The sequence below is a fragment of the Solidesulfovibrio alcoholivorans DSM 5433 genome (assembly GCF_000702665.1).
Classification (GTDB): domain Bacteria; phylum Desulfobacterota; class Desulfovibrionia; order Desulfovibrionales; family Desulfovibrionaceae; genus Solidesulfovibrio; species Solidesulfovibrio alcoholivorans.
Genome location: NZ_JNJA01000003.1, coordinates 222,670 through 334,916, shown reverse-complemented (window position 1 = coordinate 334,916; position 112,247 = coordinate 222,670). Strand labels below are relative to the sequence as shown.

105 protein-coding genes, 2 tRNA genes and 1 other RNA gene (2 of these 108 only partly in view) are annotated in these 112,247 nt (G+C 66.8%); 61 read left to right on the top strand and 47 right to left on the bottom strand.

The features are described 5' to 3' along the window. A protein-coding gene (gene argH, locus Q368_RS0107585; RefSeq protein ID WP_029458592.1) for an argininosuccinate lyase crosses the window boundary here: on the bottom strand, positions 1–199 show its 5' portion. The gene continues 1,184 nt to the left of window position 1, outside the view; only the first 199 of its 1,383 coding nucleotides appear in the window; the start codon lies at positions 197–199; the stop codon falls past the left edge of the window. A gap of 114 nt (positions 200–313) precedes the next feature. On the opposite strand from argH (Q368_RS0107585), the gene argH (Q368_RS0107580) reads away from it, so the two are divergent. From argH (Q368_RS0107580) to Q368_RS0107535, 10 genes are all read left to right on the top strand, one after another. Beyond that, a complete protein-coding gene (gene argH / locus Q368_RS0107580; RefSeq protein WP_029458592.1) occupies positions 314–1,696 on the top strand; it encodes an argininosuccinate lyase in 1,383 nt (460 codons plus the stop codon). Then, positions 1,678–3,234: a sigma-54-dependent Fis family transcriptional regulator gene (locus Q368_RS0107575; protein ID WP_029458590.1), complete on the top strand. Its 1,557-nt coding sequence runs from the start codon at positions 1,678–1,680 to the stop codon at positions 3,232–3,234. Before argH (Q368_RS0107580) ends, Q368_RS0107575 begins: the two co-directional genes overlap by 19 nt. A gap of 141 nt (positions 3,235–3,375) precedes the next feature. Then, the gene (gene carB / locus Q368_RS0107570; protein WP_029458589.1) at positions 3,376–6,612 is read left to right on the top strand and encodes a carbamoyl-phosphate synthase large subunit; all 3,237 of its coding nucleotides are present in this window, start codon (positions 3,376–3,378) and stop codon (positions 6,610–6,612) included. A gap of 15 nt (positions 6,613–6,627) precedes the next feature. Continuing rightward, complete coding sequence (gene purF, locus Q368_RS0107565) at positions 6,628–8,043, top strand: amidophosphoribosyltransferase (RefSeq protein WP_029458587.1); 1,416 nt, start codon at positions 6,628–6,630, stop codon at positions 8,041–8,043. A gap of 10 nt (positions 8,044–8,053) precedes the next feature. Beyond that, a complete protein-coding gene (locus Q368_RS0107560; protein ID WP_029458585.1) occupies positions 8,054–8,413 on the top strand; it encodes a hypothetical protein in 360 nt (119 codons plus the stop codon). A 264-nt stretch (positions 8,414–8,677) separates the two neighbouring features. Beyond that, positions 8,678–9,019: an ArsR/SmtB family transcription factor gene (locus tag Q368_RS0107555; protein ID WP_029458583.1), complete on the top strand. Its 342-nt coding sequence runs from the start codon at positions 8,678–8,680 to the stop codon at positions 9,017–9,019. Positions 9,020–9,149: 130 nt separating this feature from the next. Beyond that, positions 9,150–10,331: a putative sulfate/molybdate transporter gene (locus Q368_RS0107550; RefSeq protein WP_029458582.1), complete on the top strand. Its 1,182-nt coding sequence runs from the start codon at positions 9,150–9,152 to the stop codon at positions 10,329–10,331. Positions 10,332–10,521: 190 nt separating this feature from the next. Then, positions 10,522–11,610, top strand: coding sequence for a permease (locus tag Q368_RS0107545; RefSeq protein ID WP_084158714.1), 1,089 nt, complete (start codon positions 10,522–10,524; stop codon positions 11,608–11,610). A gap of 11 nt (positions 11,611–11,621) precedes the next feature. Next, positions 11,622–11,945, top strand: a complete 324-nt coding sequence (locus tag Q368_RS0107540) for a carboxymuconolactone decarboxylase family protein (protein ID WP_029458579.1) — start codon at positions 11,622–11,624, stop codon at positions 11,943–11,945. 15 nt (positions 11,946–11,960) lie between these two features. Continuing rightward, complete coding sequence (locus tag Q368_RS0107535) at positions 11,961–12,191, top strand: thioredoxin family protein (RefSeq protein WP_029458578.1); 231 nt, start codon at positions 11,961–11,963, stop codon at positions 12,189–12,191. A 117-nt stretch (positions 12,192–12,308) separates the two neighbouring features. On the opposite strand, the gene ftsY is transcribed toward Q368_RS0107535, so the two are convergent. Then, positions 12,309–13,865: a signal recognition particle-docking protein FtsY gene (gene ftsY, locus Q368_RS0107530; RefSeq protein WP_029458577.1), complete on the bottom strand. Its 1,557-nt coding sequence runs from the start codon at positions 13,863–13,865 to the stop codon at positions 12,309–12,311. Between the two features lie 219 nt (positions 13,866–14,084). Here ftsY and Q368_RS0107525 point away from each other — a divergent pair, with 219 nt between their 5' ends. After that, positions 14,085–14,549 carry an L-2-amino-thiazoline-4-carboxylic acid hydrolase gene (locus tag Q368_RS0107525; RefSeq protein WP_029458576.1) on the top strand — a complete coding sequence of 155 codons (465 nt, stop codon included), beginning with the start codon at positions 14,085–14,087 and terminating at the stop codon, positions 14,547–14,549. A gap of 2 nt (positions 14,550–14,551) precedes the next feature. Further along, positions 14,552–15,934, top strand: a complete 1,383-nt coding sequence (asnS, locus tag Q368_RS0107520; RefSeq protein ID WP_425423677.1) for an asparagine--tRNA ligase — start codon at positions 14,552–14,554, stop codon at positions 15,932–15,934. 103 nt (positions 15,935–16,037) lie between these two features. Here asnS and Q368_RS0107515 read toward each other — a convergent pair whose 3' ends face one another. The 6 genes from Q368_RS0107515 to Q368_RS0107490 form a co-directional block, all read right to left on the bottom strand. After that, positions 16,038–18,353 (bottom strand): PocR ligand-binding domain-containing protein, encoded by a 2,316-nt coding sequence (locus tag Q368_RS0107515; RefSeq protein ID WP_052360074.1) that lies wholly within the window; start codon positions 18,351–18,353, stop codon positions 16,038–16,040. 269 nt (positions 18,354–18,622) lie between these two features. Beyond that, positions 18,623–21,400 carry a magnesium-translocating P-type ATPase gene (gene mgtA, locus Q368_RS0107510; protein WP_029458572.1) on the bottom strand — a complete coding sequence of 926 codons (2,778 nt, stop codon included), beginning with the start codon at positions 21,398–21,400 and terminating at the stop codon, positions 18,623–18,625. A 181-nt stretch (positions 21,401–21,581) separates the two neighbouring features. Then, positions 21,582–22,682 carry an HprK-related kinase B gene (locus tag Q368_RS0107505; protein ID WP_029458571.1) on the bottom strand — a complete coding sequence of 367 codons (1,101 nt, stop codon included), beginning with the start codon at positions 22,680–22,682 and terminating at the stop codon, positions 21,582–21,584. Then, complete coding sequence (locus tag Q368_RS0107500) at positions 22,682–23,563, bottom strand: GAK system ATP-grasp enzyme (RefSeq protein WP_029458570.1); 882 nt, start codon at positions 23,561–23,563, stop codon at positions 22,682–22,684. Before Q368_RS0107500 ends, Q368_RS0107505 begins: the two co-directional genes overlap by 1 nt. Before the next feature lie 172 nt (positions 23,564–23,735). Beyond that, positions 23,736–25,367, bottom strand: a complete 1,632-nt coding sequence (locus Q368_RS0107495) for a PhoU domain-containing protein (RefSeq protein ID WP_029458568.1) — start codon at positions 25,365–25,367, stop codon at positions 23,736–23,738. Next, positions 25,360–25,641 carry an amphi-Trp domain-containing protein gene (locus Q368_RS0107490; protein ID WP_029458566.1) on the bottom strand — a complete coding sequence of 94 codons (282 nt, stop codon included), beginning with the start codon at positions 25,639–25,641 and terminating at the stop codon, positions 25,360–25,362. The genes Q368_RS0107495 and Q368_RS0107490 overlap by 8 nt, the downstream gene beginning before the upstream one ends. 248 nt (positions 25,642–25,889) lie before the next feature. Between Q368_RS0107490 and Q368_RS0107485 the strand changes: the two genes are divergently transcribed. Beyond that, positions 25,890–26,072, top strand: a complete 183-nt coding sequence (locus Q368_RS0107485; protein ID WP_029458565.1) for a Nif11-like leader peptide family natural product precursor — start codon at positions 25,890–25,892, stop codon at positions 26,070–26,072. 142 nt (positions 26,073–26,214) lie between these two features. Then, positions 26,215–27,660, top strand: a complete 1,446-nt coding sequence (locus tag Q368_RS0107480; RefSeq protein ID WP_029458564.1) for an inorganic phosphate transporter — start codon at positions 26,215–26,217, stop codon at positions 27,658–27,660. Positions 27,661–27,692: 32 nt separating this feature from the next. Here the strand turns inward: Q368_RS0107480 and Q368_RS23815 are convergent, their stop codons facing one another. Then, complete coding sequence (locus tag Q368_RS23815) at positions 27,693–31,088, bottom strand: PAS domain S-box protein (RefSeq protein WP_084158713.1); 3,396 nt, start codon at positions 31,086–31,088, stop codon at positions 27,693–27,695. A 103-nt stretch (positions 31,089–31,191) separates the two neighbouring features. Then, positions 31,192–32,205, bottom strand: a complete 1,014-nt coding sequence (locus Q368_RS0107470) for a glycosyltransferase family 2 protein (protein ID WP_029458562.1) — start codon at positions 32,203–32,205, stop codon at positions 31,192–31,194. A 132-nt stretch (positions 32,206–32,337) separates the two neighbouring features. Between Q368_RS0107470 and Q368_RS0107465 the strand changes: the two genes are divergently transcribed. Next, positions 32,338–33,828 (top strand): hybrid sensor histidine kinase/response regulator, encoded by a 1,491-nt coding sequence (locus tag Q368_RS0107465; protein WP_029458561.1) that lies wholly within the window; start codon positions 32,338–32,340, stop codon positions 33,826–33,828. Here the strand turns inward: Q368_RS0107465 and rfbD are convergent. Together rfbD and rfbB are read right to left on the bottom strand one after the other, a co-directional pair. Beyond that, complete coding sequence (rfbD, locus tag Q368_RS0107460; protein ID WP_029458559.1) at positions 33,795–34,685, bottom strand: dTDP-4-dehydrorhamnose reductase; 891 nt, start codon at positions 34,683–34,685, stop codon at positions 33,795–33,797. The genes Q368_RS0107465 and rfbD overlap by 34 nt on opposite strands. Further along, a complete protein-coding gene (rfbB, locus tag Q368_RS0107455; RefSeq protein ID WP_029458557.1) occupies positions 34,682–35,701 on the bottom strand; it encodes a dTDP-glucose 4,6-dehydratase in 1,020 nt (339 codons plus the stop codon). Before rfbB ends, rfbD begins: the two co-directional genes overlap by 4 nt. Positions 35,702–35,822: 121 nt before the next feature. On the opposite strand from rfbB, the gene Q368_RS0107450 reads away from it, so the two are divergent. After that, positions 35,823–35,898 (top strand) — tRNA-Val (locus Q368_RS0107450). 62 nt (positions 35,899–35,960) lie between these two features. On the opposite strand, the gene Q368_RS0107445 is transcribed toward Q368_RS0107450, so the two are convergent. Then, positions 35,961–36,293, bottom strand: coding sequence for a hypothetical protein (locus Q368_RS0107445; protein ID WP_029458555.1), 333 nt, complete (start codon positions 36,291–36,293; stop codon positions 35,961–35,963). Positions 36,294–36,411: 118 nt separating this feature from the next. Between Q368_RS0107445 and Q368_RS0107440 the strand changes: the two genes are divergently transcribed. Both Q368_RS0107440 and Q368_RS0107435 read left to right on the top strand, forming a co-directional pair. Beyond that, the gene (locus Q368_RS0107440) at positions 36,412–36,816 is read left to right on the top strand and encodes a PaaI family thioesterase (protein ID WP_029458553.1); all 405 of its coding nucleotides are present in this window, start codon (positions 36,412–36,414) and stop codon (positions 36,814–36,816) included. After that, positions 36,813–37,283, top strand: a complete 471-nt coding sequence (locus Q368_RS0107435; protein ID WP_029458552.1) for a tRNA (cytidine(34)-2'-O)-methyltransferase — start codon at positions 36,813–36,815, stop codon at positions 37,281–37,283. The genes Q368_RS0107440 and Q368_RS0107435 overlap by 4 nt, the downstream gene beginning before the upstream one ends. Positions 37,284–37,312: 29 nt before the next feature. On the opposite strand, the gene Q368_RS23025 is transcribed toward Q368_RS0107435, so the two are convergent. From Q368_RS23025 to Q368_RS0107420, 3 genes are all read right to left on the bottom strand, one after another. Beyond that, positions 37,313–37,924, bottom strand: coding sequence for a tetratricopeptide repeat protein (locus tag Q368_RS23025; protein WP_052360072.1), 612 nt, complete (start codon positions 37,922–37,924; stop codon positions 37,313–37,315). A gap of 4 nt (positions 37,925–37,928) precedes the next feature. Beyond that, on the bottom strand, positions 37,929–39,047 hold the full coding sequence (locus Q368_RS0107425) for an AI-2E family transporter (RefSeq protein WP_052360071.1): 1,119 nt from the start codon (positions 39,045–39,047) through the stop codon (positions 37,929–37,931). A 65-nt stretch (positions 39,048–39,112) separates the two neighbouring features. Beyond that, on the bottom strand, positions 39,113–39,355 hold the full coding sequence (locus Q368_RS0107420; RefSeq protein ID WP_029458546.1) for a DUF2905 family protein: 243 nt from the start codon (positions 39,353–39,355) through the stop codon (positions 39,113–39,115). Between the two features lie 61 nt (positions 39,356–39,416). Here Q368_RS0107420 and Q368_RS0107415 point away from each other — a divergent pair, with 61 nt between their 5' ends. From Q368_RS0107415 to Q368_RS0107400, 4 genes are all read left to right on the top strand, one after another. Then, positions 39,417–40,544, top strand: a complete 1,128-nt coding sequence (locus Q368_RS0107415; protein WP_029458545.1) for a pyridoxal phosphate-dependent aminotransferase — start codon at positions 39,417–39,419, stop codon at positions 40,542–40,544. A gap of 139 nt (positions 40,545–40,683) precedes the next feature. Then, positions 40,684–41,424, top strand: coding sequence for a basic amino acid ABC transporter substrate-binding protein (locus Q368_RS0107410; protein ID WP_029458544.1), 741 nt, complete (start codon positions 40,684–40,686; stop codon positions 41,422–41,424). Positions 41,425–41,493: 69 nt separating this feature from the next. Beyond that, positions 41,494–42,303, top strand: coding sequence for an amino acid ABC transporter permease (locus Q368_RS0107405; protein ID WP_029458543.1), 810 nt, complete (start codon positions 41,494–41,496; stop codon positions 42,301–42,303). After that, the gene (locus tag Q368_RS0107400; RefSeq protein ID WP_029458541.1) at positions 42,290–43,030 is read left to right on the top strand and encodes an amino acid ABC transporter ATP-binding protein; all 741 of its coding nucleotides are present in this window, start codon (positions 42,290–42,292) and stop codon (positions 43,028–43,030) included. Before Q368_RS0107405 ends, Q368_RS0107400 begins: the two co-directional genes overlap by 14 nt. A 374-nt stretch (positions 43,031–43,404) precedes the next feature. Here the strand turns inward: Q368_RS0107400 and Q368_RS0107395 are convergent, their stop codons facing one another. Next, positions 43,405–45,129, bottom strand: coding sequence for a glycosyltransferase family 2 protein (locus Q368_RS0107395; protein WP_052360070.1), 1,725 nt, complete (start codon positions 45,127–45,129; stop codon positions 43,405–43,407). Between the two features lie 161 nt (positions 45,130–45,290). Between Q368_RS0107395 and Q368_RS0107390 the strand changes: the two genes are divergently transcribed. Further along, the gene (locus Q368_RS0107390) at positions 45,291–45,929 is read left to right on the top strand and encodes an L-threonylcarbamoyladenylate synthase (protein WP_029458539.1); all 639 of its coding nucleotides are present in this window, start codon (positions 45,291–45,293) and stop codon (positions 45,927–45,929) included. Here Q368_RS0107390 and Q368_RS0107385 read toward each other — a convergent pair. Next, positions 45,894–46,823, bottom strand: coding sequence for a glycosyltransferase family 9 protein (locus Q368_RS0107385; protein ID WP_029458538.1), 930 nt, complete (start codon positions 46,821–46,823; stop codon positions 45,894–45,896). The genes Q368_RS0107390 and Q368_RS0107385 overlap by 36 nt on opposite strands. Before the next feature lie 127 nt (positions 46,824–46,950). On the opposite strand from Q368_RS0107385, the gene Q368_RS0107380 reads away from it, so the two are divergent. The 5 genes from Q368_RS0107380 (at position 46,951) to pdxA (ending at position 52,362) form a co-directional block, all read left to right on the top strand. After that, positions 46,951–47,409: an NUDIX domain-containing protein gene (locus Q368_RS0107380; protein ID WP_029458537.1), complete on the top strand. Its 459-nt coding sequence runs from the start codon at positions 46,951–46,953 to the stop codon at positions 47,407–47,409. A 147-nt stretch (positions 47,410–47,556) separates the two neighbouring features. Further along, positions 47,557–49,014 carry a glycogen synthase GlgA gene (gene glgA / locus Q368_RS0107375; RefSeq protein WP_029458536.1) on the top strand — a complete coding sequence of 486 codons (1,458 nt, stop codon included), beginning with the start codon at positions 47,557–47,559 and terminating at the stop codon, positions 49,012–49,014. A gap of 100 nt (positions 49,015–49,114) precedes the next feature. Further along, positions 49,115–49,237: a hypothetical protein gene (locus tag Q368_RS27265; protein WP_281174618.1), complete on the top strand. Its 123-nt coding sequence runs from the start codon at positions 49,115–49,117 to the stop codon at positions 49,235–49,237. A gap of 26 nt (positions 49,238–49,263) precedes the next feature. Then, complete coding sequence (glgB, locus tag Q368_RS0107370) at positions 49,264–51,195, top strand: 1,4-alpha-glucan branching protein GlgB (protein WP_029458535.1); 1,932 nt, start codon at positions 49,264–49,266, stop codon at positions 51,193–51,195. Positions 51,196–51,333: 138 nt separating this feature from the next. Continuing rightward, the gene (gene pdxA / locus Q368_RS0107365; RefSeq protein WP_029458534.1) at positions 51,334–52,362 is read left to right on the top strand and encodes a 4-hydroxythreonine-4-phosphate dehydrogenase PdxA; all 1,029 of its coding nucleotides are present in this window, start codon (positions 51,334–51,336) and stop codon (positions 52,360–52,362) included. Positions 52,363–52,384: 22 nt separating this feature from the next. Here pdxA and Q368_RS0107360 read toward each other — a convergent pair whose 3' ends face one another. Continuing rightward, positions 52,385–52,873: a universal stress protein gene (locus Q368_RS0107360; protein WP_029458533.1), complete on the bottom strand. Its 489-nt coding sequence runs from the start codon at positions 52,871–52,873 to the stop codon at positions 52,385–52,387. 22 nt (positions 52,874–52,895) lie between these two features. Beyond that, positions 52,896–53,849 (bottom strand): serine/threonine protein kinase, encoded by a 954-nt coding sequence (locus Q368_RS0107355; RefSeq protein WP_029458532.1) that lies wholly within the window; start codon positions 53,847–53,849, stop codon positions 52,896–52,898. Between the two features lie 226 nt (positions 53,850–54,075). On the opposite strand from Q368_RS0107355, the gene Q368_RS0107350 reads away from it, so the two are divergent. Next, positions 54,076–55,578: a hypothetical protein gene (locus Q368_RS0107350; protein WP_029458531.1), complete on the top strand. Its 1,503-nt coding sequence runs from the start codon at positions 54,076–54,078 to the stop codon at positions 55,576–55,578. A 63-nt stretch (positions 55,579–55,641) separates the two neighbouring features. Here Q368_RS0107350 and Q368_RS0107345 read toward each other — a convergent pair. Continuing rightward, a tRNA-Ala gene (locus tag Q368_RS0107345) sits at positions 55,642–55,717 on the bottom strand. Positions 55,718–55,909: 192 nt separating this feature from the next. Here Q368_RS0107345 and Q368_RS0107340 point away from each other — a divergent pair. The 5 genes from Q368_RS0107340 (at position 55,910) to Q368_RS0107320 (ending at position 62,994) form a co-directional block, all read left to right on the top strand. Further along, on the top strand, positions 55,910–56,359 hold the full coding sequence (locus Q368_RS0107340) for a 4Fe-4S binding protein (protein ID WP_029458530.1): 450 nt from the start codon (positions 55,910–55,912) through the stop codon (positions 56,357–56,359). Next, positions 56,343–58,112: an aldehyde ferredoxin oxidoreductase N-terminal domain-containing protein gene (locus Q368_RS0107335; protein WP_029458529.1), complete on the top strand. Its 1,770-nt coding sequence runs from the start codon at positions 56,343–56,345 to the stop codon at positions 58,110–58,112. Before Q368_RS0107340 ends, Q368_RS0107335 begins: the two co-directional genes overlap by 17 nt. A gap of 122 nt (positions 58,113–58,234) precedes the next feature. Continuing rightward, complete coding sequence (locus tag Q368_RS0107330; RefSeq protein WP_029458528.1) at positions 58,235–60,742, top strand: plasma-membrane proton-efflux P-type ATPase; 2,508 nt, start codon at positions 58,235–58,237, stop codon at positions 60,740–60,742. Between the two features lie 30 nt (positions 60,743–60,772). Beyond that, entirely contained in the window at positions 60,773–62,416 is a 1,644-nt protein-coding gene (pgi, locus tag Q368_RS0107325; protein ID WP_029458527.1) for a glucose-6-phosphate isomerase, read from the top strand. Between the two features lie 194 nt (positions 62,417–62,610). After that, on the top strand, positions 62,611–62,994 hold the full coding sequence (locus Q368_RS0107320) for a nuclear transport factor 2 family protein (RefSeq protein ID WP_029458526.1): 384 nt from the start codon (positions 62,611–62,613) through the stop codon (positions 62,992–62,994). Here Q368_RS0107320 and Q368_RS0107315 read toward each other — a convergent pair. The 7 genes from Q368_RS0107315 to rnpB form a co-directional block, all read right to left on the bottom strand. Further along, on the bottom strand, positions 62,987–63,460 hold the full coding sequence (locus tag Q368_RS0107315) for a hypothetical protein (RefSeq protein WP_029458525.1): 474 nt from the start codon (positions 63,458–63,460) through the stop codon (positions 62,987–62,989). The genes Q368_RS0107320 and Q368_RS0107315 overlap by 8 nt on opposite strands. Positions 63,461–63,472: 12 nt before the next feature. After that, a complete protein-coding gene (locus Q368_RS0107310; protein ID WP_029458524.1) occupies positions 63,473–64,804 on the bottom strand; it encodes a vWA domain-containing protein in 1,332 nt (443 codons plus the stop codon). Then, complete coding sequence (locus tag Q368_RS0107305; RefSeq protein ID WP_029458523.1) at positions 64,801–65,784, bottom strand: AAA family ATPase; 984 nt, start codon at positions 65,782–65,784, stop codon at positions 64,801–64,803. The genes Q368_RS0107310 and Q368_RS0107305 overlap by 4 nt, the downstream gene beginning before the upstream one ends. 251 nt (positions 65,785–66,035) lie before the next feature. Then, positions 66,036–66,254 carry a hypothetical protein gene (locus Q368_RS0107300; RefSeq protein ID WP_029458522.1) on the bottom strand — a complete coding sequence of 73 codons (219 nt, stop codon included), beginning with the start codon at positions 66,252–66,254 and terminating at the stop codon, positions 66,036–66,038. A gap of 11 nt (positions 66,255–66,265) precedes the next feature. Continuing rightward, a complete protein-coding gene (locus Q368_RS0107295) occupies positions 66,266–66,574 on the bottom strand; it encodes a type II toxin-antitoxin system HicA family toxin (protein ID WP_029458521.1) in 309 nt (102 codons plus the stop codon). A 33-nt stretch (positions 66,575–66,607) separates the two neighbouring features. Continuing rightward, positions 66,608–67,840: a 2-C-methyl-D-erythritol 4-phosphate cytidylyltransferase gene (gene ispD, locus Q368_RS0107290; protein WP_029458520.1), complete on the bottom strand. Its 1,233-nt coding sequence runs from the start codon at positions 67,838–67,840 to the stop codon at positions 66,608–66,610. Positions 67,841–67,869: 29 nt separating this feature from the next. Continuing rightward, positions 67,870–68,237, bottom strand: an RNA gene (rnpB, locus tag Q368_RS23835) — RNase P RNA component class A. Positions 68,238–68,376: 139 nt separating this feature from the next. Between rnpB and Q368_RS0107285 the strand changes: the two genes are divergently transcribed. The 3 genes from Q368_RS0107285 (at position 68,377) to Q368_RS23810 (ending at position 71,631) form a co-directional block, all read left to right on the top strand. Next, positions 68,377–68,784 (top strand): surface-adhesin E family protein, encoded by a 408-nt coding sequence (locus Q368_RS0107285; protein WP_029458519.1) that lies wholly within the window; start codon positions 68,377–68,379, stop codon positions 68,782–68,784. Between the two features lie 29 nt (positions 68,785–68,813). Beyond that, positions 68,814–69,557, top strand: a complete 744-nt coding sequence (locus tag Q368_RS0107280) for a DUF547 domain-containing protein (RefSeq protein ID WP_029458516.1) — start codon at positions 68,814–68,816, stop codon at positions 69,555–69,557. A gap of 85 nt (positions 69,558–69,642) precedes the next feature. Beyond that, the gene (locus Q368_RS23810; protein WP_245611300.1) at positions 69,643–71,631 is read left to right on the top strand and encodes an MptA/MptB family glycosyltransferase; all 1,989 of its coding nucleotides are present in this window, start codon (positions 69,643–69,645) and stop codon (positions 71,629–71,631) included. Here Q368_RS23810 and Q368_RS0107270 read toward each other — a convergent pair. After that, entirely contained in the window at positions 71,615–72,139 is a 525-nt protein-coding gene (locus Q368_RS0107270) for a rhodanese-like domain-containing protein (RefSeq protein WP_029458513.1), read from the bottom strand. The two genes, Q368_RS23810 and Q368_RS0107270, sit on opposite strands and share 17 nt — an antisense overlap. 297 nt (positions 72,140–72,436) lie before the next feature. On the opposite strand from Q368_RS0107270, the gene Q368_RS0107260 reads away from it, so the two are divergent. The 7 genes from Q368_RS0107260 to Q368_RS0107230 all read left to right on the top strand — a co-directional run bounded on the left by Q368_RS0107260 (position 72,437) and on the right by Q368_RS0107230 (position 78,448). After that, on the top strand, positions 72,437–73,225 hold the full coding sequence (locus Q368_RS0107260; RefSeq protein ID WP_029458512.1) for a DsbA family protein: 789 nt from the start codon (positions 72,437–72,439) through the stop codon (positions 73,223–73,225). Between the two features lie 94 nt (positions 73,226–73,319). Beyond that, on the top strand, positions 73,320–74,675 hold the full coding sequence (locus tag Q368_RS0107255) for a sensor histidine kinase (RefSeq protein WP_029458510.1): 1,356 nt from the start codon (positions 73,320–73,322) through the stop codon (positions 74,673–74,675). Then, positions 74,672–75,364 carry a C40 family peptidase gene (locus tag Q368_RS0107250; protein WP_084158710.1) on the top strand — a complete coding sequence of 231 codons (693 nt, stop codon included), beginning with the start codon at positions 74,672–74,674 and terminating at the stop codon, positions 75,362–75,364. Before Q368_RS0107255 ends, Q368_RS0107250 begins: the two co-directional genes overlap by 4 nt. Positions 75,365–75,405: 41 nt before the next feature. Continuing rightward, complete coding sequence (locus Q368_RS0107245) at positions 75,406–76,311, top strand: nitroreductase family protein (protein WP_029458508.1); 906 nt, start codon at positions 75,406–75,408, stop codon at positions 76,309–76,311. An 81-nt stretch (positions 76,312–76,392) separates the two neighbouring features. Further along, the gene (locus tag Q368_RS0107240) at positions 76,393–77,106 is read left to right on the top strand and encodes a L,D-transpeptidase (RefSeq protein WP_029458506.1); all 714 of its coding nucleotides are present in this window, start codon (positions 76,393–76,395) and stop codon (positions 77,104–77,106) included. Between the two features lie 59 nt (positions 77,107–77,165). Next, the gene (locus tag Q368_RS0107235; protein ID WP_029458505.1) at positions 77,166–77,543 is read left to right on the top strand and encodes an Hpt domain-containing protein; all 378 of its coding nucleotides are present in this window, start codon (positions 77,166–77,168) and stop codon (positions 77,541–77,543) included. A gap of 32 nt (positions 77,544–77,575) precedes the next feature. Next, positions 77,576–78,448 carry an SPOR domain-containing protein gene (locus Q368_RS0107230; protein WP_029458503.1) on the top strand — a complete coding sequence of 291 codons (873 nt, stop codon included), beginning with the start codon at positions 77,576–77,578 and terminating at the stop codon, positions 78,446–78,448. On the opposite strand, the gene Q368_RS0107225 is transcribed toward Q368_RS0107230, so the two are convergent. From Q368_RS0107225 to Q368_RS0107200, 6 genes are all read right to left on the bottom strand, one after another. Further along, complete coding sequence (locus Q368_RS0107225; RefSeq protein ID WP_029458502.1) at positions 78,443–79,381, bottom strand: DMT family transporter; 939 nt, start codon at positions 79,379–79,381, stop codon at positions 78,443–78,445. The two genes, Q368_RS0107230 and Q368_RS0107225, sit on opposite strands and share 6 nt — an antisense overlap. Before the next feature lie 40 nt (positions 79,382–79,421). After that, positions 79,422–80,282: an AraC family transcriptional regulator gene (locus tag Q368_RS0107220; RefSeq protein ID WP_084158709.1), complete on the bottom strand. Its 861-nt coding sequence runs from the start codon at positions 80,280–80,282 to the stop codon at positions 79,422–79,424. A gap of 48 nt (positions 80,283–80,330) precedes the next feature. Then, positions 80,331–81,158, bottom strand: a complete 828-nt coding sequence (locus Q368_RS0107215; RefSeq protein ID WP_029458500.1) for an MlaA family lipoprotein — start codon at positions 81,156–81,158, stop codon at positions 80,331–80,333. A 91-nt stretch (positions 81,159–81,249) separates the two neighbouring features. After that, a complete protein-coding gene (locus Q368_RS0107210; RefSeq protein ID WP_029458499.1) occupies positions 81,250–81,840 on the bottom strand; it encodes a Tgt2/MlaC family protein in 591 nt (196 codons plus the stop codon). Positions 81,841–81,884: 44 nt separating this feature from the next. Beyond that, a complete protein-coding gene (gene mlaD / locus Q368_RS0107205) occupies positions 81,885–82,334 on the bottom strand; it encodes an outer membrane lipid asymmetry maintenance protein MlaD (RefSeq protein WP_029458498.1) in 450 nt (149 codons plus the stop codon). A 57-nt stretch (positions 82,335–82,391) separates the two neighbouring features. Further along, entirely contained in the window at positions 82,392–83,198 is an 807-nt protein-coding gene (locus Q368_RS0107200; protein ID WP_029458497.1) for an MlaE family ABC transporter permease, read from the bottom strand. 154 nt (positions 83,199–83,352) lie between these two features. On the opposite strand from Q368_RS0107200, the gene Q368_RS0107190 reads away from it, so the two are divergent. Genes Q368_RS0107190 through Q368_RS0107175 form a run of 4 tightly spaced genes read left to right on the top strand, consistent with a single transcriptional unit; the run spans position 83,353 to position 87,056 of the window. Then, positions 83,353–84,030 carry a TetR/AcrR family transcriptional regulator gene (locus Q368_RS0107190; RefSeq protein ID WP_029458496.1) on the top strand — a complete coding sequence of 226 codons (678 nt, stop codon included), beginning with the start codon at positions 83,353–83,355 and terminating at the stop codon, positions 84,028–84,030. Beyond that, on the top strand, positions 84,017–84,994 hold the full coding sequence (locus tag Q368_RS0107185; RefSeq protein WP_029458495.1) for an HlyD family secretion protein: 978 nt from the start codon (positions 84,017–84,019) through the stop codon (positions 84,992–84,994). The genes Q368_RS0107190 and Q368_RS0107185 overlap by 14 nt, the downstream gene beginning before the upstream one ends. Continuing rightward, positions 84,991–85,914, top strand: coding sequence for an ABC transporter ATP-binding protein (locus Q368_RS0107180; protein WP_029458494.1), 924 nt, complete (start codon positions 84,991–84,993; stop codon positions 85,912–85,914). The genes Q368_RS0107185 and Q368_RS0107180 overlap by 4 nt, the downstream gene beginning before the upstream one ends. Continuing rightward, complete coding sequence (locus tag Q368_RS0107175; protein WP_029458493.1) at positions 85,914–87,056, top strand: ABC transporter permease; 1,143 nt, start codon at positions 85,914–85,916, stop codon at positions 87,054–87,056. The genes Q368_RS0107180 and Q368_RS0107175 overlap by 1 nt, the downstream gene beginning before the upstream one ends. 105 nt (positions 87,057–87,161) lie before the next feature. Here Q368_RS0107175 and Q368_RS0107170 read toward each other — a convergent pair whose 3' ends face one another. After that, positions 87,162–88,604, bottom strand: a complete 1,443-nt coding sequence (locus Q368_RS0107170; protein WP_029458492.1) for a helicase HerA-like domain-containing protein — start codon at positions 88,602–88,604, stop codon at positions 87,162–87,164. Between the two features lie 124 nt (positions 88,605–88,728). On the opposite strand from Q368_RS0107170, the gene Q368_RS0107165 reads away from it, so the two are divergent. Further along, positions 88,729–89,187, top strand: coding sequence for a hypothetical protein (locus Q368_RS0107165; RefSeq protein WP_029458491.1), 459 nt, complete (start codon positions 88,729–88,731; stop codon positions 89,185–89,187). A 123-nt stretch (positions 89,188–89,310) separates the two neighbouring features. Here the strand turns inward: Q368_RS0107165 and Q368_RS0107160 are convergent, their stop codons facing one another. The 5 genes from Q368_RS0107160 to Q368_RS0107140 form a co-directional block, all read right to left on the bottom strand. Further along, complete coding sequence (locus tag Q368_RS0107160) at positions 89,311–90,405, bottom strand: polysaccharide deacetylase family protein (RefSeq protein WP_084158708.1); 1,095 nt, start codon at positions 90,403–90,405, stop codon at positions 89,311–89,313. Positions 90,406–90,568: 163 nt separating this feature from the next. Continuing rightward, positions 90,569–90,778 carry a TOBE domain-containing protein gene (locus Q368_RS0107155; RefSeq protein WP_029458488.1) on the bottom strand — a complete coding sequence of 70 codons (210 nt, stop codon included), beginning with the start codon at positions 90,776–90,778 and terminating at the stop codon, positions 90,569–90,571. A 375-nt stretch (positions 90,779–91,153) separates the two neighbouring features. Next, entirely contained in the window at positions 91,154–92,263 is a 1,110-nt protein-coding gene (locus Q368_RS0107150) for a D-alanyl-D-alanine carboxypeptidase family protein (RefSeq protein ID WP_029458487.1), read from the bottom strand. 362 nt (positions 92,264–92,625) lie between these two features. Further along, positions 92,626–94,134, bottom strand: a complete 1,509-nt coding sequence (locus Q368_RS0107145; RefSeq protein WP_029458485.1) for a carboxypeptidase M32 — start codon at positions 94,132–94,134, stop codon at positions 92,626–92,628. Next, positions 94,131–94,985, bottom strand: a complete 855-nt coding sequence (locus tag Q368_RS0107140; RefSeq protein ID WP_029458483.1) for a hypothetical protein — start codon at positions 94,983–94,985, stop codon at positions 94,131–94,133. The genes Q368_RS0107145 and Q368_RS0107140 overlap by 4 nt, the downstream gene beginning before the upstream one ends. A gap of 272 nt (positions 94,986–95,257) precedes the next feature. On the opposite strand from Q368_RS0107140, the gene Q368_RS0107135 reads away from it, so the two are divergent. Beyond that, the gene (locus tag Q368_RS0107135; protein ID WP_029458481.1) at positions 95,258–95,608 is read left to right on the top strand and encodes a cupin domain-containing protein; all 351 of its coding nucleotides are present in this window, start codon (positions 95,258–95,260) and stop codon (positions 95,606–95,608) included. Positions 95,609–95,613: 5 nt separating this feature from the next. Here the strand turns inward: Q368_RS0107135 and modA (Q368_RS0107130) are convergent, their stop codons facing one another. Further along, positions 95,614–96,360, bottom strand: a complete 747-nt coding sequence (gene modA, locus Q368_RS0107130; protein WP_029458480.1) for a molybdate ABC transporter substrate-binding protein — start codon at positions 96,358–96,360, stop codon at positions 95,614–95,616. Between the two features lie 206 nt (positions 96,361–96,566). Between modA (Q368_RS0107130) and Q368_RS0107125 the strand changes: the two genes are divergently transcribed. Beyond that, positions 96,567–97,910 carry a TrpB-like pyridoxal phosphate-dependent enzyme gene (locus Q368_RS0107125; RefSeq protein ID WP_029458479.1) on the top strand — a complete coding sequence of 448 codons (1,344 nt, stop codon included), beginning with the start codon at positions 96,567–96,569 and terminating at the stop codon, positions 97,908–97,910. Positions 97,911–98,145: 235 nt separating this feature from the next. On the opposite strand, the gene Q368_RS0107120 is transcribed toward Q368_RS0107125, so the two are convergent. Continuing rightward, the gene (locus tag Q368_RS0107120; RefSeq protein ID WP_029458478.1) at positions 98,146–99,327 is read right to left on the bottom strand and encodes a TOBE domain-containing protein; all 1,182 of its coding nucleotides are present in this window, start codon (positions 99,325–99,327) and stop codon (positions 98,146–98,148) included. 275 nt (positions 99,328–99,602) lie between these two features. On the opposite strand from Q368_RS0107120, the gene Q368_RS0107115 reads away from it, so the two are divergent. From Q368_RS0107115 to Q368_RS0107080, 8 genes are all read left to right on the top strand, one after another. After that, positions 99,603–100,319 (top strand): alpha/beta fold hydrolase, encoded by a 717-nt coding sequence (locus Q368_RS0107115; protein WP_029458471.1) that lies wholly within the window; start codon positions 99,603–99,605, stop codon positions 100,317–100,319. Continuing rightward, positions 100,316–101,116: an ATP-binding cassette domain-containing protein gene (locus Q368_RS0107110; protein WP_084158707.1), complete on the top strand. Its 801-nt coding sequence runs from the start codon at positions 100,316–100,318 to the stop codon at positions 101,114–101,116. Before Q368_RS0107115 ends, Q368_RS0107110 begins: the two co-directional genes overlap by 4 nt. After that, positions 101,098–101,817, top strand: coding sequence for a molybdate ABC transporter substrate-binding protein (gene modA, locus Q368_RS0107105; RefSeq protein ID WP_029458467.1), 720 nt, complete (start codon positions 101,098–101,100; stop codon positions 101,815–101,817). Before Q368_RS0107110 ends, modA (Q368_RS0107105) begins: the two co-directional genes overlap by 19 nt. 18 nt (positions 101,818–101,835) lie before the next feature. Further along, positions 101,836–102,510, top strand: a complete 675-nt coding sequence (locus Q368_RS0107100) for a molybdate ABC transporter permease subunit (RefSeq protein WP_029458465.1) — start codon at positions 101,836–101,838, stop codon at positions 102,508–102,510. A gap of 75 nt (positions 102,511–102,585) precedes the next feature. After that, positions 102,586–102,849 carry a FeoA family protein gene (locus Q368_RS0107095; RefSeq protein ID WP_029458463.1) on the top strand — a complete coding sequence of 88 codons (264 nt, stop codon included), beginning with the start codon at positions 102,586–102,588 and terminating at the stop codon, positions 102,847–102,849. 78 nt (positions 102,850–102,927) lie between these two features. Further along, positions 102,928–103,179, top strand: coding sequence for a FeoA family protein (locus Q368_RS0107090; RefSeq protein WP_029458461.1), 252 nt, complete (start codon positions 102,928–102,930; stop codon positions 103,177–103,179). A gap of 136 nt (positions 103,180–103,315) precedes the next feature. Next, positions 103,316–103,774, top strand: coding sequence for a C-GCAxxG-C-C family protein (locus tag Q368_RS0107085; RefSeq protein ID WP_029458459.1), 459 nt, complete (start codon positions 103,316–103,318; stop codon positions 103,772–103,774). 47 nt (positions 103,775–103,821) lie between these two features. After that, the gene (locus Q368_RS0107080) at positions 103,822–104,844 is read left to right on the top strand and encodes an Lcl C-terminal domain-containing protein (protein ID WP_052360069.1); all 1,023 of its coding nucleotides are present in this window, start codon (positions 103,822–103,824) and stop codon (positions 104,842–104,844) included. Positions 104,845–104,854: 10 nt separating this feature from the next. Here the strand turns inward: Q368_RS0107080 and Q368_RS0107075 are convergent, their stop codons facing one another. The 4 genes from Q368_RS0107075 to Q368_RS0107060 form a co-directional block, all read right to left on the bottom strand. Further along, on the bottom strand, positions 104,855–106,909 hold the full coding sequence (locus tag Q368_RS0107075) for a methyl-accepting chemotaxis protein (protein WP_029458456.1): 2,055 nt from the start codon (positions 106,907–106,909) through the stop codon (positions 104,855–104,857). 130 nt (positions 106,910–107,039) lie between these two features. After that, a complete protein-coding gene (locus Q368_RS0107070) occupies positions 107,040–107,711 on the bottom strand; it encodes an ABC transporter ATP-binding protein (RefSeq protein WP_029458455.1) in 672 nt (223 codons plus the stop codon). A 179-nt stretch (positions 107,712–107,890) separates the two neighbouring features. After that, positions 107,891–109,054 carry an ABC transporter permease gene (locus Q368_RS0107065; RefSeq protein ID WP_029458453.1) on the bottom strand — a complete coding sequence of 388 codons (1,164 nt, stop codon included), beginning with the start codon at positions 109,052–109,054 and terminating at the stop codon, positions 107,891–107,893. Between the two features lie 39 nt (positions 109,055–109,093). After that, positions 109,094–109,576, bottom strand: coding sequence for a DUF2318 domain-containing protein (locus Q368_RS0107060; protein ID WP_029458451.1), 483 nt, complete (start codon positions 109,574–109,576; stop codon positions 109,094–109,096). 341 nt (positions 109,577–109,917) lie between these two features. On the opposite strand from Q368_RS0107060, the gene Q368_RS0107055 reads away from it, so the two are divergent. After that, positions 109,918–111,735 (top strand): ATP-binding protein, encoded by a 1,818-nt coding sequence (locus tag Q368_RS0107055; protein WP_029458449.1) that lies wholly within the window; start codon positions 109,918–109,920, stop codon positions 111,733–111,735. Then, positions 111,710–112,247: the 5' end (the start) of a sigma-54-dependent transcriptional regulator gene (locus Q368_RS0107050; protein ID WP_029458447.1), read on the top strand. 830 nt of this gene lie beyond the right edge of the window; 538 of the gene's 1,368 nt are visible here — the first part of the coding sequence; the start codon lies at positions 111,710–111,712; the stop codon falls past the right edge of the window. Before Q368_RS0107055 ends, Q368_RS0107050 begins: the two co-directional genes overlap by 26 nt.

Sequence of the window (112,247 nt, the reverse complement as noted above, 5' to 3'; positions counted from 1 at the left end):
CCTGGTCGAGACCGGCCACGATGCGTTCGGCCTCGTCGCTTGCAAGCACGCCGCGCTTGGCCAGCATGCGCGCATGGGCCTTGGAACCGGCGACATCCTGGCGGTACATGCGGCGGTCGTAGGAAACGGATTCGCTGTAGGCCTCCATCAAGGCCCCCGTCCCTTCGCCGAACCGTCCGCCCCACATTTTACTGGACATGCGCATCCCTCCGGGGAGGAAGAGGAGGAAGACCGGGGGAGGGAACCCCCTTTTTTGCAAAAAAGGGGGTTCCCTCCCCCGGTCTTCCTCCTCTTCCTCCCCGGAGGGATGCGCATGTCCAGTAAAATGTGGGGCGGACGGTTCGGCGAAGGGACGGGGGCCTTGATGGAGGCCTACAGCGAATCCGTTTCCTACGACCGCCGCATGTACCGCCAGGATGTCGCCGGTTCCAAGGCCCATGCGCGCATGCTGGCCAAGCGCGGCGTGCTTGCAAGCGACGAGGCCGAACGCATCGTGGCCGGTCTCGACCAGGTGCTCGACGAGATCGAGGTCGGGGCGTTCCCCTGGCGCGTGGAGTTCGAGGACGTCCACATGAACGTGGAGCAGCGCCTGACCGAACTGATCGGGCCCTTGGGCGGCAAGCTCCACACCGGCCGCAGCCGCAACGACCAGGTGGCGCTCGATTTCCGGCTCTACGTCGCCGAAAGCCTGGAGACCTGGGCGCGGCTCGCCTGCGACCTCATCGGCGTATTCGTCAAGCGGGCCGAGGAGCACAAGGCGACGCTTTTGCCCGGCTGCACGCATTTGCAACCGGCTCAGCCCGTAAGCCTCGCCCAGCATCTGCTCGCCTACGCCTGGATGCTGAAGCGTGACTGCGAGCGCATGGACGACGCGCTCCGGCGCGTCAAGGTCTCGCCCCTTGGCGCGGCGGCCCTGGCCGGCACCACTTATCCGCTCGATCCGGGCATGGTGGCGCGCAGCGTCGGTTTTTCCCATGCCTTCGCCAACAGTATGGACGCCGTGTCCGACCGGGATTTCGTGCTGGAGGCGCTTTTTTGCGCGTCGGTCGTCATGGCGCACCTGAGCCGCTTTTGCGAGGAGATCATCCTCTGGGCCAACCCCCGCTTCGGGTATGTTGCCCTGCCCGACGCCTACGCCACGGGCTCGAGCATCATGCCGCAGAAGAAAAACCCCGACGCCGCCGAGCTCATGCGCGGCCGGGTGGGGCGGGTCTACGGCGACCTCGTCAGCCTGCTCACGGTGGTCAAGGGCTTGCCGCTGACCTACAACCGCGACCTCCAGGAAGACAAGGAGCCTTTTTTCGACGCCGACGACACCGTGCGCGCGAGCCTTCGCGTCATGGCCGGCATGCTCGGCGAGCTGGCGTTTCGCCCCGAGCGCATGCGCGAGGCCCTGGCCCAGGGCTTCCTCAACGCCACGGAGCTGGCCGACTATCTCGCGGCCAGGGGCGTGCCCTTCCGCGAGGCGCACCACATCACCGGCCGGGCGGTCGCCTACGCCGAAGCGGCGGGCAAACCCCTTGAGCAATTGACGCTGGAGGAATTGCGTGTATTTTTCCCGGCGATGGACCAGGATGTTTTCGAGGCCCTGCGGTATGAAACCGCGGTGGCCCGCCGCAATGGACCCGGCGGCACGGGTCCGGAATCCGTGACCACCCAGATGGCGGAACTCTTGAAATGGCTTCAAAAACGCTAAACCTCCAGCTTGCCTGCCTTTCGGCCATCAGCGGCGTCATCGACAAGGCGCTGGACCTGGAGCAGTCGCTCCAGAACATCCTGCGTATCCTGGCCGAAAAGCTCTCCATGAAGCGGGCCACCATCACCCTGGTGGACCGTTCCACGGGCAAGCTCGTCATCAGCGTTTCCCAGGGCCTTTCCGCCGAGGAGAAAAGCAGGGGCGTCTACGGACTGGACGAGGGCGTCACCGGGCTCATTTTTCAGACCGCCCAGCCCTACGTCGTGCCGGACATCCGCAAGGAGCCGCTTTTCCTGGACAAGACGCAGTCGCGCAAGATCGAGCGCGACCGCATCTCCTTCGTCGGCGTACCCATCATCCTGCACGGGCAGGCCATCGGCGTGCTCAACGTGGACCGGCTTTTCGGCGACGAGGTGGATTACGAGGAGGACGTGGCCTTTTTGACCGTCGTGGCCACGCTGATCGCGCAGTTCATGAGCCTCAACCAGAAGTTCGAGGCCAAGGTCGAGACGCTGCGGCGCGAAAACGTGTCGCTCAAGTACAAGCTCTCCCAGGAGACGCAGGGGCTTTACATCGTCGGCAAGAGTCTGGCCATGGCCGACGTGCAGCGCCAGATCGAGAAGGTCGCGCCCACGCGCGCCACGGTGCTGCTGCTTGGCGAATCCGGCACGGGCAAGACGCTGATCGGCCGCATCATCCACGACCTGTCCGAGCGCAAGGATTTTCCCTTCATCAAGGTCAACTGCGCCTCCATCCCGGAAAACCTCCTGGAATCGGAACTGTTCGGCTACGAAAAGGGCGCGTTCACCGGCGCGGACCAGACCAAGCCCGGCAGGTTCGAGGAAGCCAACAAGGGGACGCTGTTTCTCGACGAGATCGGCGAGCTGCCGCTGGGGTTGCAGGCCAAGCTCCTGCGCGTGCTCCAGGACAAGGAGTTCGAGCGCCTGGGCAGCAACAAGACGCGCCAGGCCGACGTGCGCATCATCGCCGCCACCAACAAGGACCTGGCAGCCCTGGCCGAGGAGGGTTCCTTCCGCCCCGACCTCTACTACCGGCTCAACGTCTTTCCGCTCAACGCCCCGCCGCTGCGCGAGCGCAAGGAAGACATCCCCTCGCTGATCATCCATTTCCTCAACAAGGTTTCCAAGGAATACGCGCGCAAGCTCACCTTCTCCACCGAGGCCCTGGCCGTGCTCAAGGAGTACGACTGGCCGGGTAACGTCCGCGAGATGGAGAACCTGGTCGAACGGCTGGTGATCCTTGCCGAAAACGAGCGTATCGACGCCGACCTCATCCGCCCCTATCTGACCATCCCGGCCCGGGATGACGCCGCCCACGGCGAGGACGGGGAGGGGGAAGGCGCGCCGTCGCTCAAAAGCCTGGAAAAGTCCGTCATCATCGACGCCCTGCGCCGCAGCGGCGGCATTCAGCACAAGGCCGCCAGGGAACTGGGCATCACCCCCCGCCAGATGGGCTACCGGGTCAAGAAGTTCAATCTCGAATCCCTGGTCGCCGTGCAGCGCGTCAAAAGCCGCTGACGGTTCTTGTCCCGCAATCTCGGGCGCGTGTAGCGCGCCGCGGCAGCCCGCGCGCAAAGCGCTTGCGGGCAGGGACGAAACGGCTTATTTCTTCCGGGTTCGAGACCTTTCCACGCCACCTCTTACCACCAGACGCACGCCATGCCCAAACGGACGGACATCAAGAAAATCATGATCATCGGCTCGGGGCCCATCGTTATCGGTCAGGCCTGCGAGTTCGACTATTCCGGCTCCCAGGCCGCCAAGGCCCTCAAGGAAGAAGGCTATGAGGTGGTCCTGGTCAACTCCAACCCGGCCACCATCATGACCGACCCGGAGCTGGCCGACCGCACCTACATCGAACCCATCGAGCCCGGCACCGTGGCCCGCGTCATCGCCCGGGAAAAGCCCGACGCCCTCCTGCCGACCCTCGGCGGCCAGACCGGCCTCAACACCGCCGTGGCCCTGGCCGAATCCGGCGTTCTGGCCGAGCACGGCGTGGAACTCATCGGCGCGTCGCTCAACGTCATCAAAAAGGCGGAATCCCGCGAACTTTTCCGCGAGGCCATGGAAAACATCGGCCTCATCATCCCCCAAAGCGGCATCTGCCACACCATGGACGACGTGCGGGAGTGGGGCAAGCGCATCCCGTTCCCCATCATCGTGCGCCCGGCCTACACGCTCGGCGGCACGGGCGGCGGCGTGGCCTACAACATGGAAGACCTGGAGAAGATTTCCGCCGTGGGCCTGGCCGCCAGCATGAAAAGCGAAATCATGCTCGAGCGCTCGGTGCTCGGCTGGAAGGAATTCGAGCTTGAGGTCATGCGCGACCGCGCCGACAACTGCGTCATCATCTGCTCCATCGAAAATATCGATCCCATGGGCGTGCACACCGGCGATTCGGCCACGGTCGCGCCGATCCAGACGCTCACCGACGATGAATACCAGAAGATGCGCAACGCCTCGCTCGCCATCATGCGCGAGATCGGCGTCGAGACCGGCGGCTCCAACGTCCAGTTCGCGGTCAATCCCGAAAACGGCGAAATGGTGGTCATCGAGATGAACCCGCGCGTGTCGCGGTCCTCCGCCCTGGCGAGCAAGGCCACGGGTTTCCCCATCGCCAAGATCGCGGCCAAGCTGGCCGTGGGCTACACCCTCGACGAGATCCCCAACGACATCACGCGCGAAACCATGGCCTCCTTCGAGCCCACCATCGACTACTGCGTGGTCAAGATCCCGCGTTTCACCTTCGAGAAGTTTCCCGGCTCCGAGGACTACCTGACCACGGCCATGAAGAGCGTGGGCGAGGCCATGAGCATCGGCCGCAACTTCAAGGAAGCGCTGCAAAAAGGCCTGCGCTCCCTGGAGATCGGGGCCACGGGCCTCGGGCCCGACAGCGACGCCTGCGATCCCGACCGTGAGCAGCTGCTGGCCGACATGCGCAAGCCCAATTCCAAGCGCCTGTTCCAGATCCGCCAGGCCATGCGCTGCGGCGTGAGCCTGGAGGAGATTTTCGACGCCACCTGGGTCGATCCCTGGTTCTTGCGCCAGATCAAGGAAATCGTGGACATGGAGTCGGCCCTGGCGGCGTTTCCCAAGGAAAAGGTCACGCCCGGCGACGCCCAGTGCAAGGAGTTGCTCCTTGCCGCCAAGAAGAACGGCTTTTCCGATCCGCAGATCGCCGCGCTCCTGCGCCTGCCCACGGCCCTCGACGCGCGCAAGCTGCGCCAGGCCATGGGCGCGAACCCGACCTATTACCTGGTCGACACCTGCGCCGCCGAATTCGAGGCCTACACGCCGTACTACTACTCGACCTACGAGACCGGCCGGGAAGTGGCCGTGCGCCCGGCGCGCAAGGTCGTGATTTTGGGTGGCGGCCCCAACCGCATCGGCCAGGGCATCGAGTTCGACTACTGCTGCTGCCACGCCTCCTACGCGCTGCGCGAAATGGGCGTCGAGTCCATCATGGTCAACTCCAACCCCGAGACCGTGTCCACGGACTACGACACCTCCGACCGCCTCTATTTCGAACCGCTGACCTTCGAGGACGTGCTCTCCATCATCGAGCACGAGAAGCCCGAGGGCGTCATCGTGCAGTTCGGCGGCCAGACGCCGCTCAACCTCGCCGTGCCGCTGCTCGACGCCGGGGTGCGCATCCTCGGCACCTCGCCCGACAGCATCGACCGCGCCGAGGACCGCGAACGCTTTCAGGCGATGCTGCACAAGCTCGGCCTGCGCCAGCCCGCCAACGGCACGGCCTTCGCCGTGGAAGAGGCGGCCGAAATCGCGGAACGTATCGGCTATCCCGTGGTGGTGCGGCCGTCCTACGTGCTCGGCGGCCGGGCCATGGAGATCGTCTACGACCGCAAAGACCTCGAGAACTACTTTAAGGTTGCCGTGGTTGCCTCGGGCAAGCACCCGATTCTTGTCGACAAATTCCTGGTCAACGCCACCGAGGTGGACGTGGACGCCGTGTCCGACGGCACGGACACCTACGTGGCCGGGGTCATGGAGCACATCGAGGAGGCGGGCATCCACTCGGGCGACTCGGCCTGCGTGCTGCCGCCGCACAGCCTTTCGCCGGAGCTCGTGGCCGAAATCGAGCGCCAGACCAAGGCCCTTGCCGCGGAACTCGGCGTCATTGGCCTCATGAACATCCAGTTCGCGGTGAAAGACGGCGACATCTACATCCTCGAGGTCAACCCCCGCGCCTCGCGTACCTCGCCCTTCGTGTCCAAGGCCACGGGCGTGCCTCTGGCCAAGCTCGCGACCAAGGTCATCATGGGTCAGAAGCTCGCGGACCTCAATCCCTGGTCCCTGCGCAAGTCCGGCTACTATTCGGTCAAGGAATCGGTCTTCCCCTTCAACCGCTTCCCGGGCGTGGACGTGCTGCTCGGACCGGAAATGCGCTCCACGGGCGAGGTCATGGGCATCGACGCCTCCGTGGGCCTGGCGTTCATGAAAAGCCAGCTCGGCGCGGGCCAGAACCTGCCGCTCAAAGGAACCGTCTTCATCTCCGTGGCCGACGGCGCCAAGGACGACGTGCTGCCGGCGGCGCAAATCCTGAGCGAAGTCGGGTTCCGTATCCTGGCCACCAAGGGCACGGCCACCTACCTCGAAGGCAAGGGCATTGCCGTGACGCAGGTCATGAAGGTCTTCGAGGGCCGGCCCCATGTGGTCGACCACATGAAGAACCGCGAGATCGACCTCGTCATCAACCTCGTTTCGGACAAGCGCACGGTGCGCGACTCCATGGTCATCCGCCAGACGGCGCTGCTCTACGGCATCCCCTACACGACCACGGCCGCGGGGGCCAAAGCCATGGCGCAGGCCATCCGCGAGATGACGGGGCAGGGGCTCACCGTCAAGAGCCTGCAAGAGTATTACGGGGCGAACTAGCCCGGGCGGCGCGTCATGAAAAAGGAATACTGCGGACTGTTCGGCATCTACGGCCATCCCGAGGCCGCGCGGATGGCCTACTTCGGCCTCTACGCCCTCCAGCACCGGGGGCAGGAGTCGGCCGGCATCGTCACCTGGGACGGCACGCGCATCCGCGAGCAGCGGGGCATGGGACTTGTGGCCGACGTCTTCTCCGAGCGCCACCTCGGTAAGGAGCTCAAGGGGTCCGTGGCCGTGGGCCACATCCGCTACTCCACGACCGGCGCGTCGCTTTTGCGCAACTGCCAGCCCTTCCTGGTCCGTTTCGGCGACTACCACCTGGCCATCGCCCACAACGGTAACCTGGTCAACACCATGGAACTGCGCGCGGAACTGGAAGCCTCGGGCTCCATCTTCCAGACCACCATCGATTCCGAGGTGTTCGTCCACCTCATCGCCAAGTTCCTAAACGGCCATTCCCTGGAAGAGGCCGTCATCAAGGCCTGCAACAAGATCAAGGGCGCGTACTCCATCCTGCTTCTGGCCAACGACAAGATCATCGCCGTGCGCGACCCGCACGGCGTGCGGCCGCTCATGCTCGGACGCATGGGCGACGCCTATGTGCTGGCCTCGGAGACCTGCGCCTTCGACCTCATGGAGGCCGAAGCCATCCGCTCCGTGGCCCCGGGCGAGATGCTCGTCATCCAGGACCGCCGCTTGCAGTCCTACCGCATCTGCGACCCGCAGCCCGTGCGCCAGTGTGTGTTCGAACTCATCTATTTCGCCCGGCCCGATTCCGAAGTCTTCGGCGAGGTGGTCTACGAGCGCCGCAAGCAGATGGGCGCCACGCTCGCCGCGGAGGCGCCAGTCGACGCCGATTACGTCATGCCGTTTCCCGATTCCGGCTTCTACGCGGCCATCGGCTATTCCCAGGCCTCGGGGCTGCCGTTCGAGATGAGCATGGTGCGCAACCACTACGTGGGCCGCACCTTCATCCAGCCTTCCCAGGACATGCGCGACTTCAGCGTCCGGGTGAAGCTCAATCCCGTGAAAAGCATGATCAAGGGCAAGCGCATCCTCATCGTCGAGGACTCCATCGTACGCGGCACCACCATCCGCACCCGGGTCAAGCGCCTGCGCGAACTCGGCGCGCGCGAGATCCACATGCGCGTATCTTGCCCGCCCATCCGCTTCCCCTGTTTTTACGGCATCGACTTCTCGTCCAAGGGCGAGCTCATCGCCGCGCACCAGAGCGTGGACGAAATCGCCAAGTTCATCGGCCTCGACAGCCTGCACTACCTGTCCATCGAGGGGCTGCTCGACTCCGTGCACTGCAACGGGGAGGAACCGCCGTACTGCCTGGCCTGCTTCGACGGCGAGTACATCATCCCGCCCTGCGGCGAGGGCCTGAAGAACTGCCTGGACGACGCGACGCTGGCCCTTTCCTGGTAGCGGGCATCCCATGGGACTCCATCTCAACATCGATTTTGCCGGGGCCAAGGACAAGTCGCTTTCCAAGCTGCTGTTGTCCACGGCCCGGCAGTATCTGCGCGAATACGGCGAGGTGCTCGACCTCGTCCTCGATTCCGCCGCGCGCAGCATCAGCGTCGAAGTGCTGCCCGTGGGCGAAAAAGAGCCCATCCGCGCCACGGTCTTCGGCTACGGTTTGGCCACCGACGGTTCCGGACGCGGCTATCTCACCTTCGAGGACGCGGCGTTTTCCCGCCAGTGGCTGACGCTGCTTGCCGTGCGCCTGCTTCCCGACAAACGCCTGCCCCTGCCCTCCGGGACGCCCATGGGGCTGCTCCAGACGATGCTGTAGCCATTCCATCCTTCCAGGCCGACGGCCTCGAATTCCATTGGTCAAGCCTTCTTCCCGCGTTGCAGCAGGGCCCTCTTGCAGCGTCCGGGGCAGGGCAGGCGTTCGCTTCGCGCAAACCCCGCTCTCGTGGCCTCGGGGCGAGCCGATGCGCGCGTCAACAGCCCGGCGTTTACAGGTGCCCGTTGTGATGGCATGATTTATCCTCTCGCGGAGAGGGGATTCGTTCTTCGCAAAACCGATGCGCGGACAGCGACAAGGAGTTTCATGCAACCCAACCCCATCGATCTTGCCCGCCGGGCCAAGGTGTTCAAGGCGCTCGGGCATCCCAGCCGGTTGCTCATGGTCGAGGCGCTCGGGAGCGGCGAGAAATGCGTGTGCGAACTGCGCGAGCTCGTCGGCTCGGATATCTCCACTATTTCAAAGCATTTGAGCGTGCTCAAGGAAGCCGGCATCGTCCAGGACGACCGGCGTGGCACGAACATCTACTATTCCCTGCGCATGCAGTGCGTCACGGGTTTCCTGTCCTGTGTGCGCCGGTTTTTCGACCAGCAGCTTGAAGAACAATTCCTGTTTCTTGAGGACTTACGCAAGCAGGTCAGGTCCTAGGCGATTTTTTACCCTTGCCTTGCTCACACGGATTTTTTAAATTCCGTGTGAACAAAACAGCCGAAACCCCGTGTCCCGGACGATCGTGTCCGCGCGGCGAGGGGTAACCGGAATACAAGGCAGGTGGCCCATGCAGAACGCAACGCAAGGGGCGACGACCCTGGCTTCCGAAACCCGATCCGATCCTCCCGTGAAGACGAAGAACCGTTACGACGCCATGGAGTGGGCCGGCGCGTTCGGCGACATCGGCACGCTCATTCCGTTTGTCGTGGCCTACATCACGATCCTGGGCGTCGATCCGCTGGGGCTGCTCTTCATGTTCGGCGTCTCCAAGATCGCGGCCGGCCTCTACTACAAGACACCTATCCCCATCCAGCCCATGAAGGCCATCGGCGCGGCGGCCGTGGCCGGCGGCATCTCGCCCGCCGCACTGTTCGCCTCGGGCCTGACCACCGGGCTTTTCTGGCTGCTCATCGGCATGACCGGCACGATCAAGGTGGTCGCGAAGCTCGCGACCAAGCCCGTGGTGCGCGGCATCATGCTCGGGCTTGGCATGTCCTTCGTGGTCGAGGGCATCCACCGCATGGTGGCCTCGCCGACGCTCGCCGCCATCTGCCTGGCCACGACCTTCGTGCTGCTCACCAATCCGAAGATCCCGGCCATGTTCGTGTTGCTGCTGATCGGCGTCGTGGCCGCGCTGATCGGCAATCCGGCCCTCTGGGGCGAACTGACCCAGGTCAGCATCGGTTTCCGCCTGCCCCAGTTCGGCCTGCACCAGATCAAGTGGGACGACATCGTCACGGGCACGCTCCTTTTCACCTTGCCGCAGATCCCTTTGACGCTCGGCAACGCCGTGGTGGCCATCACCGCGGAAAATAACGACCTTTTTCCTGATCGGCCCGTCACGGAAAAAACCATGTGCATCAGCCAAGGCATCATGAACCTCGTTTCGCCGATGTTCGGCGGCGTGCCCATGTGCCACGGCGCGGGCGGTATGGCCGGGCACGTGCGCTTCGGCGCGCGCACGGGCGGCTCGCTCGTCATCCTCGGCACCATCGTCGTCGTCATCGCGCTTTTTTTCAGCCAGTCCGTGGCCGTGATCTTTAAGATGTTTCCGCCTGCGGTGCTCGGTGTCATCCTCTTCCTGGCCGGCGCGGAACTCGCCGTGACCGTGCGCGACATCGGCACGAAGAAGTCCGAATTCTACGTCATGGTCGTCGTCGCCGGCTTCGCCATGTGGCACATGGGCGTGGCTTTCGTCGTCGGCGTCATTCTGGACACCGCCCTGCGCAAGGAGTGGATCAAGATTTAGGCCCCTCCCAACCAACTCCGTCCGCTGGCCGGGAGACGCAAGTGACTGCGTCTCCCGGCTTTTTGTTTGCCGGAAGGTGTGCATCCATCCCTTGTGGGAAATGCAAAAGTACTTGCGGGCCGGCAAGGGATGTCGTATTTGGCTTTTTGACCAAATAACAAATAGCCGTTTGCCATCGCCGGAGGATGCCATGGAACATATCACGGATGCCAAGGATGCGGGCTGCGCCTGCCGCAAGCCGGAAACTGCCGGTGCGGGACTGGGGCCCGGGCGTATCGTGCTCCTGGTCGCGGTCCTGGCCGCCTGGTTCGTTATTTACCGGCAGTTGCTGCCGTTTTCGCAATTCCTGACCTACGGCGTGTTCGGGCTGGAGCACGGCTCGCGGTTCGGCGACGCCGTGGAATTCTTCCTCTACGATGCGCCCAAGGTGCTCATGCTGCTCACGCTCGTGGTCTTCGGCGTGGGCATCCTCCGCTCGTTTTTCACGCCCGAGCGCACCCGGCGCATGCTGGCGGCCGGGCGGCGCGAAAGCGCCGGCAACGTCCTGGCCGCGCTTCTGGGGATCGTCACGCCTTTCTGCTCGTGTTCGGCCGTGCCGCTTTTCATAGGCTTCGTCGCGGCCGGGGTGCCGCTCGGCGTCACCTTCTCGTTTCTCATTTCCGCGCCCATGGTCAACGAAATCGCGGTGGTGCTTCTCTACGGCCTCGTCGGCTGGAAGGTGGCGGCGCTGTACATGGCCATGGGGCTGGCTGTGGCCGTGGTCGCCGGCTGGACGCTCGGGAAGATGCGTCTGGAGCGCTACGTCGAGGACTGGGTGCTGGCCGTGCGGGACGGGCAGGGGGCGCAGGGCGACGCCCCCATGACCGCGCGCGACCGCGTCGTTTACGGCATGAACGCCGTGCGCGAAATCCTCGGGCGCACCTGGAAATGGGTGCTGCTCGGCATTGCCGTGGGCGCGGGCATCCACGGCTACGTGCCCGAGGGCTTCATGGCCTCTATCATGGGCTCGGGCAGCTGGTGGTCCGTGCCCTTGGCCGTGGTCATCGGCATCCCCATGTATTCCAACGCCGCCGGCATCGTACCCGTGGTCGAGGCACTTCTGGCCAAGGGCGCGGCCCTCGGCACGGTGCTCGCCTTCATGATGTCGGTCATCGCCTTGTCGCTGCCGGAGATGGTGATCTTGCGCAAGGTGCTCAAGGTGCCTTTGTTGCTGGCGTTCGCCGGCATAGTCGGTTGCGGCATCCTGCTTGTGGGGTATGTGTTCAACATTTTGCTGTAACGGAGGCTGTCATGCGTTTTCTTGCCCAATTGTTCCCGGAGTTCGCCACCCAACTTGATGCGATGGATGCGCTCTATGCCGAGAAGCGGCTCATCGACGAAAAGACGTACCAGTTCATCTGCTTTGCAGTATCCATCAAGGCACGTTCCAAACCCTGCGTGCTCAAGCACTTCAAGGGCGCGCTCGATGCCGGGGCAAGCCTGCAGGAGCTGGCCTACATCCTGGCTCTGGTCATGCGCGAGGCGGCCGGGGCCGACGACTGCTGGACGCACGACGTGCTTGGCGACGTGGCTGACATCATCGCCGGCAAAGTCGATTGCGCCTGCAAGAAATAAACGGGAGGGAGAAGGATGCTGCTTCAAATCTGCGGCACGGGCTGTGCCAAGTGCAACGAACTGGAAAAACTGGTGAAGGAAGTGGTGGCCGAGAAGGGCATCGCGGCCACGGTGGAAAAGGTCACGGACCTGCAGGCCATCGTCAAGCTGGGCGTGTTCACCACGCCGGCCCTGCTCGTGGACGGCGTGATCAAAGCCGCCGGCAGCGTGCCGCCCAAAAAAGACATCGCCGCCTGGATCGCCTGATTTCCTCTGTCGCGTCCGGGGCCACTGCCTGCGCAATGGCCCCGTTCACCCCTTTCGGGAGGTCCGGGAGGGGCCGTCGCCCCTCCTGGACGCCGGAGGCGTCTTCCCTCTTCCCGACTATGCTACCCCAAGCAGCGCCTGGGCGAAGTCCTGGCCGACGAACGGGCGCAGGTCTTCCATTTTCTCGCCGAGCCCCACATAGGTGATCGGCACGCCGAACGAGAGCGCGATGCCGACCACCACGCCGCCCTTGGCCGTGCCGTCGAGCTTGGTCAGGATGATCTCATCCACGCCTGCCGCCTCGTCGAAAAGCTTGGTCTGGGACAGCGCGTTCTGGCCGGTGGTGGCGTCGAGCACGAGCACCGAGCGGTGCGGCGCGCCCGGGTGCTTCTTGCCCACGACACGGCGGATTTTCTTCAGCTCTTCCATCAGGTTGGTCTTGGTGTGCAGCCGGCCGGCGGTGTCCAGATAGAGCACGTCGTAGCCGCCGGCGAGCACCTTGTCCATGGCCTCGAAGGCCACGGCCGCCGGGTCGGCCCCTTCGCCCTTGCTGTAGAAGTCCGCGCCCACGCGCTTGGCCCAGATTTGCAGCTGCTCGATGGCCGCCGCGCGGAAGGTGTCGCCGGCGGCGATGAGCACCTTCTTGCCGCGCATGATGTCGCGGTGGGCGAGCTTGGCGATGGTCGTGGTTTTGCCCACGCCGTTGACGCCGATCATCATGACCACTTCCGGCGGGTTGATCGCCTTGATGGTCCTGCCGGTCTTGAAGATCTCGGCCAGTTCCTCGCGCAGGATCTCCTTGAAGATCGCCGGATCGGTCACGCCGCGCTTGCGCACGCGCGCGCGCAGCCCGTCCATGAGCTTGGCCGCGGGCTCGAAGCCCACGTCGGCCATGATGAGGATTTCCTCGAGCTCCTCCCAGAAGGCCTCGTCGATGACCTTGTGACTCCCGAGCAGCCCGTCGATGTGTTTGACGATCTGTTCCTTGGTCTTGGCCAGCCCCTCGGAGAGCTTGAGGAAAAGCCGGTTGCGCTCGTCCTCCTCGTCTTCCAGGTCCAGCGCCAGGGCGAGGCGGTATTGCAGTTCCGAGCGGAACAGCTCCACCTCGTCGTATTCCATGACCGCGATCCAGTCCGCGAACTTGGCGACAAAGGCGTCGGCCTCTCCTGCCGGGGCCTCGAGGCTGGTGAAGAGAAAGCGCAGCCGGTCCCAGAGGTCCGGGCCGGCGACGGTCACGTCCGCGAGCAGGATATCGAGCCAGGCCGAGAGCCTGGGTTCCGCCTGGCGCAGTTCGAGGATGAGCGCGTTGCGCCAGGGGGCCTGTCCTGCGGCATCCGCGTCTGGGACGGAAGCGACGGGGGCGGGTTCGGGTGCTGCGGCGACCGGTTCGGGCGCGGCCGGGGGCGTCGGTGCCGCTGCGGCGACAGGCGCTGCCGCAGGGGCGGCGGACTCTTGCGTCGTTTCGGGCGCGGGCTCGTGTTGCGGCGCGGCGGCGGCCTCTTCCCGCACGGGCTCGGGCGCGGCGGCCGGCGTTTCCTGCGCTGCGGGAGCAGGGGAGGGCTCCTGCGCTGCGGCCTGCACCTGGGTTTGCGGCTCCTCGGCGGGAGCGGCGGCGGTTTCGACGGGAGCGTCTTCGGCTTTCCAGAATTTCTTGAGCTTGGAAAAAAAACCCATGGGGCGTCGGTCCTCGTGTTCGGAAAGGAAGTTGAAGGCAGGCGCGCCGAGCGGCGCGACGAAACACAATAGCCGGCAAGGCGGCGCGGCGCAACCGCCGCGCCCGGCCGCCGGGGGCGGCGGTTGCCGCATCTGCCGTGTTGTGGTCGCCCGGCTCCTTGTGGCACAAGAGGGGGCCGCGCGGGACGCGGCATTTTCGCAAACAAGGGGAGTATATCCATGACGCTTCTGGAGAGGCGCGGTATCGAAGCGGCCATGCTGGCGCAGACGTATGCCGTGCTCGTGGCGCGCCTGGGCCGGGACGAAGCCCTGGCCGTCATCGAGGACATCGTGCGCGAGGCCGCTTTCGCAGCGGGCAAGGCTTTTGCCGCGAAGGCGCCGCAGGGGCCGAGTCTCGAGCATTTCGCGGCCGTGGCCGAATTGTGGCAGGCCGGCGGCGCGCTGGTCATCGAAAACGCCGCGCGCCGGGGCAACGTCTTTTCCTTCGAAGTGACGCGCTGCCGCTACGCCGAGACCTACCGGGAAATGGGTCTGCCCGAGGAACTGGCCATGCGTATTTCCTGCCTGCGCGACGGCGCGTTCGTCGCCGGCTACAGCGACAAGTTGCGGCTTGACCGCCCCGGAACCATAGCTTCCGGGGCCGTCTCCTGTCCTTTCACCTTTACCTGGAACGACGACGCATGAGCATACGGCGCACCACCGTCAAAGCGGCGCTCGCGGGCGGCGAAGGCCCGGGCGCGATCCGCGTCATGGGCTGGGTCCGCACCCGCCGCGATGCCAAGGGCTTTTCCTTTCTGGAGATCAACGACGGCTCCTGCCTGACGAACCTGCAAGTCGTGGTGGACGAGGGCGTAGAGGGGCACGATCTGCTGCCGGAACTCGGCACGGGCGCGTCCGTGGCCGTTTCCGGCGAACTCGTGTCCTCGCCGGGCAAAGGGCAGCGCTTCGAGGTCCACGCAAAGAAACTGGAACTGCTCGGCCCGGCCGATCCCGAGAGCTACCCGCTCCAGAAGAAACGCCATTCCGACGAATTCCTGCGCTCCATCGCCCACCTGCGGCCGCGCACCAACAAGTACGGGGCCATGCTGCGCATGCGCGCGGCCCTGGGCCAGGCGGTGCACGCCTACTTCGCCGCGCGTGGCTTCGCCTGGGTGCACACGCCCATCATCACGGGCTCGGACTGCGAAGGCGCGGGCGAGATGTTCCGCGTGACGGGCCTGACCGACGCCGAGGCCGCGCTGCCGCCCAAGGAGCGCGCGGAAAAGGACTTCTTCGGCAAGGACGCCTACCTCACCGTCTCCGGCCAGCTGACGGCCGAACCGCTGGCCCTGGCGCTCGGCAAGGTCTACACCTTCGGCCCCACCTTTCGGGCCGAGCACTCCGATACCTCGCGCCACGCCGCCGAATTCTGGATGGTCGAGCCGGAGATGGCCTTCGCCGACCTCGAGGACAACATGGATTTGGCCGAATCGCTGCTCAAATCCCTCGTGCGCACGGCTATGAACGACTGCGCCGAGGATTTCGGCCTGTTCGCCAAATACGTGGACCCGACCCTGCCCGAGACCCTGGCGGCGTTTGTCGCCGAGCCCTTCGTGCGCCTGCCCTACAAGGAGGCCGTGAACATCCTTTGCGCCGCGAAAAAGGATTTCGCCTACCCGGTCGGCCCGGGGCTCGACCTGCAAAGCGAACACGAACGCTACCTCGCCGAGGAGCATTTCCGCCGCCCGGTCATCGTCTACGACTACCCGCGCGCGATCAAGGCGTTCTACATGCGCCAAAACGACGACGGCGAAACGGTCGGAGCCATGGACGTGCTCGTGCCGGGCATCGGCGAAGTGGTGGGCGGCAGCGCACGCGAGGAACGCCTGGACCTGCTCGAAGCGCGCATCCGCGAACTGCGTCTGCCCCTTGCGGCATATTGGTGGTACCTGGAGACGCGGCGTTTCGGCACGGCGCCCCACGCCGGCTTCGGCCTGGGCTTCGAGCGCGTGCTCATGCTCGTCACGGGTATCGGCAACATCCGCGACGTCATGCCCTTCGCCCGTACGTGGCGGCATTTGGAGTTTTAGAGAGGGAACGGGAAGGAGAGGGAGATGCCTCCGGCGGCCAGGAGGGGGTGACCCCCTCCTGGACCTCCTCGAAAGGGAGAGGGGCTGGGGGGTGTAAAGCGGCTCAGGAGGGGGACTGAGTGTCCGTTTCCTTGGCCGCGGGCAGCTCCACGGTGAAAACGCTGCCGCCGCCGAGCAACGACTCGGCCCAGATGCGCCCGCCGTAATGGCGCACGATTTGGCGGCAGATGGCCAGCCCCAGGCCCGTGCCCTTGGCGACCTCCTGCACGGTGTCGCTGCGGCCCACCTGGTGGAACTTGTCGAAAATGGAATCGAGTTCCTCCAGGGGGATGCCGATGCCCGTGTCGGCCACGGCGATGCGCACGGTTTCGCCATGACCGCAGGCCTCCAGGCGCACCGTGCCGGCCCTGGTGAACTTCACCGCGTTTTGCAGCAGGTTGGAGACGACCTGTATGAGCTGGTCCGGGTCCATGTACAGGTCCGGGATGTCCGGGGCCACCCGGACGTCGAAGGCGACTTCGGGCCGCTGTTCCAGAATCCCTTCGATGCTGCGTGCCGCCTTGGACACAACGGCGGCCGGGGAAAACCGTTCGTTGCGCCAGGACATGTTGCCCGATTCTATGCGGCTTAAGTCCAGCACGTCGTTAATAAGGCGCGTGAGGCGTTCGGCTTCGCCGAAGACCACGGAAAGATTGTCGGCGATGCGCCGGCCCTTGGCGGCAAGCGCCGGGTTGTCCACGGTCAGCGGCAGGAACTGGTCGGTGAAATCCCGACCGATGAGCTTGGCGAAGCCCAGGATCGAAGTCAGGGGCGTGCGCAGTTCGTGGGACACCGTGGACAGGAACACGGACTTCATCCGGTCCAGTTCGCTCAAGCGGATGTTCGCCTCGGCCAGTTCCAGGGCTTGCAGGCGCAGGTCACTGGTGCGCTCCTCCACCTCGGCTTCCAGGCGCTGCCGGTGGTTGGCCAGCGCCTCTTCGGTCTTCTTGCGCTCGGTGATGTCCGTGACCATGGCGAGGGCCCCCTGGGCCTCGCCCGTGGCGTCGTACAAGGGGCTTGTGGAGACAAGCGTCCAGATTTCCTCCCGGTCCTTGCGGCGCAGCCTGATCTCCTGCACTTCGCTTGCGCCCCGGCGCAGCCCGTCCATCTGCCGGCGCGCCGCCTGCGTGGATTCCCGGGACACGAAGTCGTCAAAGGCGATGCCGAGCATCTCGCCCGGGGCGTAGCCGAGCATGTCCGCCAGACGCCGGTTGACGAAGGTCGTGCGCCATGACGCGTCCAGAACCCACACGCCCTCGCCCGCGGTTTCCACGATGCGCCGGAATTTCTCCTCGCTCTCCCGCAGCGCCATATCCGCCAGATGCCGGTCCGTGACGTCGCGGATGGCCTCGATGCCGCCGGCGATGCGCCCCGAGCCGTCGCGCAGGGCCACGGCCTTGGCCCAGACATGGCGCGGCCCGCCGGGCAGGGCGGCGACCGTGACCTCGGCGATGACCGCGTCCTCGGTCAGTTCGGCCACGGCGTAGCGGTCGTCGGGGCGCTTCACCGCACCCCGGGCGTAATCGATCAAAAGCGGCGTGGCGTAGCCGTAAAACGGCAGGCCATAGGCGAAATCCGCCTTGCCGAGCATGTCCTCGGCCGCGACGCCGGTGAGTTTTTCCATGGCCCGGTTCCAGAAGACCACCGCGCCGTCGCCGTCGACCACGAACGTGGGGTCGGGCAGGAAGTCGATGATGTCCGCGAGGTTCCTGTCCCGGACCTTGACCACTTCCTGGGCCTGGCGCAGGGCGACGATGAGCTCGGATTGCCGGTGGTTGGTCAGGGCCATATCCGAGAGGAGATTGGCGAACCGGTGAAGCGCCTGGCAGATTTTCCCGAATCGCTCCCGGCTCATGCGCGGCACGCGCGCCAGGGCCTCGCGGAAGGCCTCCTCGTCGGCCCCGATTTCCTTGGCGTAGGCCATGACCGCCTCGAGATCCACGGAGGCGTCGACCACTTGGCCGATGAGCCAGGTGGCGATGTGGCGGCCGTCGAAGAAGATGCAGGTCGCGCCGTCGATGAGGCCGGCGCTTTCGCAATTGGCGATGGTCGGCCCCGTTTCGGTGGCGCGGCCCAGGATGGCGTCCGAGCGCCGGCAATTGGCGCGTCCCCTGGGCGTGGCGCGGATGACGTCGCGGCACAGGGTGGTGAAGTTGCTTGGCCGTGTGATCGGCCGTCCCGACGGGTCGGTGATGAGCGAGGCCACGTTCGCAGCCTCGGCGAACGCGTCCTGGAAGCGCTGGATCTCCTCCACGGAAAAGACGTCCTCGAAACGCGGGGCGTTCGGAGCGGGAGAGGGGGACGGTCCGGCGGAAGGCCCGTCTTCCCCGTCGGTGCGAGGCTTCGGGTGGGGTTGTCCCTTGTCCTGTCGGCTGCGCATGTCCCTCCCCCGGATGAGCCGGTTGCTTTCCTTTCCGAGAGCATACTCCAATAGCCGCGCCAATTCCAACAACTATTTCCCTAACGAAGGGAGGATGCGATGTATTGGCGACTACGGCGGCAGACTTCTGGGGGAGTCGGGCGGTGGTGCGACAACGGCGGAGGCGTTGCACTATTCTGTATTTGTTTCGGTCTGAAATAACGCGTCGTCCGCGGCAAGGAAACGGCCGGCGTTTCCCGGGGGGAACGCCGGCCGTATTGCAGACGGGGCTATGCCGGGCAGGAGGCCTGAATGCGGCGCACCACCCAGGTTTTCACTACTTGGGCCAGGCACATGTAGCAGAAGATGACCAGCGCCATGAGCCCCCAGTAGCCGGTTGGCGGCACGACCAGGCCGAAGGTGTGGGCCAGGGGCGAGAAAGGCAGCCAGACGCCGAAGGCGCAGATGAGGATGGTGGTCGCGCCGAGCGGCAGGCTGGACCAGCTTTGCAGGAAGGGGATGTTGTCCGTGCGGATCACGTGCACGATGATGGTCTGGGAGAGCAGCGACTCGATGAACCAGCCGGTCTGGAAGAGCGCCGGGTTGGTCCAGGCTCCGAAAAAGTGGATCATGATGAAAAAGGTGACGTAGTCGAAGATGGAGCTGACCGGGCCGAGGTAGAGGATGTAGCGCCGGATGTCGTCGATGCGCCAGCGCCGGGGCCTGGCCAGGATGTCCGCGTCCACGTTGTCGGTGGGGATGGCGGTCTGGGAAAAGTCGTACATGAGGTTGTTGACCAGGATCTGGATCGGCAGCATGGGCAGGAAGGGCAGGAAGGCGCTGGCCCCGAGCACGCTGAACATGTTGCCGAAGTTGGAGCTGGCCCCCATGCGGATGTACTTGGTGATGTTGAAGAAGATCTTGCGGCCTTCGAGCACGCCGTGTTCGAGCACGTGCAGGCTCTTTTCGAGCAGGATGATGTCCGCCGATTCCTTGGCCACGTCCACGGCGCTGTCCACGGAGATGCCGACGTCCGCCGCGCGCAGGGCCGGGGCGTCGTTAATGCCGTCGCCCATGAAGCCGACCACGTGGCCCTGGTGGCGCAGCGCCGTGACGATCTGCTCCTTCTGCATCGGGTCGAGCTTGGCGAAGACGTGGCAGACGCCGACGGCCTCGTGGAGCTCCGCTTCGCTCATGGCCGCCACCTGGTCGCCGGTGATGATGTGGTCGCCGGCGTCGAAGCGCACTTCGCGGCAGATTTTCGCTGTGATGACGGCGTTGTCGCCGGTGACGATCTTGGGCTGGATGCCGTGGGCGATCATGATCGCCAGGGCGTCGGCCGCGGTGTCCTTGGGCGGGTCGAGGAAGGCCAGGTAGCCCATGAGCGTGAGGTCGCATTCGTCGGCCACGGCGAAGTCGCTGCGCGCGCCGTCCACTTCCTTGTAGGCCAGGGCCACCACGCGGAAGCCGTCGTCGTTGAGGTCGTGGACGAGCTGCTGCCGGGTGGCCAGATGATGCCCTTCGAGCGGCTTGACCACCCCGTTTTTGATGTAGGTGCGGCTTTGGGCGAACACTTCCTCGGCCGCGCCCTTGCAAATGAGGATCGCCTTGTCCGTGCGCTTGTCGCGCACGATGACGCTCAATCGTCGGCGCATGAAGTCGAAGGGGATCTCGTCGAGCAACTCGTAGTCGGCGGGGTTGATGGATTCACCCACGGCGTCGCCGGAAGCGATGACAGCCACGTCCAGGGCGTTTTTCAGGCCCGTTTGCAGCTTGCTGTTGAGGTAGGCGTATTCGAGGACCGCATGGTCTTCCTCGCCTTTGATGTCGAGGTATTTTTCCAGGATGATCTTGTCCTGGGTCAGCGTGCCGGTCTTGTCCGTGCACAGCACGTCGATGGCCCCGAAGTTCTGGATGGCGTCCAGGCGCTTGACGATGACCTTGTGCTTGGACATGGCCAGCGCCCCTTTGGAAAGGCACACCGTGACCACCATGGGCAGCATTTCCGGGGTGAGGCCCACGGCCACGGCCAGGGCGAACATGAACGCGCCCATCCAGTCGTGGGTCGTCGCGCCGTTGATGACGAAAACGAACGGCACCATGACGAGCATGAAGCGCAGCATGAGCCCGGTGAAGCTCTTGATGCCCTTGTCGAAATCGGTCTCGACGCGCTTGCCCGAGAGTTTCGCCGCGATGCCGCCGAAATAGGTCTTGGCCCCGGTAGCCGTGACCACGGCGGCGGCGGAGCCGGACACGACGTTGGTGCCCATGAAGCACATGGCCGGGTCGCCGAGGCCGGATTCGCCCTCGCGCGGGGGCTCGTCCGCCGGCCGGGCCGTCTTTTCCACGGGCAGGGCCTCGCCCGTGAGCATGGCCTGGTTGATGTGCAGGTCCTTGGCGCGCAGAAGCTGCACGTCGGCCGGCACCATGTCGCCGGCGGCGAGCAGCACGATGTCGCCCGGCACGACCTGGGCCAGGGGAATCTCGCGCTGCTGCCCGTCGCGCAGCACCGTGGCCGTGGTGTGGACCATTTTCTTGAGCTCCGCCGCAGCGGTGTCGGCCTTGGCTTCCTGGATGACCTTGAGCACCACGCCCATGACGGCCATGCCGATGATGACCACGGCCGAGCGGACGTCGTCCGTGGCGTAGGAGATGCCGCCGAGCACGAACAGGAGCAGCACGAGCGGGTTTTTCACGGAATCCCACAGCCGGTCCAGGAAGGTCACGGGCTTGGCCGTGACGGCCTGGTTGGGGCCGAACTGCCTGAGCCGGTCCTTGGCTTCCTGGGAGCTTAAGCCTGCAAACGCGGGTTTTTGCTCGGCCGCGGGTTCGCTGAGCCATTGCCCGGAGACGGCAACCTGCTCCCACAGGCCCTGCAGGTGCCGGTAGACGTCGTAGGCGGAAATCTTGCGCTGGTGGGCCAGGGCGTCGAAGGCGTTGGCTTTCTGGACGAAGTGTTCGAGGTTTTTGAGAAATTCGTCTTCAGGCGCAAGGCGCAATACCTCGCTTGCGGCATTGGCGTCCGCTTCCTGCGAGGTGGCCTGCATGGGGGACTTGGGGTCGGTCATGGGCGCTCCGGATCGTGCATGGGGATTGCGCTGGCGGGAGACGTTCCCGCCGCTTCTACCCGGCGCGTCGCGGCCGGGGGGCGATGCCGCCCCGGCCGCGTGGCGTCGGCATTCCTTGAAAACACGGTACCGTTTTCAAGTACATGGATATCCGGTGACGATGTCGTGTGTTGCAGCACTGTCAGGAAGGCTGCGTCTCCGTGCGCGCCTGGCGCAGGAACTCCAGGCAGGCCGCGGCCGCTTTGTGGAAATCCACGCCGCCGTCGATTTCCAGGACCGGCAGGTCGCCGAGCAGGTCGAGGTAGGCGTTCTGGCTGGCGATGGAGGGTTCGGAGGCGTCCTCGAATTCGTAGAACAGGCCCACGTCCTTCATGAAGGCGGCCATGAGGTCGCGGCGATCGCGCAGGCGCACGCGACTTGCCGTCATGGGCGAAGCGTCGCGCTTCCAGCGCAGGACGACCAGGCCCGCCATGGGGCAGGACAGCTTGAAGCGGCCCTTGCCGAAGCATTCGTCGATGAAGGCGTCGTACTTGTGTTCCAGGTCCCACAGTTCGGCCTGGGGCAGGGCGGCGAAGCGCTTGCGGTCCTCGGCGTCCATGACCGGGGCCAGATTCGGGTTGTTGAGCACGGTGCCGGGGTTGACGCGCGGCATCTTGGCCACGCCCGTCATGACGAGGCCCGCGCTCTCCCGGGAGACCATCACGCGGTCGTTGCTCACGAAATCCGTGCCGTGGCGCATGATCTCCAGGGCGAGGGTGGACTTGCCGGCCCCGGAAAAGCCGGAGATGACCAGCCCCGCGCCGCCTTCGGCCACGCCCGCGGCGTGGAAGAGCAGGGCGCCGCGTTTGAGGCAGTGCTCGATGAAGCGGTTGTTGATGAAGTTGACGACCTGGTTGTCGTTGTCGATGCACGGGCCCACGGCGTAGTTGTCGCCGTGGCCGAAGAGGAAGACCAGCCCCGTGAGCAGCTTTTTGACCACGCGGCCGTCGGGCAGGTCGCAGTAGGATTCCTTGAGCTTGGTCTTGCCGGGTTCGCGCTGCTTGACGGCGAAGGGCAATTCGAGATCCGGCGGGCCGGCCTCGATGGCCGTGACCGGGATGAGGGTCGCGCCGCCGCCGCCAATGAAGTCGCGGTAATAGTTGGCGAGCTTTTCGATGAGCCCCTTGGAGTTGGAGGAAACGACCACGGTCACGTCGCCGAAGGTGACGTCCAGGCGGTGGGTGATGGGCGCATCGGCGAGGATGGGGGCCATGAGCCCGGCGATGGTGGGGGCGTTTTGCATCAGATGTTCTCCAGCACGTAGTCGGCGTAGGCGCTCGCGGCGTCGATGCCGCAGGCGTCGAGCAGGCCGCGGAAGCCGCCGAAGGCCGAGACTTCGTAGATGGCCGCGCCTTCCGGGGTTTCCACCACGTCGACGCAGGTGAAGGCCATGTCCGGGAACAGCGCCTGCGCCCTGTGCGCCAGGGCGATGATTTCCTGCGAAGGCTCGTGGGGCACGTAGCGGCCGCCGGTGCGCGTGGTGGTGTCCCAGGACGCGCCGCTGCCCTGGCGGGCATAGGTGGCCAGGTATTTGCCGCCGAGAAACGACACGCCAAGGTCGAGGTGGCCGCCGGCGTGGGAAACCATCTTCTGGATGTACATGACCTGGTTGCCGGCCGCCTTGTAGTCGGCGATCTCCTCCCGGGCGTCGGGGGTGTCCTCGATGACGGTCATGCCCCGGGCCTTGGAGGAAAAAAGCGGCTTGAACACGGCCTTGCCGTAGAGCGCCACCGTGGCCGCGGCTTCCTCGATGTCCTCGGTCACGACCGTGGGCGGCATGGGGATGCCGCCCAGGCGCAGCACCGTGGTGCCGCTTAAGCGGTCGATCAGGCGCAGCATGCTGTCCGGGCTGGAGAAGACGGGCACGCCCTTCTGGTGGAGGAAGCGCAGGATCTCCATGCGGTCCAGGGCGTCGGGGGTATAGGACGGGGCGATCTTTTTCACGATGATCGCGTCGAGGCCGGTGAGGTCGGTCCCCTGGCAAAACACCTTGCCCGTGTCCAGGTCGAGGCGGACCTCGGCCATGTCGATGCACAGGCGAAAGCCCGTCTTCGCTTCCAGGGCGTCCAGGAGCCGCAGGGTGGACCATCCCTTTGGGATGCCCACCACGCCGATCTTCTTCATGATTCCTCCCATGGTCTTCTCGCCGTCATGGCTCTCGTCCGGGGCGGCGTCGCGCCCGGCCCGGACAGCCCTGTGCGCGGGCCGTCTCCGGCAAGAGGGTCGTTTGCGCTGCCTTCCGGCGACGCCTCCGTAATGGGCCGCGCGCCGGGGCGCGCGGCGGGGTCAAGCAACGTCAGTAACAGGCCGCGGCCAGGGGCAACCGGAAGGCGGCCGGGGGGCCGGCATGTCCGGCCACGCGGCCAAGCAGATACATGCCGCGTGAAAACATCAGCCTGGAAAACCGCTCGCTCAGTTCGAACCGCGTCGAGGTGATGTACGAGCGGGCCAGCCCCAGGGCCACGCGCAGCTCGAAGGTGTCGTCACCGTTTCGGGCGGCGAAGCCACGCGCGAATTCGAAGAACTCCGCGATGATGGCGTTCAGGATGCGCCGTCGGGACGCGTCGAAGACGGGCAGGCGGAAGTTGGACACCATAAAGACCGACGTGTCCTGGGCCAGGTCGCCCGGGGCGGAGCGGTGCAGGTCGATGTAGTGGATCCGGTCCTTGACGCCGTCGTAGAGGATGTTGTTGCTGTTGTAGTCGCCGTGCAACAGCACCGTGAAGGGGGCCGCAAGGCCCGCTTCCACGGCCTCGGCCCCGCGCAGGGCGTCGTTAAGGTTCGGCAGGGCGTAGTCCCCGATGGCGCGCGGCACGCTTTGAAAGCCCGGGTGGACCGTGAGTACCTCGTCGAGCCGGGAGCGCAACTGGGCCATGGTCCCGGCCGGGACGACAGCGCGCTCGAGGGTCTTTTCCCAGATCTCGCCGGCCACGCGGCACTGGGCGGAAAGGGCGCGGCGCAACAGCGTCAGGTCGCCGCCCAGGGCGATGTCCTGGATGGTCTGGCCGGGGAGCAGTTCGATCAGCATGGAACTCGATTTGCGGCCTTCCCGGAAGGCCTCGACGCGCGGGGCGAGCCCCGGCATGAGGCATTCCCAGTGCTCGATGTTGGCCGCTTCCTTGCGCAGCTTGGCCGTGTCCCCGTCCTTGAAGATGACCTCGCGGCCGGACTCGCCGTTTTCATCCCGGTCGGCCACCCGGCCGATGCGGCAGCCCGAGCGGGTGCCCCAGATGGACTCGAAGTCGATCTCGGTCAGGGGCAGTTCGTGGCCACTCTCGGTCAGGATGTCCTTGAGCGCCGTAAACTGGTGGATTTTGAACTTGTCGCCGGTGATGGCGAAGATGGCCGCCTCGCCGACGTTGAGCAGCGCATCGCCCATGCGTTCCAGGTAGCGGAAGATGAAAAGCGTGGTCAGCAGGTCGCCGGTCTGGAAGCCCGAGCGCAGCTCGTCGCGGATGCGGTCGAACTGCTCCTTGTAAAGCCGGTCCAGGTGCAGTTCGCAGCGGCAGATCTTGAGCGCCGCCGACATGTCGCGTTCGAGCACGGCCTTGGGCGTCCATTCGAGGGCCTTTTTGACCTCCGCGAAAAACGGCTTGTACGCGTAGCGCTGGATGCACTCGGGTTCGTCGTAGTGGCGGGTCTGGCGCACCACGTTGACCACATGGTCGCCCACGCGTTCGAGGTTGTTGCCGATGATGTTGAGCGCGCGCACCCGGGCCGTTTCCTGGGCGGTGAGCCGCTCGGCCCCGAGCAGTGTGGCGAAGCAGCCGTTTTCGATGACGCTCTTGAGGTTGTCGATATAGTCGTCGCGGGCCTCGATCTTGGCGATGGCCCGTTCGTCGTGCTTTTCGATGACGGCCATGGCCGCCTCGACCTGCCGTTCGATTTCGACGAGCAGGAACTGGAAGTTTGTTACGATCTCATGCATCGCCCGCATCCCCTGGCGCGATGAGCAGGGGCGCGTCGATCAACTCGCATTCCCGCTCCTTCCAGCGGAAGGTCAGCTTGAGCTTGCGGTCCTCGCCCTTCTGCTTGCCTTCGATGGTGACGGCGATGAGCCCTTTGGGCAGGAGCTCCAGCACCTGTTCGCCCTGGCGCAGGGTCACGGTGCCGTGCGCGAAACCGTCACGCACGGCCTCGAGGTAGGCGGCGATGGCGTCGCGTTCCTGCAGGCCGTCGTATTTGAACAGCTTGTTCGTCACATTGCCTCCTTGGGTTCCGGACGCGGAAGGGGCCGCTTCACGGACGCGAAGGGGTCACTAGCACCCGATTATGAAGATACGGTGAAGGCCGGGACGCAAATTGGACGCGGCGCATGTTTCGTCCGTGCGCACGGCCCGCCGCACAAGCGGCCGCAACACCGAATTGCCATCGTTTGTTGACGCTTCCTCCATACCCGGGGAGGATAACCCGGGAAAACGCCTGCATGTCGCCGACGGAGGATGGACGTATGGGTCAGGAAGAGATCGACCGTTTCCTCGAATACCTGCGGGAAAACAAGGACAGGCTGCTCATGGTCGGCGGCATGCCGCTGCCGGAGCTCATCGAGTACGCCGCAAGCCTCGGCTTCCACTTCACGGCTGAGGAGCTCAAGGCGAGGCAGGCCCTCGTCCACCTCGTCGAAGGCACGTAAGGCGCATCGGTCCGCGGCGCGAAGCGCCCCGGAGCCACGCCCTTCCGACACGGCGGCCGCCCGGGACCGGACGGCCCGGACCAGCCCCTGCGGCGTCGCTGCGCGCGCCGTCGCTCGGACGCCCTTTCCCACGGAGTACGGCATGGATTTCCTTTCCGGCCTCGACGGCCATACCCTTTTTCTCCTACTGGCCTCGCTCGGCATCGCTCTCTCTTTCGAATTCGTCAACGGCTTTCACGATACGGCCAACGCCGTGGCCACGGTCATCTACACCAAGTCCCTGCGCGCCCGCACAGCGGTCGTGCTGTCCGGGGTTTGCAACTTTCTCGGCGTGCATCTGGGCGGCATCGCCGTGGCCTATTCCATCGTGCACCTGCTGCCCGTGGACCTGCTCGTCTCGGTCAACACCAACCTGGGCCTGGCCATGGTCTTTTCGCTGCTCGTCTCGGCCATCCTCTGGAACTTCGGCACCTGGTACCTGGGCCTGCCCGCCTCGAGCTCCCATACGCTCATCGGCGCGATCCTCGGCGTGGGACTGGCCAACGCCGTGCGCGAGGGCCTGCCCGCCGGCTCCGGCATCAACTGGCACAAGGCCTTGGAAGTGGGGCTGTCGCTTCTCATTTCCCCGGTCATGGGCTTTGTCCTTGCCGGCGGGCTGTTGCTGCTGTTGCAGCGCCTGCTCAAAAATGCGGCCCTGCATTCCCCGCCCGTCGGCGACGCGCCGCCGCCCGCGGCCATGCGCGCGGCGCTGATCGTCTCCGGGCTCGGCGTGTCCCTGGCGCACGGCTCCAACGACGGCCAGAAGGGCGTGGGGCTCATCATGCTCATTTTGATCGGCATCCTGCCCGGGGTTTACGCCCTGGACGTGGATACGCCCAAGGCGGACGTGCTGGCCGTGCGGGAGGTGGCGGCCCGGTTCACGGACTATTTCGACGCGCACAGGCTGGAGATCGAAAAGGCCTACGCGAGCGGTGCGCTCATCGAGACCCCGAAGGCCGGCCCGGCTCCCCACTGCGACGTGCGCGGGGCGGTGCCGGCGGCGGAAGCGATCCAGGTGCGCCTGGCCCAGGCCGACACCATCGCCGCGTTGCCCGAACACGAGCGCTTTGCCATCCGCACGGACATCCTGTGCCTGGACGACGCTTCCCGGCAAATGCAGGACATCGCGCCCGAAGCGGACCGGGAAATGATCGGGCGCTGGCGGGAGGTGCTGCGCCGGCCCACGGAATACGCGCCGGACTGGGTGCTCCTGGCCGTCTCCATGGCCCTTGGCGTCGGCACCATGGTCGGCTGGAAGCGCATCGTCGTGACCATCGGCGAAAAGATCGGCAAGACCAAGCTGTCCTATTCCCAGGGGGCCGCGGCACAGGTGGTGGCCATGACCACCATCGGCCTGGCCGACGGCCTGGGGCTGCCGGTCTCCACCACGCACGTGCTTTCCTCGGGCGTGGCCGGCGCCATGGCCGCCGGGAAAAGCGGATTGCAGATGCGCACGCTGCGCTCCATCGCCATGGCCTGGGTCTTCACCCTGCCTGCGGCCATGTTCCTGGGAGCGGGGCTCTTTTTTCTCTTCGCGTTGCTGGCCTGACAGTGCACCGCCCGCGAGCGCGCAGGGGCGGCCTACGATCCCGTCGCGCCTGATGGTTGGGCCGTCCCCCTGTTGCCGAGGGCCTCTTCGACGTGGCGCAGGCTGTCCTTGATGGCGCCGAAGAGCCGGTCGGCGGCATCGCTGTCGCTGTGGCGCAGGCTTTCCTCCAGGTCGCCGGCAAGGCGTCGTGCGGCCTCGGCCCCGATCGCGCCGACGATGTTCTTGAGGGAATGCGCGGCGAGTGCCGCCTCGTCCCAATTCTCGCTGTTGCGGCAAAGTGTGATGTGGCGCAGCTTTCGCGGATACTGGCGCAGGAAATCCGACTCCAGTTCCCGCAGCAGTTCCGTGTCGCCGCCCAGGCGCTGCAACGCGGCCGCCGTATCCAGGTCCGGAGCCCTGGCGTCGTCCCGCGCCGCGGTCGCCGGTTTGGGCTCCTCCGCGTCGGTGATGCCGCCGAGCAGGACGCCCAGGGCCTGGAAGTCGAGCGGTTTGGCCAGGTAATCGGTCATGCCGGCCTCCAGGCAGCGCTGGCGCACGCCGCTTAAGGCATGGGCGGTCATGGCGATGACCGGGCGGGAACGGTTCAGCGGCCCGGCCTCGCCGGCGCGCAGCCGGCGGGTGGCTTCGAAGCCGTCGCATTCGGGCATTTCCAGGTCCATGAGGATAACGTCGAAGGGGTGGCAGGCGAGGAGGTCCAGGGCTTCCTGGCCGTTTTGGGCCACGACGAAGGTGTGCCCGCGACGGCCGAGGTAGGCGGCGGCCACCTTGATGTTGACCGGGTTGTCTTCGGCCAGGAGGATGCGCAGGGGCCTGTCTGCGGGGAGAATGAAGCCGGCTGCCACCGGATGGTCCGCGCCGCGCTCTTCTGGCGGCGTTTCGGGCAGGGGAATGGCGAAGCGGAAGGTGCTGCCGCGTCCCGGAGCGCTTTCCGCCGCGATGTTGCCGCCCATGAGGCGCGCCAGTTCCCGGCAGATGGCCAGTCCAAGGCCCGTGCCGCCGTAGCGCCTGGAAACCGTGGCGTCGGCCTGGGTGAACATGTCGAAAATGCGGCCGAGGCGTTCGGGAAGGATGCCGACGCCGGTGTCGGCCACGGCGCAGGAAAGCAGCGCGGAGTTGCCCATCGTTGCTGTGGCGACGCGCTTGAGCGAGACGGACACGCCGCCGGTTTCCGTGAATTTGACGGCGTTGCCGATGAGGTTGACGAGGATCTGGCGTAGCCGGATCTGGTCGCCGCGCACGAAGCGGGGGACGTCCGGGGCGACCGACAGGCGCAGGGCAAGCCCCTTGCGCGCGGCCTGCGGCCGCATGGCGCGCACGGTTGCGGCCAGGGTGCGGCGCAGGTCGAAGGGCTCGTTTGCCAGTTCCAGCTTGCGCGCCTCGATTTTCGAGATGTCGAGGACGTCGTTTATAAGGTCGAGGAGGATGCCGGCGGATTCCCGGGCGGTTTCCAGGGCGTCGCGCTGGGTCGGGGACAGTTCGCTGCCGAGCGTCAGGTCGGTCATGCCGATGACGGCATTGAGCGGCGTGCGGATGTCGTGGCTCATCTTGGCCAGGAAATCGCTTTTGGCCCGGTTGGCTCTTTCCGCCTCCTCCTTGGCCAGGCGCAGGTCGGCCTCGATGGCCTTGGTTGCGGTAACGTCGCGCGCCACGGCGAAATAGCGCCGTTCGTCCTCCGGCGTGCCCGGATAACGGTGTACGCGTATGGCCACGGACAGCAGCGTGCCGTCCTTGCGCCGGTATTCCTTTTCGAAAATCGGGGAGAACCCGTGGGCGTCGACGGCGTCGCGCAGGATCGCCTCCTCTTTCTCGTGCCACTCGGGCGGCGTGATGTCCCTGTAGGTCATGCCGGCGAGTTCCGTATCGGTGTAGCCGAGCATCTCGCGAAAGGCCGGGTTCGTTTCGACGATGCGGTCCTTGCGGTCGATCACGACAAAACCGTCTCGCATGGAGGTGAGGAGCGATTTGTAGCGCATTTCCGAGGCGGCCAGGGCTTTCTCGGATTGGTTGCGGGTGGTGATGTCCAGGCACACGCCGACGATGCCGGCTGGAGCGCCCGCGGCGCTGTAATACGCCGATTTGAAGATAAGGAACTCATGGGCAAGGCCGTCCTTGAGCCGGAGCGTGGTTTCGAACTGGACGGAGCGTGACGGGGTAGCGAGGATTTCCCTGTCGGTCGCCTCGCAGCGGGCGACCATCTCCGGCGCATCGATCTCGCTGGAGGTCTTTCCCTTGACGGCGGCCAAAGGGCGGATGTCCGTTTCGTAGGTCTTGTTGACGCCGACGAAGCGCCCGTCGAGGTCTTTGTAGAAAAGTGGCGTGGGAATGGCGTCGATGATCTCCTGGGTAAAGCGGATGCGCTCGCGCAGGGTGTCGGCCATGGCATCCAGGGCCGCGCCGAGTTCGGAGAGTTCCCCGTGCCCGCCGCCCATGTCGCAGCGGCGGTCGAGATCGCCCACGGCCATGGCCTTGGCCATGCGGGCGAGCTTGCCGGCAGGCAGCAACAGAAACGTCCGGCCGAACAGGTAGGCCGCGAAAAGGGCCAGGGCCAGGGTTATGGCGAAAATCACCATGTCCTGGAACAGGGAGGCGGCCATGGGGCCTTCCGCCAGGGCCTTGGGTTCCCCCACGCGCAGGTGCAGCGGCGAGGAGCCGCCGAATCGCACGGCGGCCACGGAGAAAAAATACGGCGAGCCGTCCGGTCCCGGGCCTGTCACGGTCGCGTGGGGCGCACTTTCCTGGTCGGCCAGGATTTGGATGGCGTCCGGAAAGGATTGCCCGACCTCTTGCGGATTTTCCGGCCAGTTGGCCAGGACGAGCCCCGTGTCGTCGAACAAATCGGCCTGGCTTTGCCGCGGCAGGCGCGCATTGGCCATGACGCTGACGAGTTCGGACAGCCGCACGGCGACGGTGCAGACGCCGATGACGTCCCCGGAATCCCCCCGTACCGGGCTGGCCAGGGCGACGCCCGGCAATCCGCTGCGTCGTCCCCGGGCGAAGGCCCCGATGCCGAGAGGGCTGCCGCCCGTCGCCGCGCGCACCCAGGGACGGTCGGCGTAGTTGGCTGCGCTGGTGTCGGGCAGCGTCGAGGCCACGACGTTTCCCCGCAGGTCGAGCAGCGTGATGCTCGAGAAATTGGGGAAGACGCTCGTGGCCTTGGCGAGGAGCGCCTGCGCCGCTTCCGGCTGCATCGACCGTATTTCCGGAAGCAGGACCAGGCCGGAGAGCGCTTCTCTGGAGGACTGTAAGAGTTTACCTATATTTGATGCGGCCAATTCCGTCACTATGCGCAGGTTGTTTGCCGCGGTCGTGAGAGTCATGGCGCGTTTTTCCATGGCGGAGACGACGTGGAGAATGATGGCCGGAGTCAATGCCAGAAGGACAAGCAGTGTAATGCGTACCTGCAAACTCTGCAGCCGTGGCCATTTCATGGTTTCTCCGATCTTCTGGACAGAATTGGGCTTTGTCTAAGATCAAATAAAATATAGTGTTGTGGTAGCTATGGCAAGCGCATCTTGCGTGAAAAGGACCTGTTCAAGCAGCGGACAAATAGGATCGGCCCAGTCTGAATCCGCGGCGCTCCAGGAAGCCGGAAAGGGATTCCACGGCGCCGCGGCTGGCCACGTAGGGCAGGACGAAGCAGTCGCTCGGCGGCGGCGTCTCGGCCAGGGGCAGCACCGGCCGGCCGCCGACGACGCAGTGCACCTTGCGCGGGTCGATGTCGAGCCAGGCGGAGATGGCGACGCCGTGGTCGAGCAGGTGCGCGGCGCGGCGGCGCGTGATGCGGCCGGCCCCGGCCACGAGGACGTTCGGGTGGTGGGGGTTGATGCGGGCGAGCAGCCGGGCCAGGTAGCCGGCCTTGACCCGGAAAAAGGCCTCCGTGTCGTAGCGCGCGTCGGTGCGCGAAAGTCGTCCCGGTGGATCGTTCCAGACGAGCAGGGGTTGGGGCACCTTGGTCATGGCCACGCCAGCGTCGAGCCAGCGCAGCCACAGCTCGTAGTCCTCGGGAAAAGGGCCCTGGCGGTAGCCGCCGTGGCGGGCCGGCAGATCGGCCCGGAACATCACCGAGGGATGGGGCAGGGGTGATTCCCGGAAGATGCCGAAGCGTATCGCCTCGGGATCGCGCAGGCTGTTGGCCCAGTCGAGGTGAGCGCGGTAGCCCCGGGCCTTGCCGGGATCGCCGCCAAAGGCGGCCAGGCAGGAAACCAGTCCGATTTCGGGATGGGCGTCGAGGGCGGCGGCCTGGCGCGCCAGACGCTCGGGGCGGCAGACGTCGTCGGCGTCCATCCGGGCGATGTAGCGCCCGCGCGCGGCGGCAAGGCCGGTGTTTAAGGCGGCCACGATGCCGCCGCGGTCCCTGGCGAGGACACGCAGCCGCGCATCCCGGGCGGCGTATGCTTCGAGAACGGCCCGGGTCGCGCCGCTGTCGTCGGAGCCGTCGTCGACAGCCACGATCTCGAAGTCGGACGCGGTCTGGGCGAAAAGGCTTTCCAGGGCGGCGGGGAGCGTGGCGGCGGCGTTTCGGACCGGCATGACCACGGAAATCATGACGGTATTCTAACGGGGGACGCGGGTTGCGGCAAGTCCGCGCCGTTGCGGCAGTGGAACGGTTTGAGCATTGCCACGGCTGGCCGGCTCTGTTACTTGATTGCCATCCCAGAGGGGAGACGCCGTATCACCATGTCTGACCCGCGCATCATCCTTGCTTCGGACAATGCCGCCCTGGCTGCCGCGCTCGTCCGGCAGTGCGGCGGCTCCCCCCTTCCCGGCGCCGTCCGCTCCGGCGACCCCGAAGCCGTGATGGCGCTTCTGACCGGAGCCTCCGGGACCGCCGGCGCGCTGTGCGTGGTGGACATGGACCTGCCGGGCGAGGTGGTGTCACGCCTTGCCGCCGCCGCCGCCGCCGCGAAGGTCCCCTGGCTGGCGGCCGGCAGTCTCTACTCCCCGCAACTGCGCGAACAAGCCGAAGCCCTCGACGCCATCGACTTCGTGGTGGCCGATCCGGAGGAGCCGGAACGCGTGGCGCAGTTCGCCTGCCGGCTGCTCAAGAACCGCCACTGCCGCATCCTGATCGTGGAGGATTCCGCCTTCATGCGCCGGCATCTGCGCGGCCTGCTGCGGCGCTACCAGTTCCGCGTCCACACCGCTGCCGGCGCGGACATGGCCCTGCGCATCCTCGGGCAGCGCCCGGATATCGCCGCCGTCATCATGGACTACGACATGCCGGGCACCAACGGCGTGGAGTTGACGCGGGCCATCCGGCGGGGCTTTCGCAACCGCGAAGTCTGCCTCATCGGCGTCTCGGGCAAGGCGCCCCGGTCCATTTCGGCGGAATTTCTCAAAAACGGCGGCGACGATTACCTGCACAAGCCCTTCGAGCGCGAGGAACTCTATTGCCGCGTGCTGCACGGCGTCGAGGCCGTGGAGCGCATGCTCGAGATCAAGCGCCTGGAAAGGCTGCGCCGCATGTTTCTGTCCATGCTCGCCCACGACCTCAAGAGCCCGGCCGGCGGCATCGTGGGCGCGGCCAACCTGATCCTCGACGGCATCTGCGGCCAGGTCGGCGGCGAGGTGCGCGAGATGGCGGCGGTCATCAGCCAGGCCGGCCGGCGGCTGTGCTCGCTGGCCTCCAACATGCAGGACCTCACGCGCCTGGAGACGGGCCGCCTGGAACCGGCGCTGACCATCGCCTGCCTGGACGGCATCGTCATGGAGCGTGTGCGCCTGGCCGAGGCCACGGCCTCGGGCAAGGGCATCACCATCGGGACCGAGGTGGAGCAGATTCCGCCCCTGCCCTTCGACCCCGACCTGCTCGCCAGACTGCTCGACAATCTGCTGTCCAACGCCGTGAAGTTTTCGCCGCCCCGCTCGCAGGTCCGGGTGGACCTGCGTCTGCTCGGCAACGAAGCCGTGGTGCGGGTGCGGGACCAGGGGCCGGGCATCCTGCCCGAAGAGCGCGTGCGCCTTTTCAAGCCCTTCGAGCGCCTCTCCGCCCGGCCCACCGCCGGGGAGAAAAGCCTGGGCCTGGGGCTTGCCATCGCCGAAGGCATCGCCGTGGCCCACGGCGGGCGCATCTGGGTGGAAAGCGAGCCCGGGCAGGGCGCCGCGTTCTGCTTCGCCCTGCCCGCCAGCCCCGATCAGTCGCTGGTGTGCGCCTGCGCCTGCGAATAGACGTATTCCCGTAGACTTTGCACCCAAGGTCTGGGCGTGCGGCCGATGGCTTCGGCCAGTTTGGCGTTCGACAGCACCGAATAGCGCGGCCGCCAGGCTTTCTGCGGATACGCCGCGGAGGGGATGGGCAGCACCCGGCAGTGGATGCCGGCCGCGATCACGGCTTCGGCGGCCAGCTCGCACCAGTTGGCGCGGCCCGAGCCCACGGCGTGGAAGACGCCGGTCTTTCCGGTCGCGGCGAGGTCCGCCGACCAGCCGGCCAGATCTAGGGTGCAGGTGGGCGAGCCGACCTGATCGGACACCACCTTGAGTTCCTCCCGCGTCCGGGCGAGGTTCAGGATGGTGTCCACGAAGTTCTTCTTTCCCGGTCCGAACAGCCAGGCCGTGCGCAGGATCTGGTACTTGAGCGCCCCGGCCTCCAGGATCGCCTTTTCCCCGGCCAGCTTGCTCGCGCCGTAGACCGAGCGCGGGTCGGTCGGGTCTTCTTCCGTATACGGCTTGTCCGCGTCGCCGCCAAAGACGAAATCCGTGCTGTAATGCACGAACATGACCTTGGCCGCGTCGCAGGCCCGGGCGAGCAGCCCCGGCAGGTCGCGGTTGAGGCGGTAGGCTTCGTCCGCGTCGTCCTCGGCCGCGTCCACGGCGGTGTAGGCCACGGTGTTGAACAGGTGCGTTGCGCCAAAAGCCTCGATGGCGCGCGCCACGGCGGCGGCGTCGAAGGGGTCGAGTTCGCCGCGCGTGGTGGGCGAGACCGCGAACCCCGAGGCGAGGAGGGCGGCGGTCAGTGGGCGGCCGAGCAGCCCGGTCTTGCCGCCAAGGACGATGGCGCGGCCTTTTTCGGCGCTGGCGGCGGTCATGCCCGCGCTCCGTACCAGCTGTCCATGAACTGGCGGTAGGCCCCGGACTTGACGCTCTCGAGCCATGCGCCGTTGTCGCGGTACCACTGCACGGTTTCGGCGATCCCGCGCGCGAAGTCGTAGGACGGGGCGAAGCCCAGTTCGCGGGCGGCCTTGGTGAAGTCCATGGCGTAGCGGCGGTCGTGGCCGGGGCGGTCGGTCACGAAGCGGATGAGGCTTTCGGGCTTGCCGAGGGCGGCCAGAAGCGTGCGCACGACCTCGATGTTGGGTTTTTCCGCGTCACCGCCGAAGTTGTAGACTTCGCCGGCCTTGCCCTTGAGCAGGGCCAGCTCCACGCCGCGGCAGTGGTCCGTGACGAAGATCCAGTCGCGCACGTTCAGGCCGTCGCCGTAGACGGGCAGGGGCTCGTCGGCCGCGGCCCGGGAGAACATGAGGGGGATGAGCTTTTCCGGGAACTGGTAGGGGCCGTAGTTGTTGGAGCAGCGGGTGATGACCGTGTCGTAGCCGTAGGTTTCGTAGGCGGCGCGCACGAGCATGTCGGCCCCGGCCTTGCTGGCCGAGTAGGGGCTGTTGGGGGCCAGCGGCGTGTCCTCGCGAAATTTCCCTTCCGGCCCGAGCGTGCCGTAGACCTCGTCGGTGGAGACGTGGACGAAGCGGCGCACGCCGCCTGAGCGGGCCGCGTCGAGCAGGGTCTGCGTGCCGGCCACGTTGGTGGCGATAAACGGCGCGGCGTCGCTGATGGAGCGGTCCACATGGGTTTCGGCCGCGAAGTTGACCACGGCCTCGATGCCGTGGGCGGCGAACAGGTAATGCGCCAGTTCGGCGTTGCCGATGTCGCCCCGGACAAAGACGTAGCGGCCGGTGTAGGCGGCCTCGACGTCGGCCAGGCTCTGGCGGTTGCCGGCGTAGGTCAGGGCGTCGAGGTTGACGATGGTCAGGTCGTCGTGGCGGGCCAGCATGTCGCGGATGAAGTTGGAGCCGATGAAGCCGCATCCGCCGGTCACGAGCAGTCGCATCAGTATATTTTCCTTTTAGTCTGGGTGGTTACGTTTGCCGTTCGGGCCAACGGACATCTTTTTACCCGTTTGCCTCAAAAAAGTCTTGCCAAAACAGGTCGGTCCACATACATTCTTCGACGGGCGATTAACTCAGCGGTTAGAGTGCCATCTTCACACGGTGGAAGTCCGGGGTTCAAATCCCCGATCGCCCACCACCGACCCCAAAAAAAACGCTCCGCTCAGGCGGGGCGTTTTCATTTGGCGGTTCCTGCTTCCCTCACTGGACACCACGCGCGCGGTACTCCTGGATCTGCCGGTAGTCGTTTACGATTTTCGCCTTGAGCGTCTCGATCTCGCGCACGTAGTGCTGTTTGAGGATGCGGATCTCCTCGCGGCGGCGCGCCGAGGCCGGGTCGTTGGCCACAGTGGCCCGCATCTCCACGTCGTAAGCACCGAGGATGCGTTCGTAGTCGGCAATGGTCTTGCGCGCGGTCTCGATGGAGCGGTTGAGGTCGGCTGGACCCTGCGGCGCAGCCAGGGCAGCGGTGCCGCCGGCAAGGGACAGCAGCACGCCGCAAAGCAGAAAAGCGAGGCAGAGGCGTTTTCGCATGGCGTTCCCCGTGAGCTGGGATGCTCTTGGCCATACCGACAATCCGCCGGCTTGACAAATCCTGCCGCCGGGAGTTTTCTCCCCGGGTTTCTCCCCCTGTGCAAAAAAAGGAATCGCCATGGACATGCAGTGGTTTCTCGACCGCGACGCCTTTGCCGGCCTGCTCGGCATCCGCCTCCTCGAAGCCGGGCCGGGCTACGCCAAGACGGCCATGGATCTGACGGACCAGCTCAAAAATGGCGCCGGCATCGCCCATGGCGGGGCCGTCTTCACCCTGGCCGACCTGGCCTTCGCCGTGGCCGCCAACTCCCACGGCAAGCTGAGCCTGGCCGTGGCCGCCTCCATTTCCTACGTCAAGGCCGGCAAGGGCAAGACGCTTTTCGCCGAGGCCCGCGAGGTGTCGCTCGGCGGCAAGATGGGGACCTACGCCATCACCATCACCAACGACGCCGGCGAAGCCGTGGCCGCGTTCCAGGGCACGGTCTACCGCAAGGATATGCCCTACACCCGGGAGACTGCGTGATCGAAGTCGTGCTCTACGAGCCCGAGATTCCCCAGAACACGGGCAGCGTTGCCCGGCTTTGCGCCGCGACCAAAACGCCCCTGCACCTCGTCAAACCCCTGGGTTTTTCCCTGGAGGACCGCTACCTCAAGCGCGCCGGGCTCGACTACTGGCCCCACGTGAACCTGACGGTGTGGGAGTCCTTCGCCGACTTCAGGGCGGCACGGCAAGGCTCCCGCGTCGTGGCCGCAACCGCCGGCAACCGGGGGCATGCGGCCGCGTCCTACCACCAATTGGAGTACGGCCGCGACGACGCGCTTGTCTTCGGCACGGAGAGCAGGGGACTGCCCGAACACCTGCTGGAGGCGGCCCACGCCCTCGTGCGCATCCCCATATGGGGGCAGGTGCGCAGCCTCAACCTCGCCAACGCCGCCTCCGTCGTGCTCTACGCGGCCCTGCGCCACGTGGGTGAACTGGACGGAAAATAAGAACTTCCGCCTCCCGGTGCCGCTCCGCGTCACTTGCGGCGCGGCGACCAGTTCCTGGCCATGGTCTGGATCGATTCGACCTGGCGCGGGGCGAGCATGGCTTCGATCTGGTCGCGCAGGGAGGTGGCGGCGGTTTTGTCTTCGGCGGGCAGGTCCGGCGCGGCGACGGCCAGGATGGACCAGAAGTAGGCTTTGACGGTGTTTTTGGAGACGCCCTTGCCGTAGAGGTAGAGCGTGGCGAGAAGGTATTGCGCGCCGCCCTTGCCGGCGAGGCCGGCGTCGGTGAGCAGTTTGGCGGCGTCGCCGAAGTTCTGGGGCACGCCCTGGCCGTAGTAGTAGAGCTTGCCCAGGCAGTACTGGCCGTCGGCGTTGCCGAGAGAAGCGGATTTCTTGAACCACTCCGCCGCCTTGGCGAATTCCTGGGGCGTTCCCTGGCCGGTATAGTACATGGCGGCCACCTGGTTTTGCACGGTGGCGTCCCCGGCGGCGGCCACGGGCAGGAATTCCTCCAGGGCCCTGGCGTAATCGCCTTCGCGGTAGGCTTTGACCCCTTCCTCCAGGCCGGCCTGCGCCGCGTGCGGCGCAACGAGAAGGCACGTGGCCGTCAGCACGGCCGCGACAAGATGCACTGCGCGTCCCAAAACCTCATTCCTTTGTTGCGTCTGTGGGTTGCGGATCGCGCCGCAGGCAGTCCGTCATCGATTCGCCGGGTCGGCACAGGTGGAAGTCGTTGCCGAGGATGACATGGCGGTAGAGGAACACGGAAACCGGCACGCCGAGGACCATGCCCCACAGGCCGAAGAGTTTGTGGCCGACGTAGAGGATCATGAGGGTGACCAGGGGGCTGATCTTGAACATGGCGGCCACGATGCGGGGATTGAGCACGTAGGTTTCGATGGTGTGCACGATGATGATCATGACGATGGCCCACAACGCATGCCCGGGGCCGGTGGTGTTGACCGCGACGAGCACGATGGGCGCCGAGGAGATGAAGGTGCCGAGCACGGGGATGAGCCCGCAGAAAAAGACCACCGTGGACAGCAGGATGACGGGTTCGATGCCGAGGAGGTACATGCCCACGGCCGTGAACACGGTATTGACGCCGGCGATCATCATCTGCGCCCGAAAGCCCATGCCCACGACCACGGCGAAGCGCACCACGCTGCGGGCGGTGACGTCGTAGATGTCGCGCAGGCGCGAGTCGCGAAGCGCGATGGTCTTGGCGCGCAGGTTGGGCAAGTCGAGCATGATGAGGAAGCTGAACAGCGTGCCCAGGAGAAACGTGGAGACGTAGATGGAGATCTGGTTGAGCGAGTTGACGGCCAGGGTGAAAAGCGTCTCGGTCTTGACGCCGACCAGGGCTTCCAGGGTGAGGTAATCCTTCACCTTGGAGATGGGCGCTGCCATGTCCGGCGCGAGCCAGGCCCATTGGTCGAGGTGCTTGCGCAGGGTTTCCAGGGTGTCGGGCAGTTTCTTGAGGAAGGAGGAGGATTCGGCCCCGAGCTTGGGCAACACCGAGGACACGAGCAGCAGCACCAGGGCCACGAAGACGAGGTAGATCACCACGGCCCACAGCGTGCGGGGGAGCTTCGTACGTCTCGCCAGGGCCTCGATGGGGCCGCTGAAGAGAAAGCAGAGGATGTAGGTGATGAAAACCAGTCCGAACAGGCCGTAATAATTGATGAGCCAGACCAGGCCGAAAAAGGCGGCCCAGATGGCGAGGGTCTTGTTGGTGCGAAGCGCCTGGGAGATGTCGAATGGCATAGGAGGGCAGGGCTAGCACAATTCGCGCGGGGCGACAATGTCGGCGCGGTGACGGATACGGGGCGTCATTTCCGGAACCAGGAGGCCCGCAAGGACAGGACGATGCTGATGACGAGGCATGTGACCCAGGGAATGCAAACCGAAAATCCTTCGCGTTCGATGCGCACGTCGCTGGGAAGACGTCCCGGCGGCAGGCGTTGCCACAGGTCGCGCCAGAGCCCCGGGCGGTCCGCCAGGAGCATGAGCGCGCCCGCGCAGGCCAATACGAGCCCCCGGAACAAAAGCAGCTTGCCGGGAGAAAAATTCATCGGTATGCCCGCTTTTTCCCGTGAGCAACACTATCCCCAAGGCACAAGGAAGGCAATCGCCGTGCAACTCCCCCCTTTTCGCCTGGAACGCTTTTTCGCCGAACATGAATTCACCGCGCCGCGGCTGCTTTGCGCCTCCGACGGCGAGACCTTGTCCGTGGCCGACCTGTTCGCGCTCGTGCCCGGGGCCGAGGCCGGGCTTTCCCGTCTGCGCCTGGGCTACACCGATTCCCGGGGCGCTCCCGAGCTGCGCGAGGCCATCGCCGGGCTCTACGAAACCATTTCCCCGGACGACGTCCTGGTTCATGTCGGGGCCGAGGAAGCCATCTACACCTTCATGGCGGCCACGCTCGCCCCGGGTGACGCCGTCGTCGTGCCCACGCCCTGCTACCAGTCCCTGACCGACGTGGCCGTGGGCCTTGGCGCGCATGCGTCCGCCTGGCTGTGCGACCCGGCCTGGGGATTCGCCCCGGACATGGCCGAACTCGGGGCGCTGCTCGGGGGGCGAAGCAGGGCTCTGGTGCTCAATTTCCCGCACAACCCCACGGGATACATGCCCGCGCCCGAGGTGTTCGCGTCCATGCTCGAAATGGCCCGGGAACACGGGGCCAGGGTGTTTTCCGACGAGGTTTACCGTTTTTCCGAGGCCGAAGGGGTCGCGCCGCTGCCTGCGGCCTGCGACCTGGACGAGCGCGCGGTCTCCCTTGGCGTCATGTCCAAATCCTTCGGCCTGCCCGGGCTCCGCGTCGGCTGGGTGGCCTGCCGCGACCGCGAGCAGCTCGCCCGTATGGCCGCGATCAAGGACTACCTCTCCATCTGCGGCTCGGCGGTCTCGGAGTACCTGGCCGTATGCGCGCTTCGCGCGCGCGAGGCGATCCTTGGCCGCATGCGGGAGCTGCTCGGGCGCAACCGCGCGCTGCTTGCGGACTTTTTCCACGCCCGCGCGGGCATGTTCCATTTCGTGCCGCCGCGCGGCGGCCTGACCGCCTTTCCGGGCCTCGTCTCCGGCGACGCGGACGCGTTTTGCCGGGCCGCCCTTCACGAGGCCGGGCTGCTGCTGTTGCCGGGCAGGCTCTACGGCGCGCAGTGGCCGGAGCGGTTCCGCATCGGTTTCGGACGGGCGGATTTTGCGGAAAACCTGAAAAAGCTTGGCGAATTTTGCCAATTTTGGGATGCCGCGCGGGCTTAGGAAATTCGCCGGAGCAAGCGCATTTGCGCCCCGATGCCCTTGAATTTTTGTGACGTTTCAGCCACAAAAGTGCGAACGCTTCCCGGGCTCGAAGGGGGCTGTCCCCACACTTTTTTGCACACCCACAAAGGAGTCTTCCGTGGTCAAAAAACTCGTCCTGTCCCTGGCCCTCGTCGCCTTGACGGCCTCCCCCACCCTGGCGAAAACCATCATCTTCGCCACGGACGCCACCTGGCCGCCCATGGAGTTCGTCAACGCCGACAAGCAGATCACCGGCTACGCCATCGACTACATGAAGGCCGCCGGCAAGGAAGCCGGCTTCACCCCCGAGTTCAAGGCCGTGGCCTGGGACGGCATCTTCGCGGGCCTGGCCGCCGGCAAGTACAACGCCATCTGCTCCTCGGTGTCCATCACGGACGAACGCAAAAAGACCATGGAGTTCTCCACTCCCTATTTCAAGGTGCGCCAGGCCCTGGTCATTCCGGTCAAGTCCGCGGCCAAGTGCATCGACGACATGAAGGGCAAGACCCTTGGCGCGCAGATCAGCACCACCGGCCACTTCGCCATCAAGAAGGCCGAGGGCGTCAAGGACAAGTCGTATGACGAAGTCGGCCTGGCCTTTGAAGACCTCTACAACGGCCGCATCGACGGCGTGGTCTGCGACGACCCGGTCGCGGCGCAGTACGCCCTGCAAAACGATAAGTACAAGGGCGCGCTCAAGATCGCGTGCATCATCGAAGCCGGCGACGAGTACTACGGCATCGCGCTGCAGAAGGGGAACAAGGAAGACCTGGAGCTCATCAACAAGGGCATCAAGGCCGTGCAGGAAAAGGGCATCGACAAGCAGTTGCTTGCCAAGTGGATCGGCGGCGGCAAATAGCGCCACTCCCTAAGACTTCATGACGTCCGCCGGCCCGGGCCGGCGGACGTCGTTTCGTGGAACAGGCTCATGACCAAGCAATGCAAGACTCCTGTCGATGACGGCAACATTGTCATAGACGTCGGCGACGGCGCGGCTATCCCCAAATCCTCCGACAAGGGCCTCGTTTCGGCTTGGCGCTTGTCATTCGCCGGGGCCGTGATCGTCCTGGCCTGCCTGCTGTATTTCAAGCCCGACCCCTACCTGCGTATTTTCAAGTTCGTGCCCGACGGCATCCTGGTCACCTTCCAGGTCACCGTCTGCTCCATCGCCCTGGCCCTGCTGTTCGGCCTCATCACCGGACTCGGCCGCATTTCCCGCAACAAGTACATCAACCTCGTCGCCTCCACCTACGTGGAGATCGTGCGCGGCGTGCCCCTGCTCGTCCAGCTCTTCTACATCTACTACGCCCTGGGCCGCGTCGTGCACGTGCCGGACCTGCTCGCCGCGGTCATCTCCATGAGCGTGTGCTACGGCGCGTACATGGGCGAGGTCTTCCGGGCCGGCATCACCGCCATCCCCGTGGGCCAGACCGAGGCGGCGCGCTCGCTCGGGTTCAACCGCGCCCAGACCATGTATTACGTCATCCTGCCGCAGGCTTGGCGCACCATCCTGCCTCCCGTGGGCAACGAATTCATCGCCCTGCTCAAGGACACCTCGCTGGTGTCCATCCTGGGCGTGGCCGACCTGCTGCGCCGCGGCCGGGAATACGCCTCGGAATCCTTCGAGTACTTCGAGACGTTCACCATGGTCGCCGTGATCTACCTCATCATTACCCTGATCCTGTCCAAACTCGTCAGCATCATGGAGGAGCGTCTGTCCCACCATGTCAAACGATAATCCCATCATCCGCATCACGGACGTCAGCAAGTTCTTCGACGAGGTGGCTGCGCTGACCAATGTCAGCCTCGACGTGGCCACCGGCGAAAAGGTCGTCATCATCGGGCCGAGCGGCTCGGGCAAATCCACGCTGCTGCGCACGATCAACCGGCTCGAGGACATCAGCCGGGGCAAGATCGTGGTGGACGGCTTCGATCTCGACGACCGCTCCATCGACATCAACAAAGTGCGCATGGAAGTGGGCATGGTCTTCCAGAGCTTCAACCTCTTCCCGCACAAGACCGTGCTGCAAAACGTGACCCTCGCGCCGATCAAGCTCAAGGGCATGTCCAAGGACGAGGCCGACGCCCTGGCCCGCAAGCTCCTGGACAAGGTCGGCATCCTGGAAAAGGCCGACGTCTTTCCTGCCAAGCTCTCGGGCGGCCAGCAGCAACGCGTGGCCATCGCCCGGGCCCTGGCCATGAACCCCAAAATCATGCTCTTCGACGAGCCGACCTCAGCGCTGGACCCGGAGATGATCGGCGAGGTCCTCGACGTCATGGTGCGCCTGGCGCGCGAGGGCATGACCATGGTCTGCGTCACCCACGAAATGGGCTTCGCCCGGGAAGTGGCGGACCGCATCGTGTTCATGGACGAAGGGCAGATTCTCGAGGTGGCCACGCCCGCGGAGTTTTTCACCAGCCCCAAGCACCCGCGCACGCAGAAGTTCCTGGAGCAGATTCTGTAACGGGTGCCGGTGCGGGAGGACTGTCGGATCGGAGGAAGATGCCTCCGGGCCTGGGGGGATCATCCCCCCAGGACCCCCTGGGCGGGGAGACGGTAAGCGGGTGGGAGGACGGCCGGTGGGCGGTGCGTCGGGGGCTGTGGTCGCGGAAAGAGGGGCAACCCGAAGGCCGCAACGCCGGTCAGCACGTTGCCCCTCTTTCCGCGACCACGGGCGCCAGCGGCGAAGCGCCGCATTTTAAAATTTTTCCTTAAGTTTTTTTCTAGGGCGTTCAGCCGACGCACTCCCGCCCACGACCGCGCTTCCACCCGCTTCCCCAATCCCCTATCGAGGAGGTCCAGGAGGGGGTCACCCCCTCCTGGCTGCCGGAGGCATCTTCATCCCTTCATCCCTCCATTCCTTCTCGCACTCTCTCCCTGCTCCATCCCCTCATTGATTCGCCGCACTTCCGAGTACTTCCCCCTCAAATCCTCCCGTAGCGACTCCAAATTGCCGCGCCAGAGGCGCTCGGCGTCGGCGTCGGAAACCTTGTGTTCGAGTTTGATCTTGTTGCCCATGATGTGGGCGACTTGCGCCATGTTCTGCGCCATGGCGAGGCTCGAGCCCTGTTTGTGGGCGACGCGGACGGTGCCGTCATAGACGGCGGGGCGGTCGGCGAGGAAGGCGCGGATGTCGCGGTCGAGGTCGTCGAACTGGGTGGGGTTGAAGCGGATGTCGAAGCCGCCGACGGCGTCGAGGGAGGCGCGCGGCAGCAGGTGGCAGCAGCCGGAAACGGACAGACAGGGGCGGGAGTAGGCGTAGAGGCCGAGGTCCGGCGCGCCCCGGCAGGGTTCGCAGACGAAGAGGCGTTCGTTGGTTTCGGGCAGGCTTTGTTCGCCTGTCCGCGGCGGGAAGAGGTTGAAGTCGGCGGACTGGTGGTCGTTTGGCGCGTCCTTGTCCACAATGGCGCAGCCGATGGCTCCGGCGTCGGGGTGGTCGCGGCCGGTTTGCAGGAGCCGGGCGAGCCAGTCGGGTTCGGGGAAGGCGTCGTCGTCGAGGAAGGCGACGTTGCGGCAAGCGGCGACTTCGGGCAGGGCGAGCAGCCAGTTGCGCGCGCCGGGCGCGCCGATGTTGACGGGAAGGGCGACGTGCAGGAAGCGGCCTGCGGGGAAAAGCGGGGCCACGTCGCGCAGGACGTCGGCCGTATGGTCGCTGGAGCCGTTGTCGAGCGCCGCGACGAGCGCGCCGCCGAGGTCGGTTGCGGCCAGGTGGGTGAGGCATTCCCGGAACAGCTCAGCCTTGTTCATGGAGTAGAGGCACACGGCCGCTTCGCCGGGATGCGGGACGGGCGGCGCGGTCCGGGGGCGCGACAGCGCGAAGGCGCGAAGCGTCAGGTTGCCGTGCTGGGGCAGGGCGCGCCACGCGCCGAGGCAGGCGGCGAGCGCTTCGCCCCTGCGCCCCAGGCGTTCCAGGCAGTGCGATGCGGCGATGGCGGCGTAAAGGCCCCAGGCATCCGGGTCGAGGGCGGCGAGTTTTTCGAGGGCGGTTTCCGGGGGCAGGCGCAGCACGGCCAGTTCGGCGGCGAGGCGGGCGAAAAGGGGGGGCGGGATGCTCCCGGCGAAGCCGTCGAGAAGGGCCGCGGCGAGGCCTGCGTCCGGCAGGCGGCACAGGCTGCCGAAAGCCGGGGCGAGCCGGCCCAGGGCGTGGCTTTTGTCCTTGGCGGCCACTTCCAGGTAGCGCGCGACGAGGTCGGCGTCGCCGCTGGCCCTGATCTGTTCGAAGGGGATGTCCGTCGGCGCGTGGTGCATGGCCGCCCGGACCAGACGTGTCGTGGCCGCGGCCCGGGACGGCAGGAAGGGGTGGTTGCGCTGTGTCTCCTCGAGCAGGGCGAGGTTTGCCGCGTCGAAGGGGGTTTCCGCAAACGCCAGGGCAAGCAGTCCCTGTGCGGCGGCCAGGCAGTCGGCGTTGCCCTGGCCGAGGAGGATGCGGCACAGGGACAGGCGCAGTTCCTTTTGCTCGCTCGTCAGGGCCCAGAGGGGCAGGGCGTCCAGGATGGCGGGCAAGAATTCCGGGGAGGGAACGGGCAGGGCGGGCAGGGGCATGAAACCGGTCGCGGACGGCATGGCGGTCCTTTTCCCTTGGTTGCGATGGTGGTAGGCTGCCTTCCGCACTACGGAAACACCGGCCAAAAGTCCATCGGCCGCTCTTTGTGGTTGAATTTCCCCCATGCGGGAGGTCCAGGAGGGACAGCGTCCCTCCTGGCCACCGGAGGCATTTTTCACCCATGCTCCACATCGACCTCTCCACGGCGGCCCGGGCACTTCGCGCCGGGGGCTGCGTGGTCTACCCGACCGAGACGTTTTTCGCCCTGGGCGCGCTGGCGACCGAGGCGGCGGCGCTTGCGCGCGTCGTGGCGATCAAGGCCCGGCCGGCGACCAAGCCCTTGCCGCTGCTCGTGGGGGAGATGGGGCAGCTTGCGGGCGTGTTGCGCGAAGGGTTCCTGGACGGCCCGCTGGGCGCGGATTTCGAGGCGCTGGCCGCGCGCTTCTGGCCCGGACCGCTTTCGCTCGTCGTGCCGTGCCGGGAGGATTTGCCCGTTCTGGTCAAGGACGCGCGGGGCTATGTTTCGCTGCGTTTTACGCCGCATCCGGCGGCGGCGGCCTTGTGCCGTCTGGCGGGCGGAGCGGTGGTCGCCACGAGCGCCAATGTGAGCGGGTTCCCGCCGGCGGCGACGCTGGAAACGCTCGACCCCGCGGTGGTTGCGGCGGCGGACGGCGTGGTCGCCGCGGGGCCGGCGCCCGGCGGCGGCCAGGCGTCCACCGTGGCGGGGCTTGCCGGCGGGCGGCGGCTTGCGATTTTTCGCGAGGGCGCAACGCCCCTTGCGGCGTTACGGGCGGCCGGGTACGAGCCCTGCGCGCCGTAGGCGGGCGAGCACGTCCTCGGGCGCGATGCGCACCATGCAGGGCAGGGGCCTGGCGCAGCCCGGGGCGAATTCTCCGGACGTCACCGCCGTGCAGGGCGCGCAGGGCAGGCTGGCGCGGAGGATCTCCAGGCCGGCCGGTCCCCACTGTCGCGGCGACGTCGGGCCGAAAAGCGACACCCCCGGCACGCCGTGCAGGCCGGCGAGGTGCATGGGGCCGCAGTCCGGCCCGACCACGAAGCGGCAACCGCGCAGGGCTTTTGACAACGCTTCGAGGTCCTCCGGTTCGAGGATTTCCCCTGCCTGCGGCACGAGGCCCCGGTCCCGTTCGACCGGGCCGATGACGAAAACGGGGCGCACGCCATATTCCCGTAACAACCGCGCCAGATGCTGCCAAAGGGCCAGCGGCCAGGCCTTGTCCATGTGCCCGGCCCCGGGAAAGAGGAGCGCCGCATCGCCCGTCGGGGCATGCCCGCCGAAATACCCCTGGAACGCCTCCCGGTAATCCTCCGCAAAGGGGATGCCCCAGCCGCCAAGGGCTTCGCGGTACAGGGCCAGGGGCGAAACGTCGCGCCCCGGCACGACGCCGGGGACGAAGCGGAACCCCTCCCAGGGAGGCAGCGCCGGCCGCGCGGCCAGCCCCGGCCGGAAAACCCATGCGTTTTCGAGTTCCTTGGGCCAGGCGTCGCCCGCGAAACGCGCGTCCAGGGCGCGGCGGAGTTCCGGCGGACAGGGCGCGGCCAGGGGGGCGAGCCAGCGGCCATGGGACGGCGGCGCGGCCCAGCAGGCGGGGACTGCCGGGAAATGGCGCGAAACGGAAAGAAAAAAAGGCCAGGCCAGAAGAAAATCTCCAAGGGCTCCGGCATGTTCCAAAACGATCTTGTCAGGGGGCTGCATTTCGCGTAGTCTCACGGATAAGAAAAGACGTATTTTTATAAACGCTTGAGGCCTCTTTCCCAGCGCGCCCGACCGGCGGGCCGCAAGATGGGACGACGCCTTGGGCCCGTCCGGGAGCCGACGACACATGGCCCTTACCAAACCCTGCCCCCATTGCGGCCAGCCCGTGGTCCACTACCGCAATCCCGTGCCCACGGTGGACGCGCTCATCCATATTCCGGGGCGCGGCGTGGTCTTCGTCAAACGCCTCAACGAACCCTTCGGCTGGGCCTTGCCCGGGGGCTTCGTGGATTACGGCGAACCCGCCGAGAAGGCCGCCATCCGGGAGGCCAAGGAGGAAACGGGCCTCACCGTGGAGTTGACCGGACTCTTGGGCGTGTATTCCGATCCCGCCCGCGATCCCCGGCAGCACACCATGAGCGTGGTCTACATCGCCCAGGCCCTCGACCCGGACGAACTGGCCGCCGGCGACGACGCCAAGGAAGTCGACGTCTTCCCCATAGGCCAATGGCCCAGCCCCCTCTGCTTCGATCACGAACGCATTGTCAACGATTATGCGATGTTAATTGGAAAGTATAAAATCTGATCCGTTTGCCGCCATGGTGTGCTTACTGTTTCGGGCGGCGGAGGGCAAGCGGCGCTTTGTCCGCGCATGCGCGGCAACGCCGCACGCCGTCACGGGAAACGGGCGGCTTCGGGCTCGAGAACGCAACCGGCCAGGCCGAGGAGCGCGATGAAGTTCCATCACAAGGTCCTCTTTGTCGCTTCGGAGATGTACCCTTTTTCCAAGACCGGCGGTCTTGGCGACGTCATGGGCGCGTTGCCCAAAGAACTCAAGCGGCAGGGCGTCAATGTCGCCTTGATCGCACCGTATTACGGCCGGCTCAACACGAGCGACCACCAGTTGCGGCTGATCTATTCCAAATGCCGCGTCGGCTATCCCTGGGCCCCCATCACGGCGGACATCTACACCGCCACCTGCGACGACGTGCCGGTGTATTTCGTGCAGCGCGGCGAATACTTCGACCGCCGTTTCTATTACAATACCCACGACGGCGATTATTTCGACAACTGCGAGCGCTTCATCTTCTTCTGCCGGGCGACCATGGCCTGGGCCAGCCGCCTGGACGGCGCGCCGGCCATCGTCCACGCCCATGACTGGCAGGCGGCGCTGGTGCCGGCCTATCTGCGCTTTTTGCGCCCGGAAGCGCCGTTTTGGCGCAACACCAAGACCGTCATGACCATCCACAACCTGGCGTTCCAGGGCCGGTTCGCTTCGCGGCTCTTCTGGGATTCCGGGCTGCCGCGCGAGGCCTGGAACATGGACGGGGCCGAATTCTGGGGCGATTTCAACCTGCTCAAGGCCGGCATCGCCTATTCCGACATCGTCACCACGGTGAGCCCCACCTACGCCTTGGAGATCCTCTATCCCCAGTTCGGCTGCGGCCTGGAGGGCATTCTGTCCAAGCGCTCGGCGCAGCTGCGCGGCATTTTAAACGGCGCGGACTACACCGTTTGGGACCCCATCAACGACCGCTACCTGCCGAGCGCCTACAGCGCCGACGACCTGTCCGGCAAGGACCTCTGCCGGCGCAACCTCGTGGCCGAACTCGGCCTCGACCGCCGTTTCTTCAAGCGGCCCATCCTCGGCTTCATCGGCCGCATCCGCGACCAGAAGGGCGTCGATCTGCTCATCGACATCATGCCGAGGCTCATGGAACAGGACGTGGCCGTGGTGGTCCTCGGCGAAGGCAGCCTGGACTACGAGGCCGTGCTCCTCGACATGATGGAAAACTACCCCGGCCGCCTCGTGGTGCGCATCGGCTACACCGAGGACCTTGCCCACCGCATCCAGGCCGGGTCGGACATCTTCCTCATGCCCTCGCGCTACGAGCCCTGCGGGCTCACGCAGATGTACGCCCTGCGTTTCGGCACGCCGCCCGTGGCCACGGCCGTTGGCGGGCTGCGCGACACCATCGTCTCCTGGCCCGACCCCGAGGCCACGGGATTCACCTTCCGCGAGCCCGATCCCGAGCTGTTCTTCCGGGCCATCCTTGACGCCCTGGAGATGTGGCGGCAACCGGAAGCCTGGCGCGGCATGGTCCGGCGCGCCATGCGCGCGGATTATTCCTGGGAAAAGGCGGCCAAGAACTACATCAGCCTCTACCGGGAGCTTGGCGCGGACATCTAGTGTTGTGTCCCTTAAAAAATAGGGTAGTCTTTCTTAGCGAAGAAGAAGTGTTCGAAACTTTTGTCCTCGAAAAAGCGGAAGCCTTCTTCGAGGACGCGACATGAGGCTCCCGGACCGCCGCACGCCGACCCGCATGGCCCGTGTTGGCGACCTGCGGCCGCTTGCGGCGCTCTTGTCGCACAACCGGCCCGGAATCGTCGCCGCCTTGCCTTACCGGCAGTGATCGAGGCGACCACAAAGGAGTCCGTCATGTCAGCGACCGCCCTCAAAAAGCCCCAAACGCCATGCCTGCCCGTGGACATCGGCGAACTTGACATCTACCTCTTCGGCCAGGGCCAGCACTGGGACCTCTACCGCGTGCTCGGCGCGCATCCCCATGACGGCCCCGAAGGCCCGGGCTACCGCTTCGCGGTCTGGGCCCCCAACGCCAAAGGCGTTTCCGTGGTCGGCGACTTCAACGGCTGGACGCCGGAGCTGCACAAGCTCTATCCCGTGGCCGCGTCGGGCATCTGGGCCGGATACGTTCCGGGCATCGCCCAGGGCGCGCTCTACAAGTTCTCCGTGGTGCAAAAAGACGGCAATACGGTGGAAAAGACCGACCCGTTCGCCTTTTTCGCCGAGATGCGGCCGGGCGTGGCTGCCTGCGCCTGGAGCCTCGACGCCTACCAGTGGAACGACGCAGCCTGGATGGACGCGCGCCGGGCGCACGATCTTCCGCTTGACGACGCCGTTTCCGTCTACGAGGTCCATGCCGGTTCCTGGCGCTGGAAGACCAAGGATTACGGCTCGTTTTATACCTACCGCGACATGGCCGAGCAGCTCGTGCCCTACGTCAGGGACCTGGGTTTCACCCACATCGAATTCATGCCCCTGGCCGAGCATCCCCTGGACGAGTCCTGGGGCTACCAGACCGGGCATTATTTCGCCCCGACCTCGCGCTTCGGCACGCCCGAGGACCTGCGCTTCCTGATCGACGCCTGCCACCAGGCCGGCATCGGCGTCATCCTCGATTGGGTGCCCGGGCATTTCCCCAAGGACTCCTGGTGCCTGGGCCGCTTCGACGGCACCGGGCTCTTCGAGCACGAAGACCCGCGCCAGGGCGAACACCCCGACTGGGGCACCTACGTTTTCAACTACGGCCGCCACGAGGTGCGCAACTTCCTCCTCGCCAACGCCCTCTACTGGTTCAAGGAATTCCACATCGACGGCATCCGCATCGACGCCGTGGCCAGCATGCTCTACCTCGACTACTCGCGCAATGAAGGGGAGTGGATTCCCAACAAGTACGGCGGCAAGGAAAACATCGACGCCATCGACTTCCTGCGCGACCTCAACGTCGTGGTGCACGAGCATTTCCCCGGCGCGGCCATGATCGCCGAGGAATCCACCTCCTGGGCCGGCGTCTCCCGCCCGGTCTACACCGGGGGCCTCGGGTTCACCTTCAAGTGGAACATGGGCTGGATGAACGACACCCTGGACTATTTCACCAAGGATCCGGTGTTTCGTTCCTACCACCAGAATCAGCTCACCTTTTCCATGCTCTACGCCTTCCATGAGAACTTCGTCCTGCCGCTTTCACACGACGAGGTCACCCACGGCAAGGGCGCGCTCATCTCCAAGATGCCGGGCGACCAGTGGCAGCAGATGGCCAACCTGCGCCTTTTCCTCTCCTACATGTGGGCGCACCCCGGCAAAAAACTCGTCTTCATGGGCTGCGAGTTCGGCCAGTGGAAGGAGTGGAATTCCCATGAGCCCCTCGACTGGGTGCTGACGGAATTTCCGCCCCACCAGGGCGCCATGTCCCTCGTGCGCTCGCTCAACGCCCTGCACAAGGCCTTCCCGGCCATGCACGTCCGCGACAACGACTGGACCGGCTTCGAGTGGGTCGATCTCTCGGATTACGCTTCCTCCGTCATCACCTTCCTGCGCAAGGCCCCGGATGGCTCGCAAATTCTCTGGGCCTTCAACTTCACGCCCATCATCCGCGAAGACTATACCGTGGGCTGCCGCGTCCCCGGATTCTGGAAGGAAATCTTCAATTCCGATTCGGCGTTCTTCGGCGGCACGGACAGCGGCAACGGCGGAGGCGTCATGGCCAAACCCGCCACCGTCGGCGGCTGGCCCCATTACCTGTCCCTGACCCTGCCCCCGCTCGCCGCCGTCGCGTTTACGCCGGAATAGGGAAGCGCTGGGAGGCGCATATTTGAAGAATACGCCTCCCGCCGCGCCCAAAGCCCGCCCGGGCCGACTGACCACCGCTCAAAGGACAGGCTTTCTTTTTCGTATTAACCAGCATTAGCGCAACAAAAGCAGTATTCCATGACTCCAATCGCCGCTCCTCCCGCTCCCCCTTTGCTCCTGACCCTCGGCGACGCCAACGGCATCGGCCCGGAACTGGTCTGCCGCCTTCTTTCGGAGGAACCCCAATGCCGCGCGTCGTTGCGCCTTGGGCTCATCGGCCCCGAAGCGGCCCTTGTCGCCCACTGCGAGCGCCTTTCCCTGCCCAGGTTCTGGACGCCGCTTCCCGCCGACAACCCCGACGCCCTGGCGGCCTCGCCGCCCGGCGTCTATCTGCTGACGCCGCCGCGCCTGGACGGGCTGCCGGTCACGCCCGGCAAGGAAACCCCGGCCGGAGGGCTCGCCGCCGGCGAATCCCTGGAATACGCCACGGCGATCCTCGCCCGTCATCCCGACTGGGGCCTCGTCACGGGGCCGCTCTCCAAGGCGGCGCTCAACGCAGCCGGTTTCGCCTTTCCGGGGCATACGGAGTTTTTGGCCGAACGCTCGGGCGTGGGGCCGTCCGGGGTGTGCATGCACCTGTGCGGACCGGTGCTGCGGGTCAGCCTCGTCACCACGCATCCGCCCCTGGCCCGGGTGCCGTCGCTCGTCACCTACGACCGCGTGGCGCTGTGCCTGGCGCTCACCTGGGACTACGTGAAGCGCCTGGGCCTGACGGACAAGCCCATCGCCGTGTGCGGGCTCAATCCCCATGCCGGGGAGGGCGGGTTGCTCGGGAGCGAGGACGAGGCCGTGGTGCGCCCGGCCGTGGCGGCCGCCGTGGCCAAGGGGATACGCGCCATGGGGCCGCTGCCGGCGGATACGGTCTTTCACCGGGCGGTGGGGGGCGAATTTTCCGCCATCCTGGCCATGTACCACGACCAGGGACTGCCGCCGCTCAAGATGCTGCACTTTCGCGAAACGGTGAACGTCACCCTGGGCCTGCCCTTCGTGCGCACCTCCGTCGGCCACGGCACGGCCTTCGCGCTCGTCGGCACGGGACAGGCGGATACCGGCAGCCTGCGGGCGGCGTTGCGCCTGGCGCGACAGATGACGGGTGGCGCGGCCTAGGCCGCGCCACCTCAAAAATACGTCAGGCCACGACCCATACGGCCAAGCCCTTGGCCGCCTGGATGATCTTGGTCGAGACGCTGCCGAAGAGGAATTCCTCCTGCTTGGACACGCCGCGGCGGCCGACGACCACCGTGCCGTAGTCGCCTTCGTCGGCCAGGCGCAGGATTTCCAGGGCGATGCTCGTGCCGATGCTGCACTCGCGCGATTCGCGTAGCGGCGAACGGCAGCTTTCCACGAACCGCGTCTCCACCCAGGCGGGCGGGAGGCCCGCGGCGAGCAGCATGTCGCGGGCGTCGGCCAGGGCCTTGTGGGTGAGCGTCACGCGGTGCGCGCATTCCTCCTTCCAGGACGCGTCGTCGGGAAACAGGTCGCGGTCCGGCGGCCGCTCGATGGCCGCCACGGTCACATGGCGTTGCGGCCCCACGCCGGTCATGGCCGCGGTGTAGGCCACGGCGCGCCGGGAGTTTTCCGAGCCGTCGAAGGCGATCAGGATTTTTTCGGTGTTCATGGCCGCTCCGTTTGGCGAGGGGTCAGCGCTGGCCGCGCACGGCGTCGAGCGCCCGTTCCAGGTCGCGGATGAGGTCGGGCGTGGCGTCGTAAAAGACGTTGGCCGCCATGGAAAAGCGCAGCAGCACGTTGTTGAGCGCTTCCGGCACGTAGGGGAAGAGCTTGCGCAGGTTGACGATGCGGTTGGGAAACATGATGGAGCAGTCTTCCGTCGTGATGCGCGCGCGGACTTCCGGCGAGACGGACTGCGTGGTGTGCTGCCCCATGCCGACGAGGAATTGGATGATGTTGCCCAGGCCAAAGAGGTCCAGGCCGAACGGGCTGTCCTGGAAATCGAAGGTGTAGTCGAAATCGATCCAGGTATAGGTCCCGGAGTCGTAGCGCACGTAGAGATGGTCGCGGCGGACGTCGCCGTGCTTTTCGTTGTGCGCGTGCAGCCAGGCGATGGCCTGGCAGGCCTCGATGAAGTGCGTGAGCACCTCCGGGAAGAGTTCGAAGAAATAGTCCCGGTGGGGCATTTCCAGGGCCTCGATTTTTTCGTCCAGCCGCTTGCCCGGCACCACGTCGAGGATGCGCACGGGGTTGCCCGCCGTATCGGGGATGGTTTCGCCCTGCATGAAACGGTCGTCGCCGCGCACGAGGTCGAGGATGCGCGATTCCTTGCGCGGGCTGCGCGTGCAGGTGACGACCATGGATCCGATGGTCATGGGAAAGGATTCGTGGAACACGAGCTTGACGAGGCGGCGTTCCCCTGTTTCCAGGTCGCGGCAGCGTTTGACCCAGAATTTCGGGTCTTCCATGCCGAAACGGCGCTCGGCTTCGTCGCGCAGCACCAGGAAATGGCGCTCGCCCAGGGCGATGACGTCGCCGTGGCCGATGCGCATGAATTCCGTGGTGTCGGTATGGATTTCCCCCACGTGCCGGGCGGGAAAATCCGGGGCCAGACGGGCGAGCAGTGCGCGGGCGGATGGGGGCAAGGCGACCTCGTTGCGTACGTTTTTTCGTATCTATGCACCAAAGCGGCATAAGGGGCAATGGCTGGCCGGGAATTCCCGCTCCGACGGCCGGTTGGGGGCAGGGGCGCTTGTCCCGCGCCGCGGAAAAAGGCAAGGCGTTTGAACGGCCCCGGTGTGGCGGATTGCCGGGAAGCGGACGGGATTGAACGCAGGCGCGTCCGGGAGCGGGTCGCGAAAGGGGATGGCGATGGCGGCGACGACTGCGCGGGGCGGCGGCGGATGGACGGGCAAGGCGTTCTGGTGTGTCCTGTGGGCGGCGCTTGGCGTGTACCTCCTTTCCCGCACGGCCAGGATGAACGCCGACCCGGACCTCTGGGGCTATCTCGCCTTTGGCCGGCTTTTCTGGGAGGGCGGCTTTCCCTACAAGGACGTCTTTGCCTTCACGCCCGTCAAGGACGCCTGGGTCTACCACGAGTGGCTGCTCGGGGTGCTTTATTACAAGGCCGTGGCGTATTTCGGTCTCGAATTCCTGCAATGGCTCAAGTACGCCGCGCTCCTGGCGACGCTTGCGCCCCTTGTGCGCGTGGCCGTGCGCCGGGGCGGGCGGCAGGCCACGGCGTACTGCGCCATCCTCTACGTCATGCCCGTCTTCACCATGAATGCGAGTCCCGTGCGGGCCAAGGTCTTTTCCCACCTGTTCTTCGCCGTCACGGTACTGGTGCTGGAGTTGTGCCGACGCAAACGGTTCACGTACGGGTTGTGGCTGCTTCCTTTGTTCGCCTTCTGGGCCAATCTGCACGGCGAGGTGGCGGTGGGGTTTCTCGCGCTTGGCGCGTACGGCGTGGGTTCGTTTTTAAACGGCGAACGGGGCCTTGCCGCGCGCTATGCCGCCGTGACGCTCGGCTGTTTCGCCGCCTCGTGCGTCACGCCCTACGGGCCGGCGGTGTGGAAATTCTTCCTCTACGCCTGGGGCCATTCCCGGCCGGACATCCTGGAGTGGCAAAGCATTTTTCATTTCGTCCGGGGCAATCCGGGCTTCGGCGTCTTTTTCGCGACGCTGACGCTTATCGTCGTGGCCGCCGCGATGCTGGGCAAGGGCAGGCGCGAGGCGGTTTCGCTGCTCATGCTGTTCGGGTTCCTTTTCGCCGCGGCCAAGTCCGTGCGCATGCTGACCTATCTGTGCCTGGCCATCGTCTTGTATGTGCCGGCCTATCTGGATGCGTATGCGGCGCGGCTGGCCGTGCGGCTTGCGCCGTTTCGCCGTGCGGTTTTGTCGTGTCTGGCCCTGGCGGCCCTGGGCTATGGCGTGTGGCAGGGGGCTGCGCTTTGGCGGCGGGGCATTGCGCGCATCGTGGTTACGGACATTGCCGCCCACGACCCGGGAGCCGGATTCATGTATTATCCTGTGGACGGCCTGCGCCACATCCTGGCTACGAAGTGCGCGGGCCGGATCATGCCGCAGTTCGCCTGGGGCGAGTATTTGCTGTGGGAGCTGCCGCCGTCGTTTAAAATCGGCATGGATGGCCGCTACGAGACGGTCTACGACGACGCCTATACCGACGCCTATTTCGCTTTCGTAAACGGCAAAAGCGATACCGGCGCATTCCTCGACAAATACGGCGCGGACATCGTGGTGCTCAAAAAATCGGAGAAGGCCTGGGAGAACATGCGCTGCCTGCCGGATTGGGAGGAGGCGTTCGGTAACGAGGGCTACAGCGTGTTTTATAGAAAAACGCCAGCCGCATCTTGAGCGATTAGAGCGGCAAAAAGAAAATGGGCCTTGCGGCAAATAGCCGCAAGGCCCTGATTTTCTTGGTGGAGGCGATGGGACTTGAACCCACTACCTATGCGTTGCGAACGCATCGCTCTCCCAGATGAGCTACGCCCCCGTTAGGAAGAAGGGGTATAGGCGGATTCCGGGGACGGGTCAAGGAATCCCTGGCCCGCCCGCGCAAAAAACCTTTGCACGGCAAGTGGTCCGGTCACGGTTGACCCGATGCTCCGTGTCTGCCACAGTGAGGATCGGAATTCCCCGGAACCATTATGTCTTTTTTGGCCGCAAGGCCGAAGGAGCCCTGTTCATGAAAGTCCATCGCGCCCTGCGGATGGAGCGCTGCATCGGCTGCCACTCCTGTTCCCTGGCCTGCGCCAGGCTTGTGTATAAAAATTTTTCCTGGAACACCGCAGGCATCCGCATCCGCTCCACGGGCGGCGTCTCCAGCGGGTTCCAGGCCGTGCTCTGCCTGGCCTGCGACCCAGCCCCATGCGCCGCCGCCTGCCCCACGGGCGCCATGAGCCCGCGCAAATCCGGCGGCGGGGTGCTGCTCAAAAAATCCCTGTGCGTGCAGTGCGGCAAATGCGCGGCCGCCTGCCCGGTGGAGGCGATCAACCTCGACGCCGCCGGAAACCCCAGCGTGTGCATCCACTGCGGCCAGTGCATCCCCTTTTGCCCCCACGACTGCCTGGAGCTGGTGGAAGCCGCCGCCCCGGCCGCGCCCTGCCTGGAGAGCTGCAATGTCGCCGAAAAATAACGACCCCGACCTGTTCCGCGTCCTCGTCTATGATCTTTCCGCCAGGCGCGGCGACATCGTCCTTGTGCCCGGGCGCGGGCAATACATCGGCGGTTCGGGGCTGGCGGCGCTGCTTTTCGAGAAATACGGCCTGCCCACGGCCCCGCCGTTCGATCCCGGCCAGCCGCTCATCTTCGCCATCGGCCCGGCCACGGGCTACTTTCCGCTCATGAGCAAGACCGTGTGCGGCTTCAAGTCGCCCTACAACGGCAACTACGCCGAATCCCACGCCGGCGGCCGCTCGGCCCTGGCCCTGCGCTTCGCCGGCTTCGACGCGCTGGTCGTCACGGGCAAGGCCGCGCGCCTGTCCACGCTCGTCGTGGGGGCGCGGCGCATCGAGCTCCTCGACGTCCACTACCTGCGCGGCGCGGACGTCTTCACCACGGGCAAGCTCCTGCGCAAGATCGCCGCCGGCGCCTCGGGCCACCGCAGCATCATGCGCATCGGCCCGGCAGGGGAAAACGGCAGTGCCTACGCCTGCATCAACGTGGACACCTACCGCCACTTCGGCCGCCTCGGCGCGGGCGCCGTCATGGGCGCGAAAAACTGCAAGGCGCTCGTCGTCATGGGCGACGGCGACCTGGCGCTCCCCGAGGACAAGGCCTATCCGAAGTTGTTTAAGGAAATCCACGACAAGGTTACCGCGTCGGGGATGATGGAGAAATACCACAACCTCGGCACGCCGGCCAACGTGCTGCCCCTAAACGCCCTCAAATCCCTGCCCTGGCGCAATCTGGCCGCGACCACCGACCCGGAGGCGGACAAGATCTCCGGCGAGGCGTTCGCGGAAAAGCTGCTCATGCACAACGCCGCCTGCGCCGGCTGTCCCGTGGGCTGCATCCACGTCGGCATGGTGCGCGAGATGTTCTCCGCTTCCCACCGCTTCGCCATCCACCAGGTGGCCTACGACCACGAGCCCAACTTCGCCGCCGGCCCCATGCTCGGCGTCACCGACCCGAGCGAGGTGCTGGCGATAAACGACGTGGCCGACCGCCAGGGCCTGGACATCATCTCCGCCGGCGTGGCCCTGGCCTGGGCCGTGGAAGCCACGCAAAAGGGACTCGTTTCCGAAAAAGAGACCGAGGTGAAGCTTGCCTTCGGCGACGCGGCCGCTTTCAAGCGGGCGATGTGGCTGCTTGGCCACAAGGTCAACGACTTCTACGCCGCCCTGGGACAGGGGGCGCTTGTCGCGGCCAGACAGTACGGCGGCGAGGACTTCGCCTGCGTGCTCGGCCAGGAGATGGCCGGCTACGCCACGGGCGAGACCTATTTCGCCTCCCAGACCGTGTCCTTCCGCCATTCCCACCTGGACACCGGGGCCTATTCCTACGACCAGAAACACAAGGAGAAGGACGTGGACGCGGTGGTCAAATTCCTCGTGGACGACGAGCGCGAGCGCGTGCTTTTGACCTGCCTCGTGGCCTGCCTGTTCGCCCGCGAGGTCTACAAGCCCGAGGTCGTCGCCGCGGCCCTGTCCTGCCTCGGGCATGGGGAGCTCGCGGCCGGCATCGATACGGCAGCGGAAAACGCCCGCCGGGCGCGTTGGAGACTGAAGATCGCCACGGGATACGATCCGCTTGCCACGCGCATTCCCAAACGCTTCGCGGAAATCGAGACCTGGAAGGGCCCCGTGGACGCGGCCTACATGGAGGCGCTGCGCGCGGGATACGCCGCGGCCGTGCTGTCGCTTGGCGCGCCGTTGCCTTCCGCGTGACGGTACGGTTTCATCGGGTGGCATTACGGCGGTGGGCCGTGCATATCGCCGTGCGCTGTGGTAATGGACGGGCATGATCCTTTATTCTCCCGCCTCGCCCATTCCCGCCAAAGGAGACGCCCATGGCCGATCAAGCGCATGACGCGGCGAAAAAGCCCCTCGCCGCGGTCCTCAAGGACGCCGGGGCCACCCCGGAAGGACTGACCGGGGCCGAGGCGGCCAAACGTCTTGCCGCAAATGGCCCCAACGCCCTGCCCGAGAAGAAGGTCAACCCGCTCCTCAAGCTGTGCGGCTACTTCTGGGGCCCCATTCCCTGGATGATCGAGGCGGCGGCGATCCTCTCGGCCGTGGTCGGGCACTGGGCCGACCTCACCATCATTTTGGTGCTGCTCGTCTTCAACGCGGCCATCGGCTTTTTCGAGGAGCACAAGGCGGAAAACGCCCTGGCCGCGCTCAAAAACCAGCTGGCGCTTCGGGCCAGGGCGCTGCGCGACGGGGCCTGGGGCGGGGTGGACGCCGCGACCCTGGTCGTCGGCGACGTCATCCGTCTGCGCCTGGGCGACGTCATCCCGGCCGACGCGGTCTGCCTCGAGGGCGACTACCTGAGCGTCGATCAGGCGGCGCTCACCGGCGAATCCCTGCCCGTGGCGAAAAAAGTCGGCGACACGGTCTATTCCGGGGCCGTGGCCAAACAGGGCGAGATGGTGGCCGTGGTCACGGCCACCGGCTCCGGCACGTTTTTCGGCAAGACCGCGCGCCTGGTTTCCACGGCGGGCGCGACGTCCCATTTCCAGAAAGCCGTGATGACCATCGGCAACTACCTCATCTACCTCACCCTCGCCATGGTCGCCGTGCTCATCCTCGTCGGCCTCGACCGGGGCGAAAAGATCCTCGAACTGGCCCAGTTCGCGCTCATCCTCACCGTGGCCGCCATCCCTGTGGCCATGCCCGCGGTGCTGTCCGTGACCATGGCCGTGGGAGCGCTTGCGCTGTCCAAACTCAAGGCCATCGTTTCGCGACTGGAAGCCATCGAGGAAATGGCCGGCATGGACATCCTCTGTTCCGACAAGACCGGCACGCTCACGCAAAACAGGCTCACCCTGGGCGAACCCATCGTTTTCGCGGCCAGGGACGCGGCCGAACTCCTGCTCCTCGGCGGCCTGGCCTCCAAGGCCGAGGACCGCGACGCCATCGATCTGGCGATCCTGGAGAGCCTGCCGGACCAAAAGGCGCTGGCGGGCTACAAACAGACGGCGTTTACGCCCTTCGACCCCGTGGGCAAGCGCACCGAGGCGGCCGTGACCGACGCCGCGGGCGCGGCGTTTCGCGTGACCAAGGGCGCGCCGCAGGTGATCATGGGGCTGTGTTCCCTTTCCGCCGCCGATGCACAAAGGGCCGACGCCGCCGTGGAGGAACTCGCGTCCAAGGGCTCGCGTACGCTCGGCGTCGCGCGCAAGGACGGGGAGGGGGCCTGGGTGTTTTGCGGTATCCTGCCGCTGTCCGATCCGCCGCGTGAGGATTCCGCCGCGACCATCGCCAAGGCCGGCGAGCACGGTATCGCCGTCAAGATGGTCACCGGCGACAACACGGCCATTGCCCGGGAAATCTCCAGGGAGCTCGGTCTTGGCCAGAGCATCGTTCCGGCCGGGGGCTTTTTCGCCGAGGGCGCGGATGTTTCGCGCCTGGGCGTGGACGTGGAGGAGCGCATCGAAGCCGCGGACGGCTTCGCCCAGGTCTTTCCCGAGCACAAGTACGGCATCGTCAAGGCGCTCCAGAACAGGGGGCACTTGGTCGGCATGACCGGCGACGGCGTCAACGACGCCCCGGCGCTCAAACAGGCCGATGTCGGCATCGCCGTGTCCGGGGCCACGGACGCGGCCCGCGCCGCTGCCGACCTCGTGCTCACCGCGCCGGGCCTGTCCGTCATCGTCGAGGCCGTGGAATACGCCCGGCGCATCTTCGAGCGCATGAACTCCTACGCCATCTACCGCATCACCGAGACCATCCGCATCATGCTCTTCGTGGTGCTCGCCATCCTCGTCTACAACTTCTATCCGATCACCGCGGTCATGATCATCCTGCTCGCGCTTTTAAACGACGTGCCCATCATGACCATCGCCTACGACAACACCTACCTCGACCCCAACCCCGTGCGCTGGGACATGCGCCGCGTGCTCACGCTCTCCACGGTTCTTGGCGTCATCGGCGTCATCGAGACCTTCGGCCTGCTCATCCTGGCCAAGACCTATTTGAAGCTCGACCTGGCGCAGATCCAGTCCTTCATCTTCCTCAAGCTGGCCGTCGCCGGGCATCTGACGCTTTTCGTCGCCCGCTCGCGCAAGCCCTTCTGGGCGCCGCCCCATCCCGCGCCGGCCATGATCTGGTCGGCCCTGGCCACCAAGGCCCTGGCCACGGCCTGCGTGGGCCTGGGCTGGTTCGTGGCCGCCGTGCCCTGGGAATACGTCGGGCTCATCTGGGGCTACTGCATCATCTGGCTTTTTATTGAAGACTGGGCCAAGCTCGTGGTATACGGACACTTGGCCATGGAACCTCCGGCGCAGCACCGGCATATCCTCGGCCGTGTCAACCGTCCGCTGCATCCCGCCGCAGTGCGTGCGGCAAAGCCCTAACCCCATCCGTTCCCTCTCAAGGAGCACCCCATGCCGCTTTTCACGGAACTGCCCGCTTACGCCGCCCTGGCCGAGCATTTCGAGATCGCCAGGGACCTGCGCATGCGCGACCTGTTCGCCGCCGACGCCGGCCGGTTCGACAAGTTCTCCCTGCGCCTGGGCGACATCCTCTTCGATTATTCGAAAAACCGGGTGACGGAAGAGACCATGTCCCTGCTGTTTGAACTGGCCCGGCAGGCGGGCGTCGAGGCCCGGCGCGACGCGATGTTCTCCGGCGAAAAAATCAACCGCACCGAGGACCGGGCCGTGCTGCACGTGGCGCTTCGCAATCGCGCCAACCGCCCCATTCTGGTCGACGGCGCGGACGTCATGCCCGATGTCAACCGGGTGCTCGCGCAGATGCGTGATTTCTGCGCGCGCATCCACTCCGGGGCCTGGAAGGGATACACTGGCAAGAAGATCACCGACGTGGTCAATATCGGCATCGGAGGCTCGGACCTGGGGCCGCAGATGGCCTCGCTCGCCCTGGCCCATTACGCCGTGCCCGGCATGACCGCGCACTTCGTCTCCAACGTGGACGGCACGCATCTGGCCGAGACGTTTAAGCGCGTCGATCCCGAGACGACGCTTTGGATCATCGCGTCGAAAACCTTCACCACGCTCGAAACCATGGCCAACGCGCACACGGCGCGCGACTGGTTCCTCGCCCATGCCAGGGACGAGGCCGCCGTGGCCCGGCATTTCGTGGCCCTTTCCACCAACGCCGCCGCCGTGGCCGCCTTCGGCATCGACACGGAGAACATGTTCGCCTTCTGGGACTGGGTCGGTGGGCGCTATTCGCTGTGGTCGGCCATCGGGCTTTCCATCGCCCTGGCCGTGGGCTTCGACAAGTACGCGGCCATGCTCGAAGGGGCGTTTGCCGCCGACGAACACTTCCGCACCGCACCGCTGGATAAAAATATCCCCATCGTCATGGGGCTGCTCGGCATCTGGTACAACAATTTTTTCGGCGCGCAGACGCAGGCCATCCTGCCCTACGACCAGTACCTCACGCGCTTCGCCGCCTATTTTCAGCAGGGCGACATGGAGAGCAACGGCAAGTCCGTCTCGAACGACGGCCGGTTCGTGGACTACACCACCGGCCCCATCATCTGGGGCGAGCCCGGCACCAACGGCCAGCACGCCTTCTACCAGCTGATCCACCAGGGCAGAAAGCTCATCCCCTGCGATTTTCTGGCCGCGGCCAAGAGCCTCAATCCCCTGGGCCGGCACCAGGACATGCTGCTGTCGAACTTCTTCGCCCAGACCGAGGCCCTCATGCGGGGCAAGACCGTGGAGCAGGCGCGCGAGGAGCTTGCCGGCAAGGGCTATGCGCCCGAGCGCCTGGAACTGCTGGCCCGGGCCAAGTCCTTCGAGGGCAACCGGCCGACCAATTCGTTCCTTTACGACTCCCTGGACCCGAAGACGCTCGGCACGCTCATCGCGCTCTACGAGCACAAGATTTTCACCCAGGGCACGATCTGGGACATCAATTCCTACGACCAGATGGGCGTGGAGCTCGGCAAGGTGCTGGCGGGCGCGATCCTAAAGGAACTGGAAGACGCAAAGCCCGTGGCCTCGCACGATTGCTCGACCAACGGGCTGATCAATTACTACAAGATGTTGCGCGGATAATGATATCGCTTCTCCCGTCAGGGGAGGAGGGCCGGGCATACGGATTACGCCGCAACTGTCGTCGGCACGCCGCGGTCTGGAAGCGTTTTCCGCACGTTGCCAGCGAAAATGCGCCATTGCGGGATGCTGCCGTTCCTCTGCTGTGGAGCGTGCAAGCACTATGAAGCGCAGCGGCTTTTGGGACAGAGGCATCCATGCGCGACGAGGCAAAACGAGCCCTGATCGAGCGATATCTTGCCGCCTATAATGCGCTTGATGTCGAGGGCATGATGGAAACGGTGCATCCTGATGTTGAATTCAGCAACATCGCCAATGGCGAAGTCAACGCGAGGACCTCGGGCGCTGAGGCGTTTCGTGCGTTGGCGGAGCAATCAAAAAAATTATTCGCGTCCCGGAAGCTGGCCGTGACAGGATTTGAAGCAGCCGGCGACATGGCGAACATCTCATTGGATTTTCACGGTGTTTTGGCGGTCGATCTTCCCAATGGATTGCATGAGGGCGATTGCATAACGCTCTCCGGTCGATCCGAATTTGTCTTTTGCGACGGCAAACTCTCGAAGATTACGGACATCAGCTGAGCGCAGGCTGTTTCGCCAGCCGCAGCAGCCTGTCCGCCACGATGGCGGCGGCCATGTCCCGCTTGAGTTCCCCGGAAACCACGAGTTTGCCCGTCACGTCCATGGGCTCGCTGGCATGGGCCGCGGCCAGCTCCTGCTCGAAGGCCGCGCGCAACAGCCGAAACGATTCCTCCACTTCGGGATAGGCGTTGTCCTCCCGCCACGGCAGGCGCAAGGTCTGCCCGGTGCCGCGCATGGCGTGGCTCGGCGTGGACAGGCTGTAATGGCCCGCCGGCGGCGCGCCGGCGCGCTCGTGCTCGTGCGGGTGGCAATGGGCCTGCCACGAAGCCGGCGGCTCGGGAATGGTCGATTCCACGCGCACGTAGGGCAGGGCGAGGCCTTTTTCGTGGCCTTCCAGGATGACGGAATAGGTCAGTTCCGGCCGCAGGTTGCCACGTTGTTTCTCGATGCGCCAAGTGATGAGCATGCAAAAGCCTCCTTACGCCGCCGGCAGTTCGAGGACATCGCCGAAGGGCGGCCGGTTGCGGGCCGATTCGGGAGCGACCCACAGCACCGGATAGGTCGGTTCGTCCGGGTAGCGGTCGCATTCCAGGTCCGTGCAGTAGATCAGGCACGCCGGGCGCAGGCCGATGGCCTCCACCACGGCGAAAACGGGCCGATAGTCTGTGCCGCCGCCGCCGGCGGGAAAGAGCGCGAGCGGCGGGTCGTTGCGGGTGAGGACCACGGGGTCGCTTGCTGCGGCGTCGCAGAAAGAGACGAGCAGGCGCGTGTCGCAGGTGTCGAGAATGGCCGTCAGCTCGGCGCAAAAGGCCCGCAGCAGCGCGTCGCCCACCGACCCGGACGTGTCGATGGCGAGCACCACGTCGCCGAGCTGTTGGCTGCGCGGCGATGGCAGGTACAGCCCCTGGTGCACGTGGCGGCGATTGGGCGGCGACCAGGAATAGTCGTTTACCGCGCGCGAAAGGATGAACCGGCGCAGCAGCACGCCCCAGGGCAGGCGCGGCTGCGCCAGTTCCCCGAGCTGGCGGGCGAGCCCAGCGGGCAGGTTGCCCATGTCCGAGGCGCTGCGCAGCGACTGGCTGACGTCCTGGCGCAGCCGCGTCGTCAGTTCGCGGCGCGTGGCCTCGCCCGGGTCGCCGGCGAGGTCCGGGTGGTCGCGCACCTCGCCCCGGGCCGGGGCGGATGCGCCATCGCGGGGTTTGTCCGGCGCGTCGCGATCTCCGGATGCGGACTGGCGCGTTTTCTTCGCGCCCTTGGCGTCGAACTTCCCGGCCGCCGCCTCGGCCTGGCGCGCCTTGCCGGCAAAAGGCGCCTTGCCTTCGCCGCCGCCCATTGCGTCCGGGGCGCTGGCGTCCTTGCGCCGGGAAGGCTTGCCGCCGCCCGCGCCCGGGCGTTCTTCGAGTTCCCCGGAAAGCGCGGCGTAAATGGCCTCGGCCGGGCGGCCGGCGTGGGCGGCGTCGAAGGGGTAGCCCTTGGGCAGGGTGAACCCGGCTTCGGCGAGCAGGCCGTTTACGGCCAGGTCGCAGGCCTTGTTCCACAGGGCCGGGTCGCGGTCGCGGCGGCGCAGGTGGTGTTCGAAGCTCACGTGCAGGATGACGTGGGCGAGCATGGCCGCAATGTCCTCCTCGTCGCGACAGACGAGGACGTTCGGGTTGTAGCCGAGCGTCACGCCGTCGGTCCAGAGGTCCGCGCAGGCCGCGTCCTCGCGCAGGAAAAGGCGCAGGGCCATGGCTCCGAAAAACGGGTGGCCGAGCACCAGCTCCATGCGCGCCCTGGCCAGTTTGCGCGCCACGGGATCGGGGCCGTTCACGCGAACACCTCGGCGTTGTCGCGCGCCCAGGCGGCGAAGGCGTCGGTCGCGGCGGTGGTTTGATCGTTGCGCACGGCTTCGCGCATGAGCAGCACGCCGAATTCCGCCGGCAGCCGCGCGGCGTAGCGGGCGAGTGCCGGCATGGTTTCGGGTCGGGCATGCCTGCCCAGGGCTTCGCAGATGGCCGTGGCCACGGCCGGGTCGCGCGGGGCCGGGGCGGCGTCGGGATCGGCCAGCACGGCGTCGGTGTCGGGCAGCTCCCGCCACAGGCGCAAAAACGCGTCGAATTCCACGGCCGCGCCCTCGCCCACGGCCCCGGCGACGAGCGATGCTTCGATGGCGGCATCGGGCCGGGCGGCGAGCAGGGCGGACACGAACGCCCAGGAGCGCGGCGAGGGAAAGGCGCGGTCGGCGCGGGTGGGATCGAAATCGTGCAGCAGCGCCGGGCGGAAGCGCAGGAACGCGGTCACTTCCGGCCGGATACCCGCGCGTTCCGCCCAGGCCAGCCAGTCCGGCAGGTGCGGTTCAAAATCGAGGTGCACGAAGCGGTTGGCCAGGGCCGTGGGCATGCGGTGGGTGACGGCGCGGTCCTGGTCGCGGTTGCCGGCGGCGAGGACGGCCCAGCCGTCTGGCAACTGGTACTCGCCGAGCGCCCTGTCGAGGATGAGCTGGTAGCAGGCGGCCTGGACCAGGGGCGGCGCGGCGTTGAGTTCGTCGAGAAAGAGCACGCCCGCGCCGTCGGTCGGCAAAAAGGCCGGGGCGCGCCAGTGGGTGCGGCGATCCTCACCGATGTGCGGCAGGCCGCGCAGGTCCACGGGATCGAGCAGCACGGCGCGGATGTCGAGCAGGGGAAGGTGCAGGACAGCGGCCGTTTGCGCCGCCACCTGGCTTTTGCCGACACCCGGCGGTCCCCAGAGGAACACGGGCTGGCGCGCGGCGATGCAGGTTTGCAGGGCGCGGCCGACATGGGAAGGAATCACGGGAAAGTCGCCTCCGAAACGGTATTGTCCCGAACCGTCGCGGCAGCCGGTGCAGGAGCGCGCCTTGGGGCCCGGCGCGGACTTCCGGGCCTTGCGGCGCGTCGGGCATGACCTCCGGCGCGGACGATCCGGGACGCCTTCTGGTATTGGAAATGAAAATCATTGTCAACTGGAAGGGCGTGGCGTCACGCGCAGCGGGAAAGGGGCATGGGGCGCAATGGCAGGGCCGCGCGGGGGCGCGCGAAAGGGCTTCAGGCCGACGGTGCGTCGGGCGAAAGGCAGGCATCGCCGCACACGGACAGGTAGTCGTCCACGGCTTCCTCGAAGGCGTGTTGCAGGTCTTGCGGCGTTTCGCCGTGAAAGGTCACCACGTCGCGGATGCCGGCGATGCGGCCGTGCAGGCCGCCGTCCTCGACCTGACATTCCAGGCAGTAGCCCTTGTAGGTCGCGTAGCAGGCGTCGTTTGCCATGTGTTTCGACCTCAGGCCGTCGCGCCGGCCCGGACGAGGAAATCCCGGACATCGGCGGCGCAGCCTTTTCCCAGCACGTTTTCCGGATGCGGGCGGTGGAAGAAGCCCTTGACCCCGCCGAGCAGGAACCGCACCCGCGAGCCGGTTGTTTTCTGGTGATGGTGGATTTCCCGGCCGCCCAGGGCGCGAATGAGCGCCGTGACGTCGTCCCAGGCGATGTCCGCCCGGGGAGGGGTGACGAAAAGGGCCTGCCAGGTGCGCTGGCGGGCGCTGTTGAGCTTGACCGGCGGAAGCGGCGCGACGGCGTCGTTTAAGGCCATGACCGGAGTATAACCCGACCCGGGCGCGCGGCGTCAAGACCCCGGGGCCGCGGAGGCGTCCTGCCCGGCCTGCCGCCAGCCCGTGACCAGGGCCACGGCCTTGATGCCTTTTTTCTCGCCGGTAAACCCCAGCCCCTCTTCGGTGGTGGCCTTGACGTTGACCTGGGATCTGTCGAGCCCGAGCAGCGCCGCGACGTTTAAGCGGATGGCCTGGGCATGGGGGCCGATGCGCGGAATCTGGCAGATGACCGTCAGGTCCACGTGGCTGATGGCAAGTCCCCGGCTTTTCGCCAAAAGCAGCGCTTCGCTCACGAACACGCCCGAGGCCATGTTGTCGAAGTCCGGGTTGCTGTCCGGGAAAAGCGCGCCGATGTCCCCACCGGCAACGCAGCCGAGGATGGCGTCGACCAGGGCGTGCAGCAGCACGTCGCCGTCGGAGTGGGCCAGCACCTCGGGCGCGCCGAGGATGGGGTAGCCACCGAGCTTCATGGGCCGGGCCGGCTGTTTGCCGGGGCGGGCGGGATCGGCGTAGCGGTGGACGTCGTAGCCGTAGCCGACCACGGGCACGGCGACGGCGGGGCTTGCGGCGAGCAAGGCGAGGTCCTCCGGGTTGGTGATTTTGCGGTTTTCGGACGCGCCGGCCACGGTCGTCACGTCCTGGCCGAAGTGTTCGACGAGGCTCGCGTCGTCGGTGACGTCGAAATCCTCGCCGGCATGGGCGAAGGCCTGGCGCAACAGGGACAGTTCGAATCCTTGGGGGGTCTGTACCGCGGCCAGGGCGTTGCGGTCGAACGTGCGCGCGACCACGCCGCCCGACATTTCCTTGATCGTGTCCGTGACGGGCAGGACCGGGATGACGGCCTTTTTTCCCGCAAGCAGGGCGTCGATGACCCGGCCGATCAGCGGCGGATCGGCGAAGGGGCGCGCGGCGTCGTGCACGAGCACGAAGCGGCACGCGCGCGGCAGGGCGGCCAGCCCGCTCGCCACGGAGTCCTGCCGCCGCACGCCGCCCGGGGCGGTCACGACGGCAACGCCCGGGTCCTCCCTGGCGCGAAGCGCGTCGAGCTCCGCCTGCGCGGCCGCAAGGTCGGCCGGGGGAAAGACCACGACCACGCCCGCGACCTCGGGGCAGCGCGCGAAGGCGCGTAGCGAGCGCCAGTAGAGCGGGCGGCCGTCCAGGCGCAGAAACTGTTTTTTGACGCCGCCTGCGGCAGAGGCCAGCCGGGTGCCGGACCCGGCGGCCAGGAGCACGGTCCACACGGACACGGGAATTCCTTTGGGTTGGCGGTGAAAAAAGGGGGAGCCGGCCGATAAGCCGGGTTTTGTTCCCCGGAAGATCCGGGGCGGTCGTCATTCCTCTAGGACCGCGATTACTCGCGGCCTCAAGCAACCTACCCGAGGGCACGGCCGGGCCAGCCTTGACGCCCTCCTATTTGGTTTTGCTCCGAACGGGGCTTGCCGAGCTTGCCGCGTCGCCGCGACAACTGGTGGGCTCTTACCCCACCGTTTCACCCTTACCCGCGCGGGGTTCGCGCGGGCGGTTTGCTTTCTGTGGCGCTCTCCCGGGATCGCTCCCGCTGGGGGTTACCCAGCGTCCCGCCCTATGGAGCCCGGACTTTCCTCCCCGGGCCTTGCGGCCCGCGGCGACGACCTGTCCGACTCCCCGCAATCCCCATAAGGCCCTTCGCCCGCTTCGTCAAAGGGCGGCAAGGGGATGGCCGCCTGCGCTTGTGTCCGGGCGTAGCCGATGCTAGTGTCCATCCTGGGGAAATTGGGGCGCGCATGGGAGAGGAGGACCGGGCATGCGGGTAGTGGTGTTATGCCTGTCGGCGTTGTTGGCCATGGCGGCTTCGGCCCTGGCCACGGACTGGAAGTTTCTGGCCGCCCATGCGGACAAGTCGGTGAGCCTGTATTACGACCCCCATTCCGTGCGGGTGCGGGGGGATTTCGTCCAGGTCCGGATCAAGCGCGTTTTTTCCGAACAGGAAGGCCGGGAACTGGCCGAGGACCACAATGCGCCGGAACCCGTGGCCTATGCCGTGGAGCAGGTGACCCTCGATTGCGAGAACAAGCGGATCGCGCGGCGCGCCGGGGTCTGGATCGGCGTCAGCGGCAAGGCCCTGGACCGCGATGCGCCGGCCTCGGGACTACCCTGGCGGCCCATGCGCCGCGGGGGCCTCGGCCGGGCGCTGTGCGAGGAGCTCAATTGACGCCGCCCGGGGCGGAAGGGAAACGGCCCATGGCCGGGAGGATCGTCGCCGCGCTGTGCGCGCTGGCGTTTTTTTTCACGGCGGCCGCAAGCCGCGCCGCCGACCGCGACGCCCCCTACGCCGCGCTGCTCGCCGCCCATGTCGCGGACGGCGTGGTGGATTACGCGGGACTTAAAAAAGACGAAGCTACACTCGACAACTACCTTGCCGCCCTGGCCGCCGTGGACCCGGCCGCCCTGTCCGGCCCGGAGCGCTTCGCCTACTATATCAACGTCTACAACGCCTGGACGCTCAAGCTCATCCTCGAACATTACCCCGGCATCCGCTCCATCAAGGACGCGGGGAACCTTTTCCGCTCGCCCTGGCAGCGCGCGTTCGTGCGCCTGCGTGCGGGCACGGTCAGCCTCGACGACGTGGAGCATGGCATCCTGCGGCCGCAGTTCCACGACCCCCGCGTGCATTTCGCGGTCAACTGCGCCTCCAAGAGCTGCCCGCCGCTGGCCGGCGCGCCCTATGCGGGCGCGACCCTGGACGCCGCCCTGGACGCGGCCGCACGCGCTTGCATCAACAACCCGGCCAACACCTTTTTTAAGGACGGCACGCTCCACGTCAGCCGCATTTTCGACTGGTACGGCGAGGACTTCGGCGGCCCCGAGGGCGTGTGGCGCTTCATCCGGCGCTACGCCGCTCCGCCCCTGGCCGCGGCCATGGACGCGGCCGGACGGCACGAGCTGGCCTATACGCCCTACGACTGGTCGCTCAACGGGCGGTGACGCCATGCCGTCGTCCCGTTGCGAAGCCGCGCGCGCCGCGTCCGACGCTGGCGGGGGAAGCCGCCGCGCGCCATGGCGCGCCGTTTTGAAATTCCCGCATCCGCTGCTCGCGCTTGCCGCCTGTCTGCTCGCCCTGGCCCTGTGCGGGGCGTTTGCGGCCGGGCGCGGCGTGTACGCGGCCTGCTTCGCCGCGTCCTTCGCCGCCCTGGCGTTTGCCGTGCGGCGGTTCCCGGACGGCGGGCGGGGCAGGACGACCGTCATGCTCCTCGGCCTGGGGCTTGCGCTACGCCTGCTGTTTCTGTGCGCGTGGCCGGCCGATTCCGACGTCAACCGCTACATCGTCGAAGGGGCGCTGCAACGGCGCGGCGGCAACCCCTACCTGCTCGCCCCGGGTGATGCGCGCACGGCGGCGCTTTTGTCCGAACCGGCGCGGCAGGCCCTGCCCGGGGTCAACCACAAGGAGCTTGCGGCCGCGTATCCGCCCCTGGCCGAGCTCTATTGCCGCCTCGTGGCGTCTGTTTCGCCCACGCCCCTGGGATTTAGGGCGGCGGCGGCCCTGGCCGACCTGCTCGGCTGCGCGGCCCTTGCCATGGTCCTTTCCCGGCGCGCCGCGCCGGCGGCGCTGCTGCTTCTTGCCGTGGCCAACCCGTTGTCCCTGGTCATGGGCGCGGGGGAAGGCCACCTCGATGCGCTCATGATCCCGCTCGTTTCCCTGGCGCTTTGGGCCTTCGGCTCCCGGCGCGACGGTTTCGGATTCGCCTTGCTCGGCGCGGCGGGCATGGTCAAATACCCGGCACTTGCGCTCGCGCCCTTTTTCATGCGCGGCGGCAATGCGAAAAAAGCCCTCTGGGCCGCCGCGCCGCTTGGCGCATTTGTCTTTTTCGCCGGCGCGGGGACAGGGCTTTTCGCCTCCCTGGCCGCCTTTGCCCGCTTCAATGCCCATGGCGGGCCGCTTGCGGCCCTGCTCTGGCCGCTTTTCGGCCCGGCCGCGCCGGTTGCCGCCATGAGCATCGGCGCGGCCGCGCTGGCGCTCTTGTGGCTCGCCGTCCAGGACGTCCGGCGCGGCCCGGCCGCGGCCTGCTGCGTCGCCCTGGCCTGCCTGCCCACGGTCTATCCCTGGTATTTGCTACCCCTGGTCCCGCTTTGGGCGCTGCGCCCGACGTGGGCGCTGTGGTGGCTCTTTGCCGCCCAGGGACTGGTGACCACGCCCGGCTGGCTGCGCCCGGCAGGGCTCGGCGGCGAGGGCGCGGCGCTCGCCGCCGTCTGGCTGCCCTGGCTCGGCCTGGTCCTGGCCGGAGCCGTGCGCCCGCTGATGCTCGTGCGGGGCAGGGCGTTCGCTCCAGCGCCGCGCCTGGCCGTGGTGGTGCCGGCCCGGGACGAGGCCGCGCGCCTGGGCGCATGCCTTGGCTCCCTGGCCGCGCCCCTGGCCGCCGGGGAGATTGCGGAAGTGGTCGTGGCCGACGGCGGCTCGCGCGATGCGACCGTGGACGTTGCCCGCGCGCACGGGGCGCGGGTGATGGTCGCGGCCGGCGGCCGGGGCGGGCAGATCGCGGCGGGGGTCGCCGCTTGCGCGAGCGAGGCGGTGCTGGTGCTCCATGCCGATTGCCGCATGGACGCCCACGTGCCGCGCCGGGTGCTCGGGGCGCTTTCGCGCACGCCGCAAGTGGCCGGAGGCGCGGTCGGCATGCGCTTTGCCGGCGGCGGGACCAGGCTTTCGCTCGTTTCCGGCCTCAACACCTTTCGCGCGCGGTTTTTCGGAATCAGCTTCGGCGATCAGGGACAATTCTTCCGCCGCGAGGCCCTGGCGGCTGGCGGCGGTTTCCCGGACATGGCACTCATGGAGGACGTGGAGCTGTCGCTAAGGCTGCGCGAAGCCGGCGAGACCGTGCTCCTTGGCGGCGGCATCGTCGTTTCGCCGCGGCGCTGGAGCGGCGAGGGCTTTTTTGCGCGCATGCTTGCCGTGCTGCGGCTTTTCACGGCCTATCTGGCCGCGCGGCGGCTGGGGCTGGCCGACGCCACGGGGCGGCGCTATTTCCTGCGCTATTACGGCCGGGAGCCTACCATACGGCGGTGAAGGCCTTGGGCGCGAGGTCCCAGGTCCGGCCGTAGACGTGGACGGTCTTCGTGGGTTCGCCCTTGGCGTCGACGAGCGTGCCGCCGGCATGGAGCCAGCCGAGGAGCCCCCCGGCCAGATTGGCCACAGGCAGGCCCTCTTTCGCCTCCTGCGCGGCCCAGACGCCGCTGCGGTAGCCGATGGTGCAATAGGCCACGGCCTTTTTGCCGGCGAAACGCCCGGGATCGGCCAGGTATTGTTTGGCGGTCACGGCCCCGGGCAGGGTGGAGACGGCGCGTTCGACCGGTTCGCGCACGTCGATGGGCAGCAGTTCGCCTTGTTGCGCCAGGGCCACGGCTTGCGCGGCAGAGATTTCCGGGGCCTGGGGGAAGTCCTTCTTGTAGCCGGCGTAGAGTTCATAAACCCGGGCCTTGCGCGCGGCGTCGTCCGCCGGCGGGCGCGAACACGCGCAAAGGCCAAGGAGCAGCAGGGCCACAAGCGGCAGCCAGGAAAGGCGTTGGTGCGGCATGGCGTCACTCCCCGGCCTTGCGGCCCGTTGCGGCGTTATTCCCGGAATCGGTATCCTCGCTGTGCCGTCCCCGGCGGCAGGACTCGGGCAGTCAGGTGCCCCCGGGACCGGCTTTGGGTCCCGTCAGGCAAAAGACCAGGAAAACGGCGGCAAGCCCCGCCAGGAGCAGCAGGAGTTCCATCCTTTCCGCCTACCCTATTCGGGGCCGGGAGTCGATGGGCGGCGGATGACAGGCGCAGGCAAAGGTCCTATAAGCGGCGCGAGGCTCATGCCGCAATGACATCTCCTGGAGGACCCATGCGCGAGTGGAAATGGGCGATCGCCCCTGTGCTGGTCGCGGCTTTGGCCGGTCCGGCCCATGCCGACGACGATCTGGAACGGGTGCGCACCGTGTTGCGCGAACATCCCGAAATCGTTATAGAAGCCCTGCGTCAGCAAGGTCCGGCGGTGCTCGAGGTCGTCGAGGTCGCGGCCAGGAACCGCCAGAAGGAAATGGAACGGGCCCGTTTCGCCGCGGAACTGGCCAAGCCCCTCAAACCCGCCCTGGATGCCGGCCGCGCTTCGATCGGTCCCCAGGACGCGCCGGTGACCATCGTCGAATATTCGGATTTCCTGTGCCATTTCTGCGCTCAGGCCGCAGGCACCGTCAAGAAGCTCACCCAGGACCATCCCAAGGACGTGCGCCTGGTGTTCAAGCATTTCGCTTCGGGCAAAAACGACGTCCGGGCGGCGCTCTACTTCGAAGCCATCAACCTCCAGGACCCCAAAAAGGCCTGGGCGTTCATGGACAAGGCCTTCGCGAACCAGAAGGACGTCGCGGAAAAGGGCGACGAGGCGCTTTCCGCCATGGCCAAGGAGCTCGGCGTGGACATGAACCGCCTGGCCAAGGACCTGCAGCGCAAGGACCTCGCCGATCGCATCGCGGCCGACGTCAAGGAGGCCCGGGATTTCGGCTTCAACGGCACGCCGATCTTCCTGGTCAACGGCGCGGCGGTGCGCGGCGCCGTGCCCCTCGAGGTGCTGGAGGAGTTCGTGGCCGTGGCCAAGGACCCCCAGGCCGCCGCGGCCAAAGCCAAGAAACCCTGACGCGCCGACCTGCGGTTCGGCGCTTGCCATCGGGCCGCCGCAGGCCTATTTGTAGCGCAGGCCGGGGGGTCTCCCCCCCGGCCAGAGGCGCACCATGCCGAGCGTCAGACAGATACTTGTCCAAAACGTCATCAAAACCCTGCCGGTGGGCCTTGTCGTCATCGATCCCAAGGGGAACGTGTTGGTGGCCAGCCCCTCGGCGGGGACGTTGCTGGGACTGCCGTCGGATTCCCTGGAAGGGAAGGGGTGGCGCGCCTTGTTGCGGCCGGAACCGTTCAACGAGCAGTTCAACCGCAACCTCGTCGAGGCCGTGGAAAGGGGCCGATCCTTCCGGCATTGCCTGACCGAATACCTGCGCCCCGACGGGGAACAACGCCGCTTCTCCATGACCGCCTCCTGCCCGGAGCTCGACGGCAGGCGGGCCGGCGTGACGCTGCTCATCGACGACGTCACCGCGCTCTATCGCAGCCGGGAACGCGAAACCATCGTGTTGCGCGAAAAAAACCGCCTGCAATACGACATGATCGAGAGCCTCAATAACCTGGCCCTTTCCGTGGCCCATCAGATCCGCAATCCGGCGGCGGCCATCGGCGGTTTCGCGCTCAAGCTCCTGCGCGAGCACAAGGAGCGGCATCTGGAAACCGAGTCCCCGGACATCATTTTCCAGGAGGCGCGCCGGCTGGAGGAGCTCGTGGCGGCGGTGGTGCGGCTTGCGTCGTTGCCGCACCCGCGCCTGACGGCGGTCAATCTCGCCGATCTGGTCCGGGAAGCGGCGGACAGGGCCGAACGGGAGGCCGAGAGCCTGCACAAGCGCCTGGAATGTTCGCTTTCCCTGGAAGAGGTCGAGATCGTGGCCGATGCGGGCCTGCTCGGCCAGGCGCTCCAGGAAGTGTTGCAAAACGCCGTGGAATTTTCCGGAAAAGACGTCGCCCATGTTGCCGTGGCCCTGAGTCGCCGCGACGACGGCGTGGCGATCACCGTTGCCGACGACGGGCCCGGCGTGCGCCAGGATCTTGTCCCGTTTCTTTTCGATCCCTTTTTCACCACCAAGGCGCGTGGGGCGGGCGTGGGCCTGACGTTGGCGCGCAAGGCCGTACTCGAGCACAACGGCGAGATCACGCTGCAAACAACCGAAAGCGGCGGGGCGACGGTACTCCTGCGCCTGTTCGACACTCCGGAGTCGGGCCTTGGCCGCGAGGCGTTCTACGGCCCCATGGGCCTCGATGTGCGCGAACTCAAGAACAAGGCCCGCGAGCTCGGCCTCGACGTCTCGGGGCTCACCACCATCGACGCCGTGCGCGCCATCCAGAAGGGCGAGGGCTTTGCCCCCTGTTTCGCCTGGGGCGTCCATGACCGTTGCGGCCAGGAGCTGTGCTCCTTCCGCCGCGAATGCGTCAAGACCACGCGCATCGGCGACGTCCGGCGCATCACCTACGGAGGCGCGGTATGAGGCCGGGCGCGCGCATGCTGGCCGCCTTCGGGCTTTGCTGCGGCGCGGTGCTCATTGCGCCCGCGCCCGGGGCCTGCCGGACCATCTATGGCTACGAGGACAGCCTCGGCATGCTGCATACGAGTCCGGTCAAGGTCAACGCGAACTACAAGCCGCTTTTTGAAGGCAAGGCCGACCATGAGGCCCTGATGCACGCCCTGCGCGCCCAGGCCGCCCTGGGCGGCCCGCCGCCACCCAGGCCCCAGGCCGCCGTGCTCCCCGTGGACATGGGGCCGCTTTCCGAACGCGGCGAGCGCATCCTGGGCCTGGCCGCGCCGTACATGGGCGCGCCCTACCGCCTGGGTGGCGACGGCGCGGCCGGTATCGATTGTTCGGGCCTGACCAGGGCCGTATTCGCCCGCCTGGGTTGCGACCTGCCGCGCCAAAGCCGGCTCCAGGCGGGCCTGGGCCAGCCGGTCGCGCCGACGGAACTCGAGGCCGGGGATCTGCTCTTTTTCGCCACGGACCGCGCCGCAGGCATCAGCCATGTGGGCATCTACCTCGGCGGCGGGCGCATGCTCCATTCGAGCCCGAGGCGGGGCGGCGTGGGAGTGGACCGGCTGGCCGGAACCGATTACGAACGGTGGCTCGTCGGGGCCCGGCGGCTGGCCAAGGTCGAGCCGGCTCTGGCCGACAGGGGCCGGCCCTGACGCCGCGTTTTGCCTCGCACGCGCATGGAGAGATATCCGGCATGGCAAGTCCGCTTCCGATAATCGACCCCGAAGCCTGCGTCGGCTGCGGCGCGTGCGCCCGGCTGTGCCCGTCGGGGACCATCGCCTTCGACGGGCAGCGCGCCGCGGTCAAGGGGACGGACTGCATCGGCTGCGGCCATTGCCGGGCGGTGTGCCCGGCCGCAGCGGTGACTTTGGGCGACGAGGAAAATTACGCCGACACCTTCGCCACCTTCACCCCGTCCGGCAAGGTTGTCGCGCCGGGGGAATTTTCGCCCGAACTTCTCGTCGATTTGCTGCGCTCCCGGCGTTCCTGCCGCGCGTTTACGGAAAAGGCCGTGCCCGGCCCCATGCTCGAGGACCTCATCCGCGCGGCCGTGACCGCGCCGTCGGGCACCAATTCCCAGGCCTGGACCTTCACCGTGCTCACGTCTCGGGCGGCGGTGGCGGGGTTCGGCGAGGTCGTGGCCGGATTTTTCCGGCGGCTCAACCGCATCGCGGCCATGGGCCTTGCGCGCAAGGCCTACGCCCTGATCGGCCGCCCGGAGCTTGAGAACTATTACCGGGAGTATTACGCTTCGGTCGCGGACGCCTTGGCCGCCTGGGACCGCGACCGCACGGACCGGCTTTTTCACGGTGCCGTCGCCGCCGTGATCATCGGCTCGCGGCCCGGGGCGAGCTGCCCGGCCGAGGATGCGCTGCTGGCCGCGCAGAACATGCTGCTGACGGCGCATGCCATGGGGCTCGGGACGTGCCTGATCGGCTACGCCGTGGAGGCCATGCGCCATGACAGGCGCGTCAAGGCCGCGGCGGGCCTGCCGCCCGAGGAGGCCGCCCATGCCGTGGTCGCCCTGGGTTGGCCGGATGCGAATTTTTTACGCCAGACGGCGCGTCGCCGTCCGGTCGTACGATACAAGACCGCTTGAGGGGACACCGGCGGTCGGATGCTGCGCGCGGCGCATGGCCCTCGTGGGGACGAGAGGCGGTGCGCCCGGGAGGATGCTGCGATGCGGGGGCGGGGACTTTTCGTTTTGGCGGCGTGCCTGGTGTTGGCCGCGCCGGGGGTGGGGCTGGCCCAAAAGACCGAGACGGCTTCGTTGCAGGGCCTGACGCTCGTGCGCGAGCCGGCGGGCGGCGCGCGGGAAGCCGTGCCGCGCCATGCGGTCGCTTCGTATGCGCCCGTGGCCGACGGCGGCGGCCTGGATGCGTATCTGGCGTCCCTGACGCGTTCCGGCGGCCAGGGGAGTCTCGACGAACGGGTCGCGGAATTTAATGCGAGCAAGAACCGGTATTCCATCGAGGTGCGCCTGTCCCAGCGCAGGCTTTACCTCTACGAGAACCTGCCCGACGGCTCGCGACACCTGGCCCGCGCCTATACCGTGGCCGTGCCGGGGCGGGACATGGAAGCGCCCCAGGGCTGGGGCGTGGTTACGGGCATCAGTTTCGAGCCCTGGTGGCGGCCGACCCCGGCCATGAAGGAGCGCGCCCGCAAGAAAGGCAAGACGCTCCCGGAGGTGGTGAAGCCCGGCGTCAAGGAAAACCCGATGGGACCGTTCAAGATCATCCTGTCCCACGGGTACGGCTTTCGCATCCACGGCAACAACAACCCCGGCTCTATCGGCCGGCCGGTCACCAGCGGCTGCATCCGCATGCGCAACGATGAGGGCAAGGATCTGGCCAGGTTGATCGATGTGGGCACGGAAGTGGTCTTTCTGCAATAACCCCGGTTCGAGCGGTTCGGGGTACGGCGCTCGGGAGGCGCCGCAGCTGCGGAGGGTGCATGAAGGGAGTGTATCCATGCGGGGCAGCCATGGCGCCCGAGGACAGACAGGCCTTCGACCCTGATGCGGCCCGCGAACGCATGGGCGTGGGCAGGAAGGAATTCGCACGATTTTTCGACTACATCTGGAATGAGGTCCGGGAGCGGCGTTCACGGCTCGACGAGGCATGGCGGGCCGGGGATTGGAAGGCGGTGGCCTTGCATGCCCATACCGTGAAATCCTCCGCCGCCGCCATCGGGGCAGAAGGGCTGCGCCGCACCGCCGAGGCCGTGGAACGCGCGGCCACCGCCGGGGACGCCGCCGCCCTGGAGGAAGCCCTGCGCACCTTTCATGCGGCCCGGGACCTGCTCGCCCGCCTCGTGGGCATGGCGTTCTGACCCGGGACGAAACCCCGACCAAAGGAGTCGCCATGCGGCTTGCGACGACCCTGTGCGTCCTGGCGGCGCTTTGCCTTTCCGGCTGCGCTGCGGACAAGAGTTTTGAAAAGGAGATCCTGGGCCATCCCGCTCCGGAATCGTCCACGGACACCGGTTGGTCGCGGACGCCGCCACCGCCGCCACCGCCGCCGCGCCAGACGCCGCCGGCCGCTCCGGCATATGCCCCCGCGCCTGCGCCGTCCGCCGCCGCGCCAGCTCCTGTGCCGGCAACCGTGCCGGCTCCCGCATCGGGCTCCGTGCCGTCGACGTCTCCGGCGTCGCGGCCGCCAGCGGGAGCGGACTATACGCCAAAGCCGTTCACGCCCGCCCCGGCCGCGCAGCCGGCGGTGGAAAAACCGGGGGCCGCGCTGTTCGAACAACAGGCGCAGCAGCCGGCTCCCGAGCCTGCGCCGCAGGCCGTCTCCACTGCCGCTCCCGCGCCGCAGCACGCGGCTGTGCCCGGCGACCAGTCCTACCTCACATTCCAGGTCGGGGAATTCGCCCATGCCGCATCGGGCAAGCAGCTCATGGCGATCCTGGAGGCGAAGGGCTTTTCCACCCGCATGGACCAGGGCAAGCGCAACAACAAGCCCTTCTACACGGTTTCTGCCGGCAAGGCGGGCTCGCGCGCGATGCTTGAGGCCGAACTGCTCGGCGCGGGCGTGACCGAGCCGCGCCTGGTCTCGGAGCGGCCTGCCGGCACCAAGGCTCCGGCCGCGGCGAGCGCGCCTGCTGCCGCGCCCGCGCCGAAAGCCCAGCCGGCGGCCGCGCCCAAGGTCTCGGCCCCCATCGCACCGCCCATTGTCGAGCCTGCGCCGCCCCTGCCGGACGGCTACGTGCCGCCGCCGAAGAAAACCGGCTCATGAGTCGTGACGTTCGACCCGGACCGCCCCTGCGACGGCGGTCCGGGCCGGGCGTGCCGTTCCTGCCGTGGCCAGACAGACGATGCCGGCCAGCACGGCCGCGCAGCCGGCCATCTCCCGCCAGCCGATCCGTTCCCCGCACACCAGCGCCGCAAAGGCCAGGGCCGCCACGGGCATGATTCCCGTGGCCACGCCGGCCGTGGCCGCATCCACCCGCACCACGCCGTAGAACCAGCACACATAGGCTGCGACCGTGACGCCGAGGGCGTAGTGGAGCACGGCCGCCACGGCCGTCGGCGTCAGGTCCGCGGCGGTGATGTCGCCGGCCTGCCAGAGCCCTGGCCCAAGGAAGAGGGCCGTGCCGCAAAGCGAGACCCATAGCGCCGCGCCAAGCGGGGAGAGCGGCTCGGGCACGGCGCGGCGCAGCAGCAGGAAGGCCGCCTCGAAGACTACGGCGCAAAGGACCAGGGCATTGCCCTGCAAGGGGGCGGGGCCCTGTGCCGCGCCCGCGCCGGCGGTAAGGACGGCGATGCCGGCCATGGTCGCGAGGATGCCGCCGACGGCCCGGCCGGAGGGCCGTTCCCGGAACAGCAGCCAGCCCATGAGCGCCACGGCGGCGGGCGTCGCGGCTGCGGTCACGCCGGCTTCGGCCGCGCCGGTCAGGCGCAGCCCGGACAGCAGGCAGACCGTAAAGAGGAAGGAACCGCACAGGGCCTGGGCGAACACGATGGCGAGGCTTCGTCGGGACAGGTGCGGCAGCCGGCCTTCGCGCACGAGGACAAGGGGCGCGAGCACGAGGCTCGCCAGGGCAAAGCGCAGCAACGAAGCGAAATGGATGGGCAGGGTCGCGACCAGGACACGGCCCGTGGCCAGCGAGGAGCCTACCAGGATCATGGCCGCGATGAGCGCGGCCACGGCTTTGACGCGTGTCGCCATGTCTCCTCCGAAAAAAGACGTTGGCGCAGGCGTACGTGTTTTACGCGTCGACGTTTTGAACGATCTTGCGGTAGGCCCCGGGCGTGAGGCCGAAACGGCGCACGAAGGCGCGGGTCAGGTGGCTCTGATCGGCGAACCCCGTGTCGGAGGCGATGTCGGCCAGGCGTTCGGGGCCGGACAGGGCAGCGCGGGCGGCGCGCAGGCGGTTGGCCAGCAGGTGGGCGTGGGGCGGCAGGCCGGTGTGGCGGGTGACGGCACGGGCGAAGTGCCAGGGGGAAAGGCTCGCGGCGGCGGCGAGCTCGCCGAGCGTGACGTTCTCGCGAAAGCGCGCGGCCAGGATGTCCAGGGCCATGCGCACGGCCCGGGGCTCGGGGCCGGGGTCGCGCGCGGGCGCGGGCTGCGCGGCATAGCGCGCGATCCAGGTCGCCAGGAGTGCAAGCACGCAGGTTTCGCGGGCCAGATCGCTCGCCAAAGGCGAAAGGATGCGGCGGTGGGCGGCGGCGACCATGGCCGCAAGCCCCGGGTCCTCGATGACGCCCTGGCGGAAAGAGGGCAGGGCCGCGCCTTCGGGCAGGACCCGGGCCAGGGCCTCGGGCGGCAGATAGAGCATGCGGTAGCGCCAGCCCTCGGGCAGGGCCGGTTCGCCGTCGTGGGGCACGCCCGGCTGGACGAGGTTGACGCTGCCGGCCGGGGCCACGAGGTTGCTCCCCCGGTAGCGGAAGGCCAGGGCGCCGGATTCGATGACGCCCAGGGCGTAGCCGTCGTGGGCGTGGCGGGAAAAGCGTTGGCGGCGATAGCTGGCCCGCACGGCCAGCGCGCCCGGTCCCAGGAAGGGCAGGGCCTTGGCGATAAGGTTGTCGCTTGTCGGAGATGCGGAGAATGCGGAGGGCGGGTTTTGCATACGCGACCGCCGCCGCGCCCGGGGCGCGGCGGCGGCAGGCGCAACGTGCTATTGGGAAACGGCGTTGCGGCGGAACTGGATGTAGGCGTCCTTTATGGCGCTGTAGGGATCGACCGCCGGCTTGGTCACGCTGTCGTAGGTCTCGAGGGTCTCGGGCAGGTTGTTGAACACGTCGCCGGCCTTGACGACGTAGGACAGATACCAGGGGTTGTCCTCGCCCTGGATGGACCAGGGGCCGAAGATCCAGAACAGCGGGTTGGCCACGGCGTCGCCGGCCAAGCCCACGGAGTCGCGCGCGGAGGAGGGGCCGAGGAACGGCCAGACGATGTAGAAGCCGTCGCCGATGCCCCAGAACCCCAGCGTCTGGCCGAAGTCCTCGTTGCCGGGCTGGAGGTTCGGATCGGACTTGGCCACGTCCATGAGCCCGCCGACACCGAGGGTGGTGTTGATCATGAACCGCCCGAACTCCTTGGAAGCCTTGGTGAAATTGAGCTGGAGCAGGGCGTTTACGAAGCGGATGGGGAAGATGAAATTCTGGTAGGCGTTGCTGAGCCCCTTGCGGACCATGGACGGGACGATGAAGGCGTACCCCTTGGCGAAGGGGCGCATGAGCCCGCTGTAGAACAGGTGGTTGAAGCCGAACCAGAATTTGTTCCAATGGTAGAACGGATCGGCGATGGGCGCGGGCGCGGTTTCGGCGTAGTCTTCGTCGGCCTGTGCCGGAGTGGTCGCTGCCGTGGACGCGGCAGGGGCGGCGACGGCCGGTTTGGGGCTTTCCTGGTTGATCGGCGTTCCGGCCGCCTGGCAGATGGGAGCGGCCAGGAGCAGGGCGGCGAGCAGGACAAGGAGGGTGTTGCGCGGCAAGGAGGTTGGCATAAGGTATTCCCCGGCAAGGCGGTCCGTAGCGTTTCCGGTTCTTCGGGCCAAGGCGTCGCGGTGTCGTTGGGAGCCGCGCGGCCCTGGCCGGTCAGGACCTTTTTGCGGTGATCTTCGCGATCAGCGCATCCGGCGTTTCGTTTACCAGGATCTGGCCGAACTGGGTGCGGTAATTCTGCACGAGGCTTACGCCTTCGATGACCACGTCGTAGACCTTCCAGCCGTTGTGATCGGACAAGCGGTAGGAGATGGGGATCTCCTTGCCTTTGCCGACGACCTTGGTGTCCACTTCGGCCTTGCCGGGTCCCAGGTCCTGTTCCTTGAGATACTGCACCTTTTCATCGGTGTAGCTTTCGATTTTGTCAAGGTACGTATTCTGGAGAAGCTGCCCGAACGCGGTCACGAAACGCTGCTGCTGCTCGGGGGTGAACTTGTTCCACTGCGCGCCAAGCGCCCGGCGGGAAAGCTCCTTCATGTCGAAGACGGCGTCGATGGCCGTGATGAGCTTGGTCCGCATGGTCGGGCGGGTGTCGGGATTCTTGTAGGCTGGATCGGCGAGCAGGGCGATGACTTTGTCGATGGAGGCGCTCAAGGCTTCGGTGGGCGCTCCGGCCAGCGCAGGCGCGGCCAGGACGGCGACGATCGCGAGGGCTAAAAACATGCGGCTTGCGAAACGATGCATAAGGATTTCCACGCGTTCAAGTGACGGGGTTGCTGGGGCGTGTGTTATTTCACGCCGCCGAAAACATACTTGCCGATGAGGTCGCCAAGGTCCACGGAAGGCTCCGTCTCGACGATCAGCCCGCCCGGGCCGAGAACGTCGTCCGAGCCGCCGGGGGAAATCTTGACGAACTTGTCGCCGATCAGGCCGCTGGTCTTGATGGAGGCGATGGAATCGTCGGTGAGGCGCACGCCCTTGTCGATGTCGAGGGTGACGAGCGCCATGTTGTCCTTGGTGTCGAGGTTGATCCCCGCCACCCGGCCGATGCGCACGCCGGCCATTTCCACGTACGCGCCGTTTTTGAGCCCCGTCACGTCCTTGAACCGGGCCGTCACCGGATACCGGTCGCCGCCGAGCACCTCGAGCTTGCCGAGCTTGACGGTCAGGTAGGCCACGCACATAAGCCCCGCCAGGACAAAGATCCCGACCGTGGTTTCCATGGAGTATTTTTTCATGCCACTGGCCTTTTACGGATATCCCGCCGAAGTTGCAACACGGCCCGCCTTGCGCCCTCACAGGAGAAACGAGGTCAGGACGTAGTCCGCCACCAGGATGGCGACGCAGGAGAAGACCACCGCCGCCGTGGTGGCGAGGCTGACGCCCTTGGCCCCGAACCCGTCCCGTCGGGCATGGGTGAAATAGCCCTCGTAGCAGCTGATGGCCGCCACGAGCACGGCGAAGAGCAGCGACTTGACGAAGCCGCCGGTCACGTCGCCCATCTCCACGGCCGCGTCGATGCGGTCGAAATAGACGCCGGGGTTGATGCCCAAAAGCACCACGCCCGTGAGGTAGCCGCCGCAGATGCCCACCACGTCGAAAATGGCGGTCAAAAGCGGAAAGCAAAGCAGCGAGGCGGCAAGCCTTGGCGCAATGAGAAAGCGCATGGGGTTGATGCCCATGGTCCACAGGGCGTCGATCTGCTCCGAGATGCGCATGATGCCGATTTCCGCGGCCATGGACGAGCCCGCGCGGCCCGTGATCATGATGGCCGTCAGTACCGGCCCGAGCTCCCGGATGATGGACAGGGCCACGGCCGCGCCAAGAAGCCCCTCCGAACCGAACTTGACCAGGGTGTAATAGCCTTGCAGCCCGAGCACCATGCCCGTGAAAAGCCCTATGAGCACGATGACGAAGATGGACTTGACCCCGATGAAGTAGACCTGCTGCACGATCTTGCGCAAAGGTGGCGCGGGCACGACGATGCGCCAGAGCCCCTGGACCAGGAAGATGCAGAAGCCTCCGAGCTCGGCGATGACGGTCAGTGCCGTCCTGCCGACATAAGCTGCCGGGGAAAGAAGAAGTGTGATGGCGTCGGTCATGGTATGTCGGCTTCATGCGCCCCTTGCGTGGGCCGGCCGCACTTCGGATTACACCGCTTTCACGCAAATGAAAAGCGTTCCCGGCGCGTTCGGCATCCTTGACGGGGACAACCGGATGTTTTAACCGTTTGGTTAAACGAAAAGGTTGAAACATATGGTCATAGCCAATGCCCCGGATTCGGTCCGGGAACGCATCCTCGAAGCGGCGGCCGAGGAATTCGGCCGGGCAGGTTTTTCCGGGGCCAAGGTGGACGCCATCGCCAGGCGCGCCGGGGTCAACAAAGCCGGCCTCTACTACCACGTGGGCAACAAGGAAAAGCTCTACGAAACCGTCATGCTCCACCTGTTCGGCCAGGTGGCCGGCGCGCTGGAGCAGGCGGCCGGCGCGCCGGGTTCGTGCGGCACGCCGGGCGAGGCCTTCACCGCCCTGGCCACGGCCCTGGCCGGGCTTTTCACCAAGCTGCCCATGCTGCCGCGCATCATGGCCCTGGAGATGGCCTCGGGCGGGGCCAACATGCCGGCGGCGGCCATGGCGGAATTTCGCCGCATCTTCGGCGTCACGCGCGGCATCCTGGAAAAGGGTGCGGCGCAAGGGGCGCTCGTCCCGGCCGAGCCCGTTCTCGTGCACCTGACGCTCGTCGGGACCATGGTCGTCTACAGCCTGTCCGAGCCGCTGCGGGCGCGGTTCGCTGCCGCGTCGCAGGGACTTGGGCTGCGGCTCGATTCGCCCCTGGCCGATGCCGCGGCCTTCGTCGGAGGGCTGCTCGGCAAGGGGCTGGCCGCCCCGGCCCAACCGGACGCGTCCCAGGAGACAGGCCATGAAAACGACTGACCGTTTCGTTTTTCCCGCGCTTCTCCTTGTGCTGCTTCTGCTTGCCGGGTGCGAGTCCAAGGGCTCGTCGGCCTACCAGGGGTATATCGAGGGCGAATTCGTGTACGTGGCCGGCAAGATCGCCGGGCGGCTGGACGCGCTCGACGTGGCTCGGGGCGACGTGGCGGAGGCCGGGCAAACGCTTTATGTGTTGGAGCACGCCTACGAGACCGCGGGCGTCGCCCTGGCCGAGGCCGATCTGCGCCAGGCCGAGGACACGCTGCACGACAGGCAAAAGGGGCTGCGGCCGGAGGAGATCGCGCAGATCGAAGCCGACCTGCGCCGGGCCGAGGCCTCGCACACGCTTTCCTCCCTGGAATACGACCGCCGTATCAAACTGTACGGCGATGCCGTCATCGCCAAGGAGGAACTCGACACCTCGCGCACGACCCATGCCCGGGACAAGCAGCAGGTGCGGGAACTGGAAGCCAAGCTGGCCACGGGCAAGCTGCCGAGCCGCGTGGACCAGATCCTCGCCGCCAAGGCCGCCGTGGAGGCCGCCAGGGCCGCCCTGGACCAGGCGCGCTGGAACCTCGGCCAGATGACGCAGGCCGCCGGCGTCTCCGGTCTGGTCTACGACGTGCTGCACTACGCGGGCGAATGGGTGGCGGCGGGAAGCCCTGTGGTGACGCTCTTGCCGCCGGCGAACGTCAAGGTGCGCTTTTTCGTGCCCGAGGCCGTGGCCGGCTCCCTCGCCCTGGGGCAGCGCCTGCGCGTGGCTTTCGACGGCGGCGCGCCCGTCGCGGCCACCGTCTCCTACATCGCGCCCTCGGTGGAATACACGCCGCCGGTCATCTACAGCCAGGGCTTTCGCGAAAAGCTCGTCATCATGGTCGAGGGGCGGTTTGCCCCGGACGTGGCGGCGCGGATGCATCCCGGGCAACCCGTGGACGTGACGCCGGAAGCGGGCGGTGGCGCGTCATGAGCGCGGACGCGGCGGCCCCGGTCATCGACGTCGCGGGGCTCACCAAGATCTTCGGCAAAAAGACCGTGGTGGACCACATCGACATGCGTGTCGGACGCGGGGAAATCTACGGCTTTCTCGGGCCCAACGGCTCGGGCAAGACCACGTTCATCCGCATGCTCTGCGGGCTGTTGCGCCCCGACGACGGCACGGGCACGTGCCTGGGCTTCGACGTGCGCGAGCAGGCGGAACTGATCAAGCCCCATGTGGGCTACATGTCCCAGAAGTTCTCGCTCTATGAAGATATGACCGTGCGGGAAAACCTTGATTTCATCGCGCGCATGTACGGCGTCGCGGACCGCGCAACGGCCATCGCCCGCACCATCAAGCGCATGAACCTGGGGCGCTTCCGCGACCAGCTGGCCGGCACGCTTTCCGGCGGCTGGAAGCAGCGCCTGGCGCTTTCCGCCTGCATGATCCACGAACCGAAGCTGCTGCTGCTCGACGAGCCCACGGCCGGCGTCGATCCCATGGCGCGGCGCGATTTCTGGGACGAAGTGCACAAGCTCGCCGGCGAGGGCATCACGGCGCTCATTTCCACGCACTACATGGACGAGGCCGAGCGCTGCCACCGCCTGGCCTACATCGCCTACGGCCACTTGCTGGCCACGGGCACGGTGGCGGAGATCGTGGCCGCCGAGGGGCTGGCCACGTTCGAGATCGCCGGGCCGAAACTCTACGACCTCATCGACAGGCTGCGCGGCCTGCCGGGTGTCGAGCAGGTGGTGGCCTTCGGCGTGACCCTGCACGTGAGCGGCCGCGACGAAGCGGCCCTGACGCAAAGCCTCGCGCCGTATGCGGCCGAGCCCCTTGCCGTGCGCCGGATTCCCTCCAACCTCGAAGAGGTCTTCATCAGCCTCATGCGCAAGGCGACGACATGATGCGACAGCTTTTCACTTTTTCGCCCAAGCGGTTCGCGGCCATGGTGTCCAAGGAATTCACCCAGATGCGTCGCGACCGCGTGACTTTCGGCATGATGGTCGGCATTCCGCTGCTCCAACTTATTCTCTTCGGCTACGCCATCAATTCCGATCCCAAACATCTGCCCACGGCGATACTGGACAACGACCGCTCGGTCTTTTCCCGCGACATGGCCACGGCCATGAAAAACAGCCTCTATTTCCAGTTCACCCAGGACCTGCGAACGGAGGCCGAGGCCGACGAACTGCTGCGCCTGGGCCGCATCCAGTTCGTGCTGACCATACCGCAGAATTTCGGCCGCGACCTCATCCGCGGCAAGCGCCCGGTGGTTTTGCTGGAAGCCGACGCCACCGACCCTTCGGCCACGTCCAACGCCGTGGCCGCCATCCGCCAGGCCGCAACCGACGCCTTCAACCGCGACCTGACCGGGCCGCTGTTGTCGTTGCGCGCCGGGGAAGGCCCCGTGGACCTGCGCCTGCACGCCCGCTACAACCCAGAGGCCATCACGCAATACAACATCGTGCCCGGGCTCATGGGGGTGGTGCTGACCATGACGCTCGTCATCATCACATCGCTCGCCATCACGCGCGAACGCGAGCGCGGCACCATGGAAAACCTGCTCATCACGCCGGTGCGGCCGACGGAAGTGCTGCTCGGCAAGATTCTGCCCTATATCATTGTGGGGTATTTGCAGATGGGCCTGATCGTGCTGGCGGCGCGCCTGCTGTTCCATGTGCCGGTAATCGGCAGCCTGCCGCTGTTGTTTCTGGTCTCGTTTCCGTTTATCGCCGCCAACCTCGGCGTCGGCATCACCTTTTCCACCATCGCCCAGAACCAGTTGCAGGCCGTGCAGATGTCGTTTTTTTTCTTTCTGCCGAGCATCCTGCTTTCCGGGTTCATGTTTCCTTTCCAGGGCATGCCCGAGTGGGCGCAATGGATCGGCTCGGTGCTGCCGCTGACGCACTATCTGCGCGTGGTGCGGGGCATCGTGCTCAAGGGCAACGGCTTTTTCGACATCCTGCCGCACATGTGGCCCATTGGCCTGTTCCTGCTCGTCTCCCTCGGCCTTGGCGTCAAGCGCTACCGCCAGACCCTGGACTAAACCCCTGCTTCCCCCCTTCGGGGTGGTCCAGGAGGGGCCCTCGGCCCCTCCTGGCCGCCGGAGCCATTTTCCCCATTTCCCTTTCCTCACTCTTCTCACATTCCCTCAACGCCTCGCCCCCCCAAACAGCGCACCCAGGACGCCGCGGGCGATCTGGCGGCCGATCTGCGTGCCGATGGAGCGCAGGGCGCTTTGGGCCATGCCCAGGACAAGCTTTTCGGCCTGGGACGGTTTTTCTTTTTGGGACGCGGGTTGCGCTTCCTGGGCCACGGCGCGGGATCTGAGCATTTCGAAGGCCGATTCCCGGTCGATGGCCTGTTCGTAGTGCCCGAAAAGGGGGGAGGCGCGCACCACGGCCTCGCGCTCGGCGTCGCTTAGGGGCTGCATGCGGCTAACTGGCGGCACGACCAGGGCGCGCTGCACCACGCTCGGCTGCCCGCGTGCATCAAGGCAGGAGACCAGCGCTTCACCGACGCCGAGCACCGTCAGCGCCGCCTTGGCGTCGAACTTCGGATTCTGCCGGAAGGTGTCGGCCGCGGCGGCCACGGTCTTCTGGTCGCGGGGGGAAAAGGCGCGCAGCGCATGCTGCACGCGGTTGCCGAGCTGGCCGAGCACCGCGTCGGGCAGGTCCAGGGGCGACTGGGTGACGAAATAGACACCGACGCCCTTGGAGCGGATGAGCCGCACGGTCAGCTCGATTTTTTCCAGCAGCGCCGCCGGGGCGTCGTCGAAGAGCAGATGCGCCTCGTCGAAGAAAAAGACGAGCTTGGGTTTCTCGAGGTCGCCCACCTCGGGCAGGCGCTCGAAGAGCTCGGCCAGGAGCCACAGGAGCATGACGGCGTAGACCTTGGGCGAGGCGAACAGCGTGCGCGCGCAGAGGATGTTGACCACTCCCCGGCCCAAGGCGTCGGTCTGGAGCAGGTCGTCGGGATCAAGCGCCGGCTCGCCGAAAAAGGCCTCGCCACCCTGGCTTTCCAGGGAGAGAAGCGCCCGCTGGATGGCCCCGACCGAGGCCGCGGAGACATTGCCGTAGCGCGTGCGGTACATTGCCGCGTTCTCGCCGACATACGCGGCCATGGCGCGCAGGTCCTTGAGGTCGAGCAGCAGCATGCCCGCGTCGTCGGCCACGCGGAAGACGATTTCGAGCACCCCGGCCTGGGTGTCGTTGAGCCCGAGCAGGCGCGCAAGAAGCAACGGCCCGAGCTCCGAAACCGTGGCCCGCAGCGGATGCCCTTCCCGGCCGAACACGTCCCAGAAGGCCACGGGGCAGGCGCTCGGGGCAAGCGCAAGGCCGAGTTCCTTCGCCCGGGCCGCGATCTTGGGATTGTCGCCCCCCGGCGCGGCCATGCCCGACAGGTCGCCTTTGACGTCGGCCAGGAAAACCGGAACACCCATGGCGGAAAACGCCTCGGCCAGCACGCGCAACGTGACGGTCTTGCCCGTGCCCGTGGCCCCGGCGACCAGCCCGTGGCGGTTGGCCATGGCCGGCAGTAACAGGCAGTCCGTATCGCCCCGGGCGACGAGGATCGGTTGGGCGGTTGTTGTCATGGCGCATCCTTTTTTCTAAGACTTCTCTGAAGTTGCCACATCACGCAGGTCCGAATCCCGGTGGGGCGCAAACGGCGCATCCGTTTCCGGGGCCGGTCCCCAACCCGAGCAACGGAGGGTTCTTATGGTCCGCTTTCGCGCTGCGCTTGTCGCCTGCCTCGCCTGCTGCATCCTGGTTGCCGTACCGGCGCTGGCCAAGGAGCACAAGGAAAAGAAGGAAAAGGACGTCCCCGACGTCACCGGCGTCTGGAAAGGCGCCTCGGACACCGTGGCTATGGGCAAGCTCGGCCATGCCGATGCGACCGACGCGCCGAAATTCCTGCACGCGGACTGGACGCTGACCATCGACAAGCAGGACGGCCCGAGTTTTTCCGGCACCAAAGCCTCGGCCAAGGCCAAGGAAACCGTGCTCGGCGTGCTCGACGGCCACAAGATCTATATGGTCGATGACGACGGCACGTACATCGGCCAGGTGACCGGCAAGAACACCTTGATCGTCAAATACCTCGAAGCGGGCAAGGATTCCAAGGTCGCTTCCATCACCCATTATCGCCGGGACGCTGCGCCCGAAACGGGCAAGTAGAAAAGAAAGGAAGGAAGATGCCTCCGGCGGCCAGGAGGGGCCGAGGGCCCCTCCTGGACCACCCCGATAGGGGCATGTGGGGAACGCGCTCTATCAGTGCAGCGTGAAGCAGCGCTGCAATTTTTAAGGGAGTCCAGAGGGCGACAGCCCTTTGGCCGCCGGAGGCGTTCCCCCTGTCCCCATCCCCATCCCCGTCCCTGTCCCCGTCCCTTTTCCCGCGGCCCGCTTGCGCGGGTGCAGGGTGCCGTCGCCGAAGACGGCGTCGTAGCGGGCCGTGTCGCCGGGATGGGAATCGTAGCAGTCCGAGGCGGTCACGGGTCGGCCGGCGGCGAGCAGTTCGCTGACCGTCACGAACCGGTAGCCCTTCCTGGAAAGTTCCGTCAGCAGCCGCGGCAGGGCCTCGCCCGTGCCGTGGCCGTTGCCGTTGGCGTGGCCGATGACGATGTCGCCGGGGCGGATGCGCGCAAGCACCGTGTCCACGATGCGCGCGGGCGTGGACGCCGGGTCGGGGTCGCCCGTGGTCAGGCTCCACTGCACGGCTTTTATGCCCATGGCGGCAAGGAGCGACAGGGCCTCGGGGCGGCAGCGGCCGTAGGGAAAGCGGAAGAGCGCGGGCACGGCCGGGATGGCGGCGAGTGCCGCCTGCGAGACGCCTTTTTCCTGGGCCAGACGCACGAGCTTTTCCCGCAGCAGGGCGTACTCGGCCTGCGCCCAGACGATTTCCCGGCGCATGGCCGCATCGTCCAGGCGGCCGAAGTTGCCGTGGGTCCAGGCGTGGCTGCCGACCTCGAAGAGCGGATCGGCCATGAGCTCCATGGCACGTTTGGGATGGGAGCGCATCCATTTGCCACCCGCGAAAAAGGTGGCCTTGGCCCCGGCCGCGCGCAAGGCTTCGACCACCGCCCCGTCGTAGCCGGAAACCTGGTCGGCCAGCTCGCACAAGTCGAAGGTCAGGGCGACGAGCTTTTCCCCGTGCGTGTCCACGCGCCGGATGGAGCCGGCCAGGGCCGGCGGCAGGGGGGGCAGTTCCGGGGCCGTGACGGTTTCGGGCGGCGAGCGGTCCGGGGCGGTCACGCGGCCGGATTTCTTTTCCGCCGGATCGACGCGCCGGGTCGCGGTGTCGGCGACGGCGTCGAACACGGCAGGCGAACCACATAACCCCACGCTCGGCGTAAGGCTTGCGGCAAGGCAAAGGGCGATAAGGGCGGCGTAGCGCATGGCGTCATCCTTTTGCCGGATGCGGCGGGACGACAGTGCCATTCGCGCCGGACGGCTGGCAAGGGCTCAGGGACGCGGCAAAAAGAAAACGCCGGCCAGACCCCGAGGCAGCTGGGCCTGGCCGGCGCTGGCGTATGGCGAACCGTGTCGTACGGCGGGGAAGCTAGTCCGTGACGAGCATCACGCTCGAGGCCTTGACCATGGCCTTGACCGCCTCGCCTTCCTTGAGGCCCATGTCTTCGACGGAGTGCTTGGTGATGACCGACGTGATGGCCACGCCGGGCGCGATCTCGATGACCACTTCGCTGCTGACCATGCCGTTGGTGATGGATTTGATCTTGCCGGGGATGAGGTTTCTCGCGCTGACTTTCATGGGCGTCTCCTGGTTGGAGGTTGGAGGAATACGCAACAGTACCCGCCAGGATTCGTTCGGGTCAATGCTGTCAGAATTTTTGTTGTGCTGTCACGCGATTGTATGGTCGCATGTGAGTATGGACGGACGCAACAATGCCGCCCCGCTTTGGAGGGCGGCATTGCGCCGTTGCGACAGGGGAAGGGCGTCCCGAAAAGCGCATTCCGCGTTGTCCTGGTGTGCGGGGCGGGCACGCAAGAGGCGACAGGGGCGAAGGATGCGGCCGCTTCCCGGGCTTTCCCGGGGAGCGGCGAAAAGGCGGGGGGCACGCGATGCGGGTTGCCTGTTGTGCCCGGGCGGAGCCCCGGGAAGGGGGCGGGCGATGTTCGTGCGGCGCTAGCGGTTGGACGCGCCGGCCTTTTTGTGGTGCTTGGACTTGGACCGGGAAGAGGACTTGCCGGATTTTTCCGCCGTGGCCTTGGTTTTCCCCTTGGCGTGGCGGGAGGTCTTCACTTTGGCGTCATGGGCGTCGAAGCGGGCGGAAGCGCCGCGTTTGGCGTGGATCTTGGCGCGGTGGTCGGCGTCGGCCACGCGCAGGGCCTTGGCGTGGTGCCGGCCGGATTTGCCGTGTCTGATCTTCGCCGGGACGGGGGTGTCGTCGTCTTGGGCCGGGCGGTCGGTGGCGGCGAGCATGGTGCTGACTGCGCCGGAGAAGGAGGCGTTCAGGATGCGCTCGGTTTCGCGGTTGCGCACCTGCTTGGTGCGCCCGCCGAGGATCACGGCGATGATGCGGGTGCCGCCGCGCTTGGCCGTGGCGATGATGTTGTAGCCGCTTGAACCTACGTAGCCGGTTTTGATGCCGTCCACGCCCTCGCACACGCCGAGCAGGCGGTTGGTGTTGCCATGGACCGCGCCGCAGTGGTTGATCTCCGTGGTGGAGTGGTAGCGCAGGGCCTGCGGATAGTGGCGCAGGTAGCTGGTGGCCAGTTTCGTGAGGTCGCGGGCGGTGGTCAGCTGCCCCGGGGCGGGCAGGCCGTTGGGGGTCTTGAAGGTGGTGCTGGTCATGCCCAGTTCGCGGGCCTTGCGGTTCATGCGGTCGACCCATTGGGGCACGCCCCCGAAATGTTCGGCCACGGCCACGGCGGCGTCGTTGCCCGAAGCCACGGCCATGCCGCGCATGAGTTCGTCGAGGGTCACGACCTCGCCGGCGCGCAGGTTCATGGTGGACCCGCCCGTGGCGTCGGCGCGGCGGCTCACCTTGACCTTGTCGGAAAAGCTGGCCTGGCCGGAGGAGACGAGGTCGAAGACCAGGTACATGGTCATGACCTTGGTCACCGAAGCCGGAGCGATGCGTTTGTCCTCGTCCTGCGTATAGAGCACGCGGCCGGAGCCGTATTCGGTGACCATGGCCGCCTTGACGGCCAGTTTCCCGGAATTCTTGGCCGGCAGGGCCGTTTTGGGCCCGATCAGACACAGGACGATGGCCAGAAACAATACGCGTCGCATGCGTTCTCCCCGTTTGAAAAAGTGATACGAAACCCGCGGCGAAAAAAGCGTCCCCCAACGCGCGCCTCGGGCAGCATGATCCATGCCACAAGCCGGGATAACTCCCGGCATGGGCAGGCAATATCCCGGCATTGCACTGGAAATTGCGAAGACGTTTCCCCGTGTGGGAAACCAGGTCCGGAAGCGCTCCCCCAGCGTTCCCGACCTGTTTCACAGAGTGAAACGAGGCGTTTGATAAACGTAAACAGGCTCGGGAGCAAGGATGTTTCCGCCAGGATTGCCGCTTTTTAAGGAAATGTCGGGACGCGGGGCAGACGGTCCGGAGCGCGATGCCGCATGGCGCGCGCCCCGGCGGGAGAGGATCACAAGCCGTAAACGGCTTGCGCCTTGGCTTTGAGGTGGCGGATGAGCGGCCCCGCCGTGGGTGCCTGACCCGTGGCTGCGGCGACGAGGTCGCGGGGGCGCAGCAACCGGCCTTTTTCGTGGATGTTGGTCCGCAGCCAGGCGAGAAGCGGCGCGAAATCGCCCCGGGCCATGGCCGCGTCGAGCCCGGGAAGGGCGGCGCGCGCCGCCTCGAACAGGCAGGCGGCGTAGACGTTGCCCAGGCTGTAGGTGGGGAAATAGCCGAACGCGCCCGTGGCCCAGTGCACGTCCTGGAGGCAGCCGGCGGCGTCGCTTGGCGGGACGATGCCGAGGATGTCCCGGGATTTTTCGTTCCAGGCCCCGGGCAGGTCGGCCACGGCCAGGTCGCCGCGCACGAGGGCCAGCTCCAGCTCGAAGCGCAGCACGATGTGCGGGTTGTAGGTCGTCTCGTCGGCGTCCACGCGGATGAGACCCGGCCGGATCGCGCCCACGGCGGCAAAGACGTCCCGGGGCGCGCATCCGGCCAGTTCCGGGAAATGCTGCACGGCCAGGGGCAGCACGTGCTCCCAGAAAGGCAGGGAGCGGGCGACCTGGTTTTCCCACAGCCGCGACTGGGATTCGTGCACGGCCAGGGAGACGTATTCGGCCATGGGCGTGCCGTGGCGGGCGTCGCCGATGTCGTGGCCCAGGCTGTAGAGGCTGTGCCCGGTCTCATGCACGGCCCCGAACAGGGCCTTGGTGAAGTCCGTCGCGTCGTAGCGCACGGTGATGCGCGCATCCCGCGGGCCGATCAGGGTGGAAAAGGGATGGGCCGAGACGTCCAGGCGCGAAGCCTCGGGCGGCAGGCCGAGCATCCGCGTGACTTCGCCGAGAAAGGCCTGCTGCGCCGCGAGGGGGTAGGGGCCTTGCGGCAGGTCGCGGGGCTGCGGGGCGTCCTTGGCCTTTGCGATGAGCTCGCGGCTGGCGCCGCGCAGTTCGGCCAGGATCGGGGCGACGGCGGCGACGGTCTCGCCGGGCTCGAAGCCGTCGAGCAGGGCGTCGTAGGCTTCCGTGGTATAGCCGAGGGCTTCGGCCTTGCGCCGCGAAAGCTCAAGCAGTTCTTGAAGGTGTGGCGCGAACGCTTTGAAATCGTTTTCTTTCCGTGCGATTTCCCAGGCCCGCTGCCCGGCGCTTGCGGCCCGGGCCAGGGCCACGGCCAGTTCCTCGGGAATCTTGACGGACAGGTCGTAGTCGCGCCGCCATTCTCGGAGGTTGGCCGCCTCGGACGTGGCCGCGTCGCGGGTCAGCGGCGAGCCTTCGCAGGCGGCGAGCCATTCCCCGATACGCGGGTCCGTGGCGCGGCGGTGGAGCACGGCGGTCAGCGCGCCGAGTTGCGCCGCCCGGCCCGGATGGGCGGCCGCGGGGAGCATCACCTGCTGGTCCCAGGAAAGCAGGCTCAGGGCCGAGGCGAGATCGGCGCTTTCCCGTCCGTGGGCGACGAGGCTGGCGTAGGCTTGGCTTTCGTTCACGGCTTTTTGCTCTTGGGCGCGGCCTTGCCCGCCTTGGCCGCCTTGGCGTGCGCGGCGGCCATCATGGGCTCGTAGATGGGCTGGTAGAAGAAGCTGACGTCGCCGCCGTTTTCCGAGGGATGGAAGGCGCAGTAGATGTTGACGTCGCCGAGCATCCAGGCGTGGTAGTACTTTTCCGGCACTTCCTGGGTCGGCGGACCGAAGGCGCCGGTGAGCCCGGCCAAGGCCTTCTTGTAGGCGGCCATGCCGTCGAAATTGATCCAGACGTGGTAGAAGCGGTTCTGGTAGAATTCGTAGAACGCCTCGCGGATGGGCGCACCGAAGATGTCTGTGGGGCCTTTGGTCCAGACATAGGTGATCACGTCCCCGGCTTCCGCGTCGTAGACGGCAAGCCCGGGCTGGGCATGGGGCGCATCGCCGAAGTTCAGCCCGCCGAAGCCGGTGGGACGGCCGGAAGCCGTGGCGGCGGCATCGGACGGCGCTGGTGCGGCCGGCGGTATGGCCTGCCCCTGGGCCGGCAGGGGCGGCATCGGGATCGGCGCGGCCTGGGATTGCGCGGGTGCGGCCATCGCCTGGGGCGGCGGCGCGGTCTGGGCGGGAACCTGCTGCGCCTGGGGCGGCGCGGCAGGCGTCCGGTTGATGGGTGTTCCCTGGCCGGTCGTCCCGGGCAGCGGCTTGCCCATGACCACGCGGAAACCTTGTTGCTGCCCCGAAGGGGGTGTGTCCGTCGCGGCCTTGCCGGCGGCGGTTCTTCCGGTCGCGGGGGGGGCGGATTTGGTCGCGGGAGCGCAGGCGGCGAGAGCGACGGCGAGACACAGGGCCGGGACGGTGCAAAAGCGCATGAAGGGCATGAAGAACTCCGGACGCGAAACAGGCGTTGTCCCATGCTAGCCAAAGCCTGCTTGAAAGGGAAGGGTTGCGCCGAATCGGAAAGGTTTCTGGACGATGGAAGGCGGGGGCCGTATGAAAACCGGTGAACAATCACGGGCAGATGCCGCGTTGCGCGCCTGGCCGCCCGCAAGCGGCGGAACCGGCCGGCAAAGCAAGCGCCTGTGCGCCGCATCAACCGGAAGCCCGCGCCGTGTCCGTAGCGCGCGGCGCGAACGCAAAAGGAGCACACGCCATGAAGATCATCGACTACAAGGACGTTTTGCCCCGGGAACTGACCGCAGCCACCATGCACGGCGTCACCGGCCGCGTGCTCATCGGCAAGGCCGACGGCGCGGACCATTTCTGCATGCGCATGATCGAGGTCGCCCCCGGCGGCGTCATCCCGCGCCACAAGCACCCGTGGGAGCACCAGCAGTTTTTTCACAGCGGCCAGGGCCGATTGCTTCGCGACGGCGACTGGGTGGACGTCGGCCCCGGAAGTGTCGCCTACATTCCGCCCGACGCCGAGCACAGCATCGAGAACACGGGCGGCGAACCGCTCCTGCTCATCTGCCTGGTACCCGATTTCGCCCCGGAGCTGTAGGCCGCTTACGGCGCGGTGAAGCCGAAACGGGCGAACACCGCGCGCGCCTCGGGGGTGGCGAGGTAGTCGAGAAAGGCGGCCGCGCCCTTGGGATCGGGCGCGCCTGCCGCCACGGCCGCGCTGTAGGTCACGGGCGGGGAGGTGGGCACCACGGCGGCGCTCGCCACGGCGTCCCCGGCGATGGCCGCGTCCGTGGCGTAGACGAAGCCGGCGTCGCATTCTCCGGCCGCCAGCGCCGCCAGCACGTGGCGCACGGACGGATAGTAGACGAGTTTGGAGGTCAGGGCGAACCACATGGCCCGTTTCTGCAACGCGCGTTTGGCGTAGCGCCCGGCCGGCACGGATTCGGGGTTGCCGACGCCGATGTGCCGGACGCCGCCGCGCGAGAGGGACTCGAGCCCGGTGACGTTGGCCGGATTGCCGGCCGGAACCGCCAGGACCAGGGCGTTGCCGGCGACGACGCGCCGCGTGGCCGGATCGACGCGCCGCCGGTCCACGGCCGCGTCCATGGTAACGGCGTCGGCGCTTATGAACACGTCGCAGGGCTGGCCGTTTTGCATGCGCTGCAGGAGCGTCCCCGAGGCGGCGAACGAGGGCACGAGGAGCATGCCCGGGTGGCTGCGTTCGAACGCGGCGCGCATGGCCTCCACGGCGTTGGTGAGGCTCGCCGCGGCGAAAACAGCGATTTCGCCGGCCAGGGCCGGCACGGACAGGGCGAGGGAGAGCAGGAAGGCGGCGGCCAAGCGTTTCATAAGCGGTTCCTTGAGCAAGGTTGTGCTGAAAATAGCCGCAACGGCGCATAAAAGCAAAGGTTGCCATCCCGGTCGGCGCGGTCCGGGTTGTGAAAAAGCGCCCGGGGATGTAAGGCCAGCGCATCGTCCGCTGTCGGCGCGAGGATGGTCCACTTTCCCGGGCTGTCTCGTGTCCCGGAAAAAATACAACGCTTTCGGAGAACCGCATGGAGTGCCGCATCAACCTGCCCGAATCGGAGATGCCCCGGCAGTGGTACAACGCCCTGCCCGACCTGCCGACCCCCCTGGCCCCGCCGCTCGATCCCCAGACCCAGAAGCCCGTCTCCCCGGAGCAGCTCGAGGTCATTTTTCCCAAGGCCGTCATCGAGCAGGAACTCTCGCCCGTGCGCTGGCTCGACATCCCCGAGCCCGTCCTCGACATCTATCGGCTCTTTCGCCCCACGCCCCTGGTGCGGGCGCGCAAGCTCGAGCAGGCACTCGGCGTCAAGTGCAAGATCTTCTATAAAAACGAGTCCGTCTCCCCGGCAGGCTCGCACAAGCCCAACACCGCCATCCCGCAGGCCTACTACAACAAGCAGGAAGGCGTGCGCCGCATCGCGACCGAAACCGGCGCGGGGCAGTGGGGCACGGCCCTGTCCTTCGCCTGCTCCCAGCTCGGCCTCGACTGCACCGTCTACATGGTCAAGGTGAGCTACAACCAGAAGCCCTACCGCCGCATCCTCATCAACGCCTACGGCGGCGAGATCTTCCCCTCGCCCTCGGAGAACACGCAGACCGGCCGGGCCATGCTCGCTTCCGATCCCGACTGCGCCGGCTCCCTGGGGCTCGCCATCTCCGAGGCCGTGGAGGACGCCGCCACCCACGACGACACCAAGTACGCGCTCGGCAGCGTGCTCAACCACGTGTTGCACCACCAGACCATCATCGGCCTCGAAGTGGAAAAGCAGCTGGCCATGATAGGCGAAAAGCCCGACTACCTCGTCGGCTGCGTCGGCGGGGGCAGCAACTTCGCCGGGCTCGTGCTGCCGTTTCTGCCGCGAAAGCTCGCCGGGGAAAACATCCGCTTCATCGCCGTGGAGCCCAAGGCCTGCCCCACGCTCACGCGCGGCCAGTTTCGCTACGACTACGGCGACGTGGCCAAGCTCACGCCGCTGCTCAAGATGCACACCCTGGGTCACGCCTTCATGCCCGCGCCCATCCACGCCGGCGGCCTGCGCTACCACGGCGGCGCGCCCATCGTGTGCAACTTGGCCAACGAGGGCATCATCGACGCCACGGCCTACTTCCAGACCGAGTGCTTCGACGCGGCGCGGCTGTTCCTGCGTACCGAGGGCTTCCTGCCCGCGCCGGAAACCTCCCACGCCATCAAGGGGGCCATCGAAACGGCCAAGCAGGCCAAGCCCGGCGAGAACGTGGTCTTTTTGTATTCCGGCCACGGCCTGCTCGACCTCGCCTCCTACGATGCCTTCTTCCAGGGCAAGCTCACGGACTTCGCCTACCCCGAAGCCAGCATCACCGAGGCCCTCAAGGATTGCCCGAATGTTGAATGAAGAATGAGAAGATGCCTCCGGCGGCCAGGAGGGGCAACTGCCCCTCCCGGACCTCCCGAAAGGGGGGACGGCAGAGCCTTGCGAGGGATCGTCGCAAAGCAGGCATCGTAAAAACCGCGGGCCCGGCCAGGAATTCCTGGCCGGGCCCGCGGCGTTTTGCCGCCCAGGCGAGCGGACATGGCAGTCGCAGGGGAGGGGGCCCGCACCGACCGCGCGGGCCTCGCGAAGTGGGCCGTTAGTCGGTGCTGATGATCACGCTGAAGGCCTTGAAGAAAAACCAGACGATGTCGCCTTCCTTGATGTCGAGCGATTCCACGGATTCGGCGGTGATCAGCGCGCACATGGGCGTGCCGCCGTCGAGCATGCCCATGATCTCGACGGCCACGCCGTCGCCGCGGATGCCCGTGACCCTGCCGGGAAAGCAGTTGCGGGCGCTGGTGCGGGCCTTGTGCTCGTCCTTGCCGAGCAGCACCCAGGGCGCCTTGACCAGGGCCGTGACCTGGCCGCCTTCGGTGAGCCCCAGGCGCTCGAAGCTCTCGTTGGTGATGACGGCCACGACCTCGAAGCCGTTTTGGACCGCAAGGGAAATTTCCGTGAGCAGGGGACTTTTGCGCACGCTGCTGACGGTGCCGAAGAAGGTGTTGCGGGCGCTGGTTTTCACACGACTCTCCTTGATGACGCAGTGGTTGAGGATGCGCTGGCAATCCTGCTCGGAAAAGGAGCAATAGATGGAAGTGAGCACCAGGCTCGAGTGGCCGAGCATGACCTGCACCACGGGCAGGGGCACGCCGCCGCGCAGCAGTTCCACGGCCCGGGAGTGGCGCAGCGACGTCGGGCTGACGCGACCGGGCGGCAGGCCGGCCTTGACGGCCTGTTCGTAGAGCTTGCGGCGCACGAAGCCGGGATCGAGCCGGAACAGCTCGCCGCGCATGTGCCTGTTGGCGGGGCTGGCCGCGAATCGGCGCACTTCCTCCAGAAAGGGCTTGGGCACGATGACCTTGCGGGCCGTCTCTTCCGGCTTGCCTCCGCCGAGGGTCACCATGGACTGCCCCATGTCGATGTCGGTGTTTTCGTTGAGCGAGAGCACCTCCCCGAGCTTGCCGCCGCTGTGGCGCAACATCAGGTAGACCAGGCGCATGCGCTCCCTGGCCCGCCGGATGGGCGAGGTGCGCGCCGCATCGCGCCAGCCGTCGAAAGCGGCGGTGAGGCGTTCGATCTGTTCCGTGTCCAGGTGGCGGATTTCGTGGGGTACCTTGAACATCGCCGCCTGGCACGGGCCCATGCCCGGATGGTGCCGCCGCAACGGCCTGTCGCCTTTCTGGGACAGCAGCGCTTCGGCATGTTCGAGCAGGCGCTCCAGCGAAGGAGCGTCGAGACGGGCTATCCTGTCCAGGAGATTGTCTTCGGAAGCACTCATGATACGAGTCAGTAGCGAAATGCTGTTGTGTTGTAAAGAATATAAATGGGATATCACGAATAGTATCTCTGGCGTGACACTGTTGTCTTTCATGACGTAATTACGGTATGTCTTGAGCGGTATATTGAATGTCACGCAAATATGAATATGCGTGATTGTGAGTAGCGTCGAAAAGTCTGTCTTGCGCCGGGTTTCTCATGCCGGCGCGGCAAGGTTTGCAGCGCAACGCGCCCCTTCGGCCTGCCGGGGGAGACGCGTGCCGGGGAGGACGGTGTATGGCCACATTCGTTTGCGTACACGGCGCATTCCAGGGCGGCTGGGTGTTCAGGAACATGGCGGGAGCCCTTGCCACCCTGGGGCACACGGTCCATGCGCCCACGTTCTCGGGCTGCGGACACCACTGCACGGTGCGCGTCAAGGAACTCGGACTTTCCGTGTATGTGGACGAACTGGCCGCCTATCTGGACCTGTTCGACCTGTGGGATGTCATCCTCGTGGCCCACAGCTATTCGGGCATCGTGTGCGCGGCGGCCATGCCGCGACTTGCGCCCCGCGTGGCGGCCACGGTCTACCTCGAGGGCATCATCCCGCGGCCCGGCCTGTCCTTCGCCGGGCTTGGCGGCGAGCCGTTTAAAGCCATGCTCGAGTCGCGCCGCCTGGACGGCGGGCTGGTCTCCCCCTGGCAGGCCGCCATGTTCGGCGTGGCCGGCGCGCCCGACGAGGACTGGTTCATGTCGCGCCTGACCCCCTTCCCCATGGCCGCCTTCACCGATCCCGTGCCGGAAGGCGAACTGGTTTTTCCGGCGAAGAAGCACTACGTGCGCTGCCTGGAAAACCCCAACCCCATGCTCGTGGCCATGGCCGAACGCGCCAAGGGGCTCGGGTTTGCGATGCACGATCTCAAAAGCGGCCACTGCCCGCAGATCACCGTCCCGGTGGATGCGGCGCGGTTGCTCGCCGCCATTGCCGAAAACGGGTCGGGCGCAGCATGACCCTTGCGGTTCGCCTGAAAAAAAAACTCCCTCATTTCACCCTGGACGTGGAGTTTTCCTGTCCGGCCGGCAAGCTCCTGGCCGTGACCGGGCCGTCGGGCTCGGGCAAGACCACGGTGCTGCGCATGCTGGCGGGCCTGGACGACCCCGACACCGGCCGCATCGCCCTGGGCGACGAGGTCTGGCGCGACACCGCGTCCGGCGCGCGCGTATGCGCCAGGCGGCGCGGGGTAGGGCTCGTCTTCCAGGAATATTCGCTTTTCCCGCACATGACCCTTGCGCAAAACGTGGCCTACGCCACGGCGGATGCGGCCTTTGGCGCGCATCTCCTCGAACTCTTCGGCATCGCCCACCTGGCCGGCAGCCGGCCCGGGGCCATGTCCGGCGGCGAGAGGCAGCGCGGGGCCTTGTGCCAGGCCCTGGCGCGAAGGCCCAAGGCGCTTTTGCTCGACGAGCCCTTTTCCGCCCTGGACGCCGCCACGCGCGCCTCCCTTCGCGGCGAGCTCCTCGCCGTGCGCGAGCGCTTCGCCATTCCCATCGTGCACGTGACCCACGACCTGGCCGAGGCAGCGCTTCTTGGCGACGCGGTCGTGACCATCAACCGGGGGAGGATCGACCGGGATTGGTTCGGCCGCCAGCTTGCGCTCTATCGCGAGGAGCGCGCGGCCCTGCTCGCCCGTTTCGATGATGCGCCGCCGGCCGTCCTGGCCGCGGCGACGGACGACGGCCGTCGCCCGGTGCTCCACTCCCCGAAACCCGCCCTCAAGGAGGAACGCCCATGCGACGCATCATCCTGACGCTCACTCTCGTGCTGTGCCTGACCGGTAGCGCCCTGGCCGAAAACCTGGTCGTGGCCGCCGGCGCGGGCTACAAAAAGCTCGTCACCGACCTGGCGACGGCCTTTGAAAAAGAAAGCGGCATCAAGCCCGAACTCTCCTTCGGCAACATGGGCCAAGTGACGACCCAGGCCAAGGCCGGCGGGGTCATCGACGTGATCGTCGGCGAAAAGGGCTTCCTCGAAGGCGCGGGCCTGTCCTGCAGCGGCGTCTCCCCCATCGGCAAGGGCATCCTGGTCGTGGCCTGGCCCAAAGGCAAAAAGCTCGCCGCCGCAACCGACGTGGCCAAGCCCGAGGTCAAACGCCTGGCCATGCCCGATCCGCAGAAAGCCATTTACGGCAAGGCCGCCAGCCAGTTCCTGGAGAAATCCGGTCTGGCCAAGCAGGTGGCGGACAAGCTCCTGGTCGTCGCCACCGTGCCGCAGGTCACCACCTACATCGTCAGCGGCGAGGTCGACGCCGGTTTCGTCAACCGCACCGACGTGATGGGCCTTGGCGACAAGATCGGCGGCTACCTGGAAGTGGACCCGTCCCTGTACGCGCCCATCGAGATCGTGGCCGAGAACCTGGCCGGCGCTCCCAATGCCGCCACGGCCAAGAAGTTCGCCGCGTTCCTCGACACCAAGCCGGCCAAGGACATCGCCGCCAAGCACGGGATGTAGCCTTTGCCGGGAGCATCGATTCTCGCCGCGGCCACGGACCCGGGCGTCGTCTTTTCCATCAAGCTGACGCTTCGAGTCATGGCCGTGGCGGTGCCTGTCTTTTTCCTGCTCGGCGCGCCGCTCGGCTACCTGCTCGGACGGGGGCGGGGCCGGTTTCTCGCCGTGCTGGATTTCCTGATTTCCCTGCCGCTGGTCCTGCCGCCCATGGCCGTGGGGTTTTTCCTGCTGTTGCTGCTCGGGCGACACGGCCCCTTCGGCATCCTGGCCCGGCGGCTCTTCGGCCTGGACATCGTTTTCGGTTTCGCCGGACTGGCCCTGGCCTCCGTGGTGGCCGGCATCCCGCTTATGGTGCGGCCGGTGCAGGCGGCGGTGCGGGGCGAATTGATGCGCCTGGTCGAACTCTCGGCCGTGCTCGGCAAGTCGCCCCTGACCACCTTCGTGCGCGTGGTGCTGCCCCACTGCAAGAAGAGCATCGCCGCGGGCATGTTCCTGGCCACGGGAAGGGCGCTTGGCGAAGTGGGCGTCAGCCTGCTCCTGGGCGGCGATATCATCGGGCGCACGAATACGGTGTCGCTCGAGATCTACAACTCCGTCTTTACGGGTGATTTCCTGCGCGCGGGCATCCTGTCCGCGCTCCTGGCCGCGGTGTCCCTGGTGCTCGTGTTCGCGCTCAAGCGCACGGGGAACGGGTAGGGCTTCTCGTCGAGAGGGAGCTTGACAATCATTCTCAACATGCCTAGAACAAAGGCCATGCAAGGAGCGCGACCCATGGCCCCCCTCGAAAGCCTCACCCACTTCCCCCCCGGCAGCCGCGTACGCGTCGAATCCCTGTGTGATTGTCCCAAGGCCCGGGGCCGGCTTTGCGCCATGGGCATCACGCCCGGCACCGTGGTCGAGATCACGGCCGGCTGCGGCGGCCCGGTCTGTCTGCGCGCCCGGGGCGCCTGCATGTCCATCGGGCACGGCCTGGCGGAAAAGGTGCTCGGACGCCTCGCCCAGCCCGTTGCGGAGCCCGTTTCCCAGGTGGCCTGAGCGCACGGCCCGGGCGATCTGACGCGCAGGCGCGGCCTGCGGGAGCAGTTCCTTTTTTTTCTTCCTCAAGGAGTCGGCATGGACCAGGAAATTTCGGCCGCGTGCATTGGCCTGCGGCAGATGCAGGTCGGGCAGCGGGCCCGCATTTGCCGGGTGGAGGCGCAGGGCGAGCTCGGCAGGCGCTTGCGCGACATGGGCCTTGTGCCGGGCACCGAAGTGTCCGTGATCGGGCGCGCGCCGCTTAAGGACCCCGTGGCCCTGCGCCTGCGCGACTTTACCTTGACGCTTCGCAACAACGAAGCCGACCACATCGCCGTCACGCCGCTGTAAGGCTTTCGCAAGACATGGCCCCGGCCCCCGCAAAGGGAGCCGGGGCTTTTTTGTTGTCGTCAGCCCTCTTGCCCCTGTGCGGGAGGTCGGGTAATTCCGATGGAAACAGGTTTTCCGGTTGGGAGAGGAGGCTGTCATGTCCGATGCGGGGAGCGTGGCCGTCGGCCATTTCGCCGGGGGCTACAACTGTTGCCAGTCCGTGCTGCTGTCCTTGTGCGGGCCGGCCGGCCTCGACGCGGCCCTGGCCGTGCGGCTGGCCACGGGATTCGGCGTGGGCATGGCCCGGGGGGGCGTGTGTGGCGCGGTGTCCGGCGCGGTCATGGCGCTGGGGCTTTTCGGCGGTGGCGGCGGCCCGGACGGCAGGGCGGCCAAGACGGCCACCTATGCCCGGACCAAGGTCATTTACGACCGCTTTTTCGAACGTCACGGCTCGATTATTTGCCGCGACCTCATCGGCCTCGACCCCTCGACGCCGGAAGGGCTGGAGTTGGCCAACCGCGAGCGCCGCTTTCACACGGTCTGCGTGCCCCTGGTGCGCGACGCCGCCTGCCTCGCCTGGGACATTATCGAAAGCCGGGGCTTCGTCGCGGGCTGAACGTCGCGCGTCTGGTCTTGCGGCCGCAACGGGCGTATGTCGGGCGCATGGACGCTGCACGCGCTTTCGTTTCGCCGGTGTCGCCGACCGACCAGACGCGCTGCCATGACGGGTCCGGCCGGGAGACGCCCTGCCCGGGCAGCGGCCAGGACGCCGCCTTTCCCCACGCCGCGGGACGGCATGCGCCCCGGTTTGCGGCCGTCGGCACGGGCCTTGTCCAGGATACGGCCACGGGCCTCGTCTGGCCCGTCGACGCAGGCATCGCCGGCTTCCCCATGCCCTGGGAAAGCGCCCTTGCCGCCGCCGCGCGCATGGCCGCCGACGCCGTCCTCGGCCGCACGGACTGGCGGCTGCCCAACCGGCGCGAACTGCGCAGCCTTGTCTCCTACGGCCAGTCCCGCCCCTCCCTGCCTGCCGGCCACCCCTTTGAAAACGTCTTTGCCGGCTGGCATTGGACGTCCACCACGGCCGCGCCCGCCCCTGGCTACGCCTGGTACGTGCATTTCGAAGGCGGCAGGATGTTCTACGGGAAAAAGGACCAGGACTGCCTGTGTTGGCCCGTGGCCGGGGCTTGCCTGTTGCCGCGCACCGGCCAGACGTGGTGCCGCGATGCGGCGGGCCGTGAAACCCCCTGCGCCGGGACGGGACAGGACGGGGAGCTTCGTTCGGGAACGCCCTGGCCGACGCCGCGTTTCGTGCCGGCCCCAAAGGGCCGGGAGGGCGTCCTTGACCGGGTGACGGGGCTCGTCTGGGCCGGCCGCGCCGACACAGGTCCGGGCGCGGCGACCTGGGAGGAGGCGCTCGCCGTGGCCGCCCGCTACCAGGGCGGCGGCTGGCGGCTGCCGAACATCAATGAACTGGAATCCCTGGTCGCTGCCTGCCGGGCCGCGCCGGCGCTGCCTGCCGGGCATCCCTTTACGGCGGTGGGGGAGGTCTACTGGTCCGCGACCACCAGCGCTTTCGATCCGGCCTGGGCCCACGCCCTCTATCTCCACAAGGGGGCGGTGGGCGTGGGCTTCAAGGCCGGTCGCGATTTCCTGGTCTGGCCCGTGGCCGGGCCCGCGTCCTGAAGCGGCGTTCCTAGAATCGTTCGAAATCGTCGTCCGAGGCTTCCGCGCCAAGATCCAGGGAAATGCCCTTGGCCGGCTTGCGGGGGGCTGCCGCCTTCTGTGCTGCCGGCTTGCGCGCGGGCCTGGCTGCGGCCAGGGCTTTTTGCGGCGCGGCGCGGTGGCGCATGGTCATGGCGTCCAGACGGAAGTAGGACACGGTTTCCTGGAGTTGCAACGCCTGGCTCGAGAGTTCCTCGGCCGTGGAAGCCATCTCTTCGGAAGCCGAAGCGTTTTGCTGCACCACCTGGTCGAGCTGCTGGATGGCCCGGTTGACCTGTTCGGCGCCGGCGTTTTGCTCCACGCTCGAGGCCGCGATTTTCTGGATCAATTCGGCCGTGCGCTGGATGTCGGGCACGATCTTGGCCAGCAGGCCACCGGCCTTTTCGGCGATCTCGACGCTCGTCGAGGACAGCTCGCTGATCTCGCCGGCGGCGTTGCCGCTGCGTTCGGCGAGCTTTCTGACCTCGGCGGCCACCACGGCGAAGCCCTTGCCGTGCTCGCCGGCCCGGGCGGCCTCGATGGCGGCATTTAAGGCCAGCAGGTTGGTTTGGCGGGCGATTTCCTCGATGATGCCGATTTTTTCCGCGATCTGTTTCATGGCCGAAACGGTCTTGGCCACGGCCTCGCCGCCGCTTTGGGCGTCCTTGGCTGTGGCCAGGGCGATCTGCTCGGTCTGCTTGGCGTTGTCCGCATTCTGGCGGATGTTGGCGGCCATTTCTTCCATGGAGGAGGAAATTTCCTCGACGTTGGCCGCCTGTTCGGTCGCGCCCTGGGACAGGCTTTGCGTCGTGGCCGAAAGTTCCTCGGAGCCTGAGGCCACGTTTTCCGCGCCGGATTGGACCTGCCCGACCACCTCGCGCAGCTTGGCGATCATATGGCGCAGCGCGGCGGCCAATGCGCCGATTTCGTCTTCCTGCTCCAGGTCGATGCGCTGGTTGAGGTCGCCCTCGGCCAGTCCTTCCGCGGCCTGCACGCCGACAAGCACGGGCCTCGTGATCATGCGCGAGATGAAAATGCCAAGGAGCACTGCCAGCACCACGCCGATGCCGATGCCTGACATGGACATGACCGAAGCGCGCCGCGCCTCGGCGTCGGCGTCGGTCTTGCCCTGCTGCGCAGAGGCCAGGGAATCGGCCATCAGCCGGTCGAGCAGTTCGAAGCAGCGGATCTGCTTGGGGCGCACGTTGACCATGGTCTCATTGCGCATCTTGTCGCAGATGGCGGAAACGCGGGCGATCTCCTGCAACAGGGTGTTGAAGTGGGCGATGGTCGTTTCCACGGCCGGCGTGATGTCCGTACGCACGACGGCGGCCAGTTCCTCGCGTGGGGCGTTTTTCGCAGCCAGTTCCTTGAGCTTGCCCACGGCGCGGTGCAGTTTGTCGTGGATGCCGTGGAGTTCCGCCAACGTCTTCTTGAAGACCGGGTTGGCGCTGTCGCGCCCCTCGCTGTCGAGCCATTTGCCGAAGTTGCATTGGGTCGCGTCGTCCCCACCCGTCAGGGGCGTGCCGGAAAAGGCCAGGGCCTGGGCGTCGGCCAGGAGCTTGTAGTGGTCGCCGCGAAATTTTTCGAATATCTTTTCCAGGGCGTCGGGATCGTCGATGTCGGACTTGTCCCATTCCCTGGCTAGGTCGAACGTGCCATTGTTGACCTTGACCCATTCCTGCCAGGCCGGCACGAAGTCCCGCCAGATGCGTTCGGCTTCCTGGGACTTGGGCAGGCCCTCGTATTCTTCCCAGGCCTTGCGATAGCTGTCGCGCAGGTTGGCGATGTTGTCGTACTGCCGTTGCCGATCCTTGGCGGAAAGGCCGGGCACGTTGAGGGTCCGTTGCGCCACGCGAACGGATTCACCGGCGATCTTGATCAGTTGCAGGTCACGTACGGACGGCAGGTTGACGTCTGTAACCGTGTTCAGGCTTTTCGTGAGCCCCGATATCCCCATGAGGCCGACGAGGCCGACGGCCAGGGTGATGGCGGCGCAGATGAGAAATCCGCCGACCAGTTTCACTCCCAACTTCAAATTGCCCATGTCTCACTCCCCTCAAGTCATGCACCAGACGTTTTCCATACCGTTATCGAGGGTTTCTAAAGGGGCGCAAGGGCTTTTGTCAATTTGCCGCGGCAATGCCGCGACCTCTCCGCCAAAACGGCGTTTTCCGTCAAGCGGCGGCCAGGATGTGCCCGTCGCGCATGGTGATGACCCGGGAAGCCATGGCCGCATAGGCGGGTTCGTGGGTGACCATGACCACGGTTAGCCCCTCGGCGTTGAGCCCCGTGAGAATGTCCATGATCTGCCTGCCGGTGTCGCCGTCCAGGCTGCCCGTGGGTTCGTCGGCGAAGACGATGCGCGGTTCGGTGACGAGCGCCCGGGCGATGGCCACGCGCTGGCGCTCGCCGCCGGAGAGTGCGCCGGGCAGGCGCTGGGCCATGTCCGCAAGCCCCATCCTGTCCAGGCATTCCATGGCGCGTTTGCGCCGTGCGGCGGAGACCGGGCGCAGGCCGGAAAGGAAGGGCGTCAGCACGTTTTCCCGGGCCGTCAGGTAGGGCAGCAGGTGGTGCATCTGAAAGACCATGGAGAAATCCGTGGCACGCAGCCGGTTGCGCTCGGCCTCGCTCATGGCGGCCAGGTCGCGGCCCTGGTAGCGCACGCTGCCGGCGTCCGGGGAGAGCAGGCTGGAGAGGATGTTGAGCAGGGTGGACTTGCCCGAGCCCGAACGGCCCACGACGCACACGAACTGCCCGGGTTCGATGGCCAGCGATACGCCGCGCAGCACGGGCGCGGCCGCATCCTTGGCGGCGTAGCTTTTGACGACGTCGTCAGCGGTCAGCATCACAATATCCTTCCTCTCTCTATTTTGTTTTGTTCAGTCCAATTGGAAAAAGACACCCTTTCCTCCCTAGAAGGGGTGGTCCAGGAGGGGCCCCCGGCCCCTTCTGGCCGCCGGAGGCATTTCTTCATCCCCCTCCCACTCCCTCTCTCCACCCCTCCACCTCTCCACCTCTCGTCCCACTACAACATGACCAGGGCCTGGGAGGGTTCGATGCGCGCGGCGGAAAGCGCCGGCGGCAGCGAGGCCAGGGCCGAGAGCAGGGCCACGGCCGCGAACACGGCCGCGAACTGGGCCGGGAGGAACACGGGCGCGGCCGCGCCGAGGTCGAGCAGAGCCATGAGTTTGAAGCTCCCGAAATAACCTATGACCTGGCCGAACACCGCCGCCAGCAGGCCGAGGCTGATACCTTCGAGGCTCATGAGCGTGAAGATGGCGGACTTGGAGTAGCCCAGGGCACGCAGCAGGCCGATCTCGTTTTTGCGTTCGTTGACCGAGGAAAAGACCGACAGCCCGATCATGACGCAGGCCGTGAGCAGGATGACGCCGGAGACGGCCAGGGCCAGGCGTTTGACGAAATCCACGGTCATCATGCGGCTTTTGACCACCTGCCCCATGGCCTTGACGTCGGTGCCGGGCAGGGCGGCGGCAAGCTGTGCCGTGATCTCATCGATGGGGCAGCCCGAGCACAGCGCGGCCACTTCCACGAAATGCACCCGGTTTTCCTGGCCGGCCGCGCGTTGCAGGGCGTGCAGGTCGGCAAAGAGCATGGCGTCGTCGCCCGAGCCCGTGGGGCCGAGCACGCCGGCCACGGTGAAAGGCGTACCCGAGACGTCCACCTGCGCGCCGGGAACAAGGCGCAGGCGCGCGGCCGCTTCCGCGCCGGCGAGCACCTGCCCGTCGCCCGGCGTCAGCTCGCCGCTCGCGGCATGCCAGTAGCTTTTGATGCGCAGTTCCTGGTCGAAATCCACGCCGATCACGCCGACCGGGGTGTCGCGCACCTTGGTCAGCAGGGCGAATTTCGGGGCCACGGCGCTTAAGCGGTCCTGGTGGTGGATGCCGGTTATGGCCGCAAGCGTCGTGTCCTCGGCCAGGGAGCGGATGTCCACGGACACGTCGCCGAGCGCCATGCCGCCGTAGCTCACGGACAGGGTTTCGGCGCGGGGCGCGACCAGGATGTTGGCCCCGTAGGCGGCGAGCTTTTCCTCCAGGCTTTCGCCCACGGCCTTGGAGAGTTCGAGCAGGGCGGTCACCGAGGCCACGCCGATGGAGAAGACCGCGACCATCAGCAGCGTGCGCAGGAGTTTGCGCCGCAGGTTGCGCAGGGGAATGGTCAGGATGTTCAAGCAGGGCTCCTTGCTCGGGCGGTTGCGGAGGGCAGTGGCCTAGAAAAAGCGCGCGCCGGCGTTCAGGGCCGCCATGGGCACGCGAATCGTGTCGCCCGTGGCCTCCGCCGCCAGCGGAGCCGGGTTGCAGCCGCCGTGGACCTCGCCGATCTTGCTTACGTGGAAGCGGCGGCCGCAGTTGACGCAGACCATGAATTCACCGTCCTGGCGGTAGCCCTTTTTCTCGGGGAAGCAGACGTCGCAGGCGTCGAAAGCCGTGCGCACCTTGCCGTCGGGGCTTTTGACCGCGAAGAACTTGATCTCCTTGCCGCCGGCGCTGACCACGTAGAAATGCGCCTTGCCGTCGGACACGTCGGCCAGGGGAATGGCCACGGCGTCGCCCTGGGGCGAAAGGGTTTTGGTGTCGGAAAACATCCCGAACAGGGCGGATGCCGGGGCGGGCAGGCCGCACACCGCGGCCAGGGCGAGGAAAAGGGCCAGGGCGGCGACGCCGGACCAGGGACGTTTGGAAGATCGGGGCATGGTGCGGATTCCTTTACGGTTTGAAGGTTGCTTTCCGTCAGTTCGGGGACCGTGCGGCTGCGGCGACTAATTGTGACTTTAAAAGTATGAATTTGTCGCAGGGAGATAGCAACCCACATGCCAACGTCAAGGGACGCTTTGGCGTCCTGCCGCGATCGCGTTGCGCGGCTGGGCGGAAGACGGATGGAATGGGCCATGCAAAGGCGCTTGCGACCGCCTGCCGGACAGGGCGCAGGCACGGCGGGCGTCGCGTTTCTGGACAGTGCGGTGCTTTGGCCGTATGAAAATAAGACGGACTGTATGGAAAAAATACAGGCTGTCGCATCCCAACGGAAAACGACATGTGGGCCTTTCGCAAGAAAAATCCCTTTGGCGGGGCGTCGTCGCCGCTCGTGGTCATCGGCGCGGCCGCGATCCTGGCGGCGGTGGTTGTGGCCATGGCCGTCATCGACCTGGGCCGGGAAAAGCAGTACATGACCCAGCTTTTGCTGGAAAAAGGCGCGGCGCTGATCAAGTCCTTCGAGGCCGGCGCGCGCACCGGCATGCGCGGCGGCTTCGGCGCGGAGGTGCGCCTGCAGCACCTGCTCGAGGAAATGGCCGACCAGCCGGGCATCTTCTACATCGCCGTGACCGACGCCGATGGCAAGATCGTGGCCCACAACGACGCCGCGCGCATCGGGCAGGAGCTCTTCCCGCCCAAAGTCATGGCGCAGCTTGCTCCCGGGAGCACGGAAAAATGGCGTCTGGCCCGGGAGGAGGACGACAAGCGGCAATCTTTCCTGGTCTACCGCCGTTTCGTGCCTTCGCCCGGCGGCCGCGGTCCCCACGGCATGGGCATGATGTTTCCCCACGGGCAGCAGCGCGGCAAAGCCTTTTTCTGCACCGATGATTGCGATGAACCGGGCGGCCGGCGCGACCTGCGCGGCGTGCCCCTCGACATCTTCGTCGGCCTCGACGTGGCCCCCATCGAGGCCGCACGACGGGCGGACCTGCAGAATACGCTCATCACGGCGGCGGTGCTGCTGGCGCTTGGGCTTGGCGGCGTGCTGGCACTTTTCTGGGCGCAGAGCTACCGGGCACAACGCAGGGCGTTGCGACACACCACGGCGCTGGCCTCGGAAGTGGTGGCGGCCATGCCGGCGGGGCTCCTGCTCGTGTCGCCGGACGGCAAGGTGGCCATGGCCAACGGCGCGGCCGAGGCCCTGGCCGGCGTCTCGCCCGGGGAGCTTACCGGCCGTCCCGTCCACGACGTGTTGCCGCCCGGGGTGCTCGCCGCCATCGACGGCGGCGAACGCGAGATGGACATGCGCCTGGGCGAGGGCGCGACCGCGCCCCTTGGCGTCTCGGTTTCCTCGGTCGCCACGGAAGAGGGCACGACCATCGGCGCGCTCGTGGTGCTGCGCGACCTGCGCGAGGTCAGGCGTCTGGAAGCCGAGGTGCGGCGGCGCGAAAAGCTCGCCGCCGTGGGCCACCTCGCCGCTGGCGTGGCCCACGAGATCCGCAATCCCCTGAGCTCCATCCGTGGCTATGCGGCGTACTTCGGGGGCAAGTTCGCTCCGGGCAGCGAGGACAGGCAGGCCGCCGAGGTCATGGTGCGCGAGGTGGACCGCTTAAACCGCGTCATTTCGGAACTGATCGAATTCGCGCGGCCTTCGGACATCGTGCGCCGTCCCGTGCGCCTGTCCGACCTCGCCGCCCACGCCGCGCGCCTGACGCGCCCCGACGCCGTGGCGCGCGGCGTGTCCGTGGACCTGGGCGGCGTCGGCGACGGCCCCGAAATCGTGGCCGACCCGGACAGGCTTTCCCAGGCCTTGCTCAATTTGTGCCTCAATGCCATCCAAGCCATGGGCACGGGCGGCGTCATGCGGCTGGCCACGGGCACGGCCCCGGACGGCCGGGCCTACGTGTCCGTGGCCGACGAAGGCGGCGGCATCGCCGCGGCCGACCGGGACCGGATCTTCGATCCCTATTACACCACCAAGGCCCACGGCACCGGGCTCGGGCTGCCCATCGCCCACAAGATCGTCGTGGCCCACGGCGGGGAGATCGTGCTGGCGGCGCGGCCCGAGGGCGGCACCCTGGCCACGATACTGCTTCCCGTCGCGGGCGGGGACACGGCAAACGGAGACGAGGATGCTGGCGAAAATACTCGTGGTTGACGACGATGCCGGACACCTGTCCATGCTGCGCACCGTGCTGTCCGGCTGGGGCTATGCCCCGGAGGGCGCGACCGACGGCGAAAGCGCCGTGGAGATGGTGCGCGCCAAGGCCTACGACGCGGTGCTGCTTGACGTGCGCATGGCCGGCATGGGCGGCATGGAGGCGCTTTCGCGCATGAGCGCCTTCAACCCGGCCATGCCGGTCATCATCATGACGGCGTATTCCTCGGTGGAAACGGCCGTGGCGGCGCTCAAGACCGGGGCCTACGACTACCTGACCAAGCCGCTCGACCTCGACGTGCTGCGCCTGACCCTGGAGCGGGCGCTCGACCACATGCGCCTTGCCGCCGAAAACGAGACGCTGCGGCGCAAGCTGGCCGACGCGCCGCCCGGACCGGAAATCATCGGCACGAGCCGGGCCATGCGCGAGCTTTTCACGCTCATCGGCATGGTCGCCCCCACCGAGGCCACGGTGCTCATCACCGGCGAATCCGGCACAGGCAAGGAGCTCG

Bases quoted from the DNA above. Each gene is read 5' to 3' on its own strand.
- Q368_RS0107495 (WP_029458568.1), bottom strand. From the start codon at position 25,367: ATGCATGAGATCGTAACAAACTTCCAGTTCCTGCTCGTCGAAATCGAA.
- rfbD (WP_029458559.1), bottom strand. From the start codon at position 34,685: ATGACCGCCGCCAGCGCCGAAAAAGGCCGCGCCATCGTCCTTGGCGGC.
- Q368_RS0107335 (WP_029458529.1), top strand. From the start codon at position 56,343: ATGTCGCCGAAAAATAACGACCCCGACCTGTTCCGCGTCCTCGTCTAT.
- Q368_RS0107245 (WP_029458508.1), top strand. From the start codon at position 75,406: ATGGCAAGTCCGCTTCCGATAATCGACCCCGAAGCCTGCGTCGGCTGC.
- Q368_RS0107400 (WP_029458541.1), top strand. From the start codon at position 42,290: ATGTCAAACGATAATCCCATCATCCGCATCACGGACGTCAGCAAGTTC.
- Q368_RS0107485 (WP_029458565.1), top strand. From the start codon at position 25,890: ATGGGTCAGGAAGAGATCGACCGTTTCCTCGAATACCTGCGGGAAAAC.
- Q368_RS0107090 (WP_029458461.1), top strand. From the start codon at position 102,928: ATGGACCAGGAAATTTCGGCCGCGTGCATTGGCCTGCGGCAGATGCAG.
- Q368_RS0107445 (WP_029458555.1), bottom strand. From the start codon at position 36,293: ATGCGAAAACGCCTCTGCCTCGCTTTTCTGCTTTGCGGCGTGCTGCTG.
- Q368_RS0107380 (WP_029458537.1), top strand. From the start codon at position 46,951: ATGGCCCTTACCAAACCCTGCCCCCATTGCGGCCAGCCCGTGGTCCAC.
- Q368_RS0107070 (WP_029458455.1), bottom strand. From the start codon at position 107,711: ATGCTGACCGCTGACGACGTCGTCAAAAGCTACGCCGCCAAGGATGCG.
- argH (WP_029458592.1), top strand. From the start codon at position 314: ATGTCCAGTAAAATGTGGGGCGGACGGTTCGGCGAAGGGACGGGGGCC.
- Q368_RS0107230 (WP_029458503.1), top strand. From the start codon at position 77,576: ATGCGGCTTGCGACGACCCTGTGCGTCCTGGCGGCGCTTTGCCTTTCC.
- Q368_RS0107095 (WP_029458463.1), top strand. From the start codon at position 102,586: ATGGCCCCCCTCGAAAGCCTCACCCACTTCCCCCCCGGCAGCCGCGTA.
- ftsY (WP_029458577.1), bottom strand. From the start codon at position 13,865: ATGGGTTTTTTTTCCAAGCTCAAGAAATTCTGGAAAGCCGAAGACGCT.
- glgB (WP_029458535.1), top strand. From the start codon at position 49,264: ATGTCAGCGACCGCCCTCAAAAAGCCCCAAACGCCATGCCTGCCCGTG.
- Q368_RS0107120 (WP_029458478.1), bottom strand. From the start codon at position 99,327: ATGAGTGCTTCCGAAGACAATCTCCTGGACAGGATAGCCCGTCTCGAC.
- Q368_RS0107535 (WP_029458578.1), top strand. From the start codon at position 11,961: ATGCTGCTTCAAATCTGCGGCACGGGCTGTGCCAAGTGCAACGAACTG.
- Q368_RS0107330 (WP_029458528.1), top strand. From the start codon at position 58,235: ATGGCCGATCAAGCGCATGACGCGGCGAAAAAGCCCCTCGCCGCGGTC.
- pdxA (WP_029458534.1), top strand. From the start codon at position 51,334: ATGACTCCAATCGCCGCTCCTCCCGCTCCCCCTTTGCTCCTGACCCTC.
- modA (WP_029458467.1), top strand. From the start codon at position 101,098: ATGCGACGCATCATCCTGACGCTCACTCTCGTGCTGTGCCTGACCGGT.
- Q368_RS0107515 (WP_052360074.1), bottom strand. From the start codon at position 18,353: ATGCGCAGCCGACAGGACAAGGGACAACCCCACCCGAAGCCTCGCACC.
- Q368_RS0107340 (WP_029458530.1), top strand. From the start codon at position 55,910: ATGAAAGTCCATCGCGCCCTGCGGATGGAGCGCTGCATCGGCTGCCAC.
- Q368_RS0107060 (WP_029458451.1), bottom strand. From the start codon at position 109,576: ATGCCCCGATCTTCCAAACGTCCCTGGTCCGGCGTCGCCGCCCTGGCC.
- Q368_RS0107115 (WP_029458471.1), top strand. From the start codon at position 99,603: ATGGCCACATTCGTTTGCGTACACGGCGCATTCCAGGGCGGCTGGGTG.
- Q368_RS0107315 (WP_029458525.1), bottom strand. From the start codon at position 63,460: ATGCTCATCACTTGGCGCATCGAGAAACAACGTGGCAACCTGCGGCCG.
- Q368_RS0107075 (WP_029458456.1), bottom strand. From the start codon at position 106,909: ATGGGCAATTTGAAGTTGGGAGTGAAACTGGTCGGCGGATTTCTCATC.
- Q368_RS0107110 (WP_084158707.1), top strand. From the start codon at position 100,316: ATGACCCTTGCGGTTCGCCTGAAAAAAAAACTCCCTCATTTCACCCTG.
- Q368_RS0107270 (WP_029458513.1), bottom strand. From the start codon at position 72,139: ATGCCGCACCAACGCCTTTCCTGGCTGCCGCTTGTGGCCCTGCTGCTC.
- Q368_RS0107350 (WP_029458531.1), top strand. From the start codon at position 54,076: ATGGCGGCGACGACTGCGCGGGGCGGCGGCGGATGGACGGGCAAGGCG.
- Q368_RS27265 (WP_281174618.1), top strand. From the start codon at position 49,115: ATGAGGCTCCCGGACCGCCGCACGCCGACCCGCATGGCCCGTGTTGGC.
- Q368_RS0107280 (WP_029458516.1), top strand. From the start codon at position 68,814: ATGGCCGGGAGGATCGTCGCCGCGCTGTGCGCGCTGGCGTTTTTTTTC.
- Q368_RS0107240 (WP_029458506.1), top strand. From the start codon at position 76,393: ATGCGGGGGCGGGGACTTTTCGTTTTGGCGGCGTGCCTGGTGTTGGCC.
- Q368_RS0107185 (WP_029458495.1), top strand. From the start codon at position 84,017: ATGAAAACGACTGACCGTTTCGTTTTTCCCGCGCTTCTCCTTGTGCTG.
- Q368_RS0107180 (WP_029458494.1), top strand. From the start codon at position 84,991: ATGAGCGCGGACGCGGCGGCCCCGGTCATCGACGTCGCGGGGCTCACC.
- Q368_RS0107085 (WP_029458459.1), top strand. From the start codon at position 103,316: ATGTCCGATGCGGGGAGCGTGGCCGTCGGCCATTTCGCCGGGGGCTAC.
- Q368_RS0107055 (WP_029458449.1), top strand. From the start codon at position 109,918: ATGTGGGCCTTTCGCAAGAAAAATCCCTTTGGCGGGGCGTCGTCGCCG.
- Q368_RS0107320 (WP_029458526.1), top strand. From the start codon at position 62,611: ATGCGCGACGAGGCAAAACGAGCCCTGATCGAGCGATATCTTGCCGCC.
- Q368_RS0107300 (WP_029458522.1), bottom strand. From the start codon at position 66,254: ATGGCAAACGACGCCTGCTACGCGACCTACAAGGGCTACTGCCTGGAA.
- Q368_RS0107160 (WP_084158708.1), bottom strand. From the start codon at position 90,405: ATGCGCTACGCCGCCCTTATCGCCCTTTGCCTTGCCGCAAGCCTTACG.
- Q368_RS0107465 (WP_029458561.1), top strand. From the start codon at position 32,338: ATGTCTGACCCGCGCATCATCCTTGCTTCGGACAATGCCGCCCTGGCT.
- Q368_RS0107360 (WP_029458533.1), bottom strand. From the start codon at position 52,873: ATGAACACCGAAAAAATCCTGATCGCCTTCGACGGCTCGGAAAACTCC.
- Q368_RS0107390 (WP_029458539.1), top strand. From the start codon at position 45,291: ATGCTCCACATCGACCTCTCCACGGCGGCCCGGGCACTTCGCGCCGGG.
- rfbB (WP_029458557.1), bottom strand. From the start codon at position 35,701: ATGCGACTGCTCGTGACCGGCGGATGCGGCTTCATCGGCTCCAACTTC.
- Q368_RS0107395 (WP_052360070.1), bottom strand. From the start codon at position 45,129: ATGCCGTCCGCGACCGGTTTCATGCCCCTGCCCGCCCTGCCCGTTCCC.
- purF (WP_029458587.1), top strand. From the start codon at position 6,628: ATGAAAAAGGAATACTGCGGACTGTTCGGCATCTACGGCCATCCCGAG.
- Q368_RS0107255 (WP_029458510.1), top strand. From the start codon at position 73,320: ATGCCGAGCGTCAGACAGATACTTGTCCAAAACGTCATCAAAACCCTG.
- Q368_RS0107140 (WP_029458483.1), bottom strand. From the start codon at position 94,985: ATGCCCTTCATGCGCTTTTGCACCGTCCCGGCCCTGTGTCTCGCCGTC.
- Q368_RS0107500 (WP_029458570.1), bottom strand. From the start codon at position 23,563: ATGAAGAAGATCGGCGTGGTGGGCATCCCAAAGGGATGGTCCACCCTG.
- Q368_RS0107260 (WP_029458512.1), top strand. From the start codon at position 72,437: ATGCGCGAGTGGAAATGGGCGATCGCCCCTGTGCTGGTCGCGGCTTTG.
- Q368_RS0107550 (WP_029458582.1), top strand. From the start codon at position 9,150: ATGCAGAACGCAACGCAAGGGGCGACGACCCTGGCTTCCGAAACCCGA.
- Q368_RS0107440 (WP_029458553.1), top strand. From the start codon at position 36,412: ATGGACATGCAGTGGTTTCTCGACCGCGACGCCTTTGCCGGCCTGCTC.
- Q368_RS0107505 (WP_029458571.1), bottom strand. From the start codon at position 22,682: ATGCAAAACGCCCCCACCATCGCCGGGCTCATGGCCCCCATCCTCGCC.
- Q368_RS0107210 (WP_029458499.1), bottom strand. From the start codon at position 81,840: ATGCATCGTTTCGCAAGCCGCATGTTTTTAGCCCTCGCGATCGTCGCC.
- Q368_RS0107540 (WP_029458579.1), top strand. From the start codon at position 11,622: ATGCGTTTTCTTGCCCAATTGTTCCCGGAGTTCGCCACCCAACTTGAT.
- mlaD (WP_029458498.1), bottom strand. From the start codon at position 82,334: ATGAAAAAATACTCCATGGAAACCACGGTCGGGATCTTTGTCCTGGCG.
- Q368_RS0107425 (WP_052360071.1), bottom strand. From the start codon at position 39,047: ATGCCATTCGACATCTCCCAGGCGCTTCGCACCAACAAGACCCTCGCC.
- Q368_RS0107575 (WP_029458590.1), top strand. From the start codon at position 1,678: ATGGCTTCAAAAACGCTAAACCTCCAGCTTGCCTGCCTTTCGGCCATC.
- Q368_RS0107225 (WP_029458502.1), bottom strand. From the start codon at position 79,381: ATGGCGACACGCGTCAAAGCCGTGGCCGCGCTCATCGCGGCCATGATC.
- Q368_RS0107165 (WP_029458491.1), top strand. From the start codon at position 88,729: ATGGTCCGCTTTCGCGCTGCGCTTGTCGCCTGCCTCGCCTGCTGCATC.
- Q368_RS0107215 (WP_029458500.1), bottom strand. From the start codon at position 81,158: ATGCCAACCTCCTTGCCGCGCAACACCCTCCTTGTCCTGCTCGCCGCC.
- pgi (WP_029458527.1), top strand. From the start codon at position 60,773: ATGCCGCTTTTCACGGAACTGCCCGCTTACGCCGCCCTGGCCGAGCAT.
- carB (WP_029458589.1), top strand. From the start codon at position 3,376: ATGCCCAAACGGACGGACATCAAGAAAATCATGATCATCGGCTCGGGG.
- Q368_RS0107480 (WP_029458564.1), top strand. From the start codon at position 26,215: ATGGATTTCCTTTCCGGCCTCGACGGCCATACCCTTTTTCTCCTACTG.
- Q368_RS0107170 (WP_029458492.1), bottom strand. From the start codon at position 88,604: ATGACAACAACCGCCCAACCGATCCTCGTCGCCCGGGGCGATACGGAC.
- Q368_RS0107220 (WP_084158709.1), bottom strand. From the start codon at position 80,282: ATGCAAAACCCGCCCTCCGCATTCTCCGCATCTCCGACAAGCGACAAC.
- Q368_RS0107080 (WP_052360069.1), top strand. From the start codon at position 103,822: ATGGACGCTGCACGCGCTTTCGTTTCGCCGGTGTCGCCGACCGACCAG.
- Q368_RS0107525 (WP_029458576.1), top strand. From the start codon at position 14,085: ATGACGCTTCTGGAGAGGCGCGGTATCGAAGCGGCCATGCTGGCGCAG.
- Q368_RS0107200 (WP_029458497.1), bottom strand. From the start codon at position 83,198: ATGACCGACGCCATCACACTTCTTCTTTCCCCGGCAGCTTATGTCGGC.
- Q368_RS0107470 (WP_029458562.1), bottom strand. From the start codon at position 32,205: ATGATTTCCGTGGTCATGCCGGTCCGAAACGCCGCCGCCACGCTCCCC.
- Q368_RS0107135 (WP_029458481.1), top strand. From the start codon at position 95,258: ATGAAGATCATCGACTACAAGGACGTTTTGCCCCGGGAACTGACCGCA.
- Q368_RS0107150 (WP_029458487.1), bottom strand. From the start codon at position 92,263: ATGCGACGCGTATTGTTTCTGGCCATCGTCCTGTGTCTGATCGGGCCC.
- Q368_RS0107155 (WP_029458488.1), bottom strand. From the start codon at position 90,778: ATGAAAGTCAGCGCGAGAAACCTCATCCCCGGCAAGATCAAATCCATC.
- Q368_RS0107250 (WP_084158710.1), top strand. From the start codon at position 74,672: ATGAGGCCGGGCGCGCGCATGCTGGCCGCCTTCGGGCTTTGCTGCGGC.
- Q368_RS0107555 (WP_029458583.1), top strand. From the start codon at position 8,678: ATGCAACCCAACCCCATCGATCTTGCCCGCCGGGCCAAGGTGTTCAAG.
- mgtA (WP_029458572.1), bottom strand. From the start codon at position 21,400: ATGACCGACCCCAAGTCCCCCATGCAGGCCACCTCGCAGGAAGCGGAC.
- Q368_RS0107560 (WP_029458585.1), top strand. From the start codon at position 8,054: ATGGGACTCCATCTCAACATCGATTTTGCCGGGGCCAAGGACAAGTCG.
- Q368_RS0107385 (WP_029458538.1), bottom strand. From the start codon at position 46,823: ATGCAGCCCCCTGACAAGATCGTTTTGGAACATGCCGGAGCCCTTGGA.
- glgA (WP_029458536.1), top strand. From the start codon at position 47,557: ATGAAGTTCCATCACAAGGTCCTCTTTGTCGCTTCGGAGATGTACCCT.
- Q368_RS0107125 (WP_029458479.1), top strand. From the start codon at position 96,567: ATGGAGTGCCGCATCAACCTGCCCGAATCGGAGATGCCCCGGCAGTGG.
- Q368_RS0107190 (WP_029458496.1), top strand. From the start codon at position 83,353: ATGGTCATAGCCAATGCCCCGGATTCGGTCCGGGAACGCATCCTCGAA.
- Q368_RS0107175 (WP_029458493.1), top strand. From the start codon at position 85,914: ATGCGACAGCTTTTCACTTTTTCGCCCAAGCGGTTCGCGGCCATGGTG.
- Q368_RS0107545 (WP_084158714.1), top strand. From the start codon at position 10,522: ATGGAACATATCACGGATGCCAAGGATGCGGGCTGCGCCTGCCGCAAG.
- Q368_RS0107285 (WP_029458519.1), top strand. From the start codon at position 68,377: ATGCGGGTAGTGGTGTTATGCCTGTCGGCGTTGTTGGCCATGGCGGCT.
- Q368_RS0107405 (WP_029458543.1), top strand. From the start codon at position 41,494: ATGACCAAGCAATGCAAGACTCCTGTCGATGACGGCAACATTGTCATA.
- Q368_RS0107235 (WP_029458505.1), top strand. From the start codon at position 77,166: ATGAAGGGAGTGTATCCATGCGGGGCAGCCATGGCGCCCGAGGACAGA.
- Q368_RS0107420 (WP_029458546.1), bottom strand. From the start codon at position 39,355: ATGAATTTTTCTCCCGGCAAGCTGCTTTTGTTCCGGGGGCTCGTATTG.
- modA (WP_029458480.1), bottom strand. From the start codon at position 96,360: ATGAAACGCTTGGCCGCCGCCTTCCTGCTCTCCCTCGCCCTGTCCGTG.
- Q368_RS23815 (WP_084158713.1), bottom strand. From the start codon at position 31,088: ATGAAATGGCCACGGCTGCAGAGTTTGCAGGTACGCATTACACTGCTT.
- Q368_RS0107295 (WP_029458521.1), bottom strand. From the start codon at position 66,574: ATGGCCTTAAACGACGCCGTCGCGCCGCTTCCGCCGGTCAAGCTCAAC.